The 114,038-nt window shown below is 55.7% G+C and carries 106 protein-coding genes, 1 tRNA gene, 1 other RNA gene and 1 pseudogene (2 of these 109 cut by a window edge); 34 read left to right on the top strand and 75 right to left on the bottom strand.

The window, feature by feature from the left end; all coding sequences use genetic code 11:
• From ACR8BN_RS04090 to ACR8BN_RS04070, 5 genes and pseudogenes are all read right to left on the bottom strand, one after another.
• Positions 1-242: the 5' portion of a GNAT family N-acetyltransferase gene (locus ACR8BN_RS04090; RefSeq protein ID WP_109652195.1), read on the bottom strand. The gene continues 211 nt to the left of window position 1, outside the view; only the first 242 of its 453 coding nucleotides appear in the window; it begins with the start codon at positions 240-242; its stop codon lies off the left edge, out of view.
• On the bottom strand, positions 239-1,012 hold the full coding sequence (locus ACR8BN_RS04085) for an FCD domain-containing protein (protein ID WP_031593704.1): 774 nt from the start codon (positions 1,010-1,012) through the stop codon (positions 239-241). Before ACR8BN_RS04085 ends, ACR8BN_RS04090 begins: the two co-directional genes overlap by 4 nt.
• A gap of 96 nt (positions 1,013-1,108) precedes the next feature.
• Positions 1,109-1,426, bottom strand: a complete 318-nt coding sequence (locus ACR8BN_RS04080) for a PTS sugar transporter subunit IIB (protein ID WP_010248665.1) — start codon at positions 1,424-1,426, stop codon at positions 1,109-1,111.
• A gap of 15 nt (positions 1,427-1,441) precedes the next feature.
• Positions 1,442-2,868 (bottom strand): annotated as a pseudogene (locus ACR8BN_RS04075) (glycoside hydrolase family 1 protein).
• Positions 2,865-4,214 (bottom strand): PTS sugar transporter subunit IIC, encoded by a 1,350-nt coding sequence (locus ACR8BN_RS04070; protein ID WP_039389290.1) that lies wholly within the window; start codon positions 4,212-4,214, stop codon positions 2,865-2,867. The pseudogene ACR8BN_RS04075 and the gene ACR8BN_RS04070 overlap by 4 nt, the downstream one beginning before the upstream one ends.
• Before the next feature lie 178 nt (positions 4,215-4,392).
• On the opposite strand from ACR8BN_RS04070, the gene ACR8BN_RS04065 reads away from it, so the two are divergent.
• Positions 4,393-4,701, top strand: a complete 309-nt coding sequence (locus ACR8BN_RS04065) for a PTS lactose/cellobiose transporter subunit IIA (RefSeq protein ID WP_031592523.1) — start codon at positions 4,393-4,395, stop codon at positions 4,699-4,701.
• Positions 4,702-4,733: 32 nt separating this feature from the next.
• Here ACR8BN_RS04065 and lysA read toward each other — a convergent pair whose 3' ends face one another.
• Positions 4,734-5,990, bottom strand: a complete 1,257-nt coding sequence (gene lysA / locus ACR8BN_RS04060; RefSeq protein ID WP_425022055.1) for a diaminopimelate decarboxylase — start codon at positions 5,988-5,990, stop codon at positions 4,734-4,736.
• Positions 5,991-6,092: 102 nt separating this feature from the next.
• Here lysA and ACR8BN_RS04055 point away from each other — a divergent pair, with 102 nt between their 5' ends.
• Positions 6,093-7,013, top strand: a complete 921-nt coding sequence (locus ACR8BN_RS04055; RefSeq protein ID WP_425022056.1) for a LysR family transcriptional regulator — start codon at positions 6,093-6,095, stop codon at positions 7,011-7,013.
• Here ACR8BN_RS04055 and ACR8BN_RS04050 read toward each other — a convergent pair.
• Complete coding sequence (locus ACR8BN_RS04050; protein WP_434747349.1) at positions 7,010-8,173, bottom strand: MFS transporter; 1,164 nt, start codon at positions 8,171-8,173, stop codon at positions 7,010-7,012. The two genes, ACR8BN_RS04055 and ACR8BN_RS04050, sit on opposite strands and share 4 nt — an antisense overlap.
• Before the next feature lie 361 nt (positions 8,174-8,534).
• Here ACR8BN_RS04050 and ACR8BN_RS04045 point away from each other — a divergent pair, with 361 nt between their 5' ends.
• On the top strand, positions 8,535-9,161 hold the full coding sequence (locus ACR8BN_RS04045) for a serine protease (protein ID WP_031592530.1): 627 nt from the start codon (positions 8,535-8,537) through the stop codon (positions 9,159-9,161).
• Between the two features lie 300 nt (positions 9,162-9,461).
• On the opposite strand, the gene lysS is transcribed toward ACR8BN_RS04045, so the two are convergent.
• From lysS to xerD, 5 genes are all read right to left on the bottom strand, one after another.
• Complete coding sequence (gene lysS / locus ACR8BN_RS04040; RefSeq protein ID WP_031592533.1) at positions 9,462-10,982, bottom strand: lysine--tRNA ligase; 1,521 nt, start codon at positions 10,980-10,982, stop codon at positions 9,462-9,464.
• A gap of 9 nt (positions 10,983-10,991) precedes the next feature.
• A protein-coding gene (gene prfB, locus ACR8BN_RS04035) for a peptide chain release factor 2 (RefSeq protein WP_099257461.1) occupies positions 10,992-12,090 on the bottom strand; the annotation gives its coding sequence in 2 pieces (ribosomal slippage) (positions 10,992-12,014 and positions 12,016-12,090; 1,098 coding nt in all).
• A gap of 231 nt (positions 12,091-12,321) precedes the next feature.
• On the bottom strand, positions 12,322-14,055 hold the full coding sequence (gene recJ, locus ACR8BN_RS04030; RefSeq protein WP_010671048.1) for a single-stranded-DNA-specific exonuclease RecJ: 1,734 nt from the start codon (positions 14,053-14,055) through the stop codon (positions 12,322-12,324).
• A 3-nt stretch (positions 14,056-14,058) separates the two neighbouring features.
• Positions 14,059-14,772 carry a bifunctional protein-disulfide isomerase/oxidoreductase DsbC gene (gene dsbC, locus ACR8BN_RS04025; protein ID WP_010671049.1) on the bottom strand — a complete coding sequence of 238 codons (714 nt, stop codon included), beginning with the start codon at positions 14,770-14,772 and terminating at the stop codon, positions 14,059-14,061.
• A 21-nt stretch (positions 14,773-14,793) separates the two neighbouring features.
• Positions 14,794-15,687: a site-specific tyrosine recombinase XerD gene (gene xerD, locus ACR8BN_RS04020; protein ID WP_010248689.1), complete on the bottom strand. Its 894-nt coding sequence runs from the start codon at positions 15,685-15,687 to the stop codon at positions 14,794-14,796.
• A 102-nt stretch (positions 15,688-15,789) separates the two neighbouring features.
• Here xerD and fldB point away from each other — a divergent pair, with 102 nt between their 5' ends.
• Positions 15,790-16,308 carry a flavodoxin FldB gene (gene fldB / locus ACR8BN_RS04015; RefSeq protein ID WP_010248777.1) on the top strand — a complete coding sequence of 173 codons (519 nt, stop codon included), beginning with the start codon at positions 15,790-15,792 and terminating at the stop codon, positions 16,306-16,308.
• Between the two features lie 127 nt (positions 16,309-16,435).
• Here the strand turns inward: fldB and ACR8BN_RS04010 are convergent, their stop codons facing one another.
• Together ACR8BN_RS04010 and sdhE are read right to left on the bottom strand one after the other, a co-directional pair.
• Positions 16,436-16,846: a protein YgfX gene (locus ACR8BN_RS04010; RefSeq protein ID WP_031592538.1), complete on the bottom strand. Its 411-nt coding sequence runs from the start codon at positions 16,844-16,846 to the stop codon at positions 16,436-16,438.
• Positions 16,821-17,087 (bottom strand): FAD assembly factor SdhE, encoded by a 267-nt coding sequence (sdhE, locus tag ACR8BN_RS04005; RefSeq protein ID WP_010248781.1) that lies wholly within the window; start codon positions 17,085-17,087, stop codon positions 16,821-16,823. The genes ACR8BN_RS04010 and sdhE overlap by 26 nt, the downstream gene beginning before the upstream one ends.
• A gap of 226 nt (positions 17,088-17,313) precedes the next feature.
• Here sdhE and ygfZ point away from each other — a divergent pair, with 226 nt between their 5' ends.
• Positions 17,314-18,300, top strand: a complete 987-nt coding sequence (ygfZ, locus tag ACR8BN_RS04000; protein ID WP_434747348.1) for a tRNA-modifying protein YgfZ — start codon at positions 17,314-17,316, stop codon at positions 18,298-18,300.
• A gap of 58 nt (positions 18,301-18,358) precedes the next feature.
• Here the strand turns inward: ygfZ and trhA are convergent, their stop codons facing one another.
• Complete coding sequence (trhA, locus tag ACR8BN_RS03995; RefSeq protein WP_434747347.1) at positions 18,359-19,024, bottom strand: PAQR family membrane homeostasis protein TrhA; 666 nt, start codon at positions 19,022-19,024, stop codon at positions 18,359-18,361.
• Positions 19,025-19,193: 169 nt separating this feature from the next.
• Between trhA and ACR8BN_RS03990 the strand changes: the two genes are divergently transcribed.
• Both ACR8BN_RS03990 and ACR8BN_RS03985 read left to right on the top strand, forming a co-directional pair.
• Entirely contained in the window at positions 19,194-19,913 is a 720-nt protein-coding gene (locus ACR8BN_RS03990) for a MurR/RpiR family transcriptional regulator (protein WP_039389278.1), read from the top strand.
• A 115-nt stretch (positions 19,914-20,028) separates the two neighbouring features.
• Positions 20,029-21,468 (top strand): 6-phospho-beta-glucosidase, encoded by a 1,440-nt coding sequence (locus tag ACR8BN_RS03985; RefSeq protein WP_109652180.1) that lies wholly within the window; start codon positions 20,029-20,031, stop codon positions 21,466-21,468.
• 30 nt (positions 21,469-21,498) lie between these two features.
• On the opposite strand, the gene ACR8BN_RS03980 is transcribed toward ACR8BN_RS03985, so the two are convergent.
• The 8 genes from ACR8BN_RS03980 to ACR8BN_RS03945 form a co-directional block, all read right to left on the bottom strand.
• Positions 21,499-22,242, bottom strand: coding sequence for an SDR family oxidoreductase (locus ACR8BN_RS03980; protein ID WP_434747346.1), 744 nt, complete (start codon positions 22,240-22,242; stop codon positions 21,499-21,501).
• Between the two features lie 66 nt (positions 22,243-22,308).
• Entirely contained in the window at positions 22,309-25,182 is a 2,874-nt protein-coding gene (gene gcvP, locus ACR8BN_RS03975) for an aminomethyl-transferring glycine dehydrogenase (protein ID WP_425015279.1), read from the bottom strand.
• 80 nt (positions 25,183-25,262) lie between these two features.
• Complete coding sequence (gene gcvH, locus ACR8BN_RS03970; RefSeq protein WP_010248802.1) at positions 25,263-25,649, bottom strand: glycine cleavage system protein GcvH; 387 nt, start codon at positions 25,647-25,649, stop codon at positions 25,263-25,265.
• Between the two features lie 23 nt (positions 25,650-25,672).
• A complete protein-coding gene (gene gcvT, locus ACR8BN_RS03965; protein WP_031592547.1) occupies positions 25,673-26,770 on the bottom strand; it encodes a glycine cleavage system aminomethyltransferase GcvT in 1,098 nt (365 codons plus the stop codon).
• 831 nt (positions 26,771-27,601) lie between these two features.
• Positions 27,602-28,804, bottom strand: a complete 1,203-nt coding sequence (gene ubiI, locus ACR8BN_RS03960) for an FAD-dependent 2-octaprenylphenol hydroxylase (RefSeq protein ID WP_010671056.1) — start codon at positions 28,802-28,804, stop codon at positions 27,602-27,604.
• Between the two features lie 13 nt (positions 28,805-28,817).
• Complete coding sequence (gene ubiH / locus ACR8BN_RS03955) at positions 28,818-29,996, bottom strand: 2-octaprenyl-6-methoxyphenyl hydroxylase (protein WP_425016006.1); 1,179 nt, start codon at positions 29,994-29,996, stop codon at positions 28,818-28,820.
• Positions 29,993-31,315, bottom strand: coding sequence for a Xaa-Pro aminopeptidase (pepP, locus tag ACR8BN_RS03950; protein WP_080717682.1), 1,323 nt, complete (start codon positions 31,313-31,315; stop codon positions 29,993-29,995). The genes ubiH and pepP overlap by 4 nt, the downstream gene beginning before the upstream one ends.
• A 46-nt stretch (positions 31,316-31,361) precedes the next feature.
• Complete coding sequence (locus ACR8BN_RS03945; protein WP_022623836.1) at positions 31,362-31,940, bottom strand: YecA family protein; 579 nt, start codon at positions 31,938-31,940, stop codon at positions 31,362-31,364.
• A gap of 170 nt (positions 31,941-32,110) precedes the next feature.
• On the opposite strand from ACR8BN_RS03945, the gene zapA reads away from it, so the two are divergent.
• The 3 genes from zapA to ACR8BN_RS03930 all read left to right on the top strand — a co-directional run bounded on the left by zapA (position 32,111) and on the right by ACR8BN_RS03930 (position 33,348).
• On the top strand, positions 32,111-32,440 hold the full coding sequence (gene zapA, locus ACR8BN_RS03940) for a cell division protein ZapA (RefSeq protein ID WP_008925677.1): 330 nt from the start codon (positions 32,111-32,113) through the stop codon (positions 32,438-32,440).
• A 39-nt stretch (positions 32,441-32,479) separates the two neighbouring features.
• Positions 32,480-32,662: non-coding RNA, 6S RNA (gene ssrS, locus ACR8BN_RS03935), on the top strand.
• A gap of 92 nt (positions 32,663-32,754) precedes the next feature.
• Positions 32,755-33,348 carry a 5-formyltetrahydrofolate cyclo-ligase gene (locus tag ACR8BN_RS03930; protein ID WP_434747569.1) on the top strand — a complete coding sequence of 198 codons (594 nt, stop codon included), beginning with the start codon at positions 32,755-32,757 and terminating at the stop codon, positions 33,346-33,348.
• A 344-nt stretch (positions 33,349-33,692) separates the two neighbouring features.
• Here the strand turns inward: ACR8BN_RS03930 and serA are convergent, their stop codons facing one another.
• Both serA and rpiA read right to left on the bottom strand, forming a co-directional pair.
• Positions 33,693-34,931 (bottom strand): phosphoglycerate dehydrogenase, encoded by a 1,239-nt coding sequence (serA, locus tag ACR8BN_RS03925; RefSeq protein WP_033780721.1) that lies wholly within the window; start codon positions 34,929-34,931, stop codon positions 33,693-33,695.
• Positions 34,932-35,210: 279 nt separating this feature from the next.
• On the bottom strand, positions 35,211-35,870 hold the full coding sequence (gene rpiA / locus ACR8BN_RS03920; RefSeq protein ID WP_010248819.1) for a ribose-5-phosphate isomerase RpiA: 660 nt from the start codon (positions 35,868-35,870) through the stop codon (positions 35,211-35,213).
• 182 nt (positions 35,871-36,052) lie between these two features.
• Here rpiA and ACR8BN_RS03915 point away from each other — a divergent pair, with 182 nt between their 5' ends.
• Entirely contained in the window at positions 36,053-36,958 is a 906-nt protein-coding gene (locus ACR8BN_RS03915) for a LysR family transcriptional regulator ArgP (protein ID WP_010248822.1), read from the top strand.
• A gap of 141 nt (positions 36,959-37,099) precedes the next feature.
• Here ACR8BN_RS03915 and ACR8BN_RS03910 read toward each other — a convergent pair whose 3' ends face one another.
• From ACR8BN_RS03910 to tkt, 7 genes are all read right to left on the bottom strand, one after another.
• Positions 37,100-37,822, bottom strand: coding sequence for an oxidative stress defense protein (locus ACR8BN_RS03910; protein WP_434747345.1), 723 nt, complete (start codon positions 37,820-37,822; stop codon positions 37,100-37,102).
• Between the two features lie 143 nt (positions 37,823-37,965).
• Positions 37,966-38,589, bottom strand: a complete 624-nt coding sequence (gene argO / locus ACR8BN_RS03905; protein ID WP_010671062.1) for an arginine exporter ArgO — start codon at positions 38,587-38,589, stop codon at positions 37,966-37,968.
• 124 nt (positions 38,590-38,713) lie between these two features.
• Positions 38,714-39,595: a small-conductance mechanosensitive channel MscS gene (gene mscS, locus ACR8BN_RS03900; protein WP_031592556.1), complete on the bottom strand. Its 882-nt coding sequence runs from the start codon at positions 39,593-39,595 to the stop codon at positions 38,714-38,716.
• 191 nt (positions 39,596-39,786) lie between these two features.
• Entirely contained in the window at positions 39,787-40,866 is a 1,080-nt protein-coding gene (fbaA, locus tag ACR8BN_RS03895; RefSeq protein WP_010248835.1) for a class II fructose-bisphosphate aldolase, read from the bottom strand.
• A gap of 105 nt (positions 40,867-40,971) precedes the next feature.
• A complete protein-coding gene (gene pgk, locus ACR8BN_RS03890; protein WP_010248837.1) occupies positions 40,972-42,135 on the bottom strand; it encodes a phosphoglycerate kinase in 1,164 nt (387 codons plus the stop codon).
• A gap of 51 nt (positions 42,136-42,186) precedes the next feature.
• Positions 42,187-43,206 carry an erythrose-4-phosphate dehydrogenase gene (gene epd / locus ACR8BN_RS03885; RefSeq protein WP_010248839.1) on the bottom strand — a complete coding sequence of 340 codons (1,020 nt, stop codon included), beginning with the start codon at positions 43,204-43,206 and terminating at the stop codon, positions 42,187-42,189.
• Between the two features lie 314 nt (positions 43,207-43,520).
• Positions 43,521-45,515 carry a transketolase gene (gene tkt, locus ACR8BN_RS03880; protein ID WP_031592557.1) on the bottom strand — a complete coding sequence of 665 codons (1,995 nt, stop codon included), beginning with the start codon at positions 45,513-45,515 and terminating at the stop codon, positions 43,521-43,523.
• 271 nt (positions 45,516-45,786) lie between these two features.
• Here tkt and ACR8BN_RS03875 point away from each other — a divergent pair, with 271 nt between their 5' ends.
• A complete protein-coding gene (locus tag ACR8BN_RS03875) occupies positions 45,787-46,542 on the top strand; it encodes a M48 family metallopeptidase (RefSeq protein WP_031592558.1) in 756 nt (251 codons plus the stop codon).
• A gap of 55 nt (positions 46,543-46,597) precedes the next feature.
• On the opposite strand, the gene ACR8BN_RS03870 is transcribed toward ACR8BN_RS03875, so the two are convergent.
• From ACR8BN_RS03870 to speA, 3 genes are all read right to left on the bottom strand, one after another.
• On the bottom strand, positions 46,598-47,008 hold the full coding sequence (locus ACR8BN_RS03870; RefSeq protein WP_010248845.1) for a YidB family protein: 411 nt from the start codon (positions 47,006-47,008) through the stop codon (positions 46,598-46,600).
• Positions 47,009-47,203: 195 nt separating this feature from the next.
• Positions 47,204-48,124 carry an agmatinase gene (speB, locus tag ACR8BN_RS03865; RefSeq protein ID WP_010248847.1) on the bottom strand — a complete coding sequence of 307 codons (921 nt, stop codon included), beginning with the start codon at positions 48,122-48,124 and terminating at the stop codon, positions 47,204-47,206.
• 169 nt (positions 48,125-48,293) lie between these two features.
• On the bottom strand, positions 48,294-50,270 hold the full coding sequence (gene speA / locus ACR8BN_RS03860) for a biosynthetic arginine decarboxylase (RefSeq protein ID WP_010248849.1): 1,977 nt from the start codon (positions 50,268-50,270) through the stop codon (positions 48,294-48,296).
• A gap of 843 nt (positions 50,271-51,113) precedes the next feature.
• Between speA and metK the strand changes: the two genes are divergently transcribed.
• Both metK and ACR8BN_RS03850 read left to right on the top strand, forming a co-directional pair.
• Complete coding sequence (gene metK, locus ACR8BN_RS03855; protein ID WP_434747344.1) at positions 51,114-52,265, top strand: methionine adenosyltransferase; 1,152 nt, start codon at positions 51,114-51,116, stop codon at positions 52,263-52,265.
• A 1,040-nt stretch (positions 52,266-53,305) separates the two neighbouring features.
• A complete protein-coding gene (locus tag ACR8BN_RS03850) occupies positions 53,306-54,703 on the top strand; it encodes a sugar porter family MFS transporter (protein WP_033772546.1) in 1,398 nt (465 codons plus the stop codon).
• A gap of 80 nt (positions 54,704-54,783) precedes the next feature.
• On the opposite strand, the gene ACR8BN_RS03845 is transcribed toward ACR8BN_RS03850, so the two are convergent.
• Complete coding sequence (locus ACR8BN_RS03845; RefSeq protein WP_182687520.1) at positions 54,784-56,016, bottom strand: O-antigen ligase family protein; 1,233 nt, start codon at positions 56,014-56,016, stop codon at positions 54,784-54,786.
• 25 nt (positions 56,017-56,041) lie between these two features.
• Positions 56,042-57,190 (bottom strand): glycosyltransferase, encoded by a 1,149-nt coding sequence (locus ACR8BN_RS03840; protein WP_434747568.1) that lies wholly within the window; start codon positions 57,188-57,190, stop codon positions 56,042-56,044.
• Between the two features lie 140 nt (positions 57,191-57,330).
• Here ACR8BN_RS03840 and ACR8BN_RS03835 point away from each other — a divergent pair, with 140 nt between their 5' ends.
• From ACR8BN_RS03835 to ruvX, 6 genes are all read left to right on the top strand, one after another.
• Positions 57,331-57,843 (top strand): SprT family zinc-dependent metalloprotease, encoded by a 513-nt coding sequence (locus tag ACR8BN_RS03835; protein ID WP_425017004.1) that lies wholly within the window; start codon positions 57,331-57,333, stop codon positions 57,841-57,843.
• A gap of 76 nt (positions 57,844-57,919) precedes the next feature.
• A complete protein-coding gene (gene endA, locus ACR8BN_RS03830) occupies positions 57,920-58,624 on the top strand; it encodes a deoxyribonuclease I (RefSeq protein WP_031594098.1) in 705 nt (234 codons plus the stop codon).
• A 70-nt stretch (positions 58,625-58,694) separates the two neighbouring features.
• Positions 58,695-59,426: a 16S rRNA (uracil(1498)-N(3))-methyltransferase gene (gene rsmE / locus ACR8BN_RS03825; protein WP_010248866.1), complete on the top strand. Its 732-nt coding sequence runs from the start codon at positions 58,695-58,697 to the stop codon at positions 59,424-59,426.
• A 106-nt stretch (positions 59,427-59,532) separates the two neighbouring features.
• Positions 59,533-60,477 carry a glutathione synthase gene (gene gshB, locus ACR8BN_RS03820; protein WP_010248868.1) on the top strand — a complete coding sequence of 315 codons (945 nt, stop codon included), beginning with the start codon at positions 59,533-59,535 and terminating at the stop codon, positions 60,475-60,477.
• A gap of 87 nt (positions 60,478-60,564) precedes the next feature.
• The gene (locus ACR8BN_RS03815; RefSeq protein ID WP_010248870.1) at positions 60,565-61,128 is read left to right on the top strand and encodes a YqgE/AlgH family protein; all 564 of its coding nucleotides are present in this window, start codon (positions 60,565-60,567) and stop codon (positions 61,126-61,128) included.
• Complete coding sequence (gene ruvX, locus ACR8BN_RS03810) at positions 61,128-61,547, top strand: Holliday junction resolvase RuvX (RefSeq protein ID WP_031594097.1); 420 nt, start codon at positions 61,128-61,130, stop codon at positions 61,545-61,547. The genes ACR8BN_RS03815 and ruvX overlap by 1 nt, the downstream gene beginning before the upstream one ends.
• Here ruvX and ACR8BN_RS03805 read toward each other — a convergent pair.
• Positions 61,541-62,548: a type IV pilus twitching motility protein PilT gene (locus ACR8BN_RS03805; protein ID WP_311976344.1), complete on the bottom strand. Its 1,008-nt coding sequence runs from the start codon at positions 62,546-62,548 to the stop codon at positions 61,541-61,543. The genes ruvX and ACR8BN_RS03805 overlap by 7 nt on opposite strands.
• 14 nt (positions 62,549-62,562) lie before the next feature.
• On the opposite strand from ACR8BN_RS03805, the gene ACR8BN_RS03800 reads away from it, so the two are divergent.
• From ACR8BN_RS03800 to hemW, 4 genes are read left to right on the top strand one after another with little or no spacing between them, the layout of a single operon-like run.
• Positions 62,563-63,270, top strand: coding sequence for a YggS family pyridoxal phosphate-dependent enzyme (locus ACR8BN_RS03800; protein WP_010671071.1), 708 nt, complete (start codon positions 62,563-62,565; stop codon positions 63,268-63,270).
• A 12-nt stretch (positions 63,271-63,282) separates the two neighbouring features.
• Positions 63,283-63,837 carry a YggT family protein gene (locus ACR8BN_RS03795; RefSeq protein WP_010248879.1) on the top strand — a complete coding sequence of 185 codons (555 nt, stop codon included), beginning with the start codon at positions 63,283-63,285 and terminating at the stop codon, positions 63,835-63,837.
• Between the two features lie 21 nt (positions 63,838-63,858).
• Positions 63,859-64,452: an XTP/dITP diphosphatase gene (locus ACR8BN_RS03790; RefSeq protein WP_010671072.1), complete on the top strand. Its 594-nt coding sequence runs from the start codon at positions 63,859-63,861 to the stop codon at positions 64,450-64,452.
• A complete protein-coding gene (hemW, locus tag ACR8BN_RS03785; protein WP_010248883.1) occupies positions 64,445-65,584 on the top strand; it encodes a radical SAM family heme chaperone HemW in 1,140 nt (379 codons plus the stop codon). Before ACR8BN_RS03790 ends, hemW begins: the two co-directional genes overlap by 8 nt.
• A gap of 36 nt (positions 65,585-65,620) precedes the next feature.
• On the opposite strand, the gene ACR8BN_RS03780 is transcribed toward hemW, so the two are convergent.
• The 3 genes from ACR8BN_RS03780 to trmB form a co-directional block, all read right to left on the bottom strand.
• Positions 65,621-66,337: a DUF2884 domain-containing protein gene (locus ACR8BN_RS03780; protein ID WP_010248885.1), complete on the bottom strand. Its 717-nt coding sequence runs from the start codon at positions 66,335-66,337 to the stop codon at positions 65,621-65,623.
• A gap of 65 nt (positions 66,338-66,402) precedes the next feature.
• Positions 66,403-66,729, bottom strand: coding sequence for a YggL family protein (locus ACR8BN_RS03775; RefSeq protein WP_003853403.1), 327 nt, complete (start codon positions 66,727-66,729; stop codon positions 66,403-66,405).
• Positions 66,729-67,448 carry a tRNA (guanosine(46)-N7)-methyltransferase TrmB gene (gene trmB, locus ACR8BN_RS03770; RefSeq protein WP_031594093.1) on the bottom strand — a complete coding sequence of 240 codons (720 nt, stop codon included), beginning with the start codon at positions 67,446-67,448 and terminating at the stop codon, positions 66,729-66,731. Before trmB ends, ACR8BN_RS03775 begins: the two co-directional genes overlap by 1 nt.
• A gap of 154 nt (positions 67,449-67,602) precedes the next feature.
• Here trmB and mutY point away from each other — a divergent pair, with 154 nt between their 5' ends.
• Genes mutY through mltC form a run of 3 tightly spaced genes read left to right on the top strand, consistent with a single transcriptional unit; the run spans position 67,603 to position 70,094 of the window.
• Positions 67,603-68,688 carry an A/G-specific adenine glycosylase gene (mutY, locus tag ACR8BN_RS03765; protein ID WP_033769896.1) on the top strand — a complete coding sequence of 362 codons (1,086 nt, stop codon included), beginning with the start codon at positions 67,603-67,605 and terminating at the stop codon, positions 68,686-68,688.
• Positions 68,688-68,960 carry an oxidative damage protection protein gene (locus ACR8BN_RS03760; protein ID WP_003853409.1) on the top strand — a complete coding sequence of 91 codons (273 nt, stop codon included), beginning with the start codon at positions 68,688-68,690 and terminating at the stop codon, positions 68,958-68,960. The genes mutY and ACR8BN_RS03760 overlap by 1 nt, the downstream gene beginning before the upstream one ends.
• Before the next feature lie 54 nt (positions 68,961-69,014).
• On the top strand, positions 69,015-70,094 hold the full coding sequence (gene mltC / locus ACR8BN_RS03755; protein WP_010248892.1) for a membrane-bound lytic murein transglycosylase MltC: 1,080 nt from the start codon (positions 69,015-69,017) through the stop codon (positions 70,092-70,094).
• Positions 70,095-71,767: 1,673 nt separating this feature from the next.
• Here mltC and ACR8BN_RS03750 read toward each other — a convergent pair.
• Positions 71,768-73,921 (bottom strand): ornithine decarboxylase, encoded by a 2,154-nt coding sequence (locus ACR8BN_RS03750; RefSeq protein WP_031594671.1) that lies wholly within the window; start codon positions 73,919-73,921, stop codon positions 71,768-71,770.
• A 565-nt stretch (positions 73,922-74,486) separates the two neighbouring features.
• Here ACR8BN_RS03750 and acuI point away from each other — a divergent pair.
• Complete coding sequence (gene acuI / locus ACR8BN_RS03745; protein WP_039388217.1) at positions 74,487-75,470, top strand: acrylyl-CoA reductase (NADPH); 984 nt, start codon at positions 74,487-74,489, stop codon at positions 75,468-75,470.
• Between the two features lie 28 nt (positions 75,471-75,498).
• On the opposite strand, the gene ACR8BN_RS03740 is transcribed toward acuI, so the two are convergent.
• The 6 genes from ACR8BN_RS03740 to ACR8BN_RS03715 form a co-directional block, all read right to left on the bottom strand.
• A complete protein-coding gene (locus tag ACR8BN_RS03740; protein ID WP_010671076.1) occupies positions 75,499-75,996 on the bottom strand; it encodes a CinA family protein in 498 nt (165 codons plus the stop codon).
• Between the two features lie 91 nt (positions 75,997-76,087).
• Entirely contained in the window at positions 76,088-76,864 is a 777-nt protein-coding gene (locus ACR8BN_RS03735) for a heme ABC transporter ATP-binding protein (protein WP_163792287.1), read from the bottom strand.
• Positions 76,864-77,862 (bottom strand): FecCD family ABC transporter permease, encoded by a 999-nt coding sequence (locus ACR8BN_RS03730; protein ID WP_064703192.1) that lies wholly within the window; start codon positions 77,860-77,862, stop codon positions 76,864-76,866. The genes ACR8BN_RS03735 and ACR8BN_RS03730 overlap by 1 nt, the downstream gene beginning before the upstream one ends.
• Entirely contained in the window at positions 77,855-78,676 is an 822-nt protein-coding gene (locus ACR8BN_RS03725) for a heme/hemin ABC transporter substrate-binding protein (protein WP_434747343.1), read from the bottom strand. Before ACR8BN_RS03725 ends, ACR8BN_RS03730 begins: the two co-directional genes overlap by 8 nt.
• Positions 78,673-79,704 (bottom strand): hemin-degrading factor, encoded by a 1,032-nt coding sequence (locus ACR8BN_RS03720; RefSeq protein ID WP_434747342.1) that lies wholly within the window; start codon positions 79,702-79,704, stop codon positions 78,673-78,675. Before ACR8BN_RS03720 ends, ACR8BN_RS03725 begins: the two co-directional genes overlap by 4 nt.
• Before the next feature lie 49 nt (positions 79,705-79,753).
• Positions 79,754-82,126: a TonB-dependent receptor domain-containing protein gene (locus tag ACR8BN_RS03715; protein ID WP_434747341.1), complete on the bottom strand. Its 2,373-nt coding sequence runs from the start codon at positions 82,124-82,126 to the stop codon at positions 79,754-79,756.
• A 239-nt stretch (positions 82,127-82,365) separates the two neighbouring features.
• Here ACR8BN_RS03715 and ACR8BN_RS03710 point away from each other — a divergent pair, with 239 nt between their 5' ends.
• Entirely contained in the window at positions 82,366-82,662 is a 297-nt protein-coding gene (locus ACR8BN_RS03710; RefSeq protein ID WP_434747340.1) for a SelT/SelW/SelH family protein, read from the top strand.
• 8 nt (positions 82,663-82,670) lie between these two features.
• On the opposite strand, the gene ACR8BN_RS03705 is transcribed toward ACR8BN_RS03710, so the two are convergent.
• The 3 genes from ACR8BN_RS03705 to ACR8BN_RS03695 all read right to left on the bottom strand — a co-directional run bounded on the left by ACR8BN_RS03705 (position 82,671) and on the right by ACR8BN_RS03695 (position 84,582).
• Positions 82,671-83,210: a PadR family transcriptional regulator gene (locus ACR8BN_RS03705; protein WP_115759159.1), complete on the bottom strand. Its 540-nt coding sequence runs from the start codon at positions 83,208-83,210 to the stop codon at positions 82,671-82,673.
• A 73-nt stretch (positions 83,211-83,283) separates the two neighbouring features.
• Positions 83,284-84,066, bottom strand: coding sequence for a siderophore-interacting protein (locus tag ACR8BN_RS03700; protein ID WP_031594222.1), 783 nt, complete (start codon positions 84,064-84,066; stop codon positions 83,284-83,286).
• Between the two features lie 321 nt (positions 84,067-84,387).
• A complete protein-coding gene (locus ACR8BN_RS03695; protein ID WP_010671084.1) occupies positions 84,388-84,582 on the bottom strand; it encodes a hypothetical protein in 195 nt (64 codons plus the stop codon).
• A 40-nt stretch (positions 84,583-84,622) separates the two neighbouring features.
• Between ACR8BN_RS03695 and ACR8BN_RS03690 the strand changes: the two genes are divergently transcribed.
• Positions 84,623-84,805, top strand: coding sequence for a hypothetical protein (locus ACR8BN_RS03690; protein WP_031594221.1), 183 nt, complete (start codon positions 84,623-84,625; stop codon positions 84,803-84,805).
• A gap of 316 nt (positions 84,806-85,121) precedes the next feature.
• Here the strand turns inward: ACR8BN_RS03690 and ACR8BN_RS03685 are convergent, their stop codons facing one another.
• The 5 genes from ACR8BN_RS03685 to ACR8BN_RS03665 all read right to left on the bottom strand — a co-directional run bounded on the left by ACR8BN_RS03685 (position 85,122) and on the right by ACR8BN_RS03665 (position 89,965).
• Positions 85,122-85,991 (bottom strand): helix-turn-helix domain-containing protein, encoded by an 870-nt coding sequence (locus ACR8BN_RS03685; RefSeq protein ID WP_031594220.1) that lies wholly within the window; start codon positions 85,989-85,991, stop codon positions 85,122-85,124.
• 218 nt (positions 85,992-86,209) lie between these two features.
• Positions 86,210-86,383: a DUF2474 domain-containing protein gene (locus ACR8BN_RS03680; RefSeq protein ID WP_010671086.1), complete on the bottom strand. Its 174-nt coding sequence runs from the start codon at positions 86,381-86,383 to the stop codon at positions 86,210-86,212.
• Position 86,384: 1 nt separating this feature from the next.
• The gene (gene cydB / locus ACR8BN_RS03675) at positions 86,385-87,389 is read right to left on the bottom strand and encodes a cytochrome d ubiquinol oxidase subunit II (protein WP_010248926.1); all 1,005 of its coding nucleotides are present in this window, start codon (positions 87,387-87,389) and stop codon (positions 86,385-86,387) included.
• A 1-nt stretch (position 87,390) separates the two neighbouring features.
• Positions 87,391-88,803: a cytochrome ubiquinol oxidase subunit I gene (locus ACR8BN_RS03670; RefSeq protein WP_031594219.1), complete on the bottom strand. Its 1,413-nt coding sequence runs from the start codon at positions 88,801-88,803 to the stop codon at positions 87,391-87,393.
• Between the two features lie 781 nt (positions 88,804-89,584).
• Positions 89,585-89,965 (bottom strand): winged helix-turn-helix transcriptional regulator, encoded by a 381-nt coding sequence (locus ACR8BN_RS03665; protein ID WP_010248931.1) that lies wholly within the window; start codon positions 89,963-89,965, stop codon positions 89,585-89,587.
• 98 nt (positions 89,966-90,063) lie between these two features.
• Here ACR8BN_RS03665 and ACR8BN_RS03660 point away from each other — a divergent pair, with 98 nt between their 5' ends.
• Positions 90,064-90,921: an SDR family oxidoreductase gene (locus ACR8BN_RS03660; protein WP_069025365.1), complete on the top strand. Its 858-nt coding sequence runs from the start codon at positions 90,064-90,066 to the stop codon at positions 90,919-90,921.
• Positions 90,922-91,271: 350 nt separating this feature from the next.
• The gene (gene treF, locus ACR8BN_RS03655; RefSeq protein WP_158132144.1) at positions 91,272-92,930 is read left to right on the top strand and encodes an alpha,alpha-trehalase TreF; all 1,659 of its coding nucleotides are present in this window, start codon (positions 91,272-91,274) and stop codon (positions 92,928-92,930) included.
• A gap of 80 nt (positions 92,931-93,010) precedes the next feature.
• Here treF and ACR8BN_RS03650 read toward each other — a convergent pair whose 3' ends face one another.
• From ACR8BN_RS03650 to ACR8BN_RS03630, 5 genes are all read right to left on the bottom strand, one after another.
• Positions 93,011-93,517 (bottom strand): ferritin-like domain-containing protein, encoded by a 507-nt coding sequence (locus ACR8BN_RS03650; RefSeq protein WP_031594042.1) that lies wholly within the window; start codon positions 93,515-93,517, stop codon positions 93,011-93,013.
• Between the two features lie 10 nt (positions 93,518-93,527).
• Entirely contained in the window at positions 93,528-94,010 is a 483-nt protein-coding gene (locus ACR8BN_RS03645) for a ferritin-like domain-containing protein (RefSeq protein WP_069025367.1), read from the bottom strand.
• Positions 94,011-94,513: 503 nt separating this feature from the next.
• Positions 94,514-94,678, bottom strand: a complete 165-nt coding sequence (locus ACR8BN_RS03640; RefSeq protein ID WP_004571242.1) for a general stress protein — start codon at positions 94,676-94,678, stop codon at positions 94,514-94,516.
• Between the two features lie 746 nt (positions 94,679-95,424).
• A complete protein-coding gene (locus ACR8BN_RS03635) occupies positions 95,425-96,390 on the bottom strand; it encodes a sensor domain-containing diguanylate cyclase (RefSeq protein ID WP_033780705.1) in 966 nt (321 codons plus the stop codon).
• Between the two features lie 616 nt (positions 96,391-97,006).
• Positions 97,007-97,082, bottom strand: a tRNA-Phe gene (locus ACR8BN_RS03630).
• 223 nt (positions 97,083-97,305) lie between these two features.
• On the opposite strand from ACR8BN_RS03630, the gene ACR8BN_RS03625 reads away from it, so the two are divergent.
• The gene (locus tag ACR8BN_RS03625; RefSeq protein WP_434747339.1) at positions 97,306-98,625 is read left to right on the top strand and encodes a methyl-accepting chemotaxis protein; all 1,320 of its coding nucleotides are present in this window, start codon (positions 97,306-97,308) and stop codon (positions 98,623-98,625) included.
• A gap of 27 nt (positions 98,626-98,652) precedes the next feature.
• Here the strand turns inward: ACR8BN_RS03625 and mrdA are convergent, their stop codons facing one another.
• The 13 genes from mrdA to ACR8BN_RS03560 form a co-directional block, all read right to left on the bottom strand.
• Positions 98,653-100,524 carry a penicillin-binding protein 2 gene (gene mrdA / locus ACR8BN_RS03620; protein WP_163793669.1) on the bottom strand — a complete coding sequence of 624 codons (1,872 nt, stop codon included), beginning with the start codon at positions 100,522-100,524 and terminating at the stop codon, positions 98,653-98,655.
• A gap of 219 nt (positions 100,525-100,743) precedes the next feature.
• Positions 100,744-101,457 carry a purine-nucleoside phosphorylase gene (deoD, locus tag ACR8BN_RS03615; RefSeq protein ID WP_010248951.1) on the bottom strand — a complete coding sequence of 238 codons (714 nt, stop codon included), beginning with the start codon at positions 101,455-101,457 and terminating at the stop codon, positions 100,744-100,746.
• A 26-nt stretch (positions 101,458-101,483) separates the two neighbouring features.
• Complete coding sequence (deoB, locus tag ACR8BN_RS03610; RefSeq protein WP_010671093.1) at positions 101,484-102,707, bottom strand: phosphopentomutase; 1,224 nt, start codon at positions 102,705-102,707, stop codon at positions 101,484-101,486.
• A gap of 94 nt (positions 102,708-102,801) precedes the next feature.
• A complete protein-coding gene (gene deoA, locus ACR8BN_RS03605; RefSeq protein ID WP_163793673.1) occupies positions 102,802-104,130 on the bottom strand; it encodes a thymidine phosphorylase in 1,329 nt (442 codons plus the stop codon).
• A gap of 62 nt (positions 104,131-104,192) precedes the next feature.
• On the bottom strand, positions 104,193-104,972 hold the full coding sequence (gene deoC, locus ACR8BN_RS03600) for a deoxyribose-phosphate aldolase (protein ID WP_033764479.1): 780 nt from the start codon (positions 104,970-104,972) through the stop codon (positions 104,193-104,195).
• Positions 104,973-105,220: 248 nt separating this feature from the next.
• Entirely contained in the window at positions 105,221-106,018 is a 798-nt protein-coding gene (locus ACR8BN_RS03595) for a TatD family hydrolase (protein WP_039388163.1), read from the bottom strand.
• Positions 106,015-107,067 carry a patatin-like phospholipase family protein gene (locus tag ACR8BN_RS03590; RefSeq protein ID WP_033769872.1) on the bottom strand — a complete coding sequence of 351 codons (1,053 nt, stop codon included), beginning with the start codon at positions 107,065-107,067 and terminating at the stop codon, positions 106,015-106,017. Before ACR8BN_RS03590 ends, ACR8BN_RS03595 begins: the two co-directional genes overlap by 4 nt.
• Positions 107,068-107,287: 220 nt before the next feature.
• Positions 107,288-107,449, bottom strand: a complete 162-nt coding sequence (locus ACR8BN_RS03585) for a DUF1328 domain-containing protein (protein ID WP_003848537.1) — start codon at positions 107,447-107,449, stop codon at positions 107,288-107,290.
• 112 nt (positions 107,450-107,561) lie between these two features.
• Positions 107,562-108,176 carry a molecular chaperone OsmY gene (osmY, locus tag ACR8BN_RS03580; RefSeq protein ID WP_069025371.1) on the bottom strand — a complete coding sequence of 205 codons (615 nt, stop codon included), beginning with the start codon at positions 108,174-108,176 and terminating at the stop codon, positions 107,562-107,564.
• 258 nt (positions 108,177-108,434) lie between these two features.
• A complete protein-coding gene (gene prfC, locus ACR8BN_RS03575; RefSeq protein WP_010671098.1) occupies positions 108,435-110,021 on the bottom strand; it encodes a peptide chain release factor 3 in 1,587 nt (528 codons plus the stop codon).
• 293 nt (positions 110,022-110,314) lie between these two features.
• Positions 110,315-111,418, bottom strand: coding sequence for a M20 peptidase aminoacylase family protein (locus ACR8BN_RS03570; protein ID WP_010248978.1), 1,104 nt, complete (start codon positions 111,416-111,418; stop codon positions 110,315-110,317).
• A 4-nt stretch (positions 111,419-111,422) separates the two neighbouring features.
• On the bottom strand, positions 111,423-111,896 hold the full coding sequence (locus ACR8BN_RS03565) for a YjiG family protein (protein ID WP_069025372.1): 474 nt from the start codon (positions 111,894-111,896) through the stop codon (positions 111,423-111,425).
• Complete coding sequence (locus ACR8BN_RS03560; protein WP_010248983.1) at positions 111,886-112,554, bottom strand: nucleoside recognition domain-containing protein; 669 nt, start codon at positions 112,552-112,554, stop codon at positions 111,886-111,888. The genes ACR8BN_RS03565 and ACR8BN_RS03560 overlap by 11 nt, the downstream gene beginning before the upstream one ends.
• Positions 112,555-113,043: 489 nt before the next feature.
• Here ACR8BN_RS03560 and ftnA point away from each other — a divergent pair, with 489 nt between their 5' ends.
• Positions 113,044-113,550, top strand: coding sequence for a non-heme ferritin (gene ftnA, locus ACR8BN_RS03555; RefSeq protein ID WP_010248984.1), 507 nt, complete (start codon positions 113,044-113,046; stop codon positions 113,548-113,550).
• A gap of 303 nt (positions 113,551-113,853) precedes the next feature.
• On the opposite strand, the gene ACR8BN_RS03550 is transcribed toward ftnA, so the two are convergent.
• Positions 113,854-114,038: the end of a TIM-barrel domain-containing protein gene (locus ACR8BN_RS03550; protein WP_434747338.1), read on the bottom strand. The gene runs 2,179 nt beyond the window's last position; 185 of the gene's 2,364 nt are visible here — the last part of the coding sequence; its start codon lies off the right edge, out of view; it ends in the stop codon at positions 113,854-113,856.

Below are 114,038 nucleotides of genomic sequence, written 5' to 3'. Positions count from 1 at the left end.
GCCAGCCAGGGGAAAAGATCCTGACGGCTGATCAGGTCGCAGCGCCAGAATCCCACCGTGCCGACTGCCCTGTCCCCCTCCACGGCAACGAAAGTCACCGGAAAATCAGCACCGATAAGGCTGCTGTTCACCACACTGCCAAAGAACGCCCGGCTGGTGGCTTCACCAAATGCGCGCCACTGCCAGTCAATGATCTGATCGGCAAATTGGGGGGCATCGCTGAGCGATACAATCTCGATCACATCAGTTTCCCCTGAAAGATCGGGACTGAATCAAACAGGAAGCCATCAAAGTCAGGCGCATCGGCATCGGAAAGTTCCAGCAGCGTATTCTTGACGTTCTCAAGGTGCTGCCAGGTAGATTGCCAGGCCCCCATCACATCACGCCGACGCAGAGCGGCCAGGATTGTCTGGTGATCGCCGAGCCACTTCAGGCGATAGGCGCGGGTTTCAAACTGCGGGCGCAGCTGCTGCCAGAGCGGGCTGCTGTCATGATGGCGCCAGATACTGGTGACGGTATCGAGCAGCATCTGATTCTGACTGGCACCCGCCAGCAGCAGATGAAACAACTTGTCGTTGTCCTGACTGCTGTCGTTGGCGGCGATGGCACGCTGCTCCTGTTCCAGCGTTCGGCGCAGATTTTCGATGTCCGCTTTGGTCGCCATTTTTGCGGCAAAGGCTGCAATATTGCTCTCCAGCAACTGACGTGCCTGTAGCATTTCAAACGGGCCAACGTCGCTGCGGAAGAAGGCCTCTTCTTCATCATCACTGGCGGAAGGAATACGCATCACATAGACGCCGGAGCTCTGGCGGATATCCACCGTACCTTCCAGCTCCAGCATCAATAATGCCTCGCGCACGATGGTCCGGCTGACGCCCCAGGTTTCAGCCAGCTGACGTTCAGGCGGCAGGCGCGATCCCACCGGATAGTGCCCGTCACAGATCTGCTGACGCAGGTGCTGACCAATTTCCTGATACTGCTTTTTTTCTTGCGGCGCTTCGGCTTTGTCCACACTGTCACCCTTTGCAATCAATGCGCTAACGGCATTGCCGCGGTTCCCTGCGCGACAATGCCCGCGAACCGGAGAGGCTGGCTCGCAAACTGTGGCTCAGTGTATCAAAGCCAGCGCCTGATCGAGTACCTTTGCACCATTCAGCGTGCCGTAAGCAACCGTATCGATCACCGCGATGGGCAACTGATAGCTGTCGGTGAGTTTTCGGTTCTCCTCCAGTTTGAAGCGCACCTGTGGCCCGAGCAGCACGACCACCACCTCGTTGCCATAGTTTTGCAGCTCTTCACGCAGGTTTTGCTCCGGAATGGCGTAGATCTGGAATGCCAGTCCGCGAGCGGCAGCCTCTTTTTCCATCCGCGTCACCACCATTGAGGTCGACATGCCCGCAGCACAGGCCAGAACAATTCTTTTCATGCTCGTTTCCTCGCGTTATTTCGGCTCATCATCAAGCCACAGGGTAAATTGCTGCGTGTCGCGCAGCGTACGGAACCAGTGGGCAGATTTCTTCATACGGCGCTGACGCTGCTTATCTAAGTCGATTTCGATAAGACCATAGCGATTTTTAAAGGCATTCATTGGCGAAACATTGTCGGTAAACGCCCACAGCATATAGCCCTGACAGTTAATCCCCGCCTGACTGGCGCGTATCGCCTGATGCAGGTGCTCGCTGATAAACGCAATGCGGTAATCGTCCTGAATCTCCCCGTCGGCATTTTTGAACTGCGCTTCGTTCTCAATTCCCATACCGCTTTCCGCCACAAACCACGGGATATTGCCGTACTCATCGCGCATCCGCTGCGCCATATCCCAGATAATTTCAGGCTGAATTTCCCAGCCGCGCGAAGGGTTCATCCGTCGCCCCGGCAGTTCAAAGTGTTCGTAATACCAGGCGGGATGAAAGGGTGTCCCGGGATGCCAGGCGCGGGACGGTGCCTTGACGCGATGCGGATAGTAGAGATTAAGCCCGACCTCATCGACGGTATTGGCGGCAATAATCGCCAGCTCTTCCGGGGTGGTTTCCCACTCAATCTGATGCTTATCAAGCAGCGCCAGCAGCTCCGCCGGATACTCGCCTTTAATGGCGGGATCGAGAAACACCCGGTTGTAGAACAGGTCATAAATATGCGCCGCCTTCTGGTCGTGCGGGGCTGACGATCGCGGATAGGTGACTTCCGGATTGAGTATGGTACCAATGCGACCGGCATAGCCTGCTGCGCGGAACAGCTGCACTACCCGGGCGGTCGCGAGATTCTTGTGGTGGTTCCACTGCATCCATTTATGGGTGTTCTGCTCATAAGGCCAGCGCAGCGCGTCGAGATAGACGCGGGTCTGCACCACAATCGGCTCGTTAAACACAAACCAGCGCGTGACCCGACCGGCATAGCGTTTAAACACCTGTTCGACATAACGGATAAAGAGTTCAACGACATGCTTTGACTGCCAGCCGCCATACTGCGCCAGCAGCGTGGCGGGCAGCTCGTAATGCTCCAGACAGAGCATCAGTTCAATGCCCTGGCGCTGCATTTCATCAATCAGCCGGTCATAGTAAGCCGCGTATTCCTCATCGACCGTGGCGGTTTCGTAATCGATCAGGAAACGCGACCAGTTGATTGAAGTGCGGTAGTGGGTCAGCCCGCTGGCCTTCATTAGCGCCACATCCTCACTAAATCGGTTGATAAAGTCGGTGGCAACCGCCGGGCCATAACCGTTGTACCAGACGTGACGATCCTGCTGATACCAGGCGTCAGGCCAGGAGTCCTGCCCCGCTTTTTTCCGCTCCAGCCTTCCGTCTGCCAGGCGGAGGCAGCAGCCCCCAGAATGAAATTCTCAGGTATGTGGACAGTCTGACGACTCATAACACCTCCGTACGGTTGGGGTTCAGCTCAGGTTGCAGGCTCTTTGCTTCCGCTGCATCCGCCCGGCGGGCTGCGACTTTCACAAATGGCAGATAGATAAGTACTGACACCAGAATGCAGACGATTTGCGTCACCACCGCGCCCATCGATCCGGCCGTTGAAAGCCAGGCATTGATAATCGGAGGCGTGGTCCAGGGCACCATCACCACGGCTTTCCCGGCAAATCCCATCACCGTAGCGAAGTAGCCGATAGAACCTGTCACCAGCGGTGTGATGATGAAAGGGATAGCGAGGATCGGGTTAAGCATAATCGGCATACCAAATATCACCGGCTCGTTTATATTGAAAATGCCTGGCCCGAACGACAGTTTGGCGATTTCACGCATCTCTTTGCGTCGCGTTGCCAGCATCACGGCGGTGAGCAGCCCGATGGTCAGGCCGGAACCGCCGATGCTCATATAAACATCCCAGAACGGCATCGTGATGATGTTCGGTGCCTCTTTTCCCTGCTCAAAAGCGGTCATGTTGACCATAATCGCGCCCAGCAACAGCGGCTCACGGATCGGCTTCACCATCTGGTTGCCGTGAATACCAATTACCCAGAATAGCTGGGCAACGAACATCAGAATCAGAATGCCCCACAGGCTCTGCACCACCGACTCCAGCGGCTGCTGCACCACCTGGTATACCGCGTCGTAAAGGTACATGCCGGTGACACGATGGAAGATAAAGCCAAAGGTCGCTATCAGCGTCACGGTGATAATTGAGGGGATCAGCGCGGAGAAAGAGGCGGCCACGTTGGGCGGCACGGTGTCGGGCATTTTGATTTTCAGCCGTTCAACCTGTTCGAGGCGGCAGTAGATCTCTACCGACAGAATGGCGATAAACATGCCGAGAAACAGGCTTTTGGTATCGGAGAATTGTTTGGCCAGCACGTCGGTGACCAGGTGCATCTGCCCATCGACCATCATCTGTAAGGTGGTCGGCGTCACGGATACAAAGCAGATGATCGCCAGCAGGCCGGGAAACAGCGTTTTTATACCGTTGATGCGCCCAAGCTCAATACCAATCAGAAACACCGCACCAATGTTGAGAAAGCTGAGCGTGGCGTAATTGATACTGCTGGTGATGGGCTTGAGGTCAGCTAAAAAAGCCAGGGCAGCAAAGCTGGCAAGCCCATTTTTGCTGTCCAGCACCATGTTAGAGATCAATACCGAGAAGGCGCCAACAATGATCACCGGCATCAGGGTAATGAACGAGGCTTTAATCGCCATGATGTAGCGATAACTGTTAAAGCGGGTGGCAAAGCTGCCCAGGGAATCGATAAGGCGGTCCTGTAGAGACATGATCAACCCTCAGAGATGTAAGATCGGTATTCCTGTAATCGTCGTGGTCTTCCCTGTTAGTGGCATACCAAAATGACGAATCCCCTCGGTTTTTTCTGTGACGAACCTCCCGGAAACGTTTATTGGCATTCCAGTATGATTAAAACGGCCAATTTGGCATACCAATAGCGGAGGCGTTATGGATTACGAACAGACCATGATGGAATTGCTGATCAATGCAGGGGAAGCCCGTTCGTCGGCGATGATGGCGATTCAGTGTGCGCGCAAACGCGACTGGGCCGGGGCTGACGCGGCGCTGGCTGCTTCAGATACCGCGGCAAAAGCGGCACATAAAATTCAGACCGCGTTGATTGGTGCAGACGAGGGAAGCGGAAAATTGCCGGTCACGCTGATTCTGGTGCATGCGCAGGATCATCTGATGAATGCCATGCTGTGCCGCGAGCTGGCAGAGGAGCTGGTCATGCTGCGCAAAGAGATCTATGGCTGACAGGCGGCGCGCTGGCCGCCCGAGAGAGGTGATTAGCTGATTTCCAGTGCCAGTAACGACTCAATAGTCTGCGCGCGGCGGATCTCGCGCGGCTGGCCCTGCTCAAACAGGACTTCCGGGATCAGCGGACGGCTGTTGTAGTTAGAGGACATGGATGCGCCGTAAGCACCGGTGTCGTGGAACACCAGATAATCGCCAACCTTTGCCGCCGGAATCGCGCGCGGTTCGACCATGCCGCCCTCCAGCTGGGTAAAAACATCACCCGATTCACACAGTGGGCCAGCGACCACCGTGTCGATAGTCTGCTGCTCATCAATCGCCCGCTCATCGCCCGCCATCAGCGAGATATGGTGATAGCTGCCATACATTGCGGGGCGCATCAGGTCACTGAAACCGGCATCGACCAGCACAAAGTGACGGCTGCCCATCGACTTAACCGCCCGTACCTGAGAGACCAGCACACCCGCCTCGGCCACCAGGAAACGGCCTGGTTCGATCTCCAGCTTTATCGCGTGACCCAGATGCTGGGCGATACGCTGCCGTGCTGCATCCCACAGGCCGAAATAGTGATCGGTATCGATCGCCTCTTCGCCATAGCGATAAGGCACAGAGAGGCCGCCGCCCGCAGAGATCGCGGTCAGATCCTGACCCGACGCCATCACCAGTTCGACCATCGCATCACAGACCTGCTGCAGATGCGCATAATCGACGCCAGAGCCGATATGCATATGAATGCCCACCAGCTGCAGGCCGTGCTGCTTAATCGCCGCCAGCGCCTCGGCTAAATCGGCGTGCCAGATACCGTGCTTGCTGTTTTCGCCACCGGTATTGGTTTTCTGACTGTGGCCGTGACCAAAACCAGGATTGACCCGCAGCCACACCGCATGTCCCGGTGAGACCGCGCCGAGCTGATGCAGCATATCGATCGATCCGGCATTAACCGGCACCTTTAACGCGGTCACCCGCTCCAGCGTCGGCTGATCGAACAGATCCGCGGTAAAGACGATCTCGTCACCGCCAGGCTGATAGCCCGCAGCCAGCGCACGTTCGATTTCACCCAGCGATACCGAGTCCACTTTCACACCCGCCGCGCGCATCAGGCGCAGGATATGCGTATTCGAGCAGGCCTTCTGCGCAAAGCGCACCACATCAAATGCCTGCAGCTGGGCAATACGCGCCTGAATAATCTGCGCATCATAAGCCCAGAATGGCCCGGCGTAGCGGCGTGCCAGCGGCAGCAGGTTAGCGGCGCTGAGTGCGGTTTCGGTACTCTGTAAGGAACGTGGCATGGCAATTCTCCTGTGGCAATAACGGCATTAAGCCAGAATCGTGTCATAGCGAAAAATATCTGTTTTAATATCATCTATGCAGAATCGATATAGGAAGGGTACGTGGCGAACATTAACTGGCGGCATATCGAGATTTTTCATGCGGTGATGACCAGCGGCAATCTGACTCAGGCCGCGACACTGCTGCACACCTCACAGCCGACGGTGAGCCGGGAGCTGGCACGCCTGGAGCAGCAGCTGGGATTAGAGTTGTTCGGACGGGTACGCGGTCGCCTGCAACCGACGGTGCAGGGATTGCGTCTGTTTGAAGAGGTGCAGCGATCCTGGTACGGTCTGGACCGCATCATGGAAGCGGCTGAAGGGCTGCGCCAGTTCCGTCAGGGTGAGCTGTCGATCGCCTGCCTGCCCGTTTTTTCGCAGTCGCTGCTGCCACCACTGTGTCAGCCCTTTTTACAGCGCTACCCGGATGTGAGCCTGAATGTGATTCCGCAGGAGTCGCCGCTGCTGGAGGAGTGGCTGTCAGCACAGCGCTATGATATCGGCTTAACTGAAACTCAGCACGCTCCGGCCGGTACTGACCGTCTCGCCCTGCTCACCTGCGATGAAGTGTGTGTATTGCCTCAGCATCACCCTCTGAGTCAGCGTACAGAGCTGACGCCGCACGATTTTGCGGGCGAACAGTATGTGAGCCTGTCGCGCAGTGACAGCTATCGTCAGTTGCTGGATGCGCTGTTTCATGAGCAGGGCGTCGAGCGGCGTCTGGTGATGGAAACGCACAGTGCCGCTTCGGTGTGCGCCATGGTCAGAGCGGGCGTGGGCATTTCGATTGTGAATCCGCTGACGGCGCTGGATTACGCCGACAGCGGTGTGGTGATGCGTAAGTTCAGCGTGGCGGTACCCTTTACCGTCAGCCTGGTGAGGCCGCAGCACCGGCCTGCGTCGGCGCTGGTCGATGCCTTTGTCAGCCATCTGCAACGGCAGGTGGCTGACTTTCCGGCACGTATCGCCGCCCGCCTGGCTTAAGCGCGAACCCTGGCGGCTGCGCGGCCCGCTTTGCGGAAGGTGATCAGACAGATCAACAGGCCGATTGCCGCCAGCGCAGCGGCAGCAACCGGCACCGCCGTCAGGCCATATCCACGGCCAATCACCGCACCGCCGACCCAGGCACCCAGCGCATTGCCCACGTTAAACGCCGAAATGTTCAGGGTTGAGACCAGGTTAGGCGCCTCTTTGCCATGACGTACCACGTTGATCTGCAGGCCCGGCACCGTCGCAAAGGTCGCCATCGCCCACAGGAACAGGGTGATCTCCGCCAGCCACAGCGCATGGCTGGTCCAGCTGAACAGCAGCGAGAAGATGGCGATCAGGGAGAAGCTGAGGATCAGGCTGAAGGAGACTTTCCAGTCGGCCAGTTTGCCGCCAAGAATGTTACCGACCGTCAGGCCTGCGCCAATCAGGAACAGCGTCCAGCTGACGCCACGATCGCTGATGCCCGTCACCTCTAACAGCAGCGGCGCAATGTAGCTGAACAGCGCAAACATCGCCGCGGCAAAGAACACCGTCATCAGCAGTGACAGCCACAGTTTCCCGTTGGCCAGTGCACCAATTTCACTCGCCAGGTGAACCGGCTTTTCCTGTTTATTGTTGGGCAGACTCACGATCAGGGCGATAAACGCCAGCACGCCAATCACAGCCACGCCCCAGAAGGTGGCTCGCCAGCCAAACATCTGTCCGAAACTGGTCCCCAGCGGAACGCCCAGTACGTTGGCTAAGGTCAGTCCGGTAAACATCAGTGCGACAGCGGAAGCCTGACGACCGGCTGGCACCAGACTGGCGGCGACCACCGCGCCAATACCGAAGAAGGCACCGTGACAAAGCGCGGTGACGATGCGTGCCAGCATCAGCAGGTTATAATTGTAAGCCAGCGCACACAGCAGGTTGCCGACAATAAATATCACCATCAGCAGAATCAGCGTTTTTTTACGCGGCAGCCTGGCGGTGAGCAGCGCCATAATCGGCGCACCAATCGCCACGCCCAGCGCGTAGCCGCTGATCAGCCAGCCCGCCGACGGAATTGTCACCTGAAGGTCACGCGCCACCTCCGGCAGCAATCCCATAATGACAAACTCAGTGGTTCCGATGGCGAACGCACTCAACGCCAGCGCCATTAATGCTACAGGCATAACACTCTCCCAATATCATTTGCAGGTGAACTGCACAGACGCGCAGCCCCTCGACGCTTATTAAAATTTGATCTGCGTCACGGTGAGCATTACAGCACAGTGCTGATGCGCGACATAGCCTGCGCGCAGCAAAGGATTATTGCCGGGGCCGCAACAATCCTGCCGCTTTGCCGGAACAAATGGCTTTGTCAGCCTGCTGGCTAATCCCGTTAAAGCGCACATAACCCAGGGTCAGGTTGTCATTTCCCGCGAACCCGTTACGCTTTTTAGTGCGTATTTAATTAATAAATCCTTAACGTTGCCGATATATCCCTAATCAATTGCCAGGTGATGTGATCAACTTCTGACGCAGGGAGAGAGAATGCAACGACTCATAGCCTTAATGGTGTTTGGCTTAACCGGCTGCTCGGTGGGTCATTATGAGTACAGTAAAGAAGCTGAAAAACGGGTGGATATGACCGTGACCGGCATTCCCACCGTGCTGGGTTTAGGCACGCTTGGTACCACCATCCCACTGACGCCGGAGTACAGCCTGACCGCCGCCCATGTGGCAAAGTTTTCGCTTTACCGGGTAAAAGCCTGGCATCCGCAATGCGATCTGGCCGTGGTCTACCACAAAAACAGCGAAATGAACCTGCCACCCAACTTTCGTAACAGCCACATCGGCGATCAGGTCAATCTCTACGGCTACAGTTTTATTTCGGCCATGCCGGTCAGTTCCAGCGGGCAGAACCTGATCAATACCACGCTGGCAAACAGCTGGAACAAATCAGACTGCGTCGTGGTGGCGGCGAATGCGGGGGTGGTTAAAGGGATGTCGGGCGGCGCAGTCTATAACGCCTCTGATGATACGCTGGCGGGCGTGATTATCGGCTACAGCAATAACATTAACGACAACGTCAGCGGTAAGACACTCTATAAGAACGTTGCGCTCTATGTGCCCTATGCACGGTTTCAGACCTGGCTGGATCAGGCGATTAAATCCTGATATCTGCTGAACGAACAGATGTAAAAAAGGCCGGAATTTCCGGCCATTTCGCATGTTTACAACGCCAAATCTGAGTAAATCTGACAGCAACAGATAAACCAGGCGCGCAGGGAACACGGTCAGAATAGGAAAGCGTCCCGCGCCAGGGATGGCGTGGGCCGAGCGGTCATGGATGACGGCTTTTACGTCTTTCCGATCTGACCGTGTTCCCTGAGCAGGCACGGTCTGACAGCGAACCGGGCCAAACTTTGTCAGCAAGCTTAAGGCCTGAAGATCAGGCCTTGTAGCGACTCATAACGATTACTTGCTGCCTGGGCGCAGTGCCGGGAACAGAATCACATCGCGGATAGTGTGGCTGTTGGTAAACAGCATCACCATACGGTCAATACCGATACCCAGACCGGCGGTTGGCGGCAGACCGTGCTCCAGTGCGGTGACATAGTCTTCGTCGTAGAACATCGCTTCGTCGTCGCCAGCATCTTTGGCATTCACCTGCTGCAGGAAACGCTCAGCCTGATCTTCCGCATCGTTCAGCTCGGAGAAACCGTTACCGATTTCACGACCGCCAATGAAGAACTCAAAGCGATCGGTGATTTCCGGGTTCTCGTCGTTACGACGGGCCAGCGGAGAGACTTCAGCCGGATATTCAGTGATGAAGGTCGGCTGAATCAGATGCGCTTCTGCGGTCTCTTCAAAGATTTCGGTTACGACGCGGCCCAGACCCCAGCTTTTCTCAACCTTGATGTGCAGTGATTGAGCAATCGCCACCGCTTTATCAAAGTCTTCCAGATCGGCCAGATCCGTTTCCGGACGGTATTTCTTGATCGCTTCACGCATGGTCAGTTTTTCAAACGGCTTACCGAAATCAAACTCCTGCTCGCCGTAAGGCACCACGGTGCTGCCCAGCACATCCTGCGCCAGCGTACGGAACAGGCTTTCGGTCAACTCGATCAGATCTTTGTAATCCGCATAAGCCATATAGAGTTCCATCATGGTGAACTCTGGGTTATGACGTGGCGAAATACCTTCGTTGCGGAAGTTACGGTTGATCTCGAACACGCGATCGAATCCGCCCACCACCAGACGCTTCAGATAAAGCTCTGGGGCGATACGCAGATACATGTCGATATCCAGCGCATTATGATGGGTGATGAACGGACGCGCAGACGCGCCGCCAGGGATCACCTGCATCATCGGGGTTTCCACTTCCATAAAGTCGCGGCCCACCATGAACTGGCGAATGCCGGCCATGATCTGTGAACGAATTCTGAAGGTGTTACGCGATTCCTCGTTGGCGATGAGATCAAGGTAACGCTGACGGTAGCGCGTTTCCTGATCGGCCAGGCCGTGGAACTTGTCCGGCAGCGGACGCAGTGCTTTGGTCAGCAGGCGCAGTTCAGAACAGTGAATCGACAGTTCGCCGGTTTTGGTTTTGAACAGTTTGCCGCGCGCGCCCAGAATATCGCCGAGATCCCACTTTTTGAACTGCTCGTTGTAGATGCCTTCAGCCAGATCGTCACGCGAGACGTAAAGCTGAATCCGGCCACCCACATCCTGCAGGGTCACGAAAGAGGCTTTACCCATGATACGACGGGTCATCATACGTCCGGCGACGCTGACTTCGATGCCGAGATCTTCAAGCTCTTCGTTGCTCTTCTCGCCATAGCTCTCATGCAGCTGTTTTGAGAGGCTGTCACGACGGAAATCGTTAGGAAACGCCACGCCATTTGCACGCAGCACGCTCAGCTTTTCGCGACGCGCTTTCAGTTCGTTATTTAACTCAACGGCGGCATCAGCGCTCTGCGGTTGTTGTTCAGACATGTCGGTTCCTTATAACCCTGCTTTTAAACTAGCTTCAATGAATCGATCCAGGTCGCCGTCCAGCACCGCCTGGGTGTTACGCGTCTCTACGCCGGTGCGCAGATCTTTGATGCGTGCATCATCGAGAACGTAAGAACGGATCTGACTTCCCCAGCCGATGTCGGACTTGTTGTCCTCCAGCGCCTGTTTCTCAGCGTTTTTCTTCTGCATCTCAAGCTCGTACAGCTTCGCTTTCATCTGCTTCATCGCCTGATCTTTGTTCTTGTGCTGAGAACGGTCATTCTGACACTGGGTGACGGTACCGGTTGGAATATGGGTAATACGTACCGCAGATTCCGTCCGGTTAACGTGCTGGCCGCCCGCCCCTGACGCACGATAGACGTCAATGCGCAGATCGGCTGGGTTGATGTCGATATCAATATCGTCATCGACTTCCGGGTAGATAAAGGCGGAGCTGAATGAGGTGTGACGACGACCGCCGGAGTCAAACGGGCTCTTACGCACCAGGCGATGTACGCCCGTTTCGGTACGCAACCAGCCAAAGGCGTAGTCGCCTGACACGCGAATGGTCACAGATTTAATGCCTGCAACTTCACCTTCAGACTCTTCGATAATTTCGGTTTTGAAGCCTTTGGCTTCAGCCCAACGCAGATACATACGCATCAGCATGCTGGCCCAGTCCTGCGCTTCGGTGCCGCCGGAACCCGCCTGCAGATCGATGTAGCAGTCGGCGCTGTCATACTCGCCAGAGAACATGCGGCGGAATTCCAGCTCGCCCAGCTTGCCCTCAAGGACATCCAGCTCGGCAACCGCTTCGTCGAAAGTCTCTTCGTCTTCCGCTTCTACCGCCAGTTCAAGCAGACCCTGCACATCTTCCAGGCCCTGCGACATCTGATCCAGCGTCTGCACGATCGCTTCCAGCGAGGAGCGCTCTTTACCCAGCGCCTGAGCACGCTCAGGTTCGTTCCAGACATCGGGCTGTTCCAGCTCGGCGTTTACTTCTTCGAGGCGTTCTTTCTTGGCATCGTAGTCAAAGATACCCCCGAAGAACGTCGCTGCGCTCACTGAGGTCCTGAATACGGTTTTTGACCGGGTTGATTTCAAACATGGCTTTAGCGTCTTTCTTATGTTCGATGGGACAGGAAATTTAACGCACAAGTTTACCCGAAACTGGCGGCAGATTGTAGCGCTGAGACAGCGGGCTGATGCCGGGGCGGCGTGACGCGTTGCATTTGCTTATCGGGCCGCGACGACAACCGCTCGCACAGCAGGTTAACGCAGGGGAAAAACAGGCTGACGCGCCTCTGCCGTGGCCGGAGACGCGCGCCCCTTATAAAAATCAAAGCGGCCAGATATGGTCAATGATCAGCTGTACCGAGCGGTTACCGCGATACTCATTGATATCCAGCTTGTAGGCCAGCTCGACCTGACGAATGCTGCTGTCGGGCCACAGGGTGGTATCGACATTAAAGGCGATCCCGTCGATCAGCGGACCGCCGTCCAGCGGTTCGACCATCACTTTCAGATGTCGCTCGCCCACCAGCCGCTGTTGCAGCAGCTTAAATTTGCCGTCAAAAGCGGGTTCCGGGAACGCCTGACCCCAGGGCCCCGCTTCGCGCAGCATCTCAGCGGTCTGCAGCGAAAACTCCTGCGGCTGCAACGCGCCATCTGACCAGATGATGCCCTGCAGAGATTCGCCATCCAGCCACTCACCGACCAGATCGGCAAAGCGCTGACGAAACTCCTCGTAGCGTGCGGTTTCCAGTGATAAGCCTGCCGCCATGGCATGACCGCCGAACTTCAGCATCAGGCCGGGATTCAGCGTATCCAGACGCTCCAGCGCGTCGCGCAGATGCAGACCGGCAATTGAGCGGCCTGAGCCTTTCAGCGTACCGTCGCCCGCCGGCGCAAAGGCAATCACCGGACGATGGAAACGCTCTTTCAGACGGGAGGCGAGGATCCCCACCACCCCCTGATGCCATTCGGGATGATAAAAAGCCAGCCCCAGCGGCAGATCGCTCTGCTCACGCTCAAGCGCCTGGCACAGCGCCAGCGCTTCGCTCTGCATGCCCTGCTCTATCTCTTTGCGCGTCTGGTTCAGCGCGTCCAGCTCACTGGCTAACATCCGTGCCTGACTGAGATCCTCAGTCATTAACAGCGCCACACCCACCGACATATCGTCGAGCCGGCCTGCGGCATTGAGCCGTGGCCCCAGCGCAAAGCCGAGATCGCTGGCCGCCATCTGACGCGCATCGCGATTAGCAATCTCCAGCAGCGCCCGGATGCCTGGCCGGCATTTTCCGGCCCGGATGCGGCTGAGTCCCTGCCACACCAGAATGCGGTTGTTGACGTCGAGCGGCACCACGTCGGCAACCGTGCCGAGCGCCACCAGATCCAGCATCTCTGCAAGATTGGGTTCGGTGCGGGTGGCACCAAACCAGCCCTGGGTGCGCAGATGGGCGCGCAGCGCCAGCATCAGATAGAACGCAACGCCCACGCCCGCCAGTGCACGTGAGGGAAAGTTGCAGTCCGGCAGATTGGGATTAACGATCGCCTCAGCGGCCGGTAAGGTCTCGCCCGGCAGGTGGTGGTCGGTAATCAGCACCGGAATCCCGTGCTGATGGGCACATTCAACGCCGGCGTGGGAGGAGATGCCGTTGTCGACGGTCAGGATCATCGCCGCGCCGCGCGCCCGCGCCTGCTCAACCACTTCAGGGCTGAGGCCATAACCATCTTCAAAGCGGTTAGGCACCAGATACTGCACGTTGCCGCCGCCCATGCTGCGCAGCGCCATGACCGTCAGCGCGGTACTGGTCGCGCCATCAGCATCAAAGTCGCCCACCACCATAATGCGACGCCCATCCAGCAGCGCCTGATGCAGCAGTTCCACTGCGCTCTCAATCCCACTTAAGGACTGGTACGGCAGCAGGTTTTTCGCCCCGCGCTCCAGCTCTGCCGCGTCGCGCACGCCGCGTTGCAGATAGAGTCGTTTCAGCAGCGGCGGCAGCGTCGCCGGAAGCGCATCGTCAACCGTCACCTCACGGCGACGGAGTTCCACATCCTGTTTTACCACCGATTAACCACCACGCTTCTGATTGTCCAGCACCTGCTTCAGCTCCTGCGGCGACTGATAACCTGGGATCATCATGCCGCTGTCAGTCAGCATCGCGGGCGTGCCCTGAATGCCGAACAGCACGCCAAGTTTATAGTGCTGGGCGATATCGATTTTGCAGCTGTCTGGTGCGGCCATCTTCGGCGCATTGCCTTTCATCGCCTCATCAAACGCTTTATTGCGGTCAGCGCTGCACCAGATCGCTTTCATCGCCGGTTCAATCTGACCATTCAGCCCTTCACGCGGAAACGCCAGGTAACGCACGGTGATGCCCAGCGCATTGTAGTCCGCCATCTGCTCGTGCAGCTTGTGACAGTAGCCACAGGTGATGTCGGTGAAGACCGTGATCACGTGCTGCTCTTTAGGTGCTTTGTAGACGATCATCTCCGGCACCAGCGCCTCGACTTTTTTGTCCAGCAGCTGGTTAGTGACGTTGACCGGCTGTTTGCCGCTGACGTCATAGAGCGGCCCCTGAATCATATGTTTGCCGTCGTCGGTCACGTAGAGCACGCCGCTTTCTGACAGCACGGTTTTAAAACCCGGCAGCGGTGACGGGCTGATCTCTGTCTGGTTCAGACCGAGCTTTTTAAGTGATTGCTGAATGGCGCTGTCATCGGCCTGTGCGAGACCGGAAAAGGCGCTGGCTAAAAGAGCCAGCATGGCAAAATGCTTGTTCATTTTTGTCCTTATCGCCGCGGTTCAGGCCCGCGGATGGTGTTGTTGATGCAACTGACGCAGGCGCTCAGTGGCGACGTGCGTATAAATTTGGGTGGTGGAGAGATCGCTGTGTCCCAGCAGCATCTGTACGACACGCAGATCGGCACCGTGGTTCAGCAGATGGGTCGCAAAGGCATGGCGCATGACATGCGGTGATAACTTTTCGCTGTCGATCCCCGCCAGCGTGGCGTAATGCTTGATGCGATGCCAGAAAGTCTGGCGCGTCATCTGCTGCGCCCGATTACTGGGAAACATCACGTCCAGCGTCTGACCGTTAAGCAGCCACGGACGCCCATGTTCCATATATTGCTCCAGCCAGTAAACCGCTTCTTCACCTAAAGGCACCAGTCGCTCTTTATCCCCTTTACCGATAACCCGGACAACGCCCTGGCGCAGGCTGATGTCGCTGAGCGTCAGGCCAATCAGTTCGGAGACGCGCAGGCCCGTGGCGTAGAGCAGTTCCAGCATCGCTTTATCGCGCAGTTCCAGCGGGATATCAATATTCGGTGCCTGCAGCAGCCGCTCGACCTGCGCCTCACTGAGATCTTTCGGTAAACGCTGCGGCAGTTTTGGTGCTGACAACAGCGCGCTGGGATCGTCCGGGCGCAGCTTTTCGCGGTAAAGATACTGGAACAGGCGACGCATGGCGCTGAGCAGCCGCGCTGAGCTGGTCGCCTTGTAGCCGCCTTCCAGCCGTTCAGCCAGAAACTGCTGCAGATCCAGCGGCGCCACGCTAAGCAGCGTCAGCTGATGATGCGCCAGCCAGCCGGTCAGCGTCTGAAGATCCTGGCGATAAGAGGAGAGAGTGTTCTGCGCCAGATTGCGTTCAATCCAGAGCGCATCAAGAAACTGTTCTGTCAGATCGCTGTCCTGCACGTTATCTCCGCCGTCTGGTGTAAAATCATGCTCATTATGCCTGATTCAGCAGCGCTTCTGGTACAATTGCGCCAAAGTCAGTATTTACAGAGTGTTATCTGCATGAAAATCGGTCTTTTTTACGGTTCCAGTACCTGTTACACCGAAATCGTAGCGGAGAAAATTCGCGATTTTATTGGCGAAGAGTTAGTGACGCTGCATAACGTGAAAGATGACGACCCGCGCCTGATGGAGCAGTACGACTTGCTGATCATGGGCATCCCGACCTGGGATTTCGGTGAGTTGCAGGAGGACTGGGAGGCGATCTGGCCGCAGTTGCCCGCGCTGAATCTGCAAAACAAGATTGTCGCACTGTATGGCATGGGCGATCAGATTGGCTATGGCGAGTGGTTTTTAGATGCGCTCGGCATGCTGCACGATTTGCTGCAGCCGATGGGGGTACGTTTTGTCGGCTACTGGCCGCTTGAAGGCTATGAGTTCACCAGCCCGAAACCGCTGAGTGCCGATGGCTCGCAGTTTGTGGGTCTGGCGCTTGATGATGTGAATCAGTTCGAGGTCACCGATGAGCGCGTTGAGCAGTGGTGCGAGCAGGTGTTAACCGAAACCGCCGGACTGCTCTGACGGCCCTTCTGCCGGTGTCGAACCGTAGCCTGAACAGGTTCGCGGCTTTAACCACCCTTGCCTGTCATTATTGAACCGCAGTGCAGGCAGATAAACGGCTTAAGACGCTTTGCCTGCCCTACTGCCATTAATGCCGCGCCGGGCTGAAGCAGCAGGCGCGTAACGCCCGCCATTCGCCAGGCTGCATATTGTCCTGCATCAGCCACCAGCGCAGCGTGGCACCCTGTTCGCTCTTCGCCACCAGCAGCACGCCAACGGGTAACCAGCGTAGTGGCTGAGTTGGCCGCCAGCGTTTTCCCTGCCAGCTCCAGCAGTGGACGCTTTCCCGCTGTAACGTACCCTGCCGTTGAATCAGTCGCCAAACGCTGCGCCAGCCCTCCGCCAGCAACAGCAGAATAATCGGCGCTTTAACCAGCCAGCCGCCTGCAGGCAGCGTCATCAGCACCACGCCAGTCACGGCTGCTATCAGCCAGGCGCAGACTAACCCGCACGCCAGACGAGAGGGCCGCAGCTTACATTGCCACCGGGCCGCGAGCATGGTTACGCTGCTGGATCAGGTTCACCATCCGCTTAAGCTCCGGATCCTTTGGCTCACCGTGATTCATCAGCCAGTTAAACAGATCGGGATCGTCACTCTTTAGCAAATCCACAAAGACCTGCTTATCGGTGTCGCTCAGCGTCTCATACTCAAATTTGAAGAACGGCATAATAGCCACATCCAGTTCCAGCATGCCGCGACGGCAGGCCCACTGAATGCGTGATTTATCATTAATATCCATGCATCAATTTCCACAATTCACAACGTGGCGCCTAGTGTAACCTGGTTTAATGCCGCTCGCAGGCGCAGCGTCGCATGCTGTGCAACCTGCCACATTTCAGGCTGGATCTTTTCAGGGTTATCACGCCTTTTGTGCGCCGTTTTCCGTAAACAGGTTGCATTGCCAGTCGGCTCTTTTAACATTAAAGATATTATTCCGGATGAACCTTCTTATACAGGATATCTCCATGCCCACATTTACTTTACCGCCGCGTCAGCCTGCCGCGTCGTCTCGTCTGCCGTTAACCCTGATGTCACTGGATAGCTGGGCGCTGGTTTCCATTACCGGCGCCGACAGCACCTCTTACCTGCAGGGGCAGTTAACGCTGGATGTCGCCGCGCTGGATGCCGACCACCATTCGCTCGCCGCACACTGCGATGCTAAAGGCAAAATGTGGAGCAATATGCGCCTGTTCCATCGCGGTGAAGGCTATGCCTATCTGATCCGTCGTGAACTGCGCGACACCCAGTTGCCTGAGTTAAAGAAATACGCCGTGTTTTCGAAAGTGTCGATGGTGGCTGATGATGAGTCAGTATTGCTGGGCGTGGCCGGCTTTCAGGCGCGCGCCGCGCTGGCAAATCTGTTTGATAGCCTGCCCGACAGCGAAAAACCGGTGGTGCAGCAGGGAGAAACCACGCTGCTGTGGTTTGCCCATCCGGCCGAACGTTTTCTGATTGTCACTTCGCTGGCCCAGGCAGAAGCGCTGAAGCAGAAGCTCAATGACGATGCACAGTTCAATGACAGTCAGCAGTGGCTGGCGCTGGATATTGAAGCGGGCATTCCGGTGATTGATCCCGCCACCAGCGTGCAGTTTATTCCGCAGGCTACCAATCTGCAGGCGCTGGATGCTATCAGCTTTAAAAAAGGGTGCTATGCCGGTCAGGAGATGGTGGCACGGGCGAAATATCGCGGCGCCAATAAACGCGCGCTCTACTGGCTGGCGGGTCAGGCAAGTCATCTGCCCGAAGCCAATGCCCCACTGGAGTTGCAGATGGGTGAACGCTGGCGTCGAACCGGCAGCGTGCTGGCTGCGGTGCAGTTAGATGACGGGATTAGCTGGATTCAGGTCGTGATGAATAACGATCTGGAGCCGGACAGCGTGCTGCGGGTGGAAGGCGATGAAGGCGGACATCTGACCAGTCAGCCACTGCCCTACTCGCTGGATGAGAGCTGATTGAGCGTATGGCCCTTCCGTTAAGGGAAGGGCCAGTACCGCAATTCAGAGGCTCAATTCAGCGCACATAAAAGTAGATAGCGCAGAAGTGGCAGAGACTGCCGCCCAGCACGAACAAATGCCAGATGGCGTGGTTAAACGGAATGCGGCGCGCAACATAGAAAATCACCCCCAGCGAATAGATAATCCCGCCTGCGGCAAGCAGCCAGATGCAGCCCGGCGGCAGGATCATCGCCAGCTGATAAACCACAATCAGCGACAGCCACCCCATACAGAGATAGGTCACCAGCGACAGCGCTTTAAAGCGATGCGCAATCGTGAGCTTGAACAGAATACCGGCCAGCGCCAGCCCCCAGATCACCGCCATCAGTCCATATGCCAGCGGCGTCCTCAGCCCCACCAGCAGAAACGGCGTATAGGTGCCGGCAATGAGCAGATAGATGGCGCAGTGATCGAACTTTTTCAGCCAGGGTCTGGCCGGGCCAGCCGGAATAGCGTGATAGAGCGTCGAGGCCAGAAACAGCAGGATCATGCTGCCACCATAGAGGCTGTAGCTGATAAAAGTGATGGTGTCGGCCTGCCTCTCGATGGCCTGATTGAGCATCAGTATCAGACCGACAATGCCGAACAGGCAGCCAAGACCGTGACTGATACTGTTGGCAATTTCCTCGGCGAACGAATAGCCCGCGGCGTGTTGATGTTTGTGAGAGAGTGTGGGGGTCATAACAGGTTCCTGAGCAGCTCCATAGCGGTGATATCGTTATCCAGCGTAGCCAACAATTTTTTCAGTGTACACTTGTACGCTAAAATTATCGTGGTGAAATTCACTATCCCTTAAACCGGGTGATGAATCTGGTAAACTGGCCGCCAGTCCACTGTTCAACGAGTCATCCATGTTTTCGCATAGCGATCTCGCCCGCCTTAACGATCTGGAAATGCAGGTCTATCAGTTCATCATTAAGCACCGCGAAGGCGTCAGCTACATGACGATCCGCGAGCTGGCTGAGCAGGCTGGTGTCTCCACCACCACCGTGCTGCGTTTCTGTCGCAAGATGGGTTGTGAAGGCTGGTCGGAATTCCGCATCCGCCTGCGCTTAAACGAACAGCAGAGTGCGCCAATGCTCAACACGGCGGGCGTCAGTGAAATGCTGAGCTTTTTTAAGAGCATCAATAATCCTGAGTTTGAACAGCTCATCGCTGAGGCCGCGCAGAAGATTAATCAGGCTGAGCGGGTCTTCTTTATTGGCGTCGGCACCTCCGGCAGCCTGGCAAAATATGGCGCACGCTTTTTCTCTAACCTCGGTAAATTCAGCCACGCGATTGACGATCCCTATTATCCGGTCAGTCCCGATCTCTATGAAAACGCCATTGCCCTTATTTTATCGGTTTCCGGTGAAACGGAAGAGATCCTGCGCATTGCCAGCCAGTTCAGCCTGAATAAGTGCAAAATCATTGCGATAACCAACACGGAGAGCTGCTCGCTGGCGAAGATCGGTGATTTCAACCTCTGCTACCATGTGCCAATCATCCGTATGGCGGACAATTCCGACATTACGACTCAGGTGCCGGTGACCTATATTATTGAAGCAATCGGCCGCCAGCTGGGGAAATAAAACAGCCTGTTTTTTGGATGTAACAAACGCATTTATTGCCGCGCTGTTATATCGTGACTTTCATTATTGCCTTGCTACACTCAGCTCAATTTCAATATCCGTAATGGGGTGAAGCATGAGTGCAGAATTGCAGTTACCAAAAGGCTTTCTTTGGGGCGGAGCGGTGGCAGCGCATCAGGTTGAAGGCGGCTGGGATCAGGGCGGCAAAGGCGTCAGCATTGCTGATGTGATGACCGGCGGTTCACATGGCGTTGACCGGGTGATCACCGACGGCGTGCAGCCGGGTCATTTCTACCCGAACCACAAGGGTGTGGAGTTTTACTCCCACTACAAACAGGATGTCGCGCTGTTTGCCGAGATGGGCTTCAAATGTTTCCGCACCTCGATTGCCTGGACCCGTATCTTCCCTAACGGTGACGAGCAACAACCCAACGAGGCGGGCCTGCAATTCTATGACGACCTGTTTGATGAACTGCTGAAGTATGGCATTGAACCGGTCATCACCCTTTCGCACTTCGAAATGCCTTATCACCTGGTCAAAGAGTATGGCGGCTGGCACAACCGCAAAGTGGTCGACTTCTTTGTGCGGTTCAGCGAAGTGGTGCTGAACCGCTATAAAAGCAAAGTGAAATACTGGATGACCTTCAATGAGATCAACAACCAGCGTAACTGGCAGTATCCGCTGTTTGGTTACTGCTGTTCAGGCGTGATCTTTACCGAACATGAGAAACCTGAACAGGCGATGTATCAGGTGATGCACCACCAGTTTGTTGCCAGTGCAAAAGTGGTGAAACTCGGCCACGACATCAATCCTGACTTTCAGATTGGCTGCATGATCGCCATGGTGCCGGTCTATCCCTTCTCCTGCCACCCGGACGATGTGGTGCTGGCACAGGAATCGATGCATCAGCGCTATGTATTCAGTGACGTGCAGATGCGCGGCTACTATCCGGCCTACACCCTGAAAGAGTGGGCGCGCAAGGGTTACGACATTCAGATGGAAGCGGATGATGCCGAGACGCTGCGCCAGGGCTGTGCAGACTATGTCGGTTTCAGCTACTACATGAGCAACGCGGTGAAAACCGATGCCAGCGGCGTTGACGATCCGATCACCGGCTTTGAAGGTGTGGTGAAAAACCCGCATGTGAAAGCGTCAGACTGGGGCTGGCAGATCGATCCGGTTGGCCTGCGCTATGCCATGAACGAGCTGTATGAGCGTTACCAGAAGCCGCTGTTTATTGTTGAAAACGGCTTTGGTGCTATCGATAAGCCAAACGACAATGGCGTAATTGAAGATGATTACCGCATCGACTATCTGCGTGCGCATATCGAAGAGATGAAGAAAGCCGTGGCGTATGATGGTGTTGAGTTAATGGGCTATACGCCGTGGGGCTGCCTCGATTGCGTCTCTTTCACCACCGGCCAGTACGACAAACGTTACGGCTTTATTCATGTGAATAAAAACGATGATGGCAGCGGCGATTTTTCTCGTGGGAAGAAAAAGAGTTTCAGCTGGTATCAGCAGGTTATCGCCAGTAACGGCGAAAACCTGTAAGTCATCACGCCGCATCAGCGGCGAAGTGAGTTAACGCCCACCGGCAGCGTCAATGATGCTGCCGGTGACGTAAGAGGCCGCGTTGCTGGCCAGCCAGACGATCGCTTCCGCCACCTCTTCTGCTTCACCGCCGCGTCCCATCGGGATCACACTGGCAAGCCTGTCTACTCTGCCTGGCTCTCCGCCATCGGCATGCATCTCTGTATAGATAAATCCCGGACGTACGCCGTTGACCCGAATCCCCTGCTGCGCTACTTCCAGCGACAATCCTCTGGTCAGCGTGTCCATCGCCCCTTTTGAGGCGGCGTAATCGACATATTCGCCAGGCGCACCGGTACGCGACGCTGCCGATGAGACGTTGACGATGGCTCCGCCCTGACCGCCGTGATGCGTGCCCATCCGCTTCACCGCCTCACGACAGCAGAGAAAAGACCCAATCACGTTGGTGGCAAAGACCTTATGCAGTCGTGCCACATCCAGCTGCTCGGTGCGACACTGCTGAAACAAAATTCCGGCGTTGTTCACCAGCAACGCCAGCGGTTCAGACTGCTGGTCGAGCTGCGCAAACATCGCCATCACCTGGGCTTCATCACTGATATCTGCCTGAACAGCAAAGGCTTCACCGCCCTGCTGCCGGATCTGCGCCACCACCTGTTGAGCTTCCGCTTCGCGCTGACGGTAGTTCACCGCAACCCGATAACCCCGGGCGGCCAGTAACAGCGCTGTGGCCCGCCCGATACCGCGGCTGCCACCCGTAACCAGTGCCAGTTTCATGCTGATTCTCCAGAAAAAAGGGCCGACGAATCGGCCCTTTGTGGTTAACGTTTGCCTGCGGGGAAATTACTGATAGTCGCTCATCGGCACGCAGGAGCAGAAGAGATTACGGTCGCCAAACACATCATCCAGACGTTTTACCGTCGGCCAGTATTTGTTGTGGCTGCCCGCCGGGAAGACTGCCAGTTCACGGCTGTAAGGATGTGACCACTCACTGACGATTTCCAGCTGTGTATGCGGCGCATTAACCAGTGGGTTGTCATCCAGCGGCCATTCACCTGACGTCACCCGATCAATCTCCATGCGGATCGCCAGCATCGCGTCGATAAAGCGATCCAGTTCGATTTTGCTCTCCGATTCGGTCGGCTCCACCATCAGCGTGCCCGCTACCGGGAAGGACATCGTTGGTGCGTGGAATCCGTAATCGATCAGGCGCTTAGCAATATCCAGCTCACTGATGCCGGTCTGCTCTTTCAGCGGACGGATATCGAGAATACATTCGTGCGCCACGCGACCGTCACGGCCAGTGTAAAGCACCGGATAGGCAGACTGCAGCCGGCGGGCAATGTAGTTGGCATTCAGAATCGCGACCGAGCTGGCCTGTTTCAGCCCTTCTGCGCCCATCATGCGAATGTACATCCAACTGATTGGCAGAATGGATGCACTGCCAAACGGCGCTGCGGATACGGCGCCCTGCTGCGTCAGTACACCGTCGATCTGCACCACGCTGTGTCCCGGCACAAACGGGGCCAGGTGCGCTTTGACGCCAATCGGTCCCATACCCGGACCGCCGCCGCCGTGCGGAATGCAGAAGGTTTTATGCAAATTCAGGTGCGAGACATCCGCGCCGATATAGCCAGGCGTGGTGATGCCAACCTGCGCATTCATGTTCGCGCCATCCAGATAAACCTGACCGCCATACTGATGCACGATCTGGCACACTTCGCGAATGGTCTCTTCATAAACGCCATGAGTTGACGGATAAGTCACCATGATGCAGGAGAGTTTGTCGCCCGCCTGAGCCGCTTTTTCACGCAGGTCGCCAAGGTCGATGTTGCCCTGTTTATCGCAGGCCACCACCACCACGTCCATGCCCGCCATCTGGGCTGAGGCCGGGTTAGTCCCGTGCGCCGAGCTCGGGATCAGGCAGAGATGACGATCGCCCTCGCCACGGCTTTCGTGATAGCGGCGGATCGCCAGCAGTCCGGCATATTCACCCTGCGCGCCGGAGTTTGGCTGCATACAGAGTGCATCATAGCCGGTGAGCTGCACCAGCCACTGCGAAAGCTGGCCGATCATCTGCAGATAGCCGGTAGCCTGCTCAGCCGGGCAGAATGGATGCAGCTCCGCAAATTCCGGCCAGGTGATCGGGATCATCTCTGCCGCGGCATTGAGCTTCATGGTGCAGGAGCCCAGCGGGATCATCGCCTGATTCAGCGCCAGATCCTTTTTCTCCAGGCTGTGCATGTAGCGCATCATCTCGGTTTCGCTGTGATGACGGTTGAACACCGGATGGGTCAGGATCTCGCTGTGGCGTTGCAGGCCAGCAGGAATCGCGTGGCTTTCGCTGGCCACTTCGCTGTCGAGCTTTTCCAGGTCCTGACCGTGTTCATCACCCAGCAGAATGGCGAACAGCGCCAGAATATCTTCGCGGCAGGTGGTTTCATCCAGCGTGATGCCCACGGCGTTATGGATGTCGCTACGCAGGTTAACGCCAAAGCTCAGGGCACGGTTCAGCACGGCGCCTTTATCCGCCACCTCCACCGTCAGCGTGTCGAACCAGTGCTGATAGCGCAGCTTCAGGCCGCCCTGTTGCAGTCCCGCCGCCAGAATGTTGGTGAAGCGATGAATGCGTGAGGCAATGCGTTTCAGGCCCGCCGGGCCGTGGAACACCGCATAGAGACCGGCGATGTTTGCCAGCAGCACCTGCGACGTACAGATGTTGGAGTTGGCCTTTTCACGGCGGATATGTTGTTCACGGGTCTGCATCGCCATACGCAGCGCCGTGTTGCCCGCCGCATCACGTGAAACACCAATGATACGGCCTGGCATAGAGCGTTTATGTTCGTCGCGGCTGGCGAAAAAGGCCGCGTGAGGGCCGCCGTAGCCCATTGGCACGCCGAAGCGCTGAGCTGAACCAAAGACAATGTCTGCACCCTGTTTGCCCGGCGCTTCCAGTAACACCAGCGACATAAAGTCCGCCGCCACGCTGACCACCACTTTGCGGGCTTTCAGTCCGGCAATCAGCGCGCTGTAATCGTGCGCTTCGCCGGTGGTGCCCACCTGTTGCAGCAGTACACCAAACAGGTCGTCATGATCGGGCGCTTTGTCCGCGCTATCAATAATCAGTTCGAAGCCGAACGTCTCCGCCCGGGTGCGGACCACATCCAGCGTCTGCGGATGGATATCATCGGCAATGAAGAATTTATTGGCATTTTTGAGCTTACTGACGCGTTTTGCCATCGCCATTGCTTCAGCGGCAGCGGTTGCTTCGTCCAGCAGTGAGGCGGACGCGATATCCATGCCGGTGAGATCCAGCGTCAGCTGCTGGAAGTTCAGCAGCGCTTCCAGACGGCCCTGGGAGACCTCAGGCTGATACGGGGTATAGGCGGTGTACCAGCCCGGATTCTCCAGCATATTACGCAGGATGACCGGCGGGGTGATCACCGCGCTGTATCCCATACCGATCCAGGATTTGTAACGCAGATTCTGGCTGGCAATCGCTTTCAGTTCGGCCAGAGCCTGCTGTTCAGTGGCGGCTTCGCCAACCGCTGGCGGGCCTGGCAGCTGAATGTCTGCCGGCACAATCGTGCTGATTAATGCTTCCAGCGAACGGGCACCAATAGCGTCAAGCATCTGCGCCTGCTGCTCAGGTGAAGGACCGATATGGCGCTCAATGAATGCACCGTTGTGTTCAAGCTGGCTGAGAGTCTGAGTCATTAGCAGTAAATCCTGAATCGGGCTGGGGGAACCGGAGAGCAAACATAAATCTGCGGCCTCTTTGTGAGGCCGCCTGACGACTACTCGTCGATGGAGGCTTTGTAAGCATCCGCATCCAGCAGCGTGTCGATTTCAGACGCGTCGCTGGCTTTGATTTTGAATAACCAGCCGCCTTCATAAGGCTCGCTGTTGACCTGCTCCGGTGAGTCAGTCAGTGCTTCGTTGACCGCCACAATCTCACCGCTGATCGGCGCATAGATATCTGAAGCCGCTTTAACGGATTCCGCGACCGCGCACTCTTCACCGGCGGCAAACGTCGCGCCCACTTCCGGCAGATCGACAAACACCATATCGCCCAGTAGCTCCTGCGCATGTTCAGTGATACCCACGGTGTAGCTGCCATCTTCTTCTTTGCGCACCCACTCGTGGCTGTCGCGGTACTTCAACGTATTCGGCACATTGCTCATTGGCCATTTCTCCTGAATAAAATTTACTGAGCGACCGGTTTACCGGCGCGGACAAAAACGGGACGGGTAACCTGGACCGGCATCTGGCGGTTACGGATCTCAACGATGGCGGTGCTGCCGACTGAGGCCGGTACGCGCGCCAGGGCGATGCTGCAACCCAGCGTCGGTGAGAAAGAGCCACTGGTGATGATCCCCTCCTGCGGCTGCCCCTGGTCATCGGTGAAACGCACCGGCAAGCCGTTACGCAGCACCCCTTTTTCTGTGAGGATGAGTCCCACCAGCTTTTCGGTACCGCGTTCACGCTGCAGTTCCAGCGCTTCCCGGCCGATGAAATCGCGGTCAGCAGGTTCCCAGCAGACCGTCCAGCCCATGTTGGCAGCCAGCGGTGAAACGCCTTCATCCATCTCCTGACCATACAGATTCATACCCGCTTCCAGACGCAGCGTGTCGCGTGCGCCCAGTCCGGCAGGTTTTACGCCAGCGGCCAGCAGACGCTGCCAGAAATCGGCCGCCTCGTCTGCGGGCATAGCAATCTCATATCCGGCTTCGCCGGTATAGCCGGTAGTGGCGATAAACAGGTCACCCGCCTGCACACCGAAAAATGGCTTCATGCCAGCAACAGCCTGACGCTGCTCCTCGCTGAACAGCGTCTGTGCCTTCTGCTGCGCCTGCGGACCCTGCACGGCAATCAGCGCCAGGTCGTCGCGTTCCGTCAGCGTAATGCCATAGCCCTGCGCGTGTTGCGTGATCCAGGCGAGGTCGTTTTCACGGGTGGCAGAGTTCACCACCAGCCGGAAGAACTCTTCGTTCATAAAGTAAACAATCAAATCGTCAATGACGCCACCCGAGGCATTCAGCATCCCGGTGTAGAGCGCTTTGCCTGGCTGGGTCAGTTTTGCCACATCATTTGCCAGCAGGTAGCGCAGAAATTCACGGGTACGCGGGCCTGTCAGGTCGACGATGGTCATGTGAGAGACATCAAACATACCTGCGTCGGTGCGCACTACATGATGTTCATCCATCTGGGAGCCATAGTGCAGCGGCATCATCCAGCCATGAAAATCCACCATGCGGGCACCGCAGGCCTGATGCTGTTCAAACAGAGGTGTTTGCTGAGTCATAACCATCCTGTGCAGAAGCGAGTGAGTGCAAAAATGCGCCGGGATTCAGTGCCGACGCAAACGTTCTCTTAGGGCTGACGTTACCACCGAATCTGACGATTAACCATAAGCAAACCGGGGTCGAAAGCAGAGGCACAGCCTAACCAGGAACGGCTGCCAACAGGATATAAAACTGCAATTTTGTGATTAATCGCGCAATAAATGCAGGGATTTTAAATATACGCAGCAAATTTATGCGGGATGGCATTCAGGATGTTAAAAAAATCCCGCGCTCAGCGGACAGAAGAATGAGAAAAAGTAATGCGAATTAATCCGCAAAATTAGAATAAATCAAACGAAGACCTCTGCTGGTGCAGCGTTGCCTTTTTGTGGTGCAGAGCGGTGTCAGGCATAAAAAAGCCAGCAGAAGCTGTAATGCCTGTCAGTTAAGCGGCAGGTGATAATGCAGTCTGGTGCCGGGCCTGCTCTGAAACTTCAGTGTGTATTGTTAAAAAGGGCACGAGAGTGGAGGCCTGAGCGCCTCTGCTGCTGAAAGGGCTATCCGCAGCGCTGAGGCGTGACGGTGGGTCAGAAGTCCACGCCGGGAAGCGTGGAGAGTTCGGGGCCGGCCAGGGAGGGCCGATCCCCGAACGGTTCGTCGGCACGACGTCAAAGCCGAAGGTACCGCGTGAGCGGCGCGAGGACGGCCCGGCAGCAGCAGAGGTGCGCTGGCCCGCACTGCGGCTCGCTCGCCCATAAAAAAAGCTGCCACGTTTGACCGTGACAGCCTTTACAAATCTAATCTTAACTGCTCAGCATTACAGCAAAAGCTGGCTTAACAGAAAAGCGAATTTAGCGTAGCCAGGCGGGCAGATCATTCAGGCCCATCGCCTGCTTCAGCATCATGGGTTTAACACCCGGCAGGCGATCAGCCAGTTTCAGACCCACGTCGCGCAGCAATTTTTTCGCCGGATTATTGCCTGCGAACATTTCACGGAAGCCCTGCATTCCCGCCAGCATCATCGCGGCGCTGTGTTTACGGCTGCGCTCATAGCGTCGCAGATAGAGGTGCTGACCAATATCTTTGCCCTGCTGATGCAGGCGGCGAATCTCACCGATCAGCTCGGCGGCATCCATGAAGCCAAGGTTAACGCCCTGACCCGCCAGCGGATGAATGGTGTGAGCCGCATCGCCCACCAGCGCCAGACGGTGTGCCGCGAAATTGCGGGCATAGCGCGCCACCAGCGGAAACGATTTGCGCTCGCTTTCCAGCTGGCACAGGCCGAGCCGCATATCAAACGCCACCGAGAGCTGCTGATTGAACAGCGCTTCCGGCATGGTTTCCAGACGGCTCGCTTCCTGTGGCGAGAGCGACCAGACGATGGAACTGAGATGCGGATCCTGCATCGGCAGGAAAGCCAGAATGCCGTCGCCGTGGAACACCTGGCGCGCTACTGCGTCGTGCGGCTTCTCAGTGCGGACATTTGCCACTAACGCATGGTGATCATAATCCCAGAAGGTCAGCGGAATATCGGCTTTGTTGCGCAGCCAGGAGTTAGCGCCGTCAGCGGCAATCATTAATCGCGCACTTAACATGCTGCCATCCTGCAGGGTAACAAAGGCTTCGTTGTCACCAAACGCGACCTGCTGTAACTGCGAGGGTGCCATTATCGTCACGTCGCTGCAGGCGCTGGCACGTTGCCAGAGCGCATTGTGGATCACCGGATTTTCGATGATATGGCCCAGATGCGACAGGCCCTGCTGCTCATCATCAAAGGCGATGGAGCCGAAACTGTCCTTATCCCACACTTCCATGCCGTGATAAGCGCTGGCGCGCAGCGAGAGAATGGTCGACCAGACATCCAGCTTCTGCAGCAGCCGTTCGCTGGCGGCATTGATTGCCGACACGCGAACTGACGGTGACGCACTCAGCGCCAGCGGTGGCTCCGGTGATTTTTCCAGTACGGCGATGCGCAGTCCGCTGCCCTGCAAGCCGCAGGCCACCGCCAGTCCCACCATACCGCCACCGGCAATCACCACATCAAAAGTTTGCATCTGAGCCTCTTTATTAACGCTTAACCCAGCCAAGCGTGCGCTCAGCCAGTTGATTTCTTAACCACGGCAGATGATCCATCGCCAGCAGGCCCAGGTTACGTCCTGCCACCAGCGGACCATAGCGATTCGCGAAGACGCGAACCAGTCCGTCGGTGATACCGATGGTGGCGGCGCGGTCGGGCTGACGACGCTGCTGGTAATGATGCAGCACCGCATAGCTGCCGGGGTCCTGCTGCTGCCGATGGGCGGCTGCCAGCGTTTCAGCCAGCGACATCACATCGCGCAGGCCCAGGTTGAAGCCCTGCCCGGCAATCGGATGCAGCGTCTGCGCCGCATTGCCCACCACCGCCACGCGATGCGTCACTGGCGACATCGCCCGGTGCAGCGCCAGCGGGTAATACTCACGCTGGCCGGTGTGGGTGAATTTACCCAGCCGCCAGCCAAAGGCACGCTGCAGCTGGCTGAGGAATTCGGCCTCGCTCCACTGCTCAATGCGTTCACGCTGCGAAACCGGATGACACCAGACCAGCGACAGGCGATTGCCGGACATCGGCAACAGCGCCAGCGGGCCATTTTCGGTAAAACGTTCAAATGCCCGGCCCTGATGAGGCAGCGCGGTGGAGACATTGGCAATCACGGCAAGCTGTTGATAGTCGTCTCTTTGCCACTGAATGCCGCACGAAGCCGCCAGCGCAGATCGCGTGCCATCCGCCGCCACCAGCAGTTTGCCGCTGAGTTGTTCGCCACTGTCCAGCGTCACCTCAACCTGCTGCTCACGGCGGTTAGCCTGGGTAACACGAGCCGGACAGCGCAGCGTTACACCGGGTGCTTTTTTCAGTTCCGCAAACAGACGCTGACCGACGTCAAACAGCTCGACAACCTGTCCCAGCGCCGGAATAGCGTAGTCAGCCGCCGCCAGCGACACAAAACCGGCGTGACCGCGATCGGAGACATGAATGTCGGTAATCGGCGTGGCACAACGGGCGATGTGCTGCCACAGATTGATGTCCGCAAGCTGCTGGCAGGTACCGGCAGAGAGCGCAATAGCGCGGCCGTCGAAACCGGGATGCGCCCGGCTGCCGGGCTCGCTGCTTTCAATCAGCGTTACCGGCAGTGTGCCCTGGGTCAGATGGGAGATCGCCAGCGCCAGCGTCGCCCCGGTCATGCCGCCACCGGCAATCAGAATCGTCATGCCTGTTTTGCCGCCGCCATCAATGCTTCAATCTCATCCGCCTCTTTCACGACGCTGTCGGTGAGATTTTCAATGCCATCTTCAGTGATCACAATGTCATCTTCGATTCGGATACCAATGCCGCGATACTGCGCGGGCACGTCGGCATCCGGTGCGATATAAAGACCCGGCTCGACGGTTAACACCATGCCCGGTTCCAGTACGCGGTCGCGGCTCGGGGTACCGTAGTGGCCGACATCGTGAACATCCAGCCCCAGCCAGTGGCCCAGGCCATGCATATAGAACTGACGATGGACTTCCTCGGCGATAAGCGTATCGACGTCGCCCTCCAGAATGCCCAGCTCCACCAGCCCGGTGACCATGATACGCACCACTTCATCATTCACTTCACGAATGCTGATGCCCGGCCGGAACAGTTCAAGCGAGCGGTTGAGGCAAGCCAGCACGATGTCATAAATCGCGCGCTGCGCCGGGCTGAATTTACCGTTAACCGGGAAGGTGCGGGTGATATCGCCTGCATAGCCGTGGAACTCACAGCCTGCATCGATCAGCACCAGATCGCCGTCGCGCATTTCGCTTTCGTTTTCGGTGTAGTGCAGAATGCAGCCGTTAACTCCGGCACCCACAATGGTGTTATAGGAGGGAAAACGCGCGCCGTGACGGTTAAATTCGTGTTGAATTTCCCCTTCGAGCTGATACTCGAACAGGCCTGGCCGGCAGGTTTGCATGGCGCGGGTATGCGCCAGTGCACTGATTTTCCCGGCGCGACGTAACAGTTCAATCTCATCCGCATCTTTAAACAGACGCATCTCATGCACCCAGGGACGCCAGTCAGTGAGGGTATCGGGCGCACTAAGATGCTGGCGGAAGCCGCGACGTAGCTTATCCAGCGCGCTGAACACCAGTGTGTCCGCGTGGGCATATTCGCCCTGCGCATGGTAAACCACATCCAGGCCATTCAGCAGCAGGTGCAGCTGGTCACCAATATCATTCCAGGGTAAAGCGCGATCGACGCCCAGTTTGTCGGGTGCGGCCTCCTGACCCAGGCGACGGCCAGACCAGGTTTCCGCGGCAGGATCGCGCACGCGGTTAAACAACACGCTGTGGTTATGATTCTCATCGCTTTTGATCAGCACCAGCAATGCCTGCGGCTCGTTAAAACCGGTGAAATACCAGAAGTCGCTGCTCTGGCGGAACGGATATTCGGTGTCATTACTGCGCATCACTTCTGGCGCAGCAAAGATTAACGCTGCGCTGCCAGGCACCATCTTCGCCAGCAGCGCCTGACGACGCTGCAGGAATCGTTCCAGTGAAATCATCTCTGCACTCCCTGTAAACTGACCGGTTAAACTCGTTGACCTGAAATTAGTGTAGCGTCGGTTTTTGCACTTCTGGCGCGGTTGGCTGCGGGCGGGTGAACGTATCGTGGCACAGCAGCGCGGCGACACGTACATACTCAATCACCTCCTCCAGCGACTGCTCCAGCTCCTCCTGGTCTTCATCTTCTTCGTAACCGAGCTGTGCGATAGTGCGCAGATCATCGATTGCTTCGCCGGTTTCGCCGGTGACTTTATCCAGTTTAGGCTGTGTTACGCCCAGGCCGAGCAGAAAATGGTTAACCCAGCCCGCCAGCGCGTCGGCACGGTCAAAGACGGTGATGTCGTCGTCAGCAGGTAGCAGCAACTGAAACAGGAAGCCTTCATCTTCCAGCGTAGTCGCCGTATGCTCGTGTAGCTCCGCCAGCGGCACGGCAAGAGTGTGTGAAAACGCCATGCCTTCGTTAGCCAGATCGTGTACCAGCGTCTTCCAGCTGGTGTCCTGGTTACCACCGCAGAGGATCCCGCTCAGCAGGCCATGCATTTCCGCGGGCGTCATTCCAACGCCCTGCTGTGAGAGCACCGCCGCGAGCGCGTTGTAATCGGGGGTTGCGTTCTGTAAGGACATAAGTTTTCATCGTCGTTGGCAGAATAAGTTCGTGTTATGCTACCACTAGCTGCCTCAAGGTTTCCAGAAAAGGGGTTGTATCTTATTTCGTGGGTCTATATAGTTGCCCGCCTCCCAAGCCATTGACTGCTAAGGGAGTTGCGAGCGAAGTAATCAGTCAGGAAGGTGGCATGTCTGCACAACCGGTAGATTTACAAATTTTTGGTCGTTCGTTGAGAGTAAATTGTCCGCCAGAGCAGCAAGATGCGCTCAATAGCGCGGCTGAAGATCTCAATCAACGGTTGCAAGATCTAAAAGTTCGCACTAGAGTCACCAATACAGAACAACTGGTGTTCATCGCCGCGTTAAACGTCTGCCACGAGCTGGCGCAAGAGAAAGTGAAAACGCGCGATTATGCTGCTAATATGGAACAGCGTATCCGTATGTTGCAGCAGACGATTGAACAGGCATTAGTTGAGCAGGGTCGCATCTCTGAGCGTGAGGGTGCGAAGTTCGAATAAAACTTCATGGTTGCTATACTTAAGTAACGGTGAGGTAAATTTTCTCTGAGATGTTTGCATGTGGGCCAGTCCCCTGAGCCGATATTTCGAAAAAACAGAATGTGACGCTCGTAACCTGTGTGCATGCTCGGTTCGTCCGAGAAGCCTGATGGTTATGACGGCATGTTCACCTTGAACCAAGGGTTCAAGGGTTACAGCCTACGGCGGCATCTCGGAGATCTCTCTTCCTGTAGTCCTGCTTTTTTCCCCTGACTGACATGTTATAGTCGCTCAACAGCGACTTATCCGGCGGGGAAATCATGTCTGAACCTTCCATGTCTGAACCTTCAATGACCCAGCGTCAGGCGATTCGCCAGCATGTGCGACATCTGCGACGGGCACTTACCGATGAGCAGCAAACGCAGGCTGCTGAGCAGCTCGCTGAACATGCGCTCAACTACGCCCCGGTGACCGAAGCGCGCAATATTGCCCTGTTTCTGTCGGTGGATGGCGAACTCAATACCCGTCCGCTGATTGCCCGCCTCTGGCATCTGAAGAAAACAGTCTGTCTGCCGGTTTTACACCCCTTCTCTCCCGGTAATTTGTTGTTTCTGCGCTACTCGCCCGATACCCCATTGCTCAAAAATAAGCTGCGCATTCCTGAACCGCCGCTGGATATCCGGCAGTTGATCACCCTTGATCAACTGGATCTGATGATGGTGCCGCTGGTGGCGTTTGATCAGCATGGGCAGCGTCTGGGGATGGGCGGCGGCTTCTACGATCGCACCCTGCAGAACTGGCGGCAGCACGGTTTTTTGCCGGTGGGCCTGGCACACGATTGTCAGCAGGTCGATAGCCTGCCGGTGGCAGAATGGGATGTGCCTTTGCCGGCGGTAATGACGCCGTCAAAACTCTGGCTGTGGGAGTAGAAGAGTCGCTTTTGCAGACAAGTGAAAACCCACATCCGGGCGCATCTGGCTGCAATGAAATAGCTCAACGCGCAGGGAACATGGTCATAAGAGGAAAGCGTCCCGCCGCCCGGATAAAAACGCCGGGAGCGTTTTTGAACAACGCCACGCGTTGGCCCGGTTACGGGCGCACCTCAGGGATGATGTGCGTAATCGCGCGGGCCGGGCATGCCATGGATGGCGGCTTTTGCGTCTTTCCGATCTGACCGTGTTCTCTTCGCAGTCTCGGTCTTACAGCAAATCGGGACAGCCTGTATTAACTACCTGAAGAGACGCGACTAAGCGCCTGTTCAGGTTGGTAGCGCTTAGTAAAGCAGACGAGCGCGGATGGTACCCGGAATCGCCTTCATCAGCTGCAGCGCGTTCTCGGCCACTTCCGGCTCTGCATCAATGTCGATCACCACATAGCCCATAAACGGCGAAGTTTGCAGATACTGGGCAGCGATGTTGATGCCCTGCTCGGCAAAAATCTGGTTGATGGCCGTCAGCACGCCAGGGCGGTTCTCATGGATATGCAGCAGACGACTGGCGCTGATACCGTGAATCGGCAGTGACACTTCGGGGAAGTTAACCGCCGAGAGAGTCGAGCCGTTATCGGAGTATTTCGCCAGCTTGCCAGCCACTTCAATGCCGATGTTCTCCTGCGCTTCTTCCGTCGATCCGCCAATGTGCGGCGTCAGGATCACGTTGTCGAACTCACTCAGTGGAGAGATAAACGGCTCGCTGTTGGTTGCTGGCTCGCTCGGGAAGACGTCGATGGCTGCGCCACCCACCTGTTTGCTGGCCAGCGCATCGCACAGTGCCGGAATATCTACTACGGTACCGCGTGAGGCGTTAATCAGCAGCGCGCCAGGCTTCATCTGCGCCAGCTGCTCTGCACCAATCATATCCTGTGTAGAGACGGTTTCCGGCACGTGCAGGCTGACAACGTCGCTCATGTTGAGGAGATCGGCCAGATGGCGTACCTGCGTGGCATTACCCAGCGGCAGCTTGTTTTCAATGTCGTAGAAGAAAACATGCATACCCAGGCTTTCTGCCAGCACGCCCAGCTGCATTCCGATATGGCCGTAACCGATAATACCCAGTTTTTTGCCACGCGCTTCAAATGAGCCTTTGGCAATCTTATTCCAGATGCCACGGTGTGCTTTCGCATTCGCTTCCGGGATGCCACGCAGCATCAACAGCATCTCACCAATCACCAGCTCCGCAACCGAGCGGGTATTTGAGAACGGCGCATTGAACACGGGAATACCCCGGCTGGCAGCCGCCTGCAGATCAACCTGGTTGGTACCGATACAGAAACAGCCAACGGCGACCAGCTTTTCAGCCGCCGCAAAAATCTCTTCAGTGAGCTGGGAGCGGGAACGGATACCAATAAAGTGTGCATCACGGATCGATGCTTTTAACGCGTCGGAATCCAGTGCGCCCTTATGGAATTCGATGTTGGTATAGCCTGCAGCCCGCAGGTTCTCCAGCGCGCTCTGATGGACACCTTCCACCAGCAGGAACTTAATCTTATCTTTTTCCAGTGATACCTTTGCCATTTCCCGATCCTATTCAGCATTCAATGAGGACTACCATAAGCCAGCCTTCTGTCAAAATATCAAAAAAATCGCGTCGGGCAATACAAACGATTGCCCGGCCGCCAGCACGGCAGCGGCTGACGACAGCACATTGCCGGACAAAATAAGGAGGTCAGCCTGGAAGAGAGAACGAACCCGCTGCGGATGACGGTTATGTGACATAAGTCACCAAATTTCACCACAGCGAGAAAAGATGATTTGCGGGCAGAAATAACCGACGCCGCATCGACGCCGGACAGATCATTTTTTGATGGTTTTCACGCCATCAGGCCCGCCAATTAGCGCAATATCAGCACCGCGCGCGGCAAAAAGGCCCACGGTAACGACACCTGGCAAGGCGTTGATGGTTTTTTCCAGCTCAATGGGATCGAGAATGCGCAGATTATGCACATCGAGAATAATGTTGCCGTTATCGGTAACCACGTTCTGACGATACTCAGGCAAGCCGCCCATTTTCACCAGCTGACGCGCCACGTAACTGCGCGCCATTGGGATCACCTCGACCGGGAGCGGGAAACGACCCAGCACATCGACCTCTTTTGAAGCGTCAGCGATACAGATAAAGGTTTCAGCCACGGCGGCCACGATCTTTTCGCGCGTCAGCGCCGCGCCGCCGCCTTTGATCATCTGCATCTGTGGGTTGATCTCATCCGCGCCATCTACGTACACCGACAGCAGGTCAATCTCGTTCAGGTCGAACACCTGAATACCCAGGCTCTTCAGCTTCTGGGTTGAGGCATCCGAGCTGGAGACGGCACCTTCAATCTGATGCCTGACCGTGGCAAGCGCATCGATAAAGTGGGCAGCGGTGGATCCGGTACCCACACCAACAACGGTGCCCGGCTGCACGTACTCAAGTGCAGCCCAGCCAACGGCTTTTTTCAGTTCATCCTGGGTCATGGTATGTTTAAAACCTGTGCGACAACGAAGTGCGCGTAGTATAAAACAAGGCTTGCTGAAAATGCTCGGCTGACCGACGTGGATTTATCGCTTTGGAAGCCAGCCCACAAAAAACAAGAGAGCCATCACAGGTGATACTTTTGTGGCATAGTGACATCCATCCTGAAGGAGAGAGAAGAATAATGAAACGCCCGGATTATCGAACGCTTCAGGCGCTGGATTCAGTGATCCGCGAACGCGGATTTGAGCGTGCCGCTCAAAAATTATGTATCACTCAGTCAGCGGTTTCACAGCGTATCAAGCAGCTGGAGAATCTGTTTGGCCAGCCGCTGCTGGTGCGCACCGTGCCACCACGTCCGACCGAACAGGGTCAGAAACTGCTGGCATTGCTGCACCAGGTGGAACTGCTGGAAGAGGAGTGGCTGGGCGATGAGAACAGTGGCACCACGCCGCTGCTGCTGTCGCTGGCGGTCAATGCCGACAGTCTGGCGACCTGGCTGCTGCCTGCGCTGAAAGATGTGCTGGCAGATTCACCCGTACGCCTGAATCTGCAGGTCGAAGATGAAACCCGCACCCAGGAGCGTCTGCGTCGTGGTGAAGTGGTGGGTGCGGTGAGTATTCAGCCGCAGCCGCTGCCCAGTTGCCTGGTGGATCAGCTCGGCGCCCTCGACTACCTGTTTGTGGCGTCGCGCGACTTTGCCGATCGCTTCTTCCCCAACGGCGTCACCCGCTCTGCCCTGCTGAAAGCGCCTGCGGTGGCGTTTGACCATCTTGATGATATGCATCAGGCCTTCCTGCAACAGAACTTTGATCTCTCACCGGGCAGTGTGCCCTGCCACATCGTGAACTCCTCTGAAGCCTTTGTGCAGATGGCGCGACAGGGTTCGACCTGCTGTATGATCCCGCATCTGCAGATTGAGCGTGAGCTGGCGAGCGGTGAGTTAATTGATCTGACGCCAGGCTTGTGTCAGCGCCGGATGCTCTACTGGCATCGTTTTGCACCGGAAAGCCGGTTAATGCGTCGGGTGACCGATGCGCTCATTGCGCATGGACATCGGGTGCTGCGTCAGGATGACGTCGCAGCCTGAAAACAAAAACGGGGCGAAAGCCCCGTTTTTACTGCTGACAAATTATGCCCCGAACGGCTGTAAGGATGGATTGGCTCAGGGAACAAGGTCAGATCCTGAGATTCATCGGCAGTCTTAACAGGGCATCAGCCCCGTTTTGCATTATGGCGTGTTGGGCTTGATCTCAAACACCACATCAACCTGATCGTCAAAGTTGATGCTCTGCTGATCGTAGGTCTCCTGCGCCGAGGTATCTGCCGCTGTAGCCGCTTTATACATACGGTTCATCGGCATTGGCTGATAGTTAGCGACCTGATAACGAATGCTGTAGATCGATCCCAGCTTCGCGTTAAAGCCTTCAGCCAGCTGTGATGCCTGCTGAGTCGCATTTTTAATCGCTGCTTTACGCGCCTGCTCTTTGTAGCTCTCCTGATTTGCCACGCCTAACTCGACGCTACGCACCTCATTCAGACCGGACTTCAGCGCCCCGTCCAGCAGATCATTCAGCTTGTCCAGCTGACGCAGGGTTACCTGCACCTGACGCACCGCACGGTAGCCTTTCAGGACGGATTTACCCTCTTTGGTGTAATCGTACTCTGGCTGGGTGCTCAGGTTTGCCGCATCAATATCTTTCTTCTCAATGCCGTTTTTCTGCAGAAAATCGAAATATTGTGCAACCCGGCTATCCGCCTGCTTTTTCGCATCTGCGGCATCTTTTGACGACACGTTCACCACGATAGAGAGCGTGGCGATATCGGGACGGGCATCGACCGTTGCCTTGCCTGAGGTCACCACGTGTGGCCCGTTCGGTAACTCATCAGCGTGTACGCCAGGCAATGCCCCGGCGCTCATGATTGCGGCCAGAGCCAATGCTTTCAGTTTCATGAAAGTCCTCCTTGAAAAGGTACTATGACGGCTTCCAACCGGCGAAGCCCAACAGCGCATCGGTATGCGCCATGCTTTGAGTGGTCATTATGGCAAAAGTTCGGCCTCCGCGCGGCAATAACCGCATCGGATTGACGTTGGGATCAAAATCCGGCAATGCCCTGGCGCGCCAGCTGCAGGGCGATAAACCACATCACCGCGCCCACCAGCAGGTTAATGATACGCTGGGCTTTGGCGGTGCGCAGGCGTGGTGACAGCCAGGCGGCCAGCAGCGCCAGACCAAAGAACCACAGGATAGAGGCACTAATGGTGCCTAGCGCAAACCACTGACGCGCGGTGGTGGTCGGCAACTGCCCGCCAAGACTGCCCAGCACCACAAAGGTATCGAGATAGACGTGTGGATTGAGCCAGGTCACTGCCAGCAGCGTCGCGATAATGCGTCCCCTGCTCTGCTTTAATGGCTCACCATCCGCCAGATCGGCGTCGCCGCGAAAAGCGCTACGCAGTGCGCCCCAGCCATACCACAACAGAAAGGCTACACCCGCCCAGGTGATCACCATCAGCAGCAGTGGAGACTGGCTCAGCAAGGCGCTGCCGCCAAAGATCCCACCGCAAATCAGCAGAATATCGCTCAGCGAGCAGAGGGCCGCCGTCATCAGATGATACTGACGCTTCACGCCCTGATTCATAACAAAAGCGTTCTGCGGCCCCAGCGGCAGAATCAGCGCGGCGCCTAGGGCAAGTCCCTGAAAATAGAGAGATAACACAGGATTAGTTCCTCACATCGTTAGAGGAGGAGAAGTATAAAGAGAGAGGATGATTAGCGGAAATTGAAAGAATTAATCTGCGATTAGCAAAATGAATGGGCGACGGAAGCCGCCCACTGAAAGATTACTGTGGCTGAGTCTCTGGCGTAGTTGCGTCGGACTGTCTGACACGGTGCAGATGCACATCCATCTGTGGATAAGGAATACCAATCCCTTTTCCATCCAGCGCACGCTTAAAGTTCTTCAGCAGATCCCAGTAAACGTCCTGCAGGTCGCCGCTGTTGCTCCAGCAACGCACCACAAAGTTCATTGAAGAAGCCGCCAGCTCATTCAGACCGACCTGCACGCCTTTATCCTGTAACACACGACTGTCGGCGTCGACCACTTCACGCAGCAGCGTCAGAACCTGATCAACATCCGCATCGTAAGAGACGCCAATGATAAATTCATTGCGGCGTACCGGCTCACGTGAGAAGTTGATGATGTTTCCGGCGATGATTTTACCGTTAGGCACCACCACTCGCTTGCCGTCGGCTGACTTGAGCGTGGTAGAGAAGATCTGTACGTTCATTACCGTACCCATGATACCGCCCAGATCAACAAACTCACCGGCACGGAAGTGACGGAAAATCACCAGCAGCACGCCCGCCGCAAGGTTTGACAGCGAATCTTTTAAGGCCAGACCCACAGCCAGACCGGCCGCACCGAGGATGGCGATGACCGAGGTTGTCTGTACCCCGATGCGCCCAAGTGCCGCGATCAGTGTGAATGCGATAATGCCGTAGCGCACCAGCGCCGACAGAAAGTCAGCAACGGTCGTATCAATGTGGCGTGCCTGCAGCAGACGATTAGCGGTGTTGGAGATGATGCGTGCAATCATCATCCCCACAACGATAATCGCAATGGCTGCGACAATGTTTACCGCATAGCTAATCAGAAGCTCCTGATTACGTACTATCCAGTTTCCCGCGTTATTGAGTTCACCGAGCATACCCGTATCCTGCATGTAACCATCCTGTAATTAAATTCCCAAGGGAAATGACACCACATTGTCAGAACCGCTCTGACAATCCCTGACAAAAGGGTAAACAATAAATGGCGGCGTGCCAAACCTGCATGACCTTTGACGCCATTCTGGCGAAAAAAGGTCAAAAAAAGGCCCTTCCGGGCCTTTTTTGTACGGTAACGACTCTTCAGTTACAGCACGTCGACAGCGTTAAGCTCTTTGAAGGCCTGCTCCAGACGCACCACCATAGAGGCCTGGGCTGAACGCAGCCAGACGCGTGGGTCGTAGTATTTTTTGTTTGGCTTGTCAGCGCCTTCCGGGTTACCCAGCTGCGACTGCAGATAGCCTTCGTTCTTTTTGTAGTACTGCAGGATGCCGTCCCAGGTTGCCCATTGGGTATCGGTATCGATGTTCATCTTGATCACGCCGTAGCTGATAGACTCTTCGATTTCTGCAGCAGAAGAACCTGAACCGCCGTGGAAAACGAAGTCCAGCGCGTTGTGCGGCAGGCCATGTTTTTCACACACATATTTCTGCGAATCGCGCAGAATGGTCGGAGTCAGTTTCACGTTGCCTGGCTTGTAAACGCCGTGAACGTTACCGAATGAGGCCGCAATGGTGAAGCGCGGGCTGATAGCATTCAGTTTTTCGTACGCGTAGTTCACATCTTCTGGCTGGGTATAGAGTGCAGATGCGTCCATGTGGCTGTTATCAACGCCATCTTCTTCACCACCGGTGCAGCCCAGTTCGATTTCCAGCGTCATGTCGAGTTTCGCCATGCGCGCCAGATATTTGCTGCTGATCTCGATGTTCTCTTCCAGTGACTCTTCTGACAGATCGATCATGTGAGAAGAGAAAAGTGGCTTACCGTTTTTCTGGAAGTACTCTTCACCTGCGTCCAGCAAACCGTCGATCCATGGCAGCAGTTTCTTGGCACAGTGGTCAGTGTGCAGGATAACCGGCACGCCATACTGTTCAGCCATCAGGTGGACATGGTGCGCACCCGCGATAGCGCCGAAAATTGCCGCGCCCTGTGGTTTGTCAGTCTTGAAGCCTTTACCCGCGATAAATGCAGCACCGCCGTTAGAGAACTGGATGATGATTGGCGCTTTAACTTTCGCCGCTGCTTCCAGTGCCGCATTGATGGAGTCAGTGCCGACGCAGTTTACGGCTGGCAGTGCGAATTTGTTCTCTTTCGCAACTTTGAAGATCTTCTGTACGTCATCACCAGTGACAACGCCGGGTTTTACGAAATCAAAAATTTTAGACATGATTGTGTCCTGTTTCGTGACCGTTGTTCCCCTTGAGGAACGTCGATTTAAACGCCCAGACGGGCAAGACTTCAGGCGATGCCGTCAGGCATCGCCCCCAAAGGATTACTGCTTCGCACGCTCTTCCAGCATGGCAACTGCAGGCAGTTTTTTGCCTTCCACGAACTCAAGGAACGCGCCGCCGCCGGTAGAGATGTAGGAAATTTTGTCTTCGATGCCGAACAGGTCGATAGCCGCTAAGGTATCGCCGCCGCCTGCAACAGAGAAGGCATCGCTGTCTGCAATGGCGTTAGCCACGATTTCGGTGCCTTTACGGAAATTAGGGAACTCAAACACGCCCACCGGGCCGTTCCACAGGATGGTTTTGGCATCCTTCAGGATGGCAGCCATCGCCTGTGCAGTTTCATCACCAAAGTCCATAATCTCTTCGTTATCCGCAACTTCCGAAACCTTTTTCACGGTAGCGGTCGCAGTTTCAGAGAATTCTGTGCCGACACGTGAGTCAGTTGGAACCGGAATGCCGTGCTGATCGCGCAGGCCTTTAGCCGCTTCAACGAAGTCTGGCTCATACAGAGATTTACCGACGTTGTTGTCGATAGCGACGAAGGTGTTGGCAATGCCGCCGCCCACAATCACGGTGTCCGCTATTTTGACCAGAGATTGCAGCACGTCAAATTTGGTAGAAACTTTAGAGCCCCCTACCACAGCCACCAGCGGACGCTCCGGGTTGCTCATGACTTTACCCAGCGCTTCCAGTTCTGCAGAGAGCAGCGGACCCGCACAGGCGATAGGGGCAAATTTGCCAACGCCGTGGGTAGAAGCCTGTGCGCGGTGCGCAGTACCAAAGGCGTCCATCACAAATACGTCGCACAGAGCAGCATATTTTTTAGACAGCGCTTCGTCATCTTTCTTTTCGCCTTTGTTAAAGCGAACGTTTTCCAGCACAACCAGCTCGCCAGCGCCGACTTCAACGCCATCAAGGTAATCTTTTGCCAGGGTCACGGTGGTGCCGCTAAGCTTGTCTTTCAGGTAGTTAACTACCGGCAGCAGCGAGAACTCTTCATTGTATTCACCTTCGGTCGGACGACCCAGGTGAGAGGTAACCATTACTTTCGCGCCCTGTTTCAACGCCGCTTCAATGGTTGGCAGAGAAGCACGGATACGTGCATCAGACGTCACTTTACCTTCTTTAACCGGTACGTTCAGATCGGCACGGATCAGAACGCGTTTACCAGCCAGATCCAGATCGGTCATCTTAATTACAGACATGGTGAATCCTCTCGTTGATTCTCATAAGTTTTGCCAGACGCATACCGCGTCTTACCTGAAACCGCTTGCGGCCATCGCTAACGTCGTGTCGAGCATTCGGTTAGCAAAGCCCCATTCGTTGTCACACCAGACCAGGGTCTTGATGAGGTGTTGACCGCTGACCCGCGTTTGTGTTCCGTCCACAATGGCACTGTGCGGATCATGGTTAAAATCTACTGAGACTAACGGTAATTCCGTATAGTCAACTATACCACGAAATGTCCCTTCTGCCGCGCTTCGCAACAGGGTGTTAACTTCACACGCCGTCACCGCCTGATGCACGGAAACGCTGAGATCAATGGCCGTCACGTTAATCGTCGGGACGCGAACGGCTATCGCCTCGAAGCGATCGTTGAATTTCGGAAAAATACGGGTAATGCCTGCCGCCAGGCGAGTGTCCACCGGGATGATCGACTGACTGGCTGCACGCGTACGGCGCAGATCGCTGTGATAGGCGTCGATCACCTGCTGATCGTGCATCGCTGAGTGGATCGTGGTGACGGTGCCGGATTCGATGCCAAACGCATCATCCAGCAGTTTAATCACCGGGATAATGCAGTTAGTGGTACAGGAAGCGTTGGAGACGATGCGGTCACTGGCGGTGAGTAACTGCTGGTTAACGCCATACACCACTGTGGCGTCGAGATCGTTTCCGCCGGGATGAGAGAACAGCACTTTTTTGGCGCCAGCCTGAAGATGCGCTTCGCCATCAGCGCGCGAGCCATAGACGCCGGTGCAGTCCAGCACCACATCCACATCGAGTTCACGCCACGGCAGATCGGCAATGGCTGCACGGTGCAAAATGCGCAGGGTATCGCCACCCACCCACATTACATCGCGCTCCTGGCGGACATCGAAAGCAAAACGGCCATGACTGGTATCGTATTTGAGCAGGTGCGCCATACCGGTGGCTTCTGCCAGCTCGTTAATCGCGACCACAGTGATCTCTGCACGTCGCCCCGTTTCATACAGCGCGCGCAGGACGTTGCGTCCAATCCGGCCAAAACCATTTATCGCTACCCGTACCGTCATTTCTCTCCTGCCACGTCAGACTGAAAAAAACGTGCCGTTAGCCTGAGCGTTTCACTGCATTTTGTACAGGAGATTCTTACCCGGCATTGTCCGAAACCAGGGCGATTCGCCTGGCGACTGAAACGGTTCAGCTACAATAATAGAAGGAAGGAATAACAGGAATGATTGTGATCAATCTGACTGCTTAAATTTGGATCTGCGTCACAAATTAAAGCAAAAGGCGGTTATTACTGCAGGAATAAAAAAGTAAAAGGGACGAAAATTTCGTCCCTCTGTTTTTACAGCCGGGCGGGAACAGGCCCGCCTGACCGGTTTTACGCCAGCAGCGCTTTCGCTTTCGCGACGACGTTGTCGACGGTAAAGCCAAACAGTTCGAACAGCTGATCGGCAGGTGCCGATTCGCCGAAGCTGGTCATACCCACGATAGCGCCGTTCAGGCCGGTGTATTTGAACCAGTAATCAGCGATGCCCGCTTCGATTGCGACGCGTGCGCTGACCGCTTTTGGCAGCACGGATTCACGGTACTCATCGCTCTGCTTGTCGAAGGCATCCGTTGATGGCATAGAGACCACGCGCACTTTGCGGCCTTCGCTGGTGAGTTTGTCCCAGGCACCGACTGCCAGTTCAACTTCGGAACCAGTGGCGATCAGGATCAGCTCAGGCGTGCCATCGCAATCTTTCAGCACGTAACCGCCGCGCGCTACGTTAGCCAGCTGTGCCGTGTCACGCTCCTGCTGCGCCAGGTTCTGACGAGAGAAGATCAGCGCAGTCGGGCCATCTTTACGCTCAATGGCATATTTCCACGCCACCGCAGATTCAACCTGGTCACATGGACGCCACAGGCTCATGTTTGGCGTGGTGCGCAGGCTCGCCATCTGTTCAACCGGCTGGTGCGTCGGGCCATCTTCGCCCAGACCGATAGAGTCGTGGGTGTAGACCATGATCTGACGGATCTTCATCAGTGCCGCCATACGCGCTGCGTTACGCGCATATTCAACGAACATCAGGAAGGTCGCGGTGTAAGGCAGGAAGCCGCCGTGCAGCGCCAGGCCATTAGCGATTGCGGTCATACCGAACTCACGCACGCCGTAGTGGATGTAGTTACCCGCAGCATCTTCGTTGATCGGCTTAGAGCCCGACCAGATTGTCAGGTTGCTGGGTGCCAGATCGGCTGAGCCGCCCAGGTATTCCGGCAGAATTTTACCGAAAGCTTCGATAGCATTCTGTGAGGCTTTACGGCTGGCGATCTTCGCCGGGTTCGCCTGCAGCTGTTCAACGAACTTCTGCGACTCTTCCTGCCAGTTAGCTGGCAGTTCGTTGCTGACGCGGCGTTTAAACTCGGCAGCCAGTTCAGGATGAGCCTGTGCGTAAGCGGCGAATTTCTCATTCCATGCAGACTCTTTCGCCTGGCCCGCTTCTTTCGCGTCCCACTCAGCGTAGATATCAGAAGGAATAACGAACGGCGCGTGGGTCCAGCCCAGCTGTTTGCGGGTCAGTGCTACTTCGTCATCACCCAGCGGTGCGCCGTGCGAATCATGGGTACCCGCTTTGTTCGGTGAACCAAAACCGATAACGGTTTTGCACATCAGCAGTGAAGGCTTGTCGCTGACGCTTTTCGCTTCCTCGATCGCTTTAGCAATCGCATCCGCATCGTGACCATCGACGCCGCGCACCACGTGCCAGCCGTAAGCTTCAAAGCGCTTAGCGGTGTCGTCGGTGAACCAGCCATCAATGTGACCGTCGATAGAGATACCGTTGTCATCATAAAACGCCACCAGTTTGCCCAGCTTCAGCGTACCGGCCAGTGAGCAGACTTCGTGCGAGATACCTTCCATCATGCAGCCATCACCCATGAAGACATAGGTGTTGTGGTCTACGATGTCATGACCCGGACGGTTGAACTGTGCTGCCAGCGTGCGCTCAGCAATAGCAAAACCTACTGCATTAGCGATGCCCTGCCCCAGCGGACCGGTAGTGGTTTCAACACCCACGGTGTAGCCATATTCCGGGTGACCTGGAGTTTTTGAGTGCAGCTGACGGAAGTTTTCCAGTTCGCTCAGGGGCAGATCGTAACCGGTCAGGTGCAACAGGCTATAGATCAGCATTGAGCCGTGACCGTTAGAGAGCACGAAACGGTCGCGGTCAGCCCACAGCGGGTTGGTTGGGTTGTGGTTCAGGTAGCCGCGCCAGAGTACTTCAGCGATGTCCGCCATGCCCATTGGGGCACCCGGATGTCCCGATTTCGCTTTCTGTACTGCATCCATACTTAACGCACGAATGGCGTTGGCAAGCTCTTTACGAGAGGGCATTTTCTACTCCAGGTCGGATTAATGCTTCGCACCTTAACTTATTGTTATTAATGAGTTACCGGGCAAAACAAGGAAAAAGTTGCCCATCAATGTACATGAGAAACGGGGCAAAAGTACATGCTGTAAAACGCTAAATGCAGCCGCTTCGTATGGCTTTTCCAGCCATATCTGCTAGCAAAGTGCAGACTGGCACGCTATAACCAAATCGTTTATTCACCTGGCTGAGTTTCAGGTGTTTGTTTTTCTTACCTTGTTATGAATGGGATACAGCATGAAAATCAAAAAAATGGTGTTAGCGCTTGGACTGACGACGCTGCTGAGTGGCTGTCAGGGTTTAGACAACAATGCGCTGATGCAGTCGGGCGCGCAGGCGTATCAGGCTTATACCCTCAGCGACGATCAGGTAAAGCAGCTGAGCGATAAATCCTGTGAGCAGATGGACAAAGATAATCAGATTGCGCCTGCTAACAGTGATTATCAGCAGCGTCTGAACAAGATCGCTGCGGCGCTGGGCGATAACATCAACGGCGTACCGGCTAACTACAAGGTTTATCAGACCAAAGATGTCAACGCCTGGGCGATGGCAAACGGCTGTATTCGCGTTTACAGCGGTCTGATGGATATGATGACTGACAATGAAGTGGAAGGCGTGCTGGGTCATGAGATGGGCCACGTTGCGTTAGGGCATACGCGCAAGGCGATGCAGCTGGCATATGCCACAACCGCGGCCCGCACCGCAGCCGCCTCGGTTGGCGGCGTGATTGGTTCACTGTCGCAGTCGCAACTGGGTGAAATGGGTGAAAAACTGGTGAATGCGCAGTTCTCCCAGACGCAGGAGTCACAGGCGGATGACTACTCCTACGACCTGATGAAGAAGCGCAATATCGATCCAATGGGCCTGGCCACCAGCTTTGAAAAGCTGGCGAAGATGGAACAGGGACGTCAGAGTTCGATGTTTGACTCGCATCCCGCCTCTGAAGCGCGCGCAGCGCATATTCGTGAGCGAATTGCTGCCGACAGCAAGTAATCCCGCCTCTGAGCGCGCATGCATCCGGCGTGCGCGCTTAGCCGTGCGAACTCCGCTAGCGCTTAAATATCTGATCCACCATCGAGCCCAGATCCAGCTTATTGTCATGCAGCGCCTGTTCATCCATGTGTCCCTGCGGCGACATTTTATCAATCAGCTGCGGCAATAGCGCGGCCAGCGTACCCGATGCCCCTTTCACATCGGTGCCGAGTTTGTCGGCCAGTGACTGCAGTTCATCCTGACCAAAAGCAGACTGAATCTCACTGTGGCCAACCGGATGGTTATCGCCGGTGCCGATCCAGGAACCAAACACCTCACCCAGCCCGCCCTGCTGAAATTTTTGCAGCAGCACTTCAATACCGCCCTGCTCCTGCACCCAATGCCAGACAGCCTGTAACTGTCCCGGCGGATGCCCTTCACTCTGGTTGCCATCCAGTGCGCCAGCCAGTTCATCAAGAAAGCCCATGATTATCTCCACTACGCCATTTTTACGCTGTAAGTTTAGTTGCAGATAGGGGTTCGCGCCTGACGGTTACCCGTCGGGGTCAGAAGGGAATCAATCGGATCATGGCAAAGAAAGGAACATCACAGCAGCGGCCCGCCCGACGGACAGGACGCCGCGTTCAGCGCCTGCCGGACTGAAGCCGGCAGGCAGCAGGCATCAGCCTTTGTTCACAGCCTGAACATGCAGCATATCCAGCGCCAGCGTAGCCGCCGCCAGTGCCGTCAGATCAGCATGATCGTAACCCGGTGCGACTTCCACCAGATCCATGCCGACAATGTTCATGCCCTGCAGGCCACGGATCAGCTTGGTCGCTTTATCGGTGGTCAGGCCGCCAATCACCGGCGTGCCGGTGCCAGGCGCATGCGCCGGATCCAGACAGTCGATATCGAAGGTCAGATAGACCGGCAGATCGCCCACTGTGCGTTTCACTTCGGCGAGGATATCGTCAACGCTGCGGTCGTTGACCTGCGCCGCATCCAGCACGTTGAAACCCAGGCTCTTGTCGAATTCGGTACGGATACCAATCTGCACTGAGTGCTGTGGATCGATCAGACCCTCTTTCGGCGCGGTAAAGAACATGGTGCCGTGGTCAAAGGTCGGGCCGTTGGAGTAGGTGTCGGTATGCGCATCAAAGTGCACCAGCGCCATCTTGCCGAAGTGTTTTGCATGGGCGCGCAGCAGTGGCAGTGTGACGTAATGGTCGCCGCCAAAGGTCATCATGCGCTTGCCATTGGCCAGCAGTTTTTCAGCATGGGCCTGCAATTTGTCGGAGAGATCCTGCGAATCACCGAAGGCGTAAACCAGATCGCCGCAATCGACGACGTTCAGACGCTGACGCAGGTCGAAATCCCACGGCCAGCGGCAGCCTTCCCAGGCCAGATTGGTGGAGATCTGGCGAATCGCGCCCGGACCCAGGCGGCTGCCCGGACGACCCGAGGTCGCGGCATCAAACGGCACGCCGGTGATAACCCACTCGGCGTCGCTGTCGTAAGGCTGAAAATTCAGCGGAAAACGCATGAAACCAAAGGCGTTAGAAACCAGGGAGTTGTCGTACTGATTGCCAAGCGTGTTATACATAATTGCTCTCTCTATGTGCGTAAGTCGGGCCAGCCCGCAAACCATTAAGGTTGAGATGAAAAAAATCCCCTCCGCGTCGTTAGGCCCGACGAGGAAGGGATTGAGTGAGTCAGATTATCGACATAGTTAACGGCAACTGCAATATGCGATTACCGGTCGCCAGGATCGATTATTCATCTTCTAAATAGGTATAGCCGTAGAGGCCGCTCTCGAACTCTTCCAGGAACTGCGCACGCAACTCTTCGTCGAGATCGGATGCCTGAACCTGATTGCGGAACAGCGCCATCAGCTCGTTGGGATCAAGCTGCACGTAACGCAGCATGTCCGCCACAGTGTCGCCTTCATCGGAGAGCTGCACTTCCACATCGCCATTTTCGCGTGCGTAGACATCCACCGCTTCGGTGTCACCAAACAGGTTATGCATGTTGCCCAGAATTTCCTGATAAGCACCCACCATAAAGAAGCCCAGCATGGGTGGGTTATCAAGGTCATATTCCGGCATCGGCATGGTCGTCGCGATACCGTCGCCATCCACGTAGTGATCGATGGTGCCATCGGAGTCACAGGTGATGTCGAGCAGCACGGCACGGCGCTCCGGCTTCTTGTTCAGCCCTTCCAGCGGCAGTACCGGGAACAGCTGATCGATACCCCACGCATCCGGCATTGACTGGAACAGCGAGAAGTTAACGTAGATCTTATCCGCCATCCGCTCCTGCAGTTCGTCGATGATTGGACGGTGTGCACGGTTGCTCGGATCGAGATGCTGCTGAATATAGTGGCAGATGCTCAGATAGAGTTGCTCAGCCCAGGAACGCTGCTTGAGATCGTAGGTACCTGACGAGTAGCCGGTATGGATATCAAACAGATCCATCTGGCTGTCATGCAGCCATTCACGCAACGAACGGCGGGTACTTGGCTCGTGCATCTCCTGCCAGGTTTCCCACATGCTGAGGATCGGGCGCGGCGCATCCGCATCCGGCGTTTCAGGTTCGCTGAACTCGTTGCGCTCCACACCAATGATGTTGGAGACCAGCACCGTGTGGTGCGCGGTTACGGCACGGCCCGACTCGGTGATCACCGTCGGATGCTCCAGACCGTGCTCATCACAAGCAGCACCAATCGCCCAGATTACGTTGTTGGCGTACTCGTTCAGGCCGTAGTTGACCGAGCAGTCAGACTGCGAGCGCGTTCCTTCGTAATCGACGCCCAGACCGCCGCCGACGTCGAAACATTTGATGTTGACGCCCAGCTTAGCCAGTTCGACATAGAAGCGCGCCGACTCACGCACGCCGGTAGCGATGTCGCGGATGTTGGACATCTGCGAGCCCAGATGGAAATGCAGCAGCTGCAGGCTGTCGATGCGTCCCGCTTCACGCATGATCTCAACCAGTTTCAGCACCTGGGTGGCTGACAGGCCAAACTTCGACTTTTCGCCGCCGCTCGACTGCCATTTACCGGAGCCCTGCGAAGCCAGACGCGCACGGATACCAAGACGCGGCACCACATTCAGACGCTCTGCTTCTTCCAGCACCAGCCGCACTTCGGTCATCTTCTCCAGCACCAGATAGACCTTATGGCCCATCTTCTCGCCGATCAGCGCCAGACGAATATATTCGCGATCTTTATAGCCGTTACAGACGATCACCGAACGGGTCTGACCGGCGTGCGCCAGCACCGCCATCAGCTCGGCTTTTGAGCCCGCTTCCAGTCCCAGCGGTTCGCCGGAGTGGATCAGTGACTCAATCACGCGTTTGTGCTGGTTAACTTTAATCGGGTAAACCAGGAAGTAGTCGCCTTTGTAACCGTAGGATTCACGCGCACGTTTAAAGGCGGCGTTAATGGAACGCAGACGGTGTTGCAGGATCTGCGGGAAGCAGAATAAAGCGGGCAGACGCTGGCCCTGCGCTTCGCGCTCTTTGACCAGACGAGCTAAATCGACGCGCACGTCAGGACGATCCGGATCGGGGCAGACACTGATGTGGCCCAGTTCGTTAACGTCATAATAGTTGTTGCCCCACCAGGCGATGTTGTACGTACGCAACATTTTGCTCGCATCCTGATCGTTCATTGCAACCTCCTGCATGGAGCGGAGTGTACCCTGTTCGCCAGCTGACGAACCTTTGATATTCTTCATGTCGTCAGACATCGCGAACCTCAATTTTCCGTTGAAAGATGAAACTGTTAACCGGCTTTATGGCCGCTAATCTGAAAACCTGTTGCCACATTAAACGCAATGTCCTGTTCACCTGACGTTGCCGTCAGCGCGATTCACGCATGAGAGTTAAGTGTAAAACACCCGGGCCATCTCCGTTTAAACAGAGAACATTTAACTGATCTGTATTGACCATGGATAACCTGCGTCGTTCCGCTGCGCGGGCGCAGAGAAGAGACAAAACCGATCGAGCAGAGATAAAGATTAGCCTGCGCCTGTGTCGGTAAAATTACCGCATCGGACATCGCGTCGGCAGGAAAGAGAAACAGATGGGAGGCAGGAGAGAGCCAGCGCAGCGCCGCAGCGCAGAGAACCGGAAGAAGAAAAAGCGTGGTTCATTACTTGTATCACCTCCGCATATGCCAGGGGCATATGGAAAACAACCTGGGTGAAAGCCAGACCAGAGTCTGACAGGCGCGACGCAAACAGTGGCGTCATCCTTGCTGCTGCTATCAAAGCAGCGGCGTTTTATACAGTTTACCGCCCTAAAATGCAAAAATATTATCGGGGAATTGCGTGTAGCGTCAGCAAATTATGCCGATAACAGAGACAGGTTAAATGCTGAAACAGAAAAAGGGCTGGTAATTGGTTTATCCTCTATCCTAAAATAGCCGTCCAGATGGTTTTCCATCTAAACAGGTTACTATCCAGGCGGTGTTGGCCTGCTGTGCTGACACAACCTCACTGCTCGCGGCTTTGCCTGAAGGGGCGTCAGGTCAGACCACCTCACTGGCGCTATGCAGTCGTACTCAAACCATATTTAAGGTAAAGAACAGAATGGCTAAACACCTTTTTACGTCCGAGTCTGTATCAGAAGGACATCCCGATAAAATCGCCGACCAGATCTCCGATGCTGTGCTGGATGCGATCCTTGAACAGGATCCTAAAGCGCGCGTGGCCTGCGAAACCTACGTTAAAACCGGTATGGTGCTGGTTGGCGGTGAAATCACCACCAGCGCCTGGGTCGATATCGAAGAGATCACCCGTAAAACCGTACGTGAAATCGGCTATGTCCATTCCGATATGGGCTTTGACGCCAACTCCTGCGCGGTATTAAGCGCGATTGGTAAACAGTCTCAGGATATCAATCAGGGCGTTGACCGTACCGATCCGCTGGAACAGGGCGCGGGCGACCAGGGCCTGATGTTCGGCTATGCCACCAACGAAACAGACGTGCTGATGCCTGCGCCGGTGACCTATGCGCACCGTCTGGTACAGCGTCAGGCTGAAGTGCGTAAAAATGGCACCCTGCCGTGGCTGCGTCCGGATGCCAAGAGCCAGGTCACTTTCCAGTATGACGATGGCAAAATCGTGGGCATCGATGCAGTTGTGCTCTCTACCCAGCATGCTGAATCCATCAGCCAGAAAGATCTGCAGGAAGCAGTGATGGAAGAGATCATCAAGCCGGTTCTGCCCGCAGAGTGGCTGAGCGCCTCGACCAAATATCACATCAACCCAACCGGTCGTTTTGTGGTCGGTGGCCCGATGGGCGATTGCGGTCTGACCGGTCGTAAAATTATCGTAGACACCTACGGCGGCATGGCGCGTCACGGTGGCGGTGCGTTCTCGGGTAAAGATCCGTCTAAAGTTGACCGCTCTGCAGCCTATGCGGCGCGTTACGTGGCGAAAAACATCGTAGCGGCCGGTCTGGCTGACCGTTGTGAAATCCAGGTCTCCTACGCTATCGGCGTGGCTGAACCCACTTCCATCATGGTGGAAACCTTCGGCACCGAGAAAATCTCTACCGAACAGCTGACGCTGCTGGTGCGCGAGTTCTTCGACCTGCGTCCATATGGTCTGATCCAGATGCTGGATCTGCTGCACCCAATCTATAAAGAGACCGCAGCTTACGGCCACTTTGGTCGTGAACATTTCCCATGGGAAAAAACCGACAAAGCTGCCCTGCTGCGTGAAGCGGCTGGCCTGTAAGGTTACCGGCTGCTGATAAAACCCTGCCACTGCGGCCTGATGCTGGTCAGTTAAGATTAGCTTTATAAAGGCTGCCACGGTCAAACGTGGCAGCCTTTTTTTCCGGGCGAGCGAGCCGCAGTGCGGGCCAGCGCACCTCTGCTGCTGCCGGGCCGTACTCGCGCCGCTCACGCGGTACCTTCGGCTTTGACGTCGTGCCGACGAACCGTCACGCCTCAGCGCTGCGGATAGCCCTTTCAGCAGCAGAGGCGCTCAGGCCTTCACTCTCGTGCCCTTTCTGACAATACACACTGAAGTTTCAGAGCAGGCCGGGGCCGGGCAGGGGCAGGCAATCCGCAGCGCTGAACAGAATGAGTCTGCCAGGAGAGCCCGCAGGACGCGGGCGAAAGGCGGGGCGGCACAGGATGTGCCATCCCCGGCGGTCCGTCAGGCAGAGGAATGAAGTGAAGGAACCGCGCAGCGGCGCGAGGACCGCCAGCCCCTGCCCGGCACCAGACTGCGTTATCACCTGTCGCTTAACTGACTGGCATTATGCTACTGCGGCAGGGTGTTTTATTGCCTTTTCAGCCCCAATGCTAACCGGAGCAATTTTGCTCCCGCTACCCTTCTGAACGATAAGCCAGCGCAGTTTCTGGCGAGCGCGTGACGACAAAAAAACGCATCTGCCCAACTTCTTCTTCTCTCTGCAGCAAATTTTCAGTTCTCAGCTACACTTCTTTTCGCTTTTTCTGACGACTAAATGTTAACGATTACAAATTGAAAGGCTTTGTTTATCCGATATTTAGGAATTAACGCACGTAGTTATTCTGCTGAAAATGCGTTATTTTCAGCGTCGTCTGATAGCCAGTAAATAGAGCATTGTCAGAAACTTAATGAGTGCTATACCTCACTGGTTAATTAATCTTTCCGGGAAAAATATGCTGAATTTCAGGGTTTCAGCGTGTGTAAGCGATTACACTGATGTGATCAGGCTCACTTTTTTCCGGCAAAAGGTTTTTTAACATTGATAAAAACAATGATGGATAAACCTGGAGGCTAAAATGCCTGGCAATACACACAAAAGCAGAACTTCAAATAAGGCGATGACCTTATTTGTCTGCTTTCTGGCGGCCCTTGCGGGTCTGCTGTTCGGTCTGGATATCGGCGTTATCGCCGGTGCTCTGCCGTTTATCGCAAAGGACTTTAACGTCACCCCTCATCAGCAGGAGTGGATCGTCAGTTCCATGATGTTTGGTGCGGCGGTCGGTGCTATCGGCAGCGGCTGGATGTCATCCCGCCTGGGCCGTAAAAAAAGCCTGATGGCCGGTGCGATTCTGTTCGTTATCGGTTCACTCTGGTCGGCGATGTCGCCAAACCCGGAAATGCTGATCAGCGCCCGCGTTCTGCTGGGCCTGGCAGTCGGTATCGCCTCTTATACCGCCCCGCTTTATCTTTCTGAGATCGCTCCGGAAAAAATTCGCGGCAGTATGATTTCTCTTTATCAGCTGATGATCACCATCGGTATTCTTGGCGCTTACCTGTCCGATACGGCGTTCAGCTTTACCGGCAACTGGCGCTGGATGCTGGGCATCATCACTATTCCGGCACTGTTGCTGCTGGTCGGCGTTTTCTTCCTGCCAAACAGCCCACGCTGGCTGGCGGCGCGAGGCAACTTCCGCGATGCACAACGCGTACTGGATCGTCTGCGTGACACCAGCGAGCAGGCAAAACGTGAGCTGGAAGAGATCCGTGAAAGCCTGAAGATCAAACAGTCTGGCTGGGGTCTGTTCACCAGCAGCAGTCACTTCCGCCGTGCGGTCTATCTCGGCATCCTGCTGCAGGTGATGCAACAGTTTACCGGCATGAACGTCATCATGTACTACGCGCCAAAAATCTTTGAAATCGCGGGCTTCACCAACACCACCCAGCAGATGTGGGGTACGGTGATTGTGGGTCTGGTTAACGTACTGGCGACCTTTATTGCCATTGGCCTGGTGGATCGCTGGGGTCGTAAACCTACCCTGATTCTGGGCTTTATGGTGATGGCAGCCGGTATGGGCGTTCTGGGTACGATGCTGCACTTCGGCATTCACTCGGCGGGCGCACAGTACTTTGCGGTAGGTATGCTGCTGATGTTCATCATCGGTTTTGCGATGTCAGCCGGTCCGTTGATCTGGGTACTCTGTTCCGAAATTCAGCCGCTGAAAGGCCGCGATTTCGGTATCACTGTCTCCACCACCACCAACTGGATCGCGAACATGATCGTGGGTGCGACCTTCCTGACAATGCTGAATACGCTGGGCAATGCGAACACCTTCTGGGTCTACGCACTGCTTAACCTGTTCTTCATTCTGCTGACGGTGATGCTGATCCCTGAGACCAAAAACGTCTCGCTGGAACACATTGAACGTAACCTGATGGCAGGTAAAAAACTGCGCGACATCGGTTCACGCGACTAACTTTACCCGGTAAAAAACGCGGTAAAAAAACGGCGGGGTTTCTCTGGAAACCCCGCCGTTTTTATTTGTTCAACGCCCCACTACGCTGTGGTTACTCGCGTTACCGGCAGGGGCCGCCGTATGCAGCAGAGCGCCAGCGCCATAATGAAAATGGTCGCGGTCTGATTATAGGGCAGCACCGAATCGGTCAGTCCGGTGGTAAACAGTGCCACCATCGGCAGCGCCACGCCGCGCAGATCACACTTCTTCAGCCAGCCCGCCAGCACCGTCAGATAGAGCAGCGCCAGCGACGCTGTACCCAGCCATCCCTGCAATGACGTCACTTCGAGGAACTCGTTGTGCATGTTGTATTTAACGTTGGTGAAGCCTTCGACATTGAGAGGATAGTGCGCAGTGATGAACTGACGCGCCTCAGTGGTGCGCGCATCCGGCGTCGCAAAACCGCCATGGTGCTCAATAAAGTTGACCGCTCCGCCCCAGATGGCGACACGTGCGCCCAGCGAGGTCGAACTGTTTGAACCAAAGTTCTCAATATCCTGCACCCCCTCTACCCAGCGGTTGCTGGTCATCAGAATCAGCACCGCCATTACGCCCACCAGCAGAGCGCTAATCCGCCAGTTGGTCAGCAGCGACAGCCGGTAGGTCTGCACCAGGAAAAGCAGCCCCACGGCAATCAGCGCAATCAGGGTCACACGGGTGCCGCACAGGTAGAGCAAGGCAAAGGTCACTGCCAGCACAGCGATATCGGCCACCTTCCAGTAAGCGTGCGTCTCATAGCGGCTTAGCCAGAGCCAGGCACAGTAAATAAACAGAATCATGTAGGAGGACATGGAGGCGGCTTCGGTAGTGAGCTTGATGCGAATATTCTCAGTGTAGAGATGCTCGTGGATACCAAAGCCCAGCGTAATCAGCAGGCCGAGAAGGATGAGCCCTTTTCCGACGCGTAGCGTGGTCAGGGAGACCCGATCCCCATAAACAGCCAGACTGAGCAGCACAAAGGCACCCATCAACAGCCGCTTCGCCCCCAGCAGATAGTTGCCGATATTGGTGATGGCATCGGTTGAGGGCGCGGTTTCGATCCCCTTCACGTGTATCGCCCAGAACAGCCGAATCAGGGCAAAGATAATCAGCACAGCAAACAGGGCGATATAAAAACCATTCTCTTTAAAGTCCATCCGCCTGCGCACCAGGCCATACAACACGGACGCGATAGAGAGATAAGAGACCAGATAGAATATTTTTTGCGGCAGGCCGGTAACAAACATATTCAGCGACAGCGCCAGGCAGAGCGCAATAACTGAAAAATTAACCATTAACGTTAATCCATTGCGACTGATTTTATTCGTCATGCTTAACCTCAGTAAGGCGGTTAAACACACTCATCAGGTGCTTCATATAATTTTCCTCATAAAAACCGGTGATGCTCGCTTTAATAGCCTGATGATCGGGGAAGTGGAAATCCCCGCTCATGGCGTTGAGAATCGCGGCCAGCGCCATGCTGTCATGGGTGGGATAGAGCTGACCATTAATACCGTTCTGAATAATTTCCGCCGGGCCGCTGATGCAGTCGGATGAAACACAGTAGACGCCGCGCGACATCGCCTCCAGCAGGATCAGCGGGAAGCCTTCGAAGTTAGAGGTCATGACCAGGCAGGTGACCTGTCTGATATGGCGGATGACATACTCCCAGGCATTTTCCTGCCAGCCATGCCAGGTGATGCGATCCTGAATGCCGAGTTGCGTCACGTAGTGCTGACATTGCGTCAGATCTTCCCCGTCCCCCACTATCTCCAGCGTCCAGGGCGCCTCCAGTTGCTGCAGGGCATCAAACAGATCTTTAAGCTGTTTCTGCCGCTGATAATGGACGCGACCAATATAGAGGAACTTCAGCGCCTGGGGTCTGCCGATTACCGTGTCATTGCGTTTGATCGGGTTATAGATAACGTCAACGTCAGTGGCGCGTGCGCCCAGTTCCACCAGCTGCTCTTTAATCTGATTACTGATCGCAAAATGGTGATCGGCCCGCAGCAGATAATGGGGACGATAACGTTCACGCGGAGGCAGGTGCATCCAGCTCGACAACACGATTTTACATCCTGAAAGCGTGATTGCCCGGCGCGTCATCAGGCAGGGAATGGTGTTGAGGGTCAGGACATGATCGGGCTGATAACGACGAAAGAAGGCGGCCATTCTCAGCGTATGAATAAGATTTTTTATTTTCTTATTGCGCAGCGTGCAGACGCTCTCAGCCAGAACAGCGTTGGCGGTCCAGGCGCGGGAGTGGCTCTCCTCACCGCTGTTGATAATAAACAGCCCTGCTTCGGTACCGGTTTCCGCATTCAGGGCCGTGATCAACTGTCCGGTCACATTTTCCATACCACCACGACCGGCCATCAGATCCGTCACCAGCACAATCCGTTGTTTCCTGACGTTATCATTATTTTTCATTGCTTTATCCATGCCCTGTGCCGTTCGCTTTTCATCCATCCACTCTGCGGTGAATGTCATTAATAGAATATTCTAAAAAAGAGCATAACAATATTTAAACCAGAAATTTTCCCCAGCCAGAACCGTACTTATCGCTGGCGAAGTTGAGTTCCTGCGCGGCGGCGATTATTCTGAGCGCCATGAAAACGCCTCGTCTCCCCATTGCCCTGCAGCAGGCCGTGATGCGCTCGCTGCGCCAGTCGCTTGAACGTGCGAATCAGGCGCTGAAAACCCGTTATCCGGAACCGAAACTGCTCTACCAGCAGCGTGGTACGGCGGCGGGCACCGCCTGGCTGGCATCCTGGGAAATTCGCATCAATCCTTTGCTGCTGCTGGAAAACCAGCAGGCATTTATCGATGAAGTGGTGCCGCATGAGCTGGCGCATCTGCTGGTCTGGAAGCAATTTGGTCGCGTCGCGCCGCACGGCAAAGAGTGGAAATGGATGATGGAGCAGGTGCTGGGCGTTCCGGCACGGCGTACTCACCAGTTTGAGATCGCATCCGTACGCAGCAACACCTTTGCCTACCGCTGTCAGTGCCAGCAGCATCAACTGACGGTGCGCCGCCACAATCGCATACTGCGCAAAGAGAGTGAATATCGCTGCGTGCACTGCGGCAGCCTGCTGATCGCGGGTGAATTTGTCGCGTCCTGAGAAGAATCCCCATTCCGCCCTATTCCACATTCTGTTACCCTGCCGCCCTTTTTCGTACTGAGTAGAAATCTGGAATATGTCTCGCATACTAAGTCTGGCGGTTGCGCTGCTGTTTGCGCCCGCCGCTGACGCCCTCAACCTGAATAACTATCATCAAAATAACTTTCAGCAGGCCAAAACCTTTGCGGCGGCGATCAACGCCGATGCACCGGGTTCTTTTTACTGTGGCTGTAAGATTCAGTGGCAGGGAAAAAAGGGGATTCCCGATCTCAACAGCTGTGGCTATCAGGTGCGCAAAAACGCCAATCGCGCCGCACGCATTGAGTGGGAACACGTGATGCCCGCCTGGGAGTTTGGCCATCAGCGTCAGTGCTGGCAGGATGGCGGTCGTAAAAACTGCAGCAAAGATCCCGACTACCGCCGCATCGAAACCGACCTGCACAACCTGCAGCCTGCGGTGGGTGAAGTGAATGGCGACCGTGGCAACTTCGCCTACAGTCAATGGAACGGCAGCGAGCAGCAGTACGGCCAGTGTGAGATGAAGATCGACTTTAAACTCAAACAGGCGGAGCCACCTGCGCGGGCGCGTGGTGCCATTGCCCGCACCTATTTCTATATGCGCGACCAGTATCATCTGCGTATTTCGCGCCAGCAGACGCAGCTGTTTACCGCCTGGAACAAGCTCTATCCCGTGACAATATGGGAGTGCGAACGCGACCAGCGCATTGCAAAGGTTCAGGGCAATCATAATCCTTATGTGCAGCAGGCTTGCCAGCGCTAAAATCCCTGCCCTACACTAGCTCTTTTTCCAATGACGCCGCTGCAGCGCGGCGTCCGGTCTCAGGAACCTTATGCGCATACCTCGCATCTATCACGCCGGGCCATTAAGCATCGGCAGTGAAATTACCCTGGATGAAGATGCATCCAATCATGTGGGCCGGGTGCTCCGGATGACGGCAGGTCAGCGTCTGGAACTCTTTGATGGCACTAATCTGACTTTTGCAGCAGAGATCACGCATGTTGATAAAAAGCGTGTAAAAGTATCGGTCACAGAGAGCCAGCCGGACGATCGTGAGTCACCTTTACATCTGCATTTAGGTCAGGTGATGTCGCGCGGTGAAAAAATGGAATTCACTATCCAGAAATCGATTGAACTGGGCGTGAATGTCATTACACCCTTGTTTTCCGAGCGCTGTGGCGTAAAGCTTGATGCTGAGCGTCTGGCGAAGAAGATCCAGCAGTGGCAGAAAATTGCTATTGCCGCCTGCGAGCAGTGCGGCCGTAATCGCGTGCCGGAGATTCGTGAAGCGATGACGCTGGAAGCCTGGTGTGCAGAAGCGGACAGCGGTCTGAAGCTTAACCTGCATCCGCGCGCCAGTCACAGCATCAACACGCTGCCCCAGCCTGTTGAGCGGGTAAGGTTGCTGATTGGCCCTGAAGGCGGTTTGTCTGCGGACGAGATTGCGATGACGGCGCAGCACGATTTTACTGACATTCTGCTTGGCCCACGGGTATTGCGTACCGAAACTACCGCGCTGACGGCCATTACGGCACTTCAGGTGAGGTTTGGCGACCTGGGTTAAGCGATACTTTCAGCGGAAAGAGAGCAGGCATGATGTCCTGACCGATCGGCCCACTGCAGACCGAACCAGACGAGGCGGTAAATGCCGCCTCACCGAGGAGATAATAATGATTAAACTTGGCATCGTGATGGACCCTATTTCGTCCATCAATATTAAAAAAGACTCCAGCTTCGCTATGCTGCTGGAAGCACAGCGCCGTGGTTACGAAATTCACTACATGGAGATGCACGATCTCTCCCTGCGCGGTGGCGTGGCCTCTGCCCGCACCCGCCTGCTGACCGTCGAGCAGAATCCTGAGAACTGGTATCAGTTCGGCAGCGAGCAGGTGATCCCGCTGGCTGACCTGAATGTGGTGCTGATGCGCAAAGATCCGCCATTCGATACCGAGTTCATCTATGCGACCTACATTCTGGAACGCGCTGAAGAGCTGGGTACGCTGATCGTGAACAAACCGCAGAGCCTGCGTGACTGTAACGAAAAGCTCTACACCGCCTGGTTTGCCGAGTTTACGCCTGACACCCTGGTGACCCGCAGCAAAGCGCAGCTGCGCGCCTTCTGGCAGGAGCATGGCGACATCATCATGAAGCCGCTGGATGGCATGGGTGGTGCGTCGATTTTCCGCGTGAAGAAAGATGATCCTAACTTTGGCGTGATTACCGAAACGCTGACCGAGCATGAGAGCCGTTTCTGCATGGCGCAGAATTATATTGCGGCGATCACCGAGGGTGACAAACGCGTGTTGGTCGTCGATGGCGAGCCGGTGCCTTACTGCCTGGCGCGTATTCCGCAGGGCGGTGAAACGCGTGGCAACCTCGCCGCCGGTGGTCGCGGTGAAGCGCGTCCGCTGAGCGAAAGCGACTGGGAAATCGCGCGCCGTGTTGGTCCAACGCTGAAAGCAAAAGGGCTGATTTTTGTCGGTCTGGACATCATCGGTGATAAACTGACTGAAGTTAACGTGACCAGCCCAACCTGCATTCGTGAAATTGAGGCTGCGTTCCCGATCTCCATCACCGGCATGTTGATGGATGCCATTGAGAAGCGCCTGGGCTGAGCATGACGCCGGGGCGAAGCTCCGTGATCAACCCAATACCGGTGCGGCCGTCGCGTGCCGGTTATTTTTTTGGTACATCGTGTGAGAATGAATCTACAACATCACTTTTTGATTGCCATGCCTTCATTGCAGGATCCTTTCTTCAAACGTTCCGTGGTCTATCTCTGCGAACATAACGAAGAGGGTGCAATGGGACTGATCATCAATAAACCCATGGAAAACCTGACGGTTGAAGGCATTCTGAAGAAGCTCAAAATCTCTGCTGACGATCGCGATCCGGCGATCAAGCTGGATAAACCGGTGTTTACCGGCGGCCCGCTGGCGGAAGATCGTGGCTTTATCCTGCACTCCGCACAACGCACCTTTACCTCCAGTATTCGTGTTTCCGATAACACGATCATCACCACGTCCCGTGACGTGCTGGAGTCGATCGGTACGGCGTCTCAGCCCACTAACGTGCTGGTAGCGCTGGGTTACTGCGCCTGGGAGAAAGATCAGCTGGAAAATGAGCTGATGGAAAATGCCTGGCTGACCACCCCCGCTAACAGCAACATCCTGTTCCAGACGCCGATTTCAGAGCGCTGGCGCGAAGCGGCGCGCAGTATTGGCGTCGATATTCACAACATGGCCAGCGACGCCGGACACGCCTGATGTCAACTCAAACTCTGTTAGGATTCGACTTCGGCACCAAAAGTATTGGTGTCGCCGTAGGTCAGGAACTCACTGGCAGCGCCCGTCCGCTGACCGCCCTGAAAGCGCAGGATGGCATCCCGGACTGGCTGATAATCGAAAAGCTGCTGAAAGAGTGGCAGCCCGATTTCGTGGTGGTGGGATTACCGCTGAACATGGATGGCACCGAGCAGCCGCTGACCGATCGCGCACGTAAATTTGCCAACCGCCTGCACGGGCGTTTTGGCATCCGCGTGGAGCTGCAGGATGAACGACTCAGCACGGTAGAAGCGCGTGCAGGCCTGTTTGAACGCGGCGGCTATCGCGCGCTCAATAAAGGATCGGTCGACTCACAGTCTGCTGCCATCATTTTGCAGGACTGGTTCGAAAACCATTACTGACATCCTGACTCAATCAGTCCGGCTGCCTGACGTGCCAGTCTGCTCTGCTCAAACGTCTGCATACCGGCCTGTGCGCCGGTTTGTAACAGCGCAGGGATCTGGTGCATCTTGCCTTCTCTGATCAGATTGGTGATGCCCGGTGTGGCGATCAGGACCTCAAACAGTCCGATGCGCGAACCGGCAACTGATGGCACCAGCCGCTGTGCAATTACCGCTTTCAGGCTGCCCGCCAGCTGAGTACGCACCAGCTGTTTCTCCTCTGCCGGAAAGACATCAACCAGCCGATCCACCGCCTGCGCCGCGCCACGCGTGTGCAGCGTCGCCAGCACCAGATGGCCGGTCTCCGCAGCCGTCAGTGCCTGACGAATAGTGTCGCTGTCGCGCAGTTCGCCCAGCAGGATGACGTCGGGATCTTCACGCAGTGCTGCCTTTACCCCCAGCGAGAACGAACCGCAGTGCAGGCCTATTTCCCGCTGCTGTATCAGCGACTGCTGGCTGTGATGGATAAATTCAATCGGATCTTCCAGCGTGATGATATGCAGCGCCTGCTGGCGGTTCAGCGCATCGACCAGCGCCGCCAGCGTGGTTGATTTACCGCTGCCGGTCGCTCCCGTCACCAGAATCAGCCCATCCTGCTGCTCCAGCAGCGTCGGGACAATGGCGGGCAGTTGCAGGCTCGCAAGCGTCGGGCATGCCGTGGCGATGATGCGCAGTGCCAGTGACAGGCCATTGCGCTGCATAAAGAGATTCGCGCGCAGACGCTGACCATCGGCCAGACTCAGAGCGAAATCGAGCTGCCCTGCGCGCTCCAGCTCCTGACGCTGCGGGTCACTGAGCCAGCGGGCCATAAACTGCGCCATCCATGCGCCAGAAAGCGGGCACTGCTGCGGCATCGCCTCCAGCCTTCCCTGCCGCCGCCAGTAGGGCAAATGTCCGCTGCAAAGGTGCAGATCGGCGGCATTATGCTTTACACTAAGCCCCACCATTTCATCCAGATTCATAATTTCTCCTGACTATGACCTCAATCCAGCAGAACCTACAGCAAGTGCGGCAGCGAATCGCTGCTGCTGCCGCGAGTTGCGGCCGCGCACCAGAAGAAATTACCCTGCTTGCAGTCAGTAAAACCAAACCTGCGAGCGCGGTCGAAGAAGCCTTTGCCGCTGGCCAGATTGCCTTTGGTGAAAATTACGTTCAGGAAGGGGTTGAAAAGGTCCAGGCACTGGCCGCACATCCTGAGCTGGAGTGGCACTTCATCGGTCCGCTGCAGTCCAATAAAAGCCGTCTGGTGGCGGAACATTTCGCCTGGTGTCACACCATTGACCGTCAGCGCATCGCGCAGCGGCTCAACGATCAGCGGCCTGCTTCGCTGCCACCACTGAATGTGTTAATTCAGGTAAATATCAGTGACGAGAACAGCAAATCTGGCATCATGCTGGAGGCCGTATCCGGGCTGGCGGAGCAGATCGCTGCCCTGCCGCAACTGCGGCTGCGCGGATTAATGGCGATTCCGGCAGCCGAGAGTGATTACGCGCGGCAGCTGGCGGTGTGTCAGCAGATGGCGGAAGCCTTCCGGCAGCTGCAACAGCACTATCCGCATGCAGACACGCTTTCGCTGGGAATGAGCGATGACATGGAGGCGGCAATCGCCGCAGGCAGTACGATGGTGCGTATCGGCACCGCCATTTTTGGCGCACGAGATTATGCGCACAACTCACAACAATAACAGAGGAACTTCATGTTAACACTGACGTTTTTAGTAAAAACGCTGATCGATCTCTACGTCATGGTGCTGCTGTTACGCATCTGGATGCAGTGGTCCCGCTGCGATTTTTACAATCCAGTGGCGCAGTTTGTCGTAAAAGTGACACAGCCGATTGTTAAGCCGCTGCGTCGTATACTGCCGGCACTGGGACCGATTGATACCGCCTCGCTGCTGCTGGCATTTGTGCTGACCACGCTGAAATACCCGATTTTATTGCTGATTCAGGTGGGCGTCTTCTCGGTCGACCCAACCAATCTGCTGGTCGGCCTGCTGTCGCTGGTTAAATCCGCCGGCTATCTGGTCTTCTGGGTGATTATTATTCGCTCCCTGATGAGCTGGATCAGCCAGGGCCGGGGTCCTGTCGACTATCTGCTGGTGCAGTTAACCGAGCCGATGATGGCACCTGTTCGCCGTATTCTGCCTGCGATGGGCGGCATCGATTTCTCAGCGATGATCGTCATCCTGGTGCTGTATGCCCTGAACTTTCTCGGCATGGACCTGTTCCCGGGTCTCTGGTATCTGCTGTAAATGAATCAAACTGGAACTGTTATGCAAAAAGTTGTCCTCGCAACCGGCAATCCCGGCAAAGTGCGTGAACTGGCGGAGTTACTCTCCGCCTTTGGTCTGGATATCGTCGCACAGACCGACCTTGGGGTTGAATCGGCGGAAGAGACCGGCCTGACCTTTATTGAGAACGCGATTCTCAAGGCGCGTCACGCGGCACAGATCACCGGATTACCGGCCATTGCCGATGATTCCGGCCTGGCCGTGGATGCGCTGGGCGGCGCGCCCGGCATCTACTCGGCGCGCTACGCCGGTGAAGAAGCCAGCGATCAACAGAACCTGGAGAAGCTGCTGCAGGCGCTGGAAAACGTGCCGGACGGTCAGCGCCAGGCACAATTTCACTGCGTGCTGGTCTATCTGCGTCATGCGGAAGATCCGACCCCGCTGGTGTTCCACGGCAGCTGGCAGGGTGAGATCACCCGCGCCGCCGCTGGTGCCGGTGGTTTTGGTTACGACCCGATTTTCTTTGTCCCGGCGCTGGGTAAAACCGCGGCCGAACTGAGTAAAGCGGAAAAAGGTGCAGTTTCTCACCGGGGTAAAGCATTGACGCTGTTGCTGGAAGCGATGCGTAATGCCTAATCTGCCGCCGTTAAGTCTCTATATCCACATTCCGTGGTGCGTACAGAAATGTCCCTACTGTGATTTTAACTCCCACGCGCTGAAAGATGAGGTGCCGCACGTTGAATACGTGCAGCACCTGCTGCGCGATCTGGAGATCGATTTACCGCTGATCAATGGCCGGGAAGTGCGCACGATCTTCATCGGTGGCGGCACGCCCAGCCTGCTGAGCAGCAGCGCGATGCAGATGCTGATGGATGGTGTGCGGGAGCGTCTGACGCTCTCGCCCGATGCGGAAGTGACCATGGAAGCCAATCCGGGCACCGTGGAAGCGGACCGGTTCAGCGCCTATCAGCGCGCCGGTATCAACCGTATTTCGATTGGCGTACAGAGTTTCAGTCCGCAAAAACTGCAGCGTCTTGGCCGCATTCACGGCCCGGAAGAGGCGGTCCGCGCCGCTGAACTGGCAGAGTCGCTGTCGCTGCGCAGTTTTAACCTTGACCTGATGCATGGACTGCCCGATCAGTCGCTGGAAGAGGCGCTCGACGATTTACGTCAGGCGATTGCGCTTAATCCGCCGCATCTTTCCTGGTATCAGCTCACGATTGAACCCAACACCCTGTTTGGCTCACGCCCGCCGGTGCTGCCGGATGATGATGCGCTATGGGATATTTTCGAACAGGGCGATCAGCTGCTGCAGGCTGCCGGTTATCAGCAGTATGAGACCTCCGCCTACGCGAAGCCGGGTTATCGCTGTGAACACAACCTCAATTACTGGCGCTTTGGCGACTATCTGGGGATTGGGTGTGGCGCACACGGCAAGCTGACGCAACCGGATGGCCGCATAGTCCGCACGGTGAAAACCCGTCATCCGCGTGGATTTATGCAGGGGAACTACCGCGAAAAGCAGTATGACGTTGCCGATAGCGACAAGCCGTTTGAATATTTCATGAACCGCTTTCGCCTGCTGGAAGCCGCGCCGCGCGACGAGTTCAGCCGCTATACCGGTTTATCAGAGCAGGTGATCCGTCCGCAGATGGATGCCGCGATTGCCGCAGGTTACGTGACTGAAACCGCGGAGCAGTGGCAGATTACGGAGAAAGGGAAGCTGTTTCTGAATTCGCTGCTGGAGCTGTTCTTAGCGGAAGAGTAACAAAAGCGCCTCAGCCCGACAGACTGAGGCGTTAACCTATTTTTTCAGTGCGCCGGTAAGCTGTTTACGCTGATCTTCCAGCGAAATAACGCGATTACATACCTCGTGACCGAAGTTCTGGAAATCCTGCTCCTGCTTGCTCCACTCAGCCTGAATCGACTGCTGCAAACCGCCCAGATTACCCATAATCGCCTGCAACGGATTACTGCCGCCGCTGCCCTGCTTACTGCCCATCTCGTTCAGGCTATCCTGCATCACGCCGCCCAGGGTCGACTGCACCAGCCTTTCACCTTCGGCGCGTACCTGATCAATCGCCTGATGGTGGAACGTCAGCCCATCTTCACGGTGTTCAATGATGCGGTTCATCTGCTGTTTCAGCTGACCATTCAGCGTGGTCAGGCGATTACGCACGTTGCTATCTGTGCCCAGTTTTTCAACGATGACCTGATCCAGTGCCGCACGCCCTTTCTCCAGACGTGATGTCGCCCCGCTGTCGATCCACGGCAGATCGCGACGCAGCGCGTTCTGATAGTCGATCGCTTTCTGGCGTCCGGCCGTATCGAGCGTGACCTTCTGTCCATTGAACTGCACGTCGCCCTGCGGCGAGATTTCCATATTGCCGTTGGCACCGACCACCTGCACGCTCTGCGGCTTAATCACCACATCGTCCTGCGGCTTAACGCTGCATTCATAGGCTGCCTGAGCCTGGGTTGCTGCCACCAGCAGCACAGCAAGAAGCGCTTTACGCATCATATCTACTCCCTAAGATCGGGTCTGAAACCCTCTGATCGGGCCTCAGCCCGACACTGTGTGACGACTTAGTCCCACCAGACGTCAAAGAGTTCAGTCATCTGAACGTCCTGCAGCTTGCGATCTTCCAGCCATTTACGAACCAGAGCACGATGCTCATCGGTGCATTTGCCGGTTTTCTGCAGGCAAACCAGACCTTCCCACACCAGGTAACCGCTGCCATCGAAGGCCAGGCCGTTAGGATCGATCGCTTCATTGATGAACTGGTTCAGCGTCTCATCAATTTCGCTTTCGCTGGTGCCTTCCGGGAAGCGCCAGGCAACCGAGAAGCCCAGTTCCTGAAACTCATCAATGTGCAGTTTTTTACGTAAACGGCGGCTGCGTTGTGTGGCCATTATTTCACCCTCTCAAACATTAAATCCCATACGCCGTGGCCTAAACGCTGCCCGCGCTGCTCAAACTTGGTCAGTGGACGCGTCTCAGGACGCGGCACATAATTCTGTTGTTCTGACTGGTTGCGGTAACCATCGATGCTGTTCATCACTTCCAGCATATGTTCCGCGTAGGCTTCCCAGTCGGTCGCCATGTGGAAGACGCCGCCCAGCTTCAGTTTACGCATCACCAGCTCGGCGAAAGGCACCTGAACGATACGGCGTTTATTGTGACGCGCTTTATGCCACGGATCGGGGAAGAAGAGCTGAACCATGCGCAGCGAGTTATCCGGAATCATCTTCTCCAGCACTTCCACCGCGTCATGGCACATCACCCGAAGGTTCTGCACATCGGCTTCTTTGGCGGCGGCCAGACAGGCACCCACGCCCGGCGCATGCACTTCAATACCCAGGAAGTTCTGATGCGGCGTGTTCTGCGCCATCGTTACCAGCGAAGCGCCCATACCAAAGCCAATTTCCAGCGTCACCGGGGCTTCGCGGCCAAACAGCGCGGTCAGATCGACAGGCTCCGGCTGATATTCCACCCCCATGACCGGCCACAGGGTGTCCAGCGCCTGCTGCTGGCCTTTGGTTAAGCGGCCCTGGCGGCGCACAAAGCTGCGGATCCGGCGTAATGGCCGCCCGTTCTCATCAAATTCTGGGGTGATGACGTCATTAATCATGTAAAAGCCTGCTGGTTAGCCTGTTCCGGGAAACGGGCATTATGCAAAGTTCATAAGCAGAAGCAAGCCTTTGCAATCTTCCGGTTTACACCCAGGTGCGCATGTGCTGGAATTCCTGCCTGAGTGTAGAGTAAACACGGAAAATTTCCTTCTTATGATGCAAGCGCCGCAGTTCGCGCAACAGGTGCTGGACTGGTATCAGCGCTTTGGTCGCAAAACCCTGCCGTGGCAGCTGGAGAAAACGCCTTACAAGGTGTGGCTCTCCGAAGTGATGCTACAGCAAACCCAGGTTGCCACGGTTATTCCCTATTTTGAACGCTTTATGGCGCGCTTCCCCACGGTCACCGATCTGGCTGCGGCTCCGCTGGATGAGGTGTTACATCTCTGGACCGGCCTCGGCTACTACGCCCGTGCGCGCAATCTGCATAAAGCCGCAAAGCAGATTGTCGAGGTTCATCAGGGCGAGTTCCCGCGTAATTTCGATGATGTCTCCGCCCTGCCCGGCGTAGGCCGCTCCACGGCGGGCGCGATCCTGTCGCTGTCACTGGGGCAGCATTTCCCGATTCTGGATGGCAACGTCAAGCGCGTGCTGGCCCGCTGCTATGCCGTCAGCGGCTGGCCGGGTAAAAAAGAGGTCGAAAAACGGCTCTGGCAGATCAGCGAAGAGGTCACACCCGCCGAGGGCGTCAGCCAGTTTAATCAGGCGATGATGGATCTGGGTGCTATCGTCTGTACCCGATCGAAGCCGAAGTGCGAAATCTGCCCGCTGAACAGCGGTTGTGAGGCGTATGCCAGCAGCAGCTGGGCGAGCTATCCCGGTAAGAAGCCTAAGCAGGTGCTGCCAGAGCGCAGCGGCTGGTTCCTGATGATGCAGGATGGTGATGATGTCTGGCTGGAGCAGCGCCCGCCTGTGGGCTTGTGGGGCGGTCTGTTCTGCTTCCCGCAGTTCACAACGGAAGCGGCACTGACCGACTGGCTGGCGGCCCGCGGCATCCATGCAAAACCGCAGCAGCTTACTGCGTTTCGCCACACCTTCAGCCATTTCCATCTCGATATCGTGCCAATGTGGCTGACGTGGCCTTCTGTCGGGGCGGCGATGGATGAAGCAGGCGGTCTCTGGTATAACTTAGCGCTGCCACCATCTGTGGGATTAGCCGCACCCGTTGAGCGCCTGTTACACGAGCTGCGCCATCCCCGACAACTGGCTTTGAACAGTTGTGAGATTAATGAGGAAGAATAATGAGCCGCACCATTTTTTGTACTTTTTTACAGCGCGACGCGGAAGGACAGGATTTTCAGCTCTATCCGGGCGATCTGGGTAAGCGCATTTACAACGACATTTCTAAAGAAGCCTGGCAGAAGTGGATGGCGAAACAGACCATGTTGATCAACGAGAAGAAGCTCAACATGATGAATCCCGAAGATCGTAAAGTGCTGGAGAAGGAGATGATCAATTTCCTGTTCGAAGGTAAAGACGTTCATATCGAAGGCTATACACCGCCAGAAGCGTAAACATTCCGGGCCTCATCGCTGAGGCCGGTTATCCAGGTCAGGCTTGCATTCCCAATGAATAAAAAATTAATCGCCCTGCTGGTGATAGCACCACTTTTGGTTTCCTGTTCCGGGTCAAAGAAACAGCAGTCCCACGAGGAGTGGGTAAAAGATACCAACGCCTTTGATATTCTGATGGGGCAGTTTGCTCATAATATTGAGAATATCTGGGGTATCAATGAGGTCCTGATCGCCGGACCCAAAGATTACGTCAAATATAGTGACAACTATTACACCCGCAGCCACATTAACTTTGAAAGCGGTAAGCTGACCATCGAGACGATTTCTGGCACCGATCCTATGGCCAGCCTGCGTCAGGCAATCGTGACCACCCTGTTGATTGGCGAAGATCCGGGTAATGTCGATCTCTACTCTGACGCCAACGATATTGAAATCAGTAAAGAGCCGTTGCTGTATGGGCAGGTGCTGGATAATACCGGTCAGCCGATTCGCTGGCAGGGTCGCGCGGAAGCTTTTGCTGACTATCTGATTCAGAATAAATTGCAGCGCCGCACCTCGGGTCTGCATGTGATTTACACCATTTCAATTCCGATGGTGCCGAACCACCTGGATAAGCGTGCGCACAAATACCTGCCGATGGTGCGTAAAGCCGCCGATCAGTATGGTGTCGATGCCTCATTGATTCTGGCGATTATGCAGACCGAGTCGAGCTTTAACCCCTACGCCGTGAGCCATTCTGATGCGCTGGGTCTGATGCAGGTGGTGCAGCATACTGCCGGTGTTGACGTGTTCCGCATGAAGGGTAAATGGGGCAAGCCGAGCCGCAGCTATTTGCTGGATCCGGAGAACAATATTGATGCGGGTACCGCTTATCTGTCGCTGTTGCAGCGTAGCTATCTGGGCGGCATTCAGGATCCGGTGTCACGTCGTTATGCGGTGATCACCGCCTATAACGGCGGCGCAGGCAGCGTGCTGCGAGTCTTCTCCAGCGATAAAGATCGGGCGTTTTCGATGATTAACGGCATGTCACCGAGCAAGGTTTATTCGACCCTGGCGAACCAGCATCCGTCGGCGGAGTCGCGTCGTTATCTTTATAAGGTGAGTACCGCGCAGAAGAGTTACCGGGGATTCTGATTGGCTCAGCGCTAAAGCGGGGAGTGTTCGCTGCGCGAACGGGCTTGGGTGTAGCGCCTGGCTGCTGGGATTGTTCGCTGCGCGAACGGGCTATGAGAAGGCTTCGTTCGCTTAGCAGCGGGTATGTATGCACTGAGCGGGTTCCGCCCGCCAGGCGGTCAGGAGTGCAGCGCCTGTAGCTGGGAGTGTTCGCTGCGCGAACAGGCTATGAGAAGGTTTCGTTCGCTTAGCAGCGGGTATGCACTGAGCGGGTTCCGCCCGTCAGGCGGTCAGGAGTGCAGCGCTGAAGCTGAGATTGTTCGCTGCGCGAACCGGCTATGAGAAGGTTTCGTTCGCTTAGCAGCGGGTATGCACTGAGCGGGTTCCGCCCGCCAGGCAGTCAGGAGTGAAGCGCCTGAAGCTGGGATTGTTCGCTGCGCGAACGGGCTGTGAGAAGGTTTCGTTCGCTTAGCAGCGGGTATGCACTGAGCGGGTTCCGCCCGCCAGGCGATCAGGAGTGAAGCGCCTGAAGCTGGGATTGTTCGCTGCGCGAACAGGCTATGAGAAGGTTTCGTTCGCTTAGCAGCGGGTATGCACTGAGCGGGTTCCGCCCGCCAGGCGATCAGGGGTGCAGCGCCTGAAGCTGGGATTGTTCGCTGCGCGAACGGGCTATGAGTAGGTTTCGTTCGCCTGGTAAGCCGGGCAGTTTCAGATTCGCCTCTGCAGGCGACCGACAAGGGGGCGCCAGTCGCCGCGCCCCCTTGACCCCGGGCTCCGGCCTGCTTCACCGCCGCTTCGCGGTTCCTTCGCTACTTCAGGATTTCTCACGGAACGGCGGGACGCGCCATCCCTGGCGCGAACCCGCCTCTTCGCGACATCCCTGTCGCTCGTCCTGAAATCCCTCATCCGCTCAGCGGTTCTGACGGCCTCCCCACCCCCTCGCTGTTATCTCTGCTTTTTATGTTGAGTGCTTTATCGCTGTGGTTTTTTGGGATTGCCTCTGGCTTTCGGCTCATCACACAGAATGGCATTCAACCCTACCCGCTGTTATCTCGTTTTCAGGTAACTAAGATTGTTGCGGTGAACTTCAGGAATTGAGACTGGCTTTCAGACCACCAGACAACTGTGCACCAAAGAAAACATAAAGAAATCACAGCCGGGGGTTTCCCAGAGGCGTACGGAGCGCTGAGGAACAACCGCAGGCCAGGATGAGCCGACAGGACGTCGGCGAAAGGACGGCACGAGCCAGGGATGGCGAGTCCGGACGGTCCGTCGGCCGCAGGGCGTGACGAAGGTACCCCGCACAGCGGGGCGCGCAGGCAGCCGGACGCCGGGATTGTTAAGGGGCGGGCGTCCGCCCCTTGACGCGTCCGCCTGCTCGGGCAACCTGAAACTCCCCATCGCCTGGCGGGCGGAACCCGCTCAGTGTTAGCCCGCTGCTAAGCGAACGAAGCCTTCTCATAGCCCGTTCGCGCAGCGAACCCAGGGCCTGCCCGGCGTAACCCGCTCACTGTTAGCCCGCTGCTAAGCGAACGAAGCCTTCTCATAGCCCGTTCGCGCAGCGAACCCAGGACCTGCCCGGCGTAACCCGCTCACTGTTAGCCCGCTGCTAAGCGAATGAAACCTTCTCAGCCCCGTTCGCGCAGCGAACAAAAAGGCAGGCGGGCCGCTACCCGCCTCTGCCCACGCTCAGATCAGCGCCCCACTATCATATTGGCCACCAGATACTTTCGTCCCTGGTCATCCTCTTCGGTGTAAACGCCCTGCAGCTCTGGTGAGAAGCCAGGCAGCAGATTAAGCCCCTCTTCCAGCGCCAGGAAGTAACGCTGCACCGCGCCGCCCCAGACTTCCCCCGGGACTACGCACAGCACACCCGGTGGATAAGGTAGTGCACCTTCCGCGGCAACCCGGCCTTGCGCTTCGGCTATCGGCACCAGCTCCACTTCGCCGCGAATATAAGCCTGATGCGCATCCTGCGGATTCACCCTGACCGGCGGGAACTCCGCGGCGCGGAACATCAGGCGCTGCAGATCCTTGACGTTGTGACTGACGTAAAGGTCGTGCATCTCCTGGCAGAGGCGACGCAGGGTATACCCGGCATAGCGTTCAGCATTTTTGCGGTAAATGGTCGGCAGCACTTCGGCCAGTGGCGCATCCTCTTTGACGTGCTGTTCGAATTGCGCCAGCATCGCCACCAGATTCGCCATCTTCTCCGGACTCTCTGCCGGGGTCAGCAGGAACAGGATTGAGTTGAGATCGCACTTCTCCGGCACAATGCCGTTTTCGCGCAGATAGTTCGCCAGAATGGTCGCCGGAATCCCGAAATTACTATACTCACCGCTGGCCGCATCAATCCCCGGCGTGGTCAGCAGCAGCTTGCAGGGATCCACCCGATACTGATCGCGCGCATAACCCGCGAAACCGTGCCACTTCGCCTGCGGTTCAAAGCTGAAGTAGCGCAGATCGCGGGCGATCGTCTCAGTGGGCGCATCCTGCCAGCGCTGGCCATCTACCGTCTCCGGCACAAACGGCAGGATCATCTCACAGCGATCCAGGATGGCTTTACGCGCCTCAATACCCAGCGTGACGCACTCATCCCACATACGACGCCCCGCTTCCCCCTGATGCATTCTGGCGTTGATATCCAGCGCGGCAAACAGCGGATAAAACGGACTGGTTGATGCGTGCAGCATAAAGGCGTTATTCAGTCGCTTATGCGGGCAGAAGCGGCGCTGTCCGCGAATATGATTATCTTTTTTATGGATCTGCGAAGTCTGCGAAAAACCTGCCAGCTGCTTATGCACTGACTGCGTGACAAAAATGCCGGGATCGTTCTCATTCAGTTGCAGGGTCAGCGGCGAACAGCCTTCCATCAGTGGAATGAACTGCTCATAACCGAGCCACGCGGAATCAAACAGGATGTAATCACACAGATGGCCGATGCGATCCACTACCTGACGCGCGTTGTAGACCGTGCCGTCGTAGGTGCCCAGCTGGATGATCGCCAGACGGAAAGGCCGCTCTTCAGCCGCGCGCTGCGGAGCCACGGCAGCGATCTGCTCGCGCAGATAAGCCTCATCAAAGCAGTGCGCGTCAATGCCGCCAATAAAGCCGAAGGGATTGCGCGTCGCTTCAAGATAAACCGGGGTTGCGCCCGCCTGAATCAGCGCGCCATGATGGTTCGACTTGTGATTGTTGCGGTCGAACAGCACCAGATCGCCACGCGTCAGCAGCGCATTGGTCACCACTTTGTTGGCACTGGAGGTACCGTTAAGCACAAAGTAGGTTTTATCGGCGTTAAACACCTTTGCCGCATACTTCTGCGCATCTTTAGCCGAGCCTTCGTGGATCAGCAGATCGCCCAGTTTGACGTCGGCATTGCACATATCAGAGCGGAAAACATTCTCGCCGTAGAAGTCATAAAACTGTTTGCCTGCCGGATGCTTTTTAAAGAAAGCACCGCCCTGATGGCCGGGACAGGCAAAGGTGCTGTTCTGCATATCGACATAGCGGGTCAGCGTCTCGAAGAAAGGGGGCAGCAGCGCCGCTTCATACGCCTGCGCAGCCGCTTCCAGCGCGATCCACTCCTGCGGATCGCCATTCAGCTCACCGCTGACGCCGGGCAGGTGCATCACCTCTTCTTCAAACGCGTTAGCGACAAATACCGGCAGATTAAAGCCGGTATGACGCAGCAGCGCCAGCACGCCGCTGCGGGTATCCGCCAGCGAGACGACAACCGCCGCCACATCGGTGAAGTCGGTGTTATCCAGCGTCACCACGTCTCGCGCAGTGTTCAGGGTCAGACTGGGCGCCACAGCGGCGCTGGCAGCAATTTTCAGTGGAGTCATAACAGAATCCCTAACGTCAGGGAGGAAGTGCCAGAGGCACAATTAAGGGGACAGTGCCCCGGCGAATACTTAACAGTCAGAAGGCGTTCCGCAGCCTGTGGAGAGCAGATCCATAGCCGCTGCCTGGCTGGCCTCACCGCATGGTGAATAACGGAGATATCGGAAAAGAGGAAAACCCGGTGAGCGCCGGAAGAAACGAACGGTAATCCGGGCGGATGCGCGGTGAACCGGACATGGCGACGTCCTCTGTGGCAAAGAAGCAGGGTCAAAAAGTGGCGGTCATAATGTCATCTTTTTCAGGCATGGACAACCCGAACCAGGTAATTATTCAGTCACCCTCTGCGTATGTAACAACATGATTTTTATAGTCTATTTATCATAAAAAATTCATAATACGACTAATTATCTGAATTATATGCAGATTTATGCACTTAACTCACTGCCGCTATCAGCCTGTTTTTCCGCTCGTGTCGTCTTCATTGCCGGAAGACGCGGCCATTGCCCTACCGCATTGCATCTGCCAGGCGTAAACTGATCTTCTCTTTCCTACTCTGCCGGAGGCTGCATGTTCAAGGCACTGGTCATTGAAAATGACGAACAAGGTTACCGTTCCCTGCTGAAAGATCTCCCCGAATCTCAACTGCCCGACCACGATGTCACGCTCGACGTCAGCTACTCATCCCTGAACTACAAAGATGCCCTGGCTATCTGTAACAAAGGCCCGATTGTGCGCCAGTTCCCGATGGTGCCAGGCATCGATTTTGTTGGCCGGGTGACGGCCAGCCGCCATCCCGACTGGAAAGAGGATGATGTGGCACTGCTGACGGGCTGGGGCGTGGGCGAAAAACAGTGGGGCGGCCTGGCACAGAAAGCCAGCGTCAGCGGCGACTGGCTGGTGCGCCCGCCCGCCACGCTGAGTCCGCTGCAAACCATGGCAATCGGTACGGCGGGACTGACCGCAATGCTCTGCGTGATGGCGCTGGAAAAACAGGGCATTACACCTGAACAGGGGCCGGTACTGGTAACCGGTGCCAGTGGCGGCGTCGGCAGCTATAGCGTCAGCCTGCTGGCGCGTCTGGGTTATCAGGTGATCGCTTCCAGCGGGCGCACCAGCGACCATGCCTATCTGATCGAAACGCTGGGCGCGGCATCGGTCATTGACCGTGAAGAACTCTCCCAACCCGGCAAGCCACTGGCAAAAGAGCGCTGGGCCGCCGCGATAGACAGCGTAGGCAGTCACACCCTGGCGAATGTGCTGGCCGCCACCCAGCGCGACGGCGCGGTTGCCGCCTGTGGTATGGCGCAGGGACTCGACCTGCCAGCCAGCGTCGCACCCTTTATTTTGCGTGGCGTTACGCTGGCCGGTGTCGATAGCGTGATGTGTCCGAAGCCGCTTCGTCAGCAGGCGTGGCAGCGACTCGGTGAGCTGATGGATAGCGAACGGCTCAGTAAACTGAGCCGGGTGATCCCGCTAAGTGAAGCCAGAGAAGGTGCGCAGGCATTGCTGGATGGTAAAGTGCAGGGTCGTCTGATTGTCGACTGTCGCTAATCCTGTTTAAAGGCGCGTTTTCGCGCCTTTAACGATCGGCTCGCTGCAGCCGTTTTATGAGTCCTTCCAGCGCGAACTGCGTGCCCTGCTCCATCACCGATTTCGGATCGCCGCTGAACTGATGGCACTCCGCTTCGTCTCTGCCGTCGGGCAATACCCAGCCAAACCAGATGGTGCCCGCCGGTGTACCATCTTCGCCGCCATCCGGTCCGGCATAGCCAGTAATGGATAATCCCACCGGCTCGCCGGAGCGGGCGCAGGCGCCCTGCACCATCTCCCGCGCCGTCTGTTCGCTCACCGCCGTATGCTGTTTCAGCGTGTCAGGGCGCACCCCCAGCAGACGGATTTTGGCATTTTCGCTGTAGGTCACAAAGCCGCTGGTATAAAAATCTCCGCTGTTTTCCACCGCGGCCAGCGTCATGCTGATCAGCCCGGCGGTACAGGATTCGGCAGTCGCCAGATGAAGTCCGGAAGAGAGTAAAATATTACCCAGTTGCTCAGCGGTCTGATCTAATGATTTTGCCATTATGGTCTCCTTGAATCTGTCCGGAACTCCAGGTATAGCGCAAAATCAGCGAATAAAACCGCGCAAGGCAATGTTTTTAAAGCGAAACGGTCTAAATACGCAGCTGGATATGCGGCTGTCCACTCCCGGTATGCGCCACTACCTGCAGATCGGCCTGGTACCAGCGCGTCAGCGTCGATTCCGTCATCACCGTCTGCGGTGAGCCTTGTGCCACCAGTCGGCCTGCGTGCAGCAGCAGTATGCGATCGGCCCATAATGAGGCCTGATTAAGGTCATGTAACACGGTACAGACGGTGAGATCTCCTGCGCGCGTCAGCTGGCGTAGTAAACGCAGGGTTTGCTGCTGCCAGAAGAGATCCAGCGCCGAAGTCGGCTCATCCAGAAACAGCCAGCCGCGTGGTCTTCCCTCATGCCAGAGCTGTGCCAGCACCCGCGCCAGCTGAACCCGTTGTTGTTCACCGCCGGAGAGCTGGCGGTAATCGCGCTGCGCCAGCCCTTCACAACCGGTCAGCCGCATAACCTCAGCCACAATCTGCGACGTCTGCGCCTCCGGCCAGGGCGCACGGCCCATCGCCACGACCGACTGCGCCGACTGCGCAAAGGTCAGGTTGTTCTGCTGGCGCATCACTGCCCGGCGTCGTGCCAGCTGCTCACGCGGCCATGCCGTCAGCCGTCGATCGCCCAGCCAGCACTCGCCCCGATCGGGCGACAGAAATCCCGTCAGCATCCGCAGTAGCGTCGATTTACCCGCGCCGTTGGGGCCAATCAGCGCCACCAGCTCGCCACCTGACAGCGTGACATCAAGATTATCGATAACAGTTTTGCCGCCGCGCGTGAGACACAATCCCCTGGCCTGTAAAATGTCCATCACTCCAGCCCTCGCTGTTGACGCAGAATCAGCCAGAGAAACCACGGACCGCCAATCAGGCTGGTCAGCAGCCCCACCGGCATCTCGGCAGGAACCACCAGAGTGCGCGCCAGCGTATCGGCCAGCAGCAGCAGAATCGCCCCCGCCAGCGCTGAGCCAGGCAGCAGCCAGCGATGATCGCCGCCAAGGCAAAAACGCATCACGTGTGGCACCACCAGTCCGACGAAACCGATCACGCCGCTGACCGAGACCGCCGTACCGACCAGCAACGCACTGAGGATCAGCAGCTGATGCTGAGTACGCTTCACATCAACGCCCATGTAATGCGCATCCTCTTCGCCCGCCTGCAGCAGGTTAAGGTGGCGGGCGCGAGTCTGTAACAGCAGCAAGGCTGGCAGAATCAGCAGCAGGCAGATCAGCAGTGCGGGCCACTGTGCCTGGCTGAGGCTTCCCATGCCCCATAGCGACAGCTGGCGCAGCTGCTGGTCGTTGCTCAGCCATGACAGCACGCCTACCGCTGCCCCGCACAACGCATTAATCGCAATGCCGACCAGCAACAGCCGCGAAAGATTGCCGCGCGCCAGCCGACTGAAACTGAAGATCAGCAGTGTAACCAGCAGGCTGCCGATAAACGCGGCGATCATCGGTAGCCACAATGCCAGCGGTGCCGGCAACGTCAGCGGAATAATGATTGCCAGCGCCACCGCCAGTCCCGCCCCGCTGCTGATCCCCAGCAGACCGGGATCGGCCAGTGGGTTACGAAAAACACCCTGCATCACTGCGCCAGAGACTGCCAGCGCCATGCCCATCACCACCGCCAGCAGCACGCGCGGCAGGCGAATATCCAGCCAGATCTGCCAGATAAGATCGCTGAGCGGTGCCTGCCACAGCGCCCGCACTGAAAGCGACATCGCCCCCAGATTTGCCGCCAGCATCATCGCCACCAGCAGGAAGATCAGCATCAGCACCAGGCCACGCAGCGCATTATCCTTAATCATGGTTCAGCGATTCCGCCGCCTGGCGCAATTTCACGATTGCCCGTGGCGTATCAAGGCCAAACCCCAGCAGTGCCATGGTGTCGATCACCAGCAGACGATGCTGCTGCCCGGCAGGCGTCAGCGCCAATCCCGGTAACTGCCACAGTTGCGCTTCGCCGCCCAGGGTTTTCAGGCCATCCTCGCCTATTACCACCAGATCCGGCGCGGCGGCGATCACCCCTTCCTGTGACAGTGCCTGATAGTGCGGCACCGGGCCCATAGCATTCTCCAGCCCGGCGCTGCGAATGGCGCCATCGGCCGCAGTCTGATTTCCAGCTGCCATCGACTTCATGCCGCTGTTCGCCATGATGTAGAGCACTTTTACCGGCAGCGGTTGCTGCGGCAACTGGCGAATCTGCTGCGTCATTTGCTGCGCCAGTGTCTGAGCTTCGCTTTCACGCTGCAGCGCCTGGCCCACAGTGATAATTTTCTGCGGAATCGCCTGCAGGCTGCTGTCGCCGCTGACCGTGACCACCCTGACGCCCGCGCGGGCAATCTGTTGCAGCACCAGCGACGGTTGCGCCTGCGCGCTGGCGATCACCAGTGTCGGTTTCAGTGCCAGGATGCCTTCGGCGTTGAGCTGACGCATATAACCCACGTCCGGCAGTCGGGCGGCCTGCGCCGGACGCAGACTGGTGCTGTCGCGCGCCACCAGCTGTGACTGGGCATCCAGCGCATAGATAATCTGAGTGACGTCTCCGCCAATCGACACCACCCGCTCCGCCGCCAGTGATGGCAGCGTCATCAGCAGCCATAACAGCATCACTCTTTTCATGCCGCCGCTCCCGGCGTGCGGAGTGCGCCAATCTGCTCGCGCCAGCGTGACTGCTCTGGCGTACCTTCCGTGCGCTGACCGTAGAGCTGGGCGATCTGCGTGCCGTCGGCGGCAAACAGTTCCAGGCTGGTAACAAAGCCATCGCCCGTTGGCTTGCGTGTTACCCAGCTTTCGCTGATCTGATCAGCCATCAGATGCAGCGTGAACTGCGGATTGAAGATGTTGAGCCAGTTTTCCACTGGCTGCAGCTTTTCTACCCTGCCGGTGAAAATCTGAGTACAGCCACGGTTGCCGACAAAAATCATAATTTCATTGCCCGCCTGCTGTGCCATCTGTAGCAGGCGCTCAAGCGCGTCGTTGCCGGTCTGCCAGGCGAGATCCTCACCCACCGCGCGAAACGCCTGCGGCCGTGACACCTGGTGGCGCTTCAGCAACGCGAAAAACTGATGAACATCGGTCATGGCGCGCCATTCACGGTCGATGGCGGTGGCATCAATCGCCTCCGCCAGGGGAGCAGCGGCAACCGGCTCAACCACGAGCGGCGTCGCCGCGGCGTCGGTAAAGTCGGCGATCAGCGTCTGCCACACTGCCATGCTGGTCTGCTCCGTGGCGTAAACTTTCAGCACCGCATCGCCATGACGATCAAAAATCTGAATGCTGTGACGAACGCCCAGCCCGGCTGGCTCCTGCAGAGCAAAGGCGCTGCACCACTGACCGACGAACAGGCGCAGATCGAGCGCACGGGGATTTAGCACCAAGCCACCATGCGCGCCAATCTGCACATTGTGGTATTCACCCAGATGTTCATGTACCGCATAAGCGTTACGGGTAATGTTTTTGGTTTCACCGACTGCGCCCAGTGCCTTCAGCAACGCCGGAAAATCGCGTTTCAGCGCCACGGCATCAACGCCGATGCGCGCTTCACACAATTCCGCTTCGCTGATGCCGATCAGCGCGGCCAGGTCGCGGGCATATTTCTTCGGTTGTTCACCTTTAAGGACAAGATAGTGCTGATAAATCGGGTTCATGACTCAGGCTCTCTTAGTAATGCCCTGCATCAGCGCAGGGCGACGGCTATCAAAAATCGACGTTAACACCTAACTGGAAAGTACGGCCCGGCATCACGGCCAGTGCCTGATCGTTGCGCTCCTGCTGAGTGGCGCTGGTCAGTTCACGGCTGCTGAGGTAATCCCGGTATTTGCGATCGGTTATGTTGTAAAGCCCGCCACTCAGCCTGACGTTGTGCGCGACACGCCAGTAAGCGGTCATATCCACCATGCCATAACCCGGCACCCGCATGTAATCGGTGCTGGAGTCGGCCAGGCTGCTGCCGTTGTTAGCGAAGCTTTCGCGGTTAGTCGCGCTGGCTTGCTTACCTTTGACAAAGGTAGCGGTAACGGCGGCACCGTAGCCGTGCGCCTCATCATCCCAGGCAAGTCCGACGATCGCTTTCATCGGGGCAACACTCTCAAGGTCGATATAGCGGTCACCAAGGTAGCTCGACTTTGCCGCGCCCTGCGTGTAACCAAACGCCAGATTGGCGCTCAGACCCTCGACCTCGCTGAACCAGCTGCCGAAGTTCACTTTACTGCTGATTTCAGCCCCGTAGATGTAGGCTTTATCGCGGTTCTCCGCCTGATAGGTGGTGTAAATGTTGGCAGGCACATTGACGAACTGACCCGGATTAGCCGCCCGGCTGTAGCGGGTAAAGGCAATAAAGTTTTTATAGTCGTTATAAAAAGCGGCAGCGTTAAGCGTGACGCCTTTTGCCACCTCTCCTTTTACACCCCACTCGTAGTTGTTGCTGGTTTCGGTTTTCAGGTCTGCATTACCAATCAGCGCATACTGTGCAGGTCCGGCATAGCTGGAGCCAAGGTTCCATGAGCCATAAAGCTGGGTATCGTTGGGGAACTGCGCGCCACGGGTATATTGCAGATAAGTCATCAGCTTCGGTGTGAGATCGTACTGGAAGGCGATCGACGGCAATATCTGGGTGTCGCTGTTTGGCGATCCATAGAGCGCTGAGACTTCGCTGGCGTCGAGCACGCTACTGTTCGTGGTCAGCGTCGCCACATCACGCGGTCGGGTGTTCTGATAGGCCACGCGCGCGCCCGGCACGATGGCCGCCCGATGTCCGTCAGCATCGAAGCTGATGGTATCCTGCAGATAACCGCCCACGGTGTAGCTACGACTGTCAGCCTGCGGCTGCATGATCGCAGTAAAAGCACTGGCGGGTGGTGACTGACGGAAAGGTCGTTCAGTATCCACCAGACGCGCATTCAGCCCGGCACTCAGTTCATGTCGCCCGACGCTTTTGAGCGCGCCGGCGTCAAAACCGTAGCTGTCGCTATTGTAGTCGGAATAAACGGTTTGCCTGGCAGTGGCACTCGACGGCATGCGGGTATTGTCATGCGCCTGGGTCTGCTGCCAGTAAACGCGGGTCGTCAGGCTGTCGATCAGGTCATTGTAAGGCGTGTACTCATCCGCCAGGCTGATGCCCCAGCGGCGGGTATCACTCTGCTGCTGTGCCGTTCCCCAGACTGTATTGCCTGAAGTGCTCCAGCTGTCGTAATGGCTGTGGTGGGTTTTGTGATAGTAATCGACCGTCGCGCTGAGCTTATGAGCATCATTGGGCTGCCAGATGCCGGAGGTCATAAAGGCATCGGAGTGCCAGTTGGCCGGATAAGCATCGAGCGTGCCGCTGTTATTACGGGTTTCCTGACCGTCGCGGCGGCTGTAAACAAAGATGCCGCGCAGTTCATCGTCACCGGCAGCGGCGGTGATGCCGTTATGCCAGCTGCGACTGGACGAGTCATAGTCGCTCTGATAACTGAATGCGGTCGCTTTTCCGGGATGCAGGTAATCGTCGGGAGACTTATTACGGAACGAGACGTTGCCGCCAATCGAGGTGTTCGGCTGATCCACTGCTGTGGCGCCCTTCTCAATCTCAATACGGCCAAACATATAAGGATCGATGTAATCGCGGCCAATGCCAAAGCTGTCGAGACCTGCGCGTCCTACATAACTGCGGCCAGTGGCCTGCGGCAACGGAATGCCGTCCACATCCAGACCGACTCGGTTGCTCTCGAGGCCACGAATGTTGTAGCCGGTATAACCGGCCCGATCAAAACCGCTCTTACCGGCTGATGAACCGCCACGGGTACCGGTAGCGCTGATCAGCGGTTCATAGCGCATGATCGATCCAAAGTCAGTGGCACCACGCTGTTGCAGATCGCTGGCAGAGAGAGAGGTTTTACTGCCTGCCGTTTTTTTGATTTCCGGTGCCGTCACCGTCATTACCGGTTCGGCACTGCTGCCATAGCGGTCAGAAAGGGTTAGCGTGGCAGATTCACTGCCCGCAGCATAAGTGCAGGTGGTATTGATGAAGGTGGCGAGCAACGCCAGTTGAGTCAGACGCGGTTGCGTCAATCTCCGAAAACGTGGTGACATAGGCGCGAATTACCTGATTAATTGTTAGTATTCGCTCACTTGCTTGCTGGCAACAGTAAAACGGCTCCGCATAAAAGCCGTGAAAAGTCAGAACATCATGCTGGTGTAGTAATTATCGCCCGGAATTTAATGCAACTGATAATCATTATCAATATTATTTACATTTAGATATAAACCACAGCGCACAAATTGTTAACCCGAATGCATTGGCATTTATCAACACGTAAAGGAATAGAGTTATGGCGCAAAAACCTGTGGTTGTTATTCACTACTGTATGCAATGCAACTGGCTGATGCGGTCAGCGTGGATGGCACAGGAACTTCTGCATACCTTCGCTGAGGATCTGGCGGAAGTGACGCTGAAACCGGGCACCGGCGGTATCTTTGAGATTACGCTGGATGAGCATCTGCTGTGGGAACGTAAGCGGGATGGTGGCTTCCCGGATGCAACCACGCTGAAACAGCGTGTGCGGGACATCTGCTTCCCGGATCGTACGCTGGGCCACATCGACAAACACAAAACTGAAATCAGCTAAGTCCGCTATTAGCTGTGGGTGATTTTTTCTGCCGCGTCGTGCAGCGCCTTAATCAGCGTCTGCAGCGCGGCTTCTGAGATATCTTCCTGCGCAAGCCGCCGGTTCAGCGCGACCTTCAACCCATGAATCGCCTGCTCAACAGCAGGAATGCTGCGGTTATTGACCAGAATTGCCAGCGTAGAGAGCCGTGTAATCAGGCTGGTGACCGTTTCACGGTTCTCTGCCAGCTGCGCTTCTCCCGCTGCCGTCAGGCGGTAGGCTTTACGCGTTGCCTGCGCATCCACCACCTGAATCGCCTCCATCTCTTCCAGCAGCGTCAGATTGGGGTAAATGATCCCCGGACTGGGCGAATACTCTCCCTTTGACAGCTCCTCAACAGACTTGATCAGCTCATAGCCGTGCGCGGCATTCTGCGCCAGGAAATGGAGCATCAGCAGGCGAATCTCACTCGCTTCCAGCATCTTTTCACGTCGCTTGCGCCGTCCGCTGCAACTGCCTGCGCGCGCAGTCTGATCGTCAGATGAAGTGGAAGTCGGATGCTGTTTCATGGCCTGCCCTGCTGCGAAAAAAGTGGAATTGATGGTAGTGCGCTGCCTGGCAAAACTCAATTGCCTTAGCGGCTTACTTCTGGTGCCAGTAGGCCACCGCCCGCACGAAATCACTGTTGAGGCCGCGCTGCACCGTGAAGTAGTCACACAGCGCTTTAACAAACTCACCTTCGCCGGTCAGCCAGATAAAGTAATCTTCCGTCGGGATAGAGATCTGATCCAGCCGGGCAATCAGCTGACTGAGCTGCGCTTTCTGCATCTGGCCGCTGCCGAGCCAGTTTGTCGTCACATCAGCCGTATCAGATAAATAGTCGCGGCCCGTCGCTTCATCGGTAAAGGCATAGAGATGCAGCGCCTGCGCCCGGGCGTCACGCTGACGGCGCGCAAAAGCCGGCAACCCGGTTTCATCACAGACGTAGAGCTGGAATGCGTAATCGGTCGGCACCACCAGCGAGCCGCGTGGCCCGCCGACAATCAACCGATCGCCAGGCTGTGCCTGAGTTGCCCAGTCACTGGCTACGCCCTGCTGATGAATATAAAAATCGAGGGTCAGTGAAGATTCACCATCGAATTCCAGCGGTGTGTAATCGCGCGCCTGCGGACGCAGCCCTTCAGGCCAGACAATCCCCGCATCGGTGATTTGTGGCAGAGCCAGTGTGGCCCCTTCAGCGGAAGGGAAGAAAACCTTAATGTGGTCATCAAAGCCTGGCGACGTGAAGCCCGCCAGATCGCTGCCGCTGAACCGGATGCGCCAGAATTTACCGGCAATGTTAGTTTTACTCGCGACCTGGATATGGCGGAAACGCAATTCATTACGGACGCGCTGTGGTACACGCTGATCGGCTGATACAGGCAAAATTTCTCTCCTGAAACGGGATGGATGCCCGTGACTCAAGGCATGCTGACAATCATGGAATAACAATCATTCTCATCTGAAGTGCCAAGATTAGCTATGATATATCTTCACTACAAGAACGAAAAATGCGATCCAGCGGTTTAAGATATATTTTATACCTGTACGGGTGCGCACAGTGCAGACGAAGAGCGGCCCTGATAAGAGCGTTCAGTGAGAGATAACAGGCAGGTTTAGTGAGGCAGGCAGATCAGGCTAAGGCTGTCCGGCTCCTGACGAGCCGGGCATGATGTTGCGCCACACATTATGGCAGCGCATGACCACTTACAGTGTGTCGTTGAATCCGGAGAGGGAAGGATTGCTGCTGGTGTGTTCCGGCAGCTCACCATCACCCAGAATTTCATGCTGGGTGGCCTGAGAGTGCGGATGCAGTCCGGCAGGAGGTGAAAAAGGTTCAGCCTGTTGTGCCATCGCCATGACAGGCAATGCCAGGATCAGTGAAATCATTAAGCGTCGCATAGTTGTCTTCGTTTGTTTTTTTGACCAGAAAAGGCCTGAAATGCAGGTAAATATTCCAGCCCTGGCACAGATGCTCGATGATTCAGGCATGGCAGGGTTTCGGGAGAGGATTTTACGCCAGAACGGCGAGTTATTTTATAAAATCGTGCGGTTTGTCACGGTTTACCGCACGAATTATGCATTAACAGGGTCGGGAGTCACTCGCCCTGCCCTGCTGGCGTAATGCTGATCAGTTAAGATTAGATTTATAAAAGCTGTCACGGTCAAACGTGGCAGCCTTTTTTTCCGGGCGAGCGAGCCGCAGTGCGGGCCAGACAGGGGCAGGCAATCCGCAGCGCTGAACAGAATGAGTCTGCCTGGAGAGCCCGCAGGACGCGGGCGAAAGGCGGGGCGGCACAGGATGTGCCATCCCCGGCGGTCCGTCAGGCAGAGGAATGAAGTGAAGGAACCGCATAGCGGCGCGAGGACCGCCAGCCCCTGCCCGGCACCAGACTGCGTTATCACCTGTCGCTTAACTGACTGGCGTTATGCCCTGCTGGCTACGCCTGCATCACCGGAATAGAAAAAACGCCGCTCAGCCAGTCGGGCTTACAGTGCGCAAAATCGAGACGCAGCAGATCTTTACCGGGACGACGTGACACACCCAGTGCTGGCAGATGCTGATAGTAGATATCCTCGATAAAGCGTGTCAGCTGCTCCGGGCTGCCGCTCCAGCGGATCGACGCATAGAGTCCACGAACCTCGCTCCAGCTGGCGGTGTCGTCACCCAGCAACCCGGCATGTTGCGGCTCCAGCGCCTGAAACAGGCTGATATTTTGCTGATCAGCAGAGCTATGGCCGGGGCCATACTGAAAGCCTAACCAGCCCTGCGACACGCGGCCGCCCGCCAGCGACACCAGTTGCCGCGCCTGTTCAGCCACCCGGTGATCGCGATCGGCAATGTAATCGCCAAACTTACACTCCCACTCCAGCGTCTCTCCGCACAAATGCAGCTCTTCCTCACGCTCCACCAGCGTTGCACGCTCTGCCAGCGATCGCACCAGAATGCGACCATGGAAGTTTTTAACCGGCAAATGGGGGATACGGCGAAACGCACCAGGCGTCAACGAAAAGTGACCTTTGAATACCCGGGTAAAATTTTGTTGGTTATCAAAACCAAAACGTACGGCGATATCGATCAGCGTCATGCGCGTCAGACGCAGCGCCATAGCGGCCATCGTCAGACGCCGTTTACGGGTGTAAGCCGCCAGGGTCTGTCCGGTCATCTCCTTAAACATGCGCTGCATGTGCCATTTGGAATAACCTGACTTGAGGGTAATCTGATCGATATTAAGATCGTCGGTGAGATTGGCTTCAATCCACTCGACCAGATCGTTGATGTGCTGTTTTTTAATGGCCTGACTGAGCATGATGGCGATTTACGACGCGGGTTAGGACTGGGATTTCAGTTACAAAAGGATAACAAAAATCGCAAATCGGTGTAAGGAAAGGGTAAGCATTGCGCGCCCGTTCAGGGCGTTTCCGCATTAATTGCTTAGGTTACTAACTAAAAAAGGCTGACTGCTGTCAGCCTTCTGATTATTGATAAAAACTGCGCCGGATAGCTGTAAGACGGAGCCTGCGACAACTAATGACTGCGCATTCCGGCCGCTGTCATCATCATGCGGAACAGCGAGGCGACAACGCCCAGCGCCAGCACGCTGGCGGCATAGATAAACACCAGCCACATCACACGCTTCCACCATGGCGCTTTCGTTTCTTCATTGTGATTGTGGTCTTTCATGCTGCTGAGGCTTTTCATATCAATGATATCCTGCGTCTGCTTTGATTTTTCCACGGAACACGTAATAGCTCCAGAAGGTGTAGCCCAGGATCATCGGGATAATCAACAGGCTACCCACCAGCATAAAGGCCTGGCTCTGCGGCGGTGAGGCGGCAGCCCAGATGGTCACTGATGGCGGAATAATGTTTGGCCAGATACTGATGCCCAGCCCGGAGAAGCCCAGGAAGATCAGCGCCAGCGTCAGCAGAAACGGTGAATAGTGCGCCTCGCGTTTAATGGCGCGCACAATGCCCCACGAACAGAGCAGCACCAATACCGGAACCGGCAGGAACAGGAACAGGTTGGGTTTGCTGAACCAGCGATGCGCGATATCAGCATGCGCAAACGGTGTCCACAGGCTAATGATGCCGATAATCACTAACAGCGCAATCACCAGCGGCGTAGCCAGCGCAGACATTTTACGGTGCAGTTCGTTCTCGGTCTTCATGATAAGCCAGGTGCAGCCCAGCAACGCGTAGGCAACAACCAGACCCACGCCGCAGAACAGCGGGAACGGTGCCAGCCAGTCCATTGCGGAACCGGCAAAACGACGTCCCTCAACCGGAATACCATCCAGCAACGCACCCACGGCCACACCCTGACTGAAGGTAGCAATGACAGAACCAGCAATAAACGACTTGTCCCAGAACGCCCGATGGCCTTCTACCGCCTTGAAGCGGAACTCAAAGGCGACACCACGGAAAATCAGGCCAATCAGCATAGCGGTCAGCGGAATCGACAGCGCATCGGCAATCACCGCATAGGCCAGCGGGAACGCCCCGAACAGACCAGCGCCACCCAGCACCAGCCAGGTTTCATTTCCGTCCCAGACCGGCGCGACGGTGTTAACCATCATGTCGCGCTCGCCAGCATCTTTATTGAACGGGAACAGCAGACCAATACCCAGGTCGAAGCCATCCATCACAATATACATCAGGGTTGCGAAAACGATAATCGCAAACCAGATAACGGAATAATCGATCATCTTAGTGGTCTCCATCCTTAAAGGTGGCAGCGGAAAGCGGACGCGCCGGGGTTTTCTTCTGGCCAGGACCACCCTCTTCGGTGATATGGCCTTCGCCGGTAACCGGTCCCTGCTTAATCAGACGCATCATGTAGTGATACCCCACGCCGAACACCGAGCTGTAGACCAGAATAAAGGCCAGCAGGCTGATGCTCATGTGCATGTCCCCATGTGCCGAGACCGCATCAATCGTGCGCTGCACGCCATAGACCACCCAAGGCTGACGACCGATTTCAGTAGTAAACCAGCCTGCCAGAATCGCAATCAGACCCGACGGCCCCATCAATAGCGCAAACCACAGGAAAGGACGCGACTCATAGAGACGCCCTTTGAAACGCAGCCACAGGCTGACCACGCCCAGCGTAATCATCAGCAGGCCCAGCGCCACCATCACGCGGAAGGACCAGAAGATGACCGTTGAATTAGGCCGGTCCTCTTTCGGGAAAGACTTCAGCGCCGGGACCTGCTTGTCCAGGCTATGCGTCAGAATCAGGCTGCCAAGATAAGGCACCTCCAGCGCATATTTGGTACGTTCCTGCTCCATGTCGGGGATCCCGAACAGGATCAGCGGTGTGGCTTCCCCCGGTGGGTTTTCCCAGTGCCCTTCAATCGCCGCGATTTTGGCAGGCTGGTGTTCCAGCGTATTCAGACCATGAGCATCACCAATCATCGCCTGAATCGGCGCGACAATCAGTGCCATCCACAACGCCATTGAGAACATCTTGCGGATAGCGGGATTGTTATTTCCCTTCAGCAGATGCCAGGCCGCCGACGATCCCACAAAAAAAGCACTCGCCAGGAACGCCGCTACGGACATATGGAACAGGCGATAAGGGAATGAGGGGTTAAAGACGATTTTGAACCAGTCCTGCGGAACCACGATGCCATTCTGAATGATGTAGCCCTGAGGCGTATGCATCCAGCTGTTAGAGGCCAGGATCCAGAAGGTGGAAATCAGCGTACCGAGGGCGACCATGCAGGTGGCAAAGAAGTGCAGCCCGGGACCCACGCGATTCCAGCCAAACAGCATCACGCCCAGGAAGCCCGCTTCCAGGAAGAACGCTGTCAGTACTTCATAGGTCAGCAGCGGACCGGTGATACTGCCAGCAAACTCCGAGAAGCCGCTCCAGTTCGTCCCGAACTGATAAGCCATGACCAGTCCTGATACCACACCCATGCCGAAGTTAACGGCAAAGATTTTCGACCAGAAGTGGTAGAGATCGCGATAGGTTTGATCGCGGGTTTTGAGCCACATACCTTCGAGCACAGCCAGAAAACTGGCGAGACCGATGGTGATGGCGGGAAAGATAATATGGAAGGAAACAGTAAATGCGAACTGAATCCTGGCCAGATGAAAGGCATCTAATCCGAACATTGCTTACCTCTTTGCCACATAGAACACCATGTATTTACTTATAATTAACAACTTAAGCCTGATGCGCCTGGTTCTCTGCGCTTATTGAAATTCCCGCCGCAAATTTAAAACTATTCGCGGCGAGGAAATAGAAACAGTGGGGTTAATGAAAACTATAACAGTCTTTATTGATTCTGATCATTGTTTTTGACGGGAATTATTTATTTAAAAATAAGGCCTAAAGGTTAATCAGAGCGTGTTTATGTGTCGTTAATGTTACGGTAATTTGTACTTTAAAAATCGCTCGCGCTAAGGCGAATCTTGCCTGGAAAATTCCTTCAACAGGCTGTTTTCAGGCACTATTTTGTTATAAACCCTGATTGAGTAAAGGTCAAATTTTAGAGACAACAAATTTAATTCCCTTATTTTTTAACAGGTTAAAAGAGTAAGTTGTTACCTCTGCCGCTTTGTTTGCTTTTTTGCTTTTGCCTGGCTAATGCAGCTATAACTTCTGACAGAAAAAACGCAGAACGGCGATTTTAAGCGCCATAAGAGATGTTAATAAAATGAGTCAAAAAGAAGGTATGAATTAACAGCGTGCTACGGGCAGTTGATTATTCCGGGCCAGAGATTCATAAAACGATTTAATAACCAGCAACCGTGCGAAAAGACCGCGGGAATTATTTGCGCTGCCGTTACGTTATTACGGTTTCAGGAAGTCATATGACAGACAAATGGAGTCAGAAATTTTGCAGTGAGTATCCCCATGCCATCACGTTATGACGGCTGATACAGGGAGATTTTACTCTGCCGCAGATTTTTCGCGCTGTGCCAGAATCCGGCTCAGGTTCAGCTCCAGCCAGTCAGCCAGTCCCACAACCTGTTCACCGACTTCGCGTCCAAGCGGGGTTAAGCGATATTCCACGTGCGGTGGCACCACATCGTAGGCGATACGCTGCACGAAGCCATCTTCTTCCAGGTAGCGCAGATTCTGCGCCAGCATCCTCTCGCTGACGCCACCGACCGTCCGGCGCAACGCACTGAAGCGCAGCGTCTGGTCCTGCAGGGCCAGCAGAATTAATACGCTCCAGCGGCTGGTCACGCGTTTCAGCACGTCACGTGACGGGCAGTTAACGTTGAGCAATTCGCCGCGGATAAATTTTTCACTCATTTTTTCAGACATTTAACTTACCCATCTCAAACTAACAATTCTGTAAGTACTTACTAAAAATTAGTTTATACACTAGTCTGAATTTCACCAACAGCCACGGGAGTAATAACATGATTGCAGTAACAGGTGCCACCGGCCAGCTTGGCCGTATCGTTATCGATGCATTACTGAAAAAAGTCCCGGCGGGAGAAATTATTGCCGCCGTCCGTACGCCTGCCAAAGCGGCCGATCTTGCGGCGCTGGGCGTCATTGTCCGCCAGGCCGATTATGGCCAGCCAGAGACGCTGGAGGCCGCTTTTGCAGGCGTGGATAAGCTGCTACTGATCTCCGGTAGTGAAGTGGGCCAGCGTGAAGCGCAGCATAAAGCCGTCATCGAGGCTGCTCGTGCGGCGGGCGTGGGCTTTATCGCCTACACCAGCCTGTTGCATGCAGATACCTCGCCGCTGGGCCTGGGCGTTGAACACCGTGCAACAGAAGCGCTGCTGAAAGCCTCTGGTATCCCGTTCGCCCTGCTGCGTAACGGCTGGTACAGCGAGAACTACGCCGCGAGCATCCCACCGGCGCTGGCGCATCATGCGTTTATTGGCGCAGCAGGTGAAGGTCGTATCGCCTCGGCAGCGCGTCAGGATTATGCTGAAGCGGCGGCAGAAGTGATGACCCGAGAGGATCAGGCGGGCAAAGTGTATGAACTGGCAGGCGACGACAGCTACACGCTGGCGCAGTTTGCTGCGGAGATTGCCGCACAGAGCGGTGAGAAGGTCGATTACGTCAATCTCTCTCAGAGTGAGTTTGCGGCGGCGCTGAAAAATGCAGGCCTGCCAGAAGGTCTGGCGGAAATGCTGGCAGATTCCGATGCCGGTGCAGAGAAAGGCGGTTTGTTCGATGACTCCCGTCAGCTGAGCCAGCTCATCGGTCGCCCCACCACCACCTGGCAGGCTGTCATTCGCGCGGCACTGGCGAACCGTTAATTCTGTCATTCATGAGCGGGCAATCGGGTCCGCTCACCTCACTCTCCTGCCGAATTCCCGTTGGGTATGCCACTTTCTGCACTCTTTGCGGCTGCGGTTTCTTTTACAAAATGTGAATAAACGCCAGTTTTTTTCAGGTTAAATTTTTTTATTCAGGTCGCTAAGAGATTCATCTGAAATGCGTTTTTTGTGAACAGCGCTATATTTGGTTGAATTGTCTGGAATTTATCCAAAAACCTCGATTAATCGACAATATTTATTACGTTCATAGATATTCTGCATTGTTGTTCCGGGGGATGAGAGGTCTATAATTTGTCCTTTGTGCAACCACGACCGCTCAGGAGGCCGTTATTAATACCCATCGCCAGCAACAAAATGCACTTGAAGAGGTTCGTGCCGGGGCGGAAGTTGAGTATCAATACGATCCCCATGAACTGAAGCTGGATCGCATGCAGGATTCTGAACCGGAGCCGGAGCTGATTGAAGGCTTACCGGCGCCGGATGCGCTGACCCCTGCCGATCGTTATCTGGAACTGTTTGAACATGTTCAGATGTCGCGGATTTTCGAGGACAGCAAAACCTTCCCCGACTGTTCGCCAAAGTACGATCCGCTGGATGTGCTGATGCGCTATCGTCGACAGAAACGCAGCAGTGATTTCGACCTGTCGCGTTTTGTCGCCGATCACTTTTATCTGCCTGGCGTAAACGAAAGCTTTTATGTCTCCAACCCGGATAAAACGCTCAATGAGCATATCGACGACCTGTGGCCGGTTCTGACCAAAATGCCGCAGCAGCATATGCCGCACTCATCGCTGCTGCCATTACCCAAACCCTATGTGGTGCCGGGCGGACGTTTTGGCGAAACCTACTACTGGGATTCTTACTTCACCATGCTCGGCCTGGCAGAATCGGGCCGCGACGATCTGCTGCGTCACATGGCGGATAACTTTGCCTGGCTGATCGATAACTACGGTCATGTGCCAAACGGCAACCGTACCTATTATCTCAGCCGCTCGCAGCCGCCGGTGTTTGCCCTGATGGTTGAGCTGTTCGAAGAAGATGGCGTGCGCGGTGCTAAGCGCTATCAGGAACAGCTGATGAAGGAATACCAGTTCTGGATGGACGGTGCCGGTTCACTGATGCCGAACCAGGCTTATCGTCACGTGGTGCGGATGCCAAACGGCTCACTGCTGAACCGCTACTGGGATGACCGTGATACGCCGCGTGATGAGTCGTGGATTGAAGATGTGGAAACCGCCCGCGAATCGAAACGTCCGGCCAGCGAAGTGTATCGTGACCTGCGTGCCGGAGCGGAATCGGGCTGGGATTACTCCTCGCGCTGGCTGCGTAACCCGAAACGGCTGTCGAGCATCCGTACCACGCAGTTTATTCCTATCGATCTGAACTCGTTCCTGTACAAGCTGGAGCTGATGATCGCCACCCTGTCGCACGCAAAAGGCGAAGAGCTGACCGCGCTGGCCTGGCAGAAAAAAGCCGAAGCGCGTAAGCGTGCGATTACCCGTTATCTCTGGGACAGCACCGCCGGTGTGTTCCGTGACTACGACTGGCGTCGGGAGCGTTTCGGTGCCTTTACCGTCGCCTCCGTGGTGCCGCTGTTTGTCGGTCTGGCGACGCCGCATCAGGCGCACCTGCAATCGATCTCGCTACGCCATCTGCTATTGAGCAACGGCGGCCTGCTGACCTCAATGGTGGAAAGCGGTGAGCAGTGGGATCGACCCAACGGCTGGGCACCGATGCAATGGATGGCGGTTGTTGGCCTGAATAATTACGGTGAAGAGACGCTGGCGACTGAAGTGGCAGTGAACTGGCTCAACACGGTCAGTAACTTCTATCAGCTGCACCATAAGCTGGTAGAGAAGTATGACATCAGCGGCGAGCGCGCCCGTCCAGGCGGCGGTGGTGAGTATCCGTTACAGGATGGATTCGGCTGGACTAACGGCGTTACACGTAAGCTGATGACGATGTATGGGCATTTAATGGCTGACTGAGTATCGCAGCCTGTAAACTTTTAAAACGCAAAAAGCCGGGTTATCCCGGCTTTTTCATGTTTCATGCAGGCTATTCAGCGCTACTTCTTCGCTTCAGTGCCTGGTTGTGACGCACGTTGCAGGAACTGCTGTGTCACTTCAGGCAGGTGCTGCAGCAGCCACTCCGCCATCGCCACTTCCTGATCGCGGATCTCACTCAGTATGCGTACGCCCTGCGCATCACCGACCTGCTCAGCCGCGGCGATCAGGCTGGTGTAGCTGGCGATCTCGGCATTCTCGAATACATAGCCACTGATAGCGCCCTTCACCACTTCATCTGAGTTAAACATGCCGCCCACGGCCTGGCCGGTGGCTGCCATTTTGCCCATCGCATCTTTCATTACAGAGTGATCGATACCGTGGCTGTCGAGCAGCTGTTCCAGCAGAGTCAGCTGATGTTTAGTTTCATCCAGATGTTGCGCCAGACGCTGTTCCAGCGCCGGATAGTGTTCAAGACGACCTGACATCTTGCTCAGCATGCTTTCTGCTTGTTTTTCCATCGCATGCGCATCGCGCAGCCAGTCGTGATAATGTTCAATCGCAGTCATGTGTTGCTCCTTAAGAGACGGTAATAGAGTCGGCTACCGAGGTGAGCTTCTCATCCGTTTGCTTCTCTTCATTCAGGGTTTCTTCCAGCAGCTGCGCGGCTTTGGTGTAACCCAGCTTCAGCGCCAGCGCATGCAGCGTACCGTAAGTTGCAATCTCATAGTGCTCAACTTTCTGCGCTGCACCGATCAGCCCCTGATCGCGAACCTCGCCCTTTTCAACCGAGTCGATAATTTCCTGCGCTTCTTCAACCAGACCTTCCAGCGCATGGCATTTCATTCGTTTGATTTTGACTTCAGGTGTTACTTCCACCAGTTCGTCGAGTCGTTCAATCTGAGCACGGGTCTCTTCCAGATGCTGATTAAACGCAGCAATAAGATTTTCGTCACTGGCTGCACGCGCCATTTTAGGCAATGCACGGGTTATCTGCTTCTCAGCGCTGTATACATCGGATAAGTCATGGATGAACAGGTCGTTTAACGTTTTCACTGTCATAAGATAGCCTCATTGATTAAAAAGCTGCGTCTGTAATAACGCAGCGCCAGTCATATCGTTGACACCTGAAAAGTCTAGTGGAGATTTTTAATATCGCACGCCACATCAGTATGAATTTAATACAAAAGTGGCATGCAAAATGCATTTTCCTTTTTGCAGCAAACATTTAGCTGGAAAATTGTTTTTATCTTTGCGGCTTCGCTAGTGGCGTTGTAATTGTACAAACTAAGAAATCGTTGTATAAATTTTATAAGATTAACTGCATAAAAAAGTACCAGTCTAAAACTTACCTGTACAAAGTTTTATTAATCCGTATAGCTTTAATCGAGCGGAAATAAAAAACCGGAAGGGAAAACCCTTCCGGTTTAATTAACAGTTCCGGCCATAGCTAATGATTCAGCACTGGCATAATTCAGATGGCAATTATCTTACAAAAGAACTAAATAGATTCAAAATGCCCGGCTAACAGAGTAACCCTGCAGTCACAGCAGTGTTAAAGACGTTCAGCTCCGGCGGCTAACCTTACCCCCCTTGCGCCCCGCTTCAATGGCACGTTCAGGATCGTTCTTGAAGTTGCCGCCGCTTTTCTGGCCACCTTTGCGTCCTGCTTCAGCAGCACGCTCTTTGTCGGCCGCAAAATTCCCGGCCCCACCGCGATATTGAGTCATATGCGTCCTCTTTGATTTTTAAAAATTAGAATTTGCACAGCTAACGCTTCATCAGGCCGATTCAGCAACATAAATGTAGACACAAAATCGGGCCGATCAAGTGAGATAAATAAAAAACCCGTCACAGTTCTGGTTTATTGAACGTACTACTCTCAACCAAAATGATAACGGATTCCAACCATCGCTCTTTTCAATTCATAAAAGAGCCGCGGCATGAAAAACCTTTATAACAAAAATCGCCGCGCCCTATTAATCGATCATTTTCAAAAAAAGTCCAATTGAAAAAAATATAAGCGAAACGGCAAAGTGACAATTTCATCAATATCAGGTAGTGAAGATGATCAACAAACGATCAATTTCCCCAAGCGAAGCGCTAAATAGAAATCCTGCGCTCTGCTTTAACGTTAAAAATAAGCGAAGCGTGACGCATTGATGGCACCAGTTAAAAATAGCCTGAATCGACCAATAAACGATCAATTATGCTGATTTAATGAAAATTTTTATTAAAAATAGAGGGCAGATTTAACGATGAAATTTGAACCTAAGCGAAGCGGATGAATTTCTGCTTCCTGAAGGCAAAATACGTCTTTTCGGAATAGTACTAAAAAGCATTTTCTGCGGGGATACGCATAAATTTTGCATGCCTGTGAAAAGGGGAACTCAACGTTTTGAATGAGATGGCGCAAAGCCATGAGGGGGAGATTGTGCGTTAATGGCAGGCAAAACATATGCCCTGTTCAGCAGAGTCAGAGGGAGTCGGGAAAAGTGGAATCAAAAGCGACACCGCGCTTGCCATTTTTCTTGATGCGGTACATCGCTTCATCAGCACGCTGCAGTGCAGTATCAAAGTCATCTTTGTCCTGCGCCTGAGACACACCGACAGACGCCCCAATGAGGGCATGCCCGTTTGCCATATCAAAAGGTGTCATTACCGCGTCAAGACAGGCGTGCGCCAGTTTCTTTACCCGCGGATGGTTCAGCGCCCAGGGTATTAACAATACAAACTCGTCGCCGCCCAGTCGGCCAATGATCACTTCTGCCGGAGAGAGTTCCGTAAACCGCTGACTTAACTGGATGAGGACTTCATCTCCGCTACGGTGCCCCAGGGTGTCGTTGACGTGTTTGAAGTTATCCAGGTCAATAAAGACCACGCAGAGCGGACCCTGAGCTTTCATTTCACAGAAATAATTCTGCAGAGCATGACGATTGTTGAGCAGCGTAAGGGGATCGTGCAGCGCCAGCAGGGCGAGCTGCTCCTCATATTGCTTCTCTTTGGTCATATCGATGTGAGTGCCGATCACTTTAACCGGCTCTCCGTGCGCATTCCATTCGCTGACCCGGCCCCGATCCAGCACCCACGTAATGCTGCCATTTTTGGCGATCATGCGGTGCAGAGCCTCGTAATAAGGCGCTTTCCCGGCGATGTGGTCGTTGAATGCCTGTAGAACGTCGGCGGCATCATCGGGATGCAGGCTCTCTTTCCAGGATTCAAAGTTGGCGTCGGTCTCTTTCGGCTGGAAGCCCAGCATCGCCCCCCAGCGCCGGTTGAAGATCACCAGTTTGCCGCTGGGAATATCCAGCTGCCACAGGAACAGCCCGGTACCATCCAGCGCCGCATTGAGTTTTGTGCGGGCGTCATGCGCTATACGCTTCAGACGCGCATTGTGCTTTTTGAGGTTCTGTATCTGCAGACGCAGCGCTTCTTCTGACATAACCGTGTAAGAGGAGGAAAAAGGGGTATTGTGCCTGTCAGGCTGATTCTGTAAAGGGTGGCTTATAAAACACGATTAGCCGCGGTCAATTGCAGGCTGGACAGGATATCAGGCGGTGCCAGTCTGGCAATGCAGCACAGAGGCAAACCTGGCAATTGGTTTCGCCCTGAAATCTGTTTGTGTTGCTACAGAGTTGAGAAGTGGAATGGGCGCGGGAGAGGCGAAATTCGGAATGTTCGGGGACATGGCGAATCGGGTGGCCTTAAAAAAGCAAAAACCCGCCAGAGGCGGGTTCTTTAAAGATGGTGCCCGAACCCGAAAATGCCGGGCGCATTTTTGCATCGCGCGGCTTCGCGCGACCCAGAGGGCGAGCCACAGGGATGTGGCGAGTGAATCGAACCTTCGATAACGGGTTCGCTCCAGAACGCAAAAACCCGCCAGAGGCGGGTTCTTTAAAGATGGTGCCCGAACCCGGACAAAAATGCCGGGAGCATTTTTGCATCGCGTGCCAGCGCGACCCAAAGGGCGACCCACAGGATGTGGCGAGTGTATCGAACCTTCGATAACGGGTTCGCTCCAGAATGCAAAAACCCGCCAGAGGCGGGTTCTTTAAATATGGTGCCCGAACCCGGAATCGAACCAGGGACACGGGGATTTTCAATCCCCTGCTCTACCGACTGAGCTATTCGGGCAACGGGGCGCATTAAACCAAAGCGGCCCGGCAGCGTCAAACGCTTTTCACCAAAATCAAATCGACTGACCGCTTTTCCATCAACCCAAAGAGTGGGTCTGACCTGCCGCCATAAACCTCTCTGTTGGCCGGATATATTTTAGTCAGAAGGCAGGCAGAGTCTGCATTGTGATGCGAAATTGCCGATATAGCATGCGAGACCAACACTAATAATAAGGATCGCCATGTTTTCCACCATTACATCAGGTATCACTTCCCGTCACAGCTGGCAGAAGCGTTCACACTCAGCGGCAACGCTGAGCTCTCTCAACGGCTCCATCGCCATGATCGAATTCTCTCCCGATGGCTCCATTCTCAGCGCGAATGCGCTGTTTCTGGCGCGCATGGGCTACGCGCTGGCGGAGATCGAAGACCAGCACCACAGCCTGTTTTGTACCGCAGAGCAGCTTGAGTCGCGGGACTATCAGGATTTCTGGCTGCGACTGAACCGGGGCGAAAGCTTCAGCGATAAGTTCCTGCGCGTGGCGAAAAACGGCCGACCGGTATGGCTCGAAGCCAACTATGTACCGGTGCAGAACCGCCATGGCCGGGTGATTAAAATCGTCAAACTGGCAACCGACATCACCGATCATATCAACGATGCGCAGGAGCAGCGCGCCATCACCACCGCCATAGAACGCTCGATGGCGGTGATCGCTTTTAACCTCAAAGGTGAAGTGCTGAAAGCCAATGACAACTTCCTGAAAACCATGGGCTACCGTCGTGAGGAGGTAGAAGGTGTCCACCACCGGCGCTTCTGCTCGCAGGCGCTGCGCGACAGCCGCGAATATAGCGAGTTCTGGCAGCAGCTGAACCGCGGCGAGTTTGTCTCAGGTCAGTTTCCACGGGTCAATAAACGGGGCGAGACTATCTGGCTGCGCGCCACCTACAATCCGGTGTTTGACGAACAGGGCAGGCTCTACAAAATCGTGAAATTCGCCACCGATGTGACCGCGCAGGTGGAAAAGAATCAGCAGGAACATGATGCGGCACAGCGGGCTTATCACACCGCGCTGCAAACGGATGAAAGCACAAAGCTGGGTGCCGATGTTATCGCCAGCAGCGTGCAGACCATGAACGCCCTGGCGGGTGAACTGCAGGGGATCTCCGGTGATATTACCGGCCTGAGTGAATCCTCAGAGCGTATCGGTGCGATTGTGGAAGGCATACGCCGGATAGCCGATCAGACTAACCTGCTGGCGTTAAATGCCGCTATTGAAGCGGCGCGGGCCGGAACCCATGGCCGCAGCTTTGCGGTAGTGGCTAATGAAGTCCGCACGCTGGCAGCAAATATCAACCGCGCCACCACCGACATCGAAAATCGGATACAGCAAAACCATCTGCTGGCAAGCCGGGCACTGAAAGGGATTGAATCCAACCTGAAGCGCGCCGATCAGGGCGTACAGTTGGCCCAGGAGGCGGGCGGCGTGATTGCGGAAATCCGTGAAGGCGCAACCGATGTAGTACGCGCCATCGGTCAGGTGACCAAAACGCTTAAAGTCTGACGCGCTGCGGGGGCAACCGCCCCCCTTTTAAGGTGTTGCCTGAACCGGCGCTTCTGGCACCGGCGGAATAAAGATGTGATCCAGAACCGCCCGCATCACGGGTGCCGCAGTAATCCCTTCGTTGCCACCATTCTCCAGTATCAACGCCACCGCCACTTTCGGGTCATTAAAGGGCGCAAAGGCGGTGTAGAAGATATGGTCACGTAGCCGTACCGGTATCATCTTCGCGTTATAGGTCTGGTTCTGGCGCAGGCTGAATACCTGCGACGTCCCGCTCTTCGCGGCGATGCCATAAGGTGCCGTGTGGAAATATTTATAACCGGTGCCGTTGGGTGCATTAGCCATGCCAAACATCGCATGGCGTACCAGCGACCAGTAGGGTGAATGAGGATCGCCAATCTGCGCTTCATGCAGCCTGGGATGGTAGTTCTCCACGAGGGTGCCGCGCTGGGTTTTCTCCAGCAGATGGGGTGCAATAACCCGACCGTTATTAATCAGCGCCACCATCGCTTTCACCATCTGAATGGGTGTCGCAACCCAGTAGCCCTGTCCGATACCAACGGACACCGTATCGCCCTGATACCAGGTCTTTTTATGCACCTTCTGCTTCCACTCACGGCTCGGCAGTAAGCCGCTGTACTCTTCATTCAGGTCAATGCCGGTCGATTTGCCATAGCCAAACTGGCTGAGCATGGTGTGAATGCGATCAATGCCCATCATGAACGCCACCTGGTAGAAGAAGGTGTCGGCGGACTCTTCGATTGCCCGGGTCACATCCAGCATGCCGTGCCCGCTCTTTTTCCAGTCGCGATAGCGCCGGTCCGTGCCTGGCAGCGTCCAAGTGGGTGCGCCAAAGAATTGCGACTGCGGCGTAATCACATGAGTCAGCAGCGCCGACATCGCCATGTAAGGCTTCACCGTGGAGGCGGGCGGATAGAGTCCCTGCGTGACGCGGTTAATCAGCGGCAGATCTTTGTCCTGTAGCAGCTTTTTGTAGGCCTGATAGCTGATGCCTTTTACAAACGGATTGGGGTCGTAACTGGGGCTGGAGACCATCGCCAGCACGGAGCCGTCGTGCGGATCTTCAATCAGCAGCGCCGCACGCTGCCCCGCCAGCAGGCTTTCCACATACTGTTGCAGGTGCAGATCCAGCGTCAGCGTCAGGTTTTTACCCGCGACCGGCGGCACCTCTTTCAGCACCCGTACAATGCGGCCATGATTATCCACTTCCACTTCCTGATAACCCGGCTTGCCGTGCAGCAGCGCTTCGTAATAGCCCTCAATCCCCTGCTTACCAATGTTATGGTCAGCCGCATAGTTTTCGGCGATGCCTTCCGCATTCAGCCTTTTATAGTCGTTATCGTTGATTTTCGACACATAGCCGATCACATGCGCCAGATCCGCGCCATAGGGATATTCACGATCCTGGTAGGTCTCAATGCTGGCGCCGGTGAAGTGAAACTGATTGACCGCAAAGCGGGCGACCTGCTCTTCGGTCAGCTCCTCTTTCAGCACCACCGGCTTGTAACGGCTGGTCTGCTTCAGCGCATGGCGGAAGGTGTCGATTTCGTCCGGCGTCAGATTAACGATCGGCGTGAGTGCCCGCAGCGTGGCGTCCATGTCGCTGATTTTGTAAGGCGTCAGCGTAATGGCGTACCAGCTGACGTTTCGCACCAGCGGAATGCCATTGCGGTCATAAATCAGCCCACGCGTCGGCGCAATGGGGATCATTTTGATGTCGTTCTGGTTAGAGCGCGTCTGGTAATAGCCATGGTCGCGCACCTGTAAGCGAAAAAGGTTTACGCCAAGAATGGTGAAACAGAGACAGACCAGAGCAAAGGCTATTGCAGCGCGGCGGGCAAACAGCTTCTCTTCAGCTTCGAAGTTACGAAAGTTCATCAGGGGGCATTATCAGGCGATTAATTATTATCTGTTATTGCGCACCATGATAAAGCGCGATCGCGGGCGTGCCAGCGCGAAGATGCACAAGCCTGAGCAAAAGTGTGTCATTTGATGTGAATGTTACCGGGACGGCGAGGCGGGAAAATGCAGATCCCCCGGTTAAGGGGGATCTGCGCAAGGGGATCGGGCAGCAGGCGTCAATGCCTGCCACGCTGATTAATCACCCAGCAGAACAGACTCCAGCGCAATCTTGATCATGTCGTTGAAGGTGGTCTGACGCTCAGCAGCGGTAGTCTGCTCGTGCGTACGGATGTGGTCTGATACGGTACAGATGGTCAGCGCTTTAGCACCGAACTCTGCGGCCACACCGTAGATACCTGCAGCTTCCATCTCAACGCCGAGGATGCCATATTTCTCCATCACGTCGAACATCTGCGGATCCGGAGTGTAGAAGAGATCGGCAGAGAAGATGTTACCTACGCGCGCTTCAACACCCAGGTTTTTCGCCGCATCAACCGCGTTACGCACCATGTCGAAGTCAGCAATCGCAGCAAAATCGTGATCTTTGAAACGCATACGGTTCACTTTGGAATCGGTGCAGGCACCCATACCAATCACGATGTCACGCAGTTTTACATCGGCACGCACGGCACCACAGGAGCCCACACGGATGATCTTTTTCACGCCGAAGTCGGTGATCAGCTCTTTGGTATAGATGGAGCAGGAAGGAATACCCATTCCATGGCCCATTACAGAGACTTTGCGGCCTTTATAGGTGCCGGTGTAGCCCAGCATCCCGCGCACGTTGTTCACTTCTACCGGATTTTCCAGGAAGGTTTCAGCGATGTGCTTTGCACGCAGCGGATCGCCAGGCATCAGCACGACGTCTGCGAAATCGCCCATTTCAGCATTAATATGAGGGGTTGCCATTGTTTAATCCTTATTAAATTGCTGATTTACAGCATGTTCTTGCCATAGTCCATCTCGGACAGGCCAAAATAGTGTGCAATTGTCTGACCAATATCGGCGAAAGTTTCGCGGTAACCGAGTGAACCCGGCTCGACTTTCGGTCCGTAGATAAGAATCGGAATGTGCTCACGCGTGTGTTCAGTGCCTTCCCACGTCGGGTCACAGCCGTGGTCAGCGGTCAGGATCAGAATGTCATCTTCTCCGACTAACTCCATCAGCTCAGGCAGACGACGGTCAAACAGCTCCAGCCCGCCCGCATAACCGGCAACATCACGACGATGTCCCCAGGTTGAGTCGAAATCAACAAAGTTAGTGAAAACAATCGCCTGATCCGGCGCGGTTTTCATCTCCTGAATCGTCGCGTCAAACAGCGCATCCAGACCGGTCGCTTTGACCTTTTTGGTAATGCCCTGCTCAGCATAGATATCGGCGATTTTACCCACGGAGATTACGTGACCGCCCTTCTCATCCACCAGCTTTTTCAGCATGGTGGCGGATGGTGGCTCAACTGCCAGGTCGTGACGATTGCCGGTGCGCTCGAACTGACCCGCTTTGTCACCCACAAACGGACGGGCGATAACGCGGCCAATGTTGTATCCACCTTCGGTCAGCTCTTCACGGGCGATTTCGCACAGTGCATAGAGACGATCAAGACCAAAGGTCTCTTCGTGACAGGCGATCTGGAATACGGAGTCCGCAGAGGTATAGAAAATCGGCTTGCCGGTTTTCATGTGCTCTTCGCCCAGCTGGTCGAGGATCACCGTACCTGATGAGTGGCAGTTACCGAGATAGCCCGGCAGGTCGGCACGCTCAACCAGCTTGTCCAGCAGTTCCTGCGGGAAGCTGTTCTCTTTGTCGCTGAAGTAGCCCCAGTCAAACAGCACCGGCACACCGGCGATCTCCCAGTGGCCTGACGGCGTATCTTTACCTGACGAAAGCTCGCTGGCGTAAGCATACGCGCCGGTGATTTTCGCCTCAGGATCCAGACCTGCCGGGAAGCGGCCGGTCGACAGCTCTGCGGCTTTGCCCAGACCCAGCGCGGTAAGATTAGGCAGATGCAATGGGCCTTTACGTCCCTTGTCTGCTTCACCCCTGAAACAGGCTTCGGCGATGTGACCTAACGTATCCGAACCTGCGTCGCCGAATTTATCGGCATCTTTACTGGAGCCAATTCCAAAGGAATCGAGAACCATAATAAAAGCACGTTTCATGCAAGTCTCCTGCGCATTGGCGCGTGACAAGTCAAAAAAAGCGATCAGATCAGTATACCCGAATGCATCGCGGCTGGCACCGGTTACCGGTCAGTTAGCTGATATCGCTCACACGGCGATAGACAACCGGCGTCTCAGCCGGGGCGGAATCACCGAGCACCAGCGCGGCTTTGACCGCCGCGGCGGCCTGCTGCCATTTGTCTTCGCTGCTGGCGTGAATGATCGCCAGTGGACGCTGCGCATCGGCACGTTCGCCCAGGGTGATCATGTCGCTTAAGCCGACGCTGTAATCAATGCTGTCGCTGGCACGCTGACGTCCGCCGCCCATTGCCACCACCGCCAGACCCAGCGCACGGGTATCCATGCTGCTGACGATGCCTGGCTGGTCGGCATACACCGGCTTGCTCAGCATTGGCGCGGGCAGATAAGCGTCGTAGCGTTCCACGAAATCGGCAGGTCCCTGCTGGGCAGCGACCATACGACCAAATATCTCGGCTGCTTTGCCGTTGTCCAGCACCGTCATCAGCTTCTGACGCGCTTCGGTGTCGCTGGCGGCCAGTTTGCCGGAGACCAGCATTTCGCTGCAGAGCGCCAGCGTCACTTCCAGCAGGCGCGGATTCCGCTCTTCGCCGGTCAGGAAGCGAACCGCTTCACGCACTTCCAGCGCGTTACCGGCTGAGGAGGCGAGAACCTGGTTCATATCCGTCAGCAGTGCGGTGGTCTGGCAACCTGCGCCATTGGCGACGCCAACAATCGACTGCGCCAGACTTTCTGACGCCTCATAGGTTGGCATAAACGCGCCGGAACCCACTTTGACATCCATCACCAGTGCATCCAGCCCTTCTGCCAGCTTCTTCGCCAGAATCGAGGCGGTAATCAGCGGGATCGAATCGACGGTGGCGGTGATGTCACGCGTGGCGTAGAAACGCTTATCCGCCGGTGCCAGCGAGCTGGTCTGGCCGATAATCGCCACACCGACCTGCTTGATGATCTCGCGGAAGCGGTCATCACTCGGGAAGATATCGAAGCCCGGGATCGCTTCCAGTTTATCCAGCGTGCCACCGGTATGACCAAGGCCACGACCCGAGATCATCGGGACATATCCGCCGCAGGCCGCGACCATCGGCCCTAACATCAGCGACGTCACATCGCCGACGCCGCCGGTCGAGTGCTTATCCACCACCGGGCCATTGAGATTAAGTGATTTCCAGTTCAGTACCGTACCGGAATCACGCATCGCCATGGTCAGCGCGACCCGCTCAGGCAGCGTCATGTCGTGGAAATAGATGGTCATCGCCAGCGCGGCAATCTGACCTTCCGAAACGGTGTTATCACGCACGCCATTGATGAAGAAGCGAATCTCCTCTTCAGTCAGCGCATGGCCGTCACGTTTTTTGCGAATTATTTCTTGTGGCAGGAACAAGGTAACCCCCTGGTTCAGGGAAATCAGGATGGGGAACAGGCGGTCAGCGACCGCCTGAAGGATCAGTAACCCGCTTTGCTGGTGTCGCTGTCATGACCCAGGGTGTTGAGCAGGCTCGCCAGCAGGCTTGATGCACCAAAGCGGAAATGACGCGCATCGGCCCAGTCGGCACCCAGCGTCTCTTCAGCCATTTTCAGATAGATAGCGGCATCTTCAGCGGTGCGCACGCCACCAGCGGGCTTAAAGCCAACCTGCTGGCTGACGCCTTTATCGCGGATCACGTTCATCATGATCTGCGCCACTTCAGGCGTGGCGTTAACCGGCACTTTACCGGTAGAGGTTTTAATGAAATCGGCACCGGCATCAATGGCAATCTCAGAGGCCTGACGGATCAGCGCTTCCTGCTTCAGTTCACCGGTTTCGATGATCACTTTCAGCAGCACATCTGCTTCGGCACAGGCGGTTTTACAGGCTTTCACCAGATCGAAACCGACCTGACTGTTACCGGCGATCAGTGCACGATACGGGAACACCACATCCACTTCATCGGCACCGTAGGCGATAGCGGCGCGGGTTTCTGCCAGCGCAATATCAATGTCGTCATTGCCGTGCGGGAAGTTAGTCACCGTGGCGATGCGGATCTCCGGAGTTCCCTGCTCGCGCAGCGTTTTACGGGCAATCGGAATAAAACGCGGATAGATACAGATTGCGGCGGTGTTGCCTGCCGGGGATTTGGCCTGATGACACAGGGCGATCACTTTTGCGTCAGTGTCGTCGTCATTCAGGGTGGTTAAATCCATCAGTTTCAGGGCGCGCAGGGCAAGGTTTTTGATATCGGTCATGAGGCTCTCCAAAGGATCGGGGTGCAACCCACCGGCTCGCCGGCGGAATGTTATAATAATAACACTCTGATGCGGCCTGATATGTGCCAGGAGTCACATAGGAATAAGAAATTAGTGCAACATTGCCACGTTTACTGTGACTGACATTACAGATAACGGTACCTGATGGTCATTATACGCCAGCGGGTGCAATGTTACTATTATCACATTTAAGCGCGAAGGCTGCAGGTCGGGTGAGACGCGGGCGGTCAGTTGCGCAGCGCCGGGAAAGCGGGATCGAGCTGAAATAGCTGCTGACTGTTGTGCCACAGCGCATCGGCAATCTCCTCCGGTGACTCTTCTCGCAGGCTGCAGAGCACCTCCCACACCTGACGCGCCCGCTCCGGACGATTAGGCTGGCCCTGAAAGCCCTGCAGCGGCATATCGGGTGCGTCGGTTTCCAGCAGCAGCGAAGAGAGCGGCAGCTGCGCCACGGTCTGACGGGTTTTGCTGGCGCGTTCATAGGTAATGGTCCCGCCGATGCCAATCGCATAACCCAGCTTAATAAAGGCCTGCGCCTGCTGCAGACTGCCCGCAAAACCATGCACCACGCCACGGCGCGGCAGATCGTAACGACGCAGAATCTGCGCCAGTTTGTCATGAGTGCGGCGCGAATGCAGGATCACTGGCAGCTGATACGCTTTCGCCAGCTTAAGCTGCGCCTCAAGAAAGCGTTGCTGCTTATCAAACTGCGGATCGTCGCGATAGAGATCCAGCCCGATCTCGCCGATCGCCACCAGCTTACGCGGCCGCTGTTGCAGTAAGGTTTCCAGCTGGTCGAGATGGGCCTCCTGATGATTTTCGATGACGATCGGATGCAGGCCCAGCGCGGCATAGAGCGGCGGATGCGCCGCGGCTAACGCGCAGATCCGCTCAAAGCGGCTGGCATCGATCGCCGGAACAATAATCTTTTCCACGCCCGCTTCTGCAGCACGTGCCAGGCTGCCAGAGATATCCCCTTCAAACGGCGGGAAATCGAAGTGGCAGTGCGTATCGATAAACTTCATGCCAGCGATCCTTTGTCGTAATCAGCATCATTATCCGCCAGCGGCGGTGTGATGATGAGGCGGGTATCGGGTGCATTGGCTGCCGGAGCAGGCGGCGTTACGATACGCGCCGTGGTCATCGGTTCCGCATCACTCAGCCACTGGCCCAGCGTGGCGAGGAAATAGCGACCGCAACGCCGTCCCAGATGATAATCCTGATTCAGTGAAGCGATGCGGCTCCCCAGCGCACTGCTGGCCAGCGCATGCGGCGGAAAGATTTCGATAATGCGCAAATCATCGGGCGGATTCTCAATGAACTGCTGAATTTCCCGATAACTCTGCTCATGCTTATTCAGCACGTTGATCATCGGCTGCAGTGCGCCGGTGCTGAGCCAGCGTTCCATCCGCTTAAACCATTTCGGGGTGTAGAACATCTGTGAGGGCACGGTGCGGATCACCACAATGGTATCAGCGCCACGGCGGGCGGCTTCACGCACCGGAATCGCATCGCTGATGCCGCCATCAAGATAGCTGATCCCTTCCAGACTGACTCCCAGCCGGTAAAAACCGGGAATGGCACTGGAAGCTTTAATCAGATCCAGCCAGTTATCAGCGGTCGGGTTGAAGTAGCCGGGCGTGTAGTCGTCACTGCGGCAGGCGCACATATAAAACTCGCGGCCGCTGGAGAACAGCTGTTCCGCGCTGCTCATCGCCAGCGGAAATTCACTGCGGGTAATATCTATCAGCCAGTCGAGGTCGATCAGATTGCCACCACGCACAAAGCGCAGCGGATCAAAGAAGAGTTTACTGGTGGTATAGCGGGTAATCACACGCCGGGCATAGCCGGGCTGACCACAGACAAAGGCAGAAAGATTTTGTGCACCGGCAGAGGTGCCGAGCATCAGCTGAAAGGGGTTGAATCGGGCACGCTGAAATTCATCTAATACGCCTGCGGTGAAAATGCCGCGTTGACCGCCGCCTTCACAAACCAGCGCAATCTTCTGAGATTTAAACGGAGTCAGGGCCAGAGGTTCAATGGCGCCGAGCGTGACAGGAATGCGTATACCCACTGTACGAACCTCAAAAAGGGGTTCCGGGTCTGCTGGAGGATCGATCCGTTAATGACGGCAGCATTCCGGAGAACCAGTCATGTGTTCCTTTAACCGGCAGGCCAGCTGGGCTGGCTTACCTTGCAGCGATGTGAAGGAGTCCCTCTCTTCACGTCAGTCGCTACAGATGACTGGTCTCCGCTCTATGCTTTGCGTTGCATTACACTGCAGGACTCATCGGCTAAAGCTTTTTACGGCCGGTAAACAGGCTGATGAGGAACAGGATAATACCAACGACGAAGACAACTTTAGCTGCCCATGCTGCTGTGCCCGCTAAACCGCCAAAACCTAACGCTGCAGCGATCAGTGCGATCACCAGAAAAATAATGCCCCAACGAAACATAAGCCTCTCCTTACCCTATTTAAAAATCGAATATTTTAAAATCGATCTGCTTATTTCATCCCCGGATGGGTATCTTTTATTCGTACGGCCACAGAAGTGGCCGTACGCAAGCTTAAGATTTAACCGTCAGGTCATTCTTAACGCTTTTCACGCCTTCAATGGCTTTAGCAATGCTTTCTGCACGTTCTGACTGTGCCTGATTAGCAACCTGCCCTGAAAGCTGAACAACGCCGTCGGTGGTCTCAACTTTTACGTTGCGCGACGGAACAATGTCATCCGCTAATAGCTTAGCTTTAATTTCGCTGGTCGTAGCGGCATCGCCTGCATAACCTTTCATTGATGATGCTTTGCTGTCTCTGACGTGTAGTTTGTCGCTGACGGATTTAACACCTTCGATTTTCTGCACCACAGCCACAGCCTTCTCAGCCTGATCCTGTGAGGTGACGAAACCGCTTAAGGTCACGACGCCGCTATGCGTTTTTACCGAGATATCCGTGCTTTTAATTGCGTCATCATCTACCAGTGCCGCTTTGGCTTTGGCGGTGATGCCGCTGTCATCCATATAACCATCGACTTTTTTCATAGAACTATCGATTTTTGAACCCGCGCTGTCGGCTGTCTGTGACGCTTTCTGCGACATTGATTCGTCAGCCAGTGCGCTGCCGCTGATCAGTGCTGAGCCAATCATGGCGGCCATCAGGGTTTTAGCAATCTTAGTCTTGTTCATCGATATCTTCCTTCTATCAGTTAACTCACCCAAAAACTGTGGGCGCAACAGAGGCACAGGTGCCGCTGCGTTACAGGACGTAAGGACAAGAGAAGTCTCTTCCGCCGTCCGATAGAGTAATCATAGACGGCATTTTGCAATTTGCCTGGCTAACTGGTTGATCACACGTCAAAACAGAAGAAAAACGGGGTTTTTAGGAGGAGTCTGGAAGGAGGAAAACAGGGCCACTCCCAGCTGGAATGGCCCGGAAACAGGCGATTAGTGCTCGCGCGTTTTGCGGAAACGGACGTCAGGGTAACGTTCCTGCGTAATATTAAGATTAACCATGGTTGGCGCGATATAAGTCAAATTATTACCGCCATCGAGCGCCAGGTTAACTTCGTTTTTACGCTGGAAGTCCTCAAACTTTTTCGCGTCGCTGCATTCAACCCAGCGCGCCGTAGAGACGTTGATCGCTTCGTAGATCGCTTCGACGTTATATTCGCTTTTCAGACGGGCGACCACCACATCGAACTGCAGCACCCCGACCGCACCCACGATCAGATCGTTGTTATGCACCGGACGGAACACCTGTACTGCACCCTCTTCCGACAGCTGAACCAGCCCTTTAAGCAGCTGTTTCTGCTTCAGCGGATCGCGCAGACGAATACGGCGGAACAGCTCTGGCGCGAAGTTCGGAATACCGGTGAACTTCATGTTTTCACCCTGAGTAAAGGTGTCGCCAATCTGAATGGTGCCGTGGTTATGCAGGCCGATGATATCGCCAGGATACGCTTCTTCAACGTGCGAACGGTCGCCCGCCATAAAGGTCAGGGCGTCGGAGATCACCACATCTTTGCCGGTGCGCACCTGACGCAGCTTCATCCCTTTTTCATATTTACCGGACACCACACGCATAAAGGCCACGCGGTCGCGGTGTTTCGGGTCCATGTTGGCCTGGATCTTAAACACGAAGCCGGTGAACTTCTCTTCTTTCGCTTCTACCGTACGGGTGTCGGTGTCACGCGGCATCGGACGCGGTGCCCATGCCACCAGGCCATCCAGCATATGGTCAACGCCAAAGTTACCCAGCGCGGTGCCGAAGAAGACCGGCGACAGTTTGCCGCTCAGGAAGGCTTCCTGCTCAAACTCGTGCGATGCGCCCTGTACCAGCTCCAGCTCTTCACGCAGCTGTGCCGCCAGATCGTCACCGACTGCGGTGTCGAGGTCCGGGTTGTTCAGCCCCTTCACGATGCGGACATCCTGAATGGTATGGCCTTTACCGGTCTGGTAGAGATAGGTCTCATCTTTGTATAGGTGATAAACCCCTTTGAACAGTTTGCCGCAGCCGATAGGCCAGGTGATCGGTGCGCAGGCAATTTTCAGCTCGCTTTCCACCTCATCCAGCACTTCCATCGGGTCGCGGATATCACGGTCAAGTTTGTTCATAAAGGTCAGGATCGGCGTATCGCGCAGACGGGTAACTTCCATCAGCTTACGGGTACGATCCTCAACGCCTTTAGCGGCATCAATCACCATCAGACAGCAGTCAACCGCGGTCAGCGTACGGTAGGTATCTTCCGAGAAATCTTCGTGACCCGGGGTATCCAGCAGGTTCACCAGGCTATCACGATAGGGGAACTGCATCACCGAGGTGGTAATGGAGATACCACGCTGTTTCTCCATCTCCATCCAGTCCGACTTAGCGTGCTGGTTAGAGCCACGGCCTTTTACCGTACCGGCGGTCTGGATAGCCTGTCCGAACAGCAACACTTTTTCGGTAATGGTGGTTTTACCGGCATCCGGGTGCGAAATGATCGCGAAGGTGCGGCGGCGTGCCACCTCTTCTAAAAAGGGATTAGACATGGAATTCTTCTCAATAGGCAGCGCAACTTACTGGCGCTGCTGATAAATCACGGTGGCCGGCAGAACCTTACCGGCGGGTAAACGGTGCCAAAAACGATCTTTCATCGTTGGCGGGTCAGCGCGAAGTTACATTGGCGTGAATTCCGGTTACCTGGTCAGCTTTAAGGCGGCATAGCATACAATATTTTGCGCGCGCGGCCTACAGGGAGAGGGGCAGGATTTCAGGGGCGGGGAATCGGGGAACGGTGGATGCCACAACAAAGCGGGACGGGTCTGCACCCGCCCCGCCTACCTTATCCCAGCACCTTTCTGACGCAGGCTTTGAAGATCTGCACACCAATCTCCAGCGAGTCGAGATCAAAATGCATGTCGGGATGATGCAATCCTGGCGTCAGGTTGGTGCCCAGTCCCCAGAAGCCCGCTTTTACACCCGGACGCTTCACCGGATAGTAGAAAAAGTCCTCGCTACCTGGCGTGGTCCGGGTTGACAGCGCGCCCTCTTCTCCCAGCACCTCGACGATCGCGGCGCGGATCACCGCCGTCGCCTCATCATCAATCTCGGCGGCGGGCATCTCTTTTAATACGCGTACCTCGGCGCTGGCACCCAGTGCCGCCACGCTGTGAGTAATGGCGCGCGTGACCTGCTCTTTCAGCAGCGTCATCGGCCCGTTCTCCTGCGAACGCAGATCCCACACTACGCGGGCTTCATCCGGCACCGAGTTGGTGACACCGGCATCGCACAGGAAGCGGGTTGCTTTGACGCTCCAGGTCAGCCCGGGCGAGAGATGGATGGCGTTGACCGCCTGAACCGCCTGTACGGCAGCATCCAGCGCATTCACCCCAAGGTGCGGACGCGCCGCATGGGCGGGCTGGCCTTTGATGGTCGCTTCCAGCGTGCTGCAGGCTGAGTAGAGCACCGCAGGCACCGCCTGGCCGACCACACACTCCTCCAGCGGACGCAGATGGAACCCCAGAATCATCTCCACATCATCCAGTGCGCCACCTTCGATCATTGAGAGCGCACCGGCGCCCAGCTCCTCGGCGGGCTGGAACAGGATCTTCAGCCGGCCACGTTTCACCGCACCCTCCTGCAGCAAAGCCGTCGCCGCCGTCAGCACGACCGAAGAGTGACCGTCGTGACCGCAGGTGTGGCGCGCACACGGCACGCCATCAATGATGTGCCCCAGCGCATCCATATCCGCGCGCAGCGCCAGCACCGGGCCCGGTACACCGCTGTCGATCTCGGCCACAATGCCGGTGGTGTTATTGATATTGCGCGTCACCTTCAGGCCCGCTTTCTCCAGCTGATCGGCGATGTAGGCCGAGGTTTTCACCTCCTGAAAACCCAGCTCCGGAATTTCGTGCAAATAGTGGTAATGCTCTAATACCTCAGACACAGCGTTACTCCTGCATAAACAGACGCATAACAGACATTGCGATCAGCGCGTTGATGATGCTCACCAGCATCAGCAGCGGCCAGTATTTTTTGGGCACATCGGCCACGCCCAGCAGCCGTCCCATATATTGCAGCTGCGATCCCATCAGGAAAATCGCCGGGGCCAGAATCGTGATATCCGCGCCGGTCAGCAGCCCTTTGGTGAGCAGACTCACCGCTACGCCGGTGCCCGCCGACGATGAGAGCCAGGCGGTGAGCAGCACCGTAATTGCCTCGCCCGGCAGGCCGAACAGCCCCATCACTGGCGCAAAAACGTGCCCGAGAAACTGCATGATGCCGAGCAGATTGAGCACTTCTGCCAGCACATAGGCCATCACCACATTTGGCATCAGGTTGTGAATGGCGATGTGAAAGCCTTTACGCGCGCCGGTCACAAACACATCAAAGGGATTACTGCTGGTCGTGATTTTATTTTCCATCGGCGAAATCCTTTTTATAAACACTGTTTAACACAGCGCGCGTTATTGCCGCACCGACAAATTTCAGCACGAACATTAATAACAGCGGAATAATAATCGGCAGCGTCATTGAGGCGAACAGCGCGGAGCCGATGGCGAAGTAATTATTGATTAAGCCGGCACCGGAATATTGCCAGGCACTCATCACCACCACCTCTTTTTTACCGATCTGTTTCTGGTCAGCCATCTCTTTGGTTAATGCCGCGCCCGCATCGGTACTTTGCAGGTCGGTAATTAATGCCAGACCGCAATGGCCCGGCAGCCCCATCAGCGGCTTAAGCAGCGGCGTCAGCAACCGATGCGCCGCGCGAATCGCGCCGTAGTGGGTGAAGATTTCCAGCACGCCCAGCGCCAGCATCACCGTGGGCGTCAGCGACAGCGCAAACAGGAACCCCGCTTTGGCACTGAGTCCGCCTGCGCCAAGAAAGGTGTTGCTGGCGGGATCTTTCATGGTGCCAAAGCTGCCGCCCAGCGTGGTGAAGTCAAAGGCGCCCAGCCATGAAAGACCCTCGACGTTATAAAACAACCCTGAGAAAAAAAGGATGGCAAAAATTAACGCGACATAACTGCCTTTGGTCGCCGTCATTTTTACCGGACTAACCACACTCTCATCTGACATTATTTTCTCCTGATAAGCAGGCTTGCCGCCTCTTCCGTGACGTGGCAAGTTTCAATATATGGAACTGAGTTCTAAGCATGATTTATGCCAGAGCCGATCGGCGCGCGATTATTAATGGCCCTGCTGTCACCACCGGGCATTTAATCCACGCCATACCTGTTATGGCTCATCAAAATATCTTTTTCTGACGACAACGTGATATTTGCGGCGCGTCATCAGAGGACCGCTATTTCTCCAGCTTCAGCGGCGATTGCACCAGCAGGATAGCGACCGGGCGCACTATCATGGTGCTGAAACCCTGATTTTGTTGCCCGATAAGGAGTGATGCAGAATGAGAATCGCTCGCATTCAATTTGTGAAATAATTCTATTTAAATCAATCAGATAAATTGGCTGTTTTTGCGGAAAAGCCTTCGCTTTACTAACATATTTGATGCATAATTCACCGACTATACCTGTTTATTTAACATCTTCTTAAAAGGACTCGGCCATGCTGACTGCTGAAATGACTGGGCGTTTAAACGACCAGCTGAACCTGGAATTTTTCTCTGCCAATCTTTATCTGCAAATGAGCGCCTGGTGCAGCGACAAAGGCTTTGAGGGTGCCGCTTCCTTCCTGAAGATGCATTCACGCGAAGAGATGCAGCATATGCAGCGTCTGTTTGATTACCTGAGCGATACCGGCGGCATGCCGGTGCTGGGTACCATCGCTGCGCCGCCAGTCTCTTTCACTTCACTGAATGAAATTCTGCAGCAGGCGCTGGAGCATGAGCAGCTGATCACCAGCAAAATCAATGAACTGGCCCATGCCGCCATGACCTCACAGGATTACTCTACCTTCAACTTCCTGCAGTGGTATGTTGCCGAGCAGCATGAAGAAGAGAAGCTGTTCAAAACCGTGCTGGATAAACTGGCGCTGGTCAGCAACAGCGGCAACGGTCTGTTCCTGGTCGATAAAGATCTGGGCCGCATGAGCACCGAGAACCACGCAGAGTAATTTCTGTTGGGGCCACTGAGGTAGAAGGCCTGGTCGCTGTGAGATCGTGCCTTCACAGGGAACAGGGTCAGATCGGAAAGACGCAAAAGCCTCCATCCCTGGCACGCTCGGCCCGCGCTATTACGCACCTCATCCATGAGGTGCGCCCGTAAACGGGCCAACGCTTTGCGTTGTTCAAAAGCGCTCCCGGCGCTTTTGTCCCTGCCGCGGGACGCTTTTCTCCTCTGCCCCTGTTCCCTGCTAACTGAACTTAAGCGTTGCTGCCCAAAACCTGATTGATTAGGCTTTGCCACCACGGCACCGCTATTCCAGCCGGTAACTCGCGGCTTTCTTGCCATTCACCCACAGTTCACGGTTTTCACCCGCAGGCAGTAACAGCGCGATCTCCCGCCAGGCTGGCTGATAATCTCCGCGTTTTTCCACCGTCAGATCGATACGCGTGGCGCTGCTGCAGAGCGTCCAGCGAAGCCATAGCGCATTACCCTGTT

Origin of the sequence: Pantoea sp. Lu_F5_004 (assembly GCF_051136245.1) — a bacterium.
In the GTDB taxonomy this organism is placed as follows: Bacteria; Pseudomonadota; Gammaproteobacteria; order Enterobacterales; family Enterobacteriaceae; genus Pantoea; species Pantoea agglomerans.
The sequence above is the reverse complement of the archived record's forward strand: the minus strand, read 5'-3'. Positions and strand labels throughout refer to the sequence as shown.

What these genes read in the sequence shown, in the direction of transcription:
- ACR8BN_RS04080 (WP_010248665.1), bottom strand. Translation starts at nt 1,426, where the DNA reads ATGAAAAGAATTGTTCTGGCCTGTGCTGCGGGCATGTCGACCTCAATG.
- ACR8BN_RS04070 (WP_039389290.1), bottom strand. Translation starts at nt 4,214, where the DNA reads ATGTCTCTACAGGACCGCCTTATCGATTCCCTGGGCAGCTTTGCCACC.
- ACR8BN_RS04065 (WP_031592523.1), top strand. Translation starts at nt 4,393, where the DNA reads ATGGATTACGAACAGACCATGATGGAATTGCTGATCAATGCAGGGGAA.
- lysA (WP_425022055.1), bottom strand. Translation starts at nt 5,990, where the DNA reads ATGCCACGTTCCTTACAGAGTACCGAAACCGCACTCAGCGCCGCTAAC.
- ACR8BN_RS04050 (WP_434747349.1), bottom strand. Translation starts at nt 8,173, where the DNA reads ATGCCTGTAGCATTAATGGCGCTGGCGTTGAGTGCGTTCGCCATCGGA.
- ACR8BN_RS04045 (WP_031592530.1), top strand. Translation starts at nt 8,535, where the DNA reads ATGCAACGACTCATAGCCTTAATGGTGTTTGGCTTAACCGGCTGCTCG.
- lysS (WP_031592533.1), bottom strand. Translation starts at nt 10,982, where the DNA reads ATGTCTGAACAACAACCGCAGAGCGCTGATGCCGCCGTTGAGTTAAAT.
- dsbC (WP_010671049.1), bottom strand. Translation starts at nt 14,772, where the DNA reads ATGAACAAGCATTTTGCCATGCTGGCTCTTTTAGCCAGCGCCTTTTCC.
- fldB (WP_010248777.1), top strand. Translation starts at nt 15,790, where the DNA reads ATGAAAATCGGTCTTTTTTACGGTTCCAGTACCTGTTACACCGAAATC.
- ACR8BN_RS04010 (WP_031592538.1), bottom strand. Translation starts at nt 16,846, where the DNA reads ATGCTCGCGGCCCGGTGGCAATGTAAGCTGCGGCCCTCTCGTCTGGCG.
- sdhE (WP_010248781.1), bottom strand. Translation starts at nt 17,087, where the DNA reads ATGGATATTAATGATAAATCACGCATTCAGTGGGCCTGCCGTCGCGGC.
- ygfZ (WP_434747348.1), top strand. Translation starts at nt 17,314, where the DNA reads ATGCCCACATTTACTTTACCGCCGCGTCAGCCTGCCGCGTCGTCTCGT.
- trhA (WP_434747347.1), bottom strand. Translation starts at nt 19,024, where the DNA reads ATGACCCCCACACTCTCTCACAAACATCAACACGCCGCGGGCTATTCG.
- ACR8BN_RS03990 (WP_039389278.1), top strand. Translation starts at nt 19,194, where the DNA reads ATGTTTTCGCATAGCGATCTCGCCCGCCTTAACGATCTGGAAATGCAG.
- ACR8BN_RS03985 (WP_109652180.1), top strand. Translation starts at nt 20,029, where the DNA reads ATGAGTGCAGAATTGCAGTTACCAAAAGGCTTTCTTTGGGGCGGAGCG.
- ACR8BN_RS03980 (WP_434747346.1), bottom strand. Translation starts at nt 22,242, where the DNA reads ATGAAACTGGCACTGGTTACGGGTGGCAGCCGCGGTATCGGGCGGGCC.
- gcvP (WP_425015279.1), bottom strand. Translation starts at nt 25,182, where the DNA reads ATGACTCAGACTCTCAGCCAGCTTGAACACAACGGTGCATTCATTGAG.
- gcvH (WP_010248802.1), bottom strand. Translation starts at nt 25,649, where the DNA reads ATGAGCAATGTGCCGAATACGTTGAAGTACCGCGACAGCCACGAGTGG.
- gcvT (WP_031592547.1), bottom strand. Translation starts at nt 26,770, where the DNA reads ATGACTCAGCAAACACCTCTGTTTGAACAGCATCAGGCCTGCGGTGCC.
- ubiI (WP_010671056.1), bottom strand. Translation starts at nt 28,804, where the DNA reads ATGCAAACTTTTGATGTGGTGATTGCCGGTGGCGGTATGGTGGGACTG.
- ubiH (WP_425016006.1), bottom strand. Translation starts at nt 29,996, where the DNA reads ATGACGATTCTGATTGCCGGTGGCGGCATGACCGGGGCGACGCTGGCG.
- pepP (WP_080717682.1), bottom strand. Translation starts at nt 31,315, where the DNA reads ATGATTTCACTGGAACGATTCCTGCAGCGTCGTCAGGCGCTGCTGGCG.
- ACR8BN_RS03945 (WP_022623836.1), bottom strand. Translation starts at nt 31,940, where the DNA reads ATGTCCTTACAGAACGCAACCCCCGATTACAACGCGCTCGCGGCGGTG.
- zapA (WP_008925677.1), top strand. Translation starts at nt 32,111, where the DNA reads ATGTCTGCACAACCGGTAGATTTACAAATTTTTGGTCGTTCGTTGAGA.
- ACR8BN_RS03930 (WP_434747569.1), top strand. Translation starts at nt 32,755, where the DNA reads ATGTCTGAACCTTCAATGACCCAGCGTCAGGCGATTCGCCAGCATGTG.
- serA (WP_033780721.1), bottom strand. Translation starts at nt 34,931, where the DNA reads ATGGCAAAGGTATCACTGGAAAAAGATAAGATTAAGTTCCTGCTGGTG.
- rpiA (WP_010248819.1), bottom strand. Translation starts at nt 35,870, where the DNA reads ATGACCCAGGATGAACTGAAAAAAGCCGTTGGCTGGGCTGCACTTGAG.
- ACR8BN_RS03915 (WP_010248822.1), top strand. Translation starts at nt 36,053, where the DNA reads ATGAAACGCCCGGATTATCGAACGCTTCAGGCGCTGGATTCAGTGATC.
- ACR8BN_RS03910 (WP_434747345.1), bottom strand. Translation starts at nt 37,822, where the DNA reads ATGAAACTGAAAGCATTGGCTCTGGCCGCAATCATGAGCGCCGGGGCA.
- mscS (WP_031592556.1), bottom strand. Translation starts at nt 39,595, where the DNA reads ATGCAGGATACGGGTATGCTCGGTGAACTCAATAACGCGGGAAACTGG.
- fbaA (WP_010248835.1), bottom strand. Translation starts at nt 40,866, where the DNA reads ATGTCTAAAATTTTTGATTTCGTAAAACCCGGCGTTGTCACTGGTGAT.
- pgk (WP_010248837.1), bottom strand. Translation starts at nt 42,135, where the DNA reads ATGTCTGTAATTAAGATGACCGATCTGGATCTGGCTGGTAAACGCGTT.
- epd (WP_010248839.1), bottom strand. Translation starts at nt 43,206, where the DNA reads ATGACGGTACGGGTAGCGATAAATGGTTTTGGCCGGATTGGACGCAAC.
- tkt (WP_031592557.1), bottom strand. Translation starts at nt 45,515, where the DNA reads ATGCCCTCTCGTAAAGAGCTTGCCAACGCCATTCGTGCGTTAAGTATG.
- ACR8BN_RS03875 (WP_031592558.1), top strand. Translation starts at nt 45,787, where the DNA reads ATGAAAATCAAAAAAATGGTGTTAGCGCTTGGACTGACGACGCTGCTG.
- ACR8BN_RS03870 (WP_010248845.1), bottom strand. Translation starts at nt 47,008, where the DNA reads ATGGGCTTTCTTGATGAACTGGCTGGCGCACTGGATGGCAACCAGAGT.
- speB (WP_010248847.1), bottom strand. Translation starts at nt 48,124, where the DNA reads ATGTATAACACGCTTGGCAATCAGTACGACAACTCCCTGGTTTCTAAC.
- speA (WP_010248849.1), bottom strand. Translation starts at nt 50,270, where the DNA reads ATGTCTGACGACATGAAGAATATCAAAGGTTCGTCAGCTGGCGAACAG.
- metK (WP_434747344.1), top strand. Translation starts at nt 51,114, where the DNA reads ATGGCTAAACACCTTTTTACGTCCGAGTCTGTATCAGAAGGACATCCC.
- ACR8BN_RS03850 (WP_033772546.1), top strand. Translation starts at nt 53,306, where the DNA reads ATGCCTGGCAATACACACAAAAGCAGAACTTCAAATAAGGCGATGACC.
- ACR8BN_RS03845 (WP_182687520.1), bottom strand. Translation starts at nt 56,016, where the DNA reads ATGGTTAATTTTTCAGTTATTGCGCTCTGCCTGGCGCTGTCGCTGAAT.
- ACR8BN_RS03840 (WP_434747568.1), bottom strand. Translation starts at nt 57,190, where the DNA reads ATGGATGAAAAGCGAACGGCACAGGGCATGGATAAAGCAATGAAAAAT.
- ACR8BN_RS03835 (WP_425017004.1), top strand. Translation starts at nt 57,331, where the DNA reads ATGAAAACGCCTCGTCTCCCCATTGCCCTGCAGCAGGCCGTGATGCGC.
- endA (WP_031594098.1), top strand. Translation starts at nt 57,920, where the DNA reads ATGTCTCGCATACTAAGTCTGGCGGTTGCGCTGCTGTTTGCGCCCGCC.
- rsmE (WP_010248866.1), top strand. Translation starts at nt 58,695, where the DNA reads ATGCGCATACCTCGCATCTATCACGCCGGGCCATTAAGCATCGGCAGT.
- gshB (WP_010248868.1), top strand. Translation starts at nt 59,533, where the DNA reads ATGATTAAACTTGGCATCGTGATGGACCCTATTTCGTCCATCAATATT.
- ACR8BN_RS03815 (WP_010248870.1), top strand. Translation starts at nt 60,565, where the DNA reads ATGAATCTACAACATCACTTTTTGATTGCCATGCCTTCATTGCAGGAT.
- ruvX (WP_031594097.1), top strand. Translation starts at nt 61,128, where the DNA reads ATGTCAACTCAAACTCTGTTAGGATTCGACTTCGGCACCAAAAGTATT.
- ACR8BN_RS03805 (WP_311976344.1), bottom strand. Translation starts at nt 62,548, where the DNA reads ATGAATCTGGATGAAATGGTGGGGCTTAGTGTAAAGCATAATGCCGCC.
- ACR8BN_RS03800 (WP_010671071.1), top strand. Translation starts at nt 62,563, where the DNA reads ATGACCTCAATCCAGCAGAACCTACAGCAAGTGCGGCAGCGAATCGCT.
- ACR8BN_RS03795 (WP_010248879.1), top strand. Translation starts at nt 63,283, where the DNA reads ATGTTAACACTGACGTTTTTAGTAAAAACGCTGATCGATCTCTACGTC.
- ACR8BN_RS03790 (WP_010671072.1), top strand. Translation starts at nt 63,859, where the DNA reads ATGCAAAAAGTTGTCCTCGCAACCGGCAATCCCGGCAAAGTGCGTGAA.
- hemW (WP_010248883.1), top strand. Translation starts at nt 64,445, where the DNA reads ATGCCTAATCTGCCGCCGTTAAGTCTCTATATCCACATTCCGTGGTGC.
- ACR8BN_RS03780 (WP_010248885.1), bottom strand. Translation starts at nt 66,337, where the DNA reads ATGATGCGTAAAGCGCTTCTTGCTGTGCTGCTGGTGGCAGCAACCCAG.
- ACR8BN_RS03775 (WP_003853403.1), bottom strand. Translation starts at nt 66,729, where the DNA reads ATGGCCACACAACGCAGCCGCCGTTTACGTAAAAAACTGCACATTGAT.
- trmB (WP_031594093.1), bottom strand. Translation starts at nt 67,448, where the DNA reads ATGATTAATGACGTCATCACCCCAGAATTTGATGAGAACGGGCGGCCA.
- mutY (WP_033769896.1), top strand. Translation starts at nt 67,603, where the DNA reads ATGATGCAAGCGCCGCAGTTCGCGCAACAGGTGCTGGACTGGTATCAG.
- ACR8BN_RS03760 (WP_003853409.1), top strand. Translation starts at nt 68,688, where the DNA reads ATGAGCCGCACCATTTTTTGTACTTTTTTACAGCGCGACGCGGAAGGA.
- mltC (WP_010248892.1), top strand. Translation starts at nt 69,015, where the DNA reads ATGAATAAAAAATTAATCGCCCTGCTGGTGATAGCACCACTTTTGGTT.
- ACR8BN_RS03750 (WP_031594671.1), bottom strand. Translation starts at nt 73,921, where the DNA reads ATGACTCCACTGAAAATTGCTGCCAGCGCCGCTGTGGCGCCCAGTCTG.
- acuI (WP_039388217.1), top strand. Translation starts at nt 74,487, where the DNA reads ATGTTCAAGGCACTGGTCATTGAAAATGACGAACAAGGTTACCGTTCC.
- ACR8BN_RS03740 (WP_010671076.1), bottom strand. Translation starts at nt 75,996, where the DNA reads ATGGCAAAATCATTAGATCAGACCGCTGAGCAACTGGGTAATATTTTA.
- ACR8BN_RS03735 (WP_163792287.1), bottom strand. Translation starts at nt 76,864, where the DNA reads ATGGACATTTTACAGGCCAGGGGATTGTGTCTCACGCGCGGCGGCAAA.
- ACR8BN_RS03730 (WP_064703192.1), bottom strand. Translation starts at nt 77,862, where the DNA reads ATGATTAAGGATAATGCGCTGCGTGGCCTGGTGCTGATGCTGATCTTC.
- ACR8BN_RS03725 (WP_434747343.1), bottom strand. Translation starts at nt 78,676, where the DNA reads ATGAAAAGAGTGATGCTGTTATGGCTGCTGATGACGCTGCCATCACTG.
- ACR8BN_RS03720 (WP_434747342.1), bottom strand. Translation starts at nt 79,704, where the DNA reads ATGAACCCGATTTATCAGCACTATCTTGTCCTTAAAGGTGAACAACCG.
- ACR8BN_RS03715 (WP_434747341.1), bottom strand. Translation starts at nt 82,126, where the DNA reads ATGTCACCACGTTTTCGGAGATTGACGCAACCGCGTCTGACTCAACTG.
- ACR8BN_RS03710 (WP_434747340.1), top strand. Translation starts at nt 82,366, where the DNA reads ATGGCGCAAAAACCTGTGGTTGTTATTCACTACTGTATGCAATGCAAC.
- ACR8BN_RS03705 (WP_115759159.1), bottom strand. Translation starts at nt 83,210, where the DNA reads ATGAAACAGCATCCGACTTCCACTTCATCTGACGATCAGACTGCGCGC.
- ACR8BN_RS03695 (WP_010671084.1), bottom strand. Translation starts at nt 84,582, where the DNA reads ATGCGACGCTTAATGATTTCACTGATCCTGGCATTGCCTGTCATGGCG.
- ACR8BN_RS03690 (WP_031594221.1), top strand. Translation starts at nt 84,623, where the DNA reads ATGCAGGTAAATATTCCAGCCCTGGCACAGATGCTCGATGATTCAGGC.
- ACR8BN_RS03685 (WP_031594220.1), bottom strand. Translation starts at nt 85,991, where the DNA reads ATGCTCAGTCAGGCCATTAAAAAACAGCACATCAACGATCTGGTCGAG.
- ACR8BN_RS03680 (WP_010671086.1), bottom strand. Translation starts at nt 86,383, where the DNA reads ATGAAAAGCCTCAGCAGCATGAAAGACCACAATCACAATGAAGAAACG.
- cydB (WP_010248926.1), bottom strand. Translation starts at nt 87,389, where the DNA reads ATGATCGATTATTCCGTTATCTGGTTTGCGATTATCGTTTTCGCAACC.
- ACR8BN_RS03670 (WP_031594219.1), bottom strand. Translation starts at nt 88,803, where the DNA reads ATGTTCGGATTAGATGCCTTTCATCTGGCCAGGATTCAGTTCGCATTT.
- ACR8BN_RS03665 (WP_010248931.1), bottom strand. Translation starts at nt 89,965, where the DNA reads ATGTCTGAAAAAATGAGTGAAAAATTTATCCGCGGCGAATTGCTCAAC.
- ACR8BN_RS03660 (WP_069025365.1), top strand. Translation starts at nt 90,064, where the DNA reads ATGATTGCAGTAACAGGTGCCACCGGCCAGCTTGGCCGTATCGTTATC.
- ACR8BN_RS03650 (WP_031594042.1), bottom strand. Translation starts at nt 93,517, where the DNA reads ATGACTGCGATTGAACATTATCACGACTGGCTGCGCGATGCGCATGCG.
- ACR8BN_RS03645 (WP_069025367.1), bottom strand. Translation starts at nt 94,010, where the DNA reads ATGACAGTGAAAACGTTAAACGACCTGTTCATCCATGACTTATCCGAT.
- ACR8BN_RS03640 (WP_004571242.1), bottom strand. Translation starts at nt 94,678, where the DNA reads ATGACTCAATATCGCGGTGGGGCCGGGAATTTTGCGGCCGACAAAGAG.
- ACR8BN_RS03635 (WP_033780705.1), bottom strand. Translation starts at nt 96,390, where the DNA reads ATGTCAGAAGAAGCGCTGCGTCTGCAGATACAGAACCTCAAAAAGCAC.
- ACR8BN_RS03625 (WP_434747339.1), top strand. Translation starts at nt 97,306, where the DNA reads ATGTTTTCCACCATTACATCAGGTATCACTTCCCGTCACAGCTGGCAG.
- mrdA (WP_163793669.1), bottom strand. Translation starts at nt 100,524, where the DNA reads ATGAACTTTCGTAACTTCGAAGCTGAAGAGAAGCTGTTTGCCCGCCGC.
- deoD (WP_010248951.1), bottom strand. Translation starts at nt 101,457, where the DNA reads ATGGCAACCCCTCATATTAATGCTGAAATGGGCGATTTCGCAGACGTC.
- deoB (WP_010671093.1), bottom strand. Translation starts at nt 102,707, where the DNA reads ATGAAACGTGCTTTTATTATGGTTCTCGATTCCTTTGGAATTGGCTCC.
- deoC (WP_033764479.1), bottom strand. Translation starts at nt 104,972, where the DNA reads ATGACCGATATCAAAAACCTTGCCCTGCGCGCCCTGAAACTGATGGAT.
- ACR8BN_RS03595 (WP_039388163.1), bottom strand. Translation starts at nt 106,018, where the DNA reads ATGAAGTTTATCGATACGCACTGCCACTTCGATTTCCCGCCGTTTGAA.
- ACR8BN_RS03585 (WP_003848537.1), bottom strand. Translation starts at nt 107,449, where the DNA reads ATGTTTCGTTGGGGCATTATTTTTCTGGTGATCGCACTGATCGCTGCA.
- osmY (WP_069025371.1), bottom strand. Translation starts at nt 108,176, where the DNA reads ATGAACAAGACTAAGATTGCTAAAACCCTGATGGCCGCCATGATTGGC.
- prfC (WP_010671098.1), bottom strand. Translation starts at nt 110,021, where the DNA reads ATGTCTAATCCCTTTTTAGAAGAGGTGGCACGCCGCCGCACCTTCGCG.
- ACR8BN_RS03565 (WP_069025372.1), bottom strand. Translation starts at nt 111,896, where the DNA reads ATGGAAAATAAAATCACGACCAGCAGTAATCCCTTTGATGTGTTTGTG.
- ACR8BN_RS03560 (WP_010248983.1), bottom strand. Translation starts at nt 112,554, where the DNA reads ATGTCAGATGAGAGTGTGGTTAGTCCGGTAAAAATGACGGCGACCAAA.
- ftnA (WP_010248984.1), top strand. Translation starts at nt 113,044, where the DNA reads ATGCTGACTGCTGAAATGACTGGGCGTTTAAACGACCAGCTGAACCTG.